The sequence below is a fragment of the Bradyrhizobium sp. SPXBL-02 genome (assembly GCF_051853065.1).
In the GTDB taxonomy this organism is placed as follows: Bacteria; Pseudomonadota; Alphaproteobacteria; order Rhizobiales; family Xanthobacteraceae; genus Bradyrhizobium.
This window is the reverse complement of record NZ_CP182474.1, coordinates 3,551,407-3,662,357: the sequence shown is the minus strand read 5'-3', so window position 1 is coordinate 3,662,357 and position 110,951 is coordinate 3,551,407. Positions and strand designations below refer to the sequence as shown.

The following is a 110,951-nucleotide window of genomic DNA, read 5'->3' as shown; positions in this document are numbered from 1 at the left end:
AAAGGCCCGAACAGCGGTTCGGGCCTTTGATATGATCACAAGAAGAAGATGATCGCGATGGAGGAATTACTCGTCTTCCTCGGGCTGCTCCTCGGGGGGCGCGAGGCCTTCCAGGCCCTTCAGCAGCTCCTCTTCGGTCATGCGCTCCACCGCGACCTCGGTGTCGTCGGCATCGACGCTTGCGCCCGCGGAACCGATCAGCGGCACCGTATCCGGCTCGGGCTCATCCACCTCGACGAACTTCTGGAGCGAGTGGACCAGCTCCTCGCGGAGGTCCTCCGGCGAGATCGTCGTCTCGGCAATTTCACGCAAAGACACAACAGGGTTCTTGTCGTTATCGCGGTCAACCGTTAGTTGTGAACCGGACGAGATCATGCGGGCACGGTGGGCGGCCAGCAGGACCAAGTCAAACCGGTTGTCGACCTTGTCGATACAATCTTCTACGGTGACGCGAGCCATGGACTGTCGCTCCGTTGTGGGTGGGACGAAATATGTGGATGATTGGGGCTAGTTATAGGGGCCGGGACGGTTTCGCAAGGCCATTTTGTGATTTGGCCTCGCCAAACCGCTCTGCTACCCCCACATTGGGGCTGGGACGGGTGGTTTTCCGGGCTGCCGTTGGGGGCGGCGCCGGGTGCATGCAAGTCCGCCATAACTATACCTTGATTGCCCCGACTTCTCCGGATTTGCGGTTTCGACGGATCTCTGCGGCACTCTAGAACTGCGCGGCCCACTGTCGCCGCGCCAACAAAAAACGATCAATCACGAACGCTACGCGAGCAAACTGAATGTCACCTTCTCCTACCAACAAGATCGCGCTCTTCATCGACGGGGCCAATCTCTACGCGACGGCGAAAACCCTCGGCTTCGACATCGACTACAAGCGCCTGCTGAAGGAGTTTCAGAGCCGCGGTACGTTGTTGCGGGCGTTCTATTACACCGCCATCATCGAAGACCAGGAATACTCCTCGATCCGCCCGCTGATCGACTGGCTGGACTACAACGGCTACACCGTCGTCACCAAGGCGACCAAGGAATTCATCGACGCCTCCGGCCGCCGCAAGGTGAAGGGCAACATGGACATCGAGCTCGCCGTGGACGCCATGGAGCTCGCCGAGCACATCGACCAGATGGTGCTGTTCTCGGGTGACGGCGACTTCCGCTCGCTGGTCGAGGCCGTCCAGCGCCGCGGCGTGCGGGTCACGGTGGTCTCCACCATTGCCAGCCAGCCGCCGATGATCGCCGACGAGCTGCGCCGCCAGGCCGACGTCTTCACCGATCTCGTCGAGCTGCAATCCAAGCTCGGCCGCGATCCGTCCGAGCGCCCCGCCCCGCGTGACCGCGGCGAGCGTGGCGAACGTCATCACGCCCCGCAATTCCTCCAGCGCGCGACCACGATGGCGCCGAGGGGCGATGACGACTTCGAGGAGTGAGGCGGCACGGTCAAGCCGCCAGCCTCTCACCGTCGTTCCCGACCGCGACTGCCCGCTCTGTCCGCGCCTGGTCGCCTTTCGCGAGGCGAACCGCGCGCGCGAGCCATCGTGGCACAATGCGCCTGTTTTACCCTTCGGCGACATCAAGGCCCGCCTCCTGATCGTGGGCCTCGCGCCGGGAATGCAGGGCGCCAACCGCACGGGGCGGCCGTTCACCGGCGACTATGCCGGCGACCTGCTCTACGCCACGCTGATCGAATACGGCTTTGCCAGGGGCACCTATCAGGCGCGCCCGGACGACGGCCTGAAACTCGTCGATTGCCGGATCGCCAATGCCGTGCATTGCGTGCCGCCGCAGAACAAGCCGCTGCCGGTCGAGATCAACACCTGCCGCCAGTTCCTCGTGGCCAATCTGGCGACGATGCCGAACCTGCGCGCGATCGTCGCGCTCGGGCGGATTGCGCACGACAGCGTGCTCAAGCCGCTGAACCTGAAGGCCTCACAAGCTCCCTTCGGCCATGGCGCGGTGCATCAGGCCGGCGCGTTCAGGCTCTACGACAGCTATCACTGCTCCCGCTACAACACGAACACCGGCGTGCTGACCCCGGACATGTTCAGATCGGTGTTCGCGAAGGTGAAGGCGGATCTCGACTAGCTATTGGCGGGATTCGCCTTGAGCCAGGCCAGCACGTCGCCGGCGTTCCGATCGGGCGGAAACACGGGATAGAACACGTGTGTGATCCTGGCGTCGTCGATAACAAGCGCGAGGCGCTTGATCAGCGTCAGGCCCGCGACCTCCATGGTCGGCAAGTTCAAGGCGCGCGTCAGCGCCAGCTTCTCGTCCGAGAGCACCGGGAACGGCAGATGCAGGCGCGAAGCCATCTCGATCTGGTAGTCGTTGCTCTGGGTCGAGAGGCCGAACACGTGCGAGGCGCCGGCGGCTTTCAGCTCGGCGTAGAGATCGCGGAATGCGCAGGTCTGGGGCGTGCAGCCGCGCGCTCCCGGGATCATGTCCCAATCGTCGACCAGCGCGATCTTGCCGGGCTCTCCGGTGCGGGGATAGGCGAACACCACGGTTCGGCCGCGCAGCGCCGACAGGGTGACCGACGTATCGTCGGTCGCAAGCAGGCCGATCGGCGGCAATGTCATGCCCTCGAGATGGGCAGCGGCGCCGTCGTCGGAAGGCGCGGGAATCTGGCTCCAGTCGACCTCGAGCAGGTTCCGTTGATTCATCTCGTCATCCCCTCGCCCGCAGCAGCCGGCCCTTCTCCCGGCTCCAGTCGCGCTTCTTCTCGGATTCGCGCTTGTCGTGCAGCTTCTTGCCCTTCGCAACCGCCAGCTGCAGCTTGGCCCGGCCGCGCTCGTTGAAGTAAAGCTTGAGCGGGATCAGCGTCATGCCCTCGCGGTCGACCGCCCCGATCAGCTTGTTGATCTGGCGGCGGTGGAGCAGCAGCTTTCGCGGCCGTTTCGGCTCGTGGTTGAAGCGGTTGCCTTGCAGATATTCGGGAATGGTGGCGTTGATCAGCCAGATCTCGCCGTTCTTGGAATCGGCATAGGATTCCGCGATCGTGCTCTTGCCGTTGCGGATCGACTTGACCTCGGTGCCGGTCAGCGCAATGCCCGCCTCGATCGTGTCCTCGATGGCGTAGTTGAAACGCGCCTTGCGATTTTCCGCCATCACCTTGATCGGACGTTCGTTCTTATCGGCCATGACCTACAAAACCTGACGGGCAAACCTGATCGAGATGCGCTCGGATTCTAACAGTTCGGATGAAGTGGGCGCGTCACTTCTTGAGGAGATCGCGGATCTCGGTCAGCAGCTCGACTTCGGCCGACGGCTTTGGCGGAGCGGCGGGCGCCGCCTCCTCCTTGCGCTTCAAGGTGTTCATGGCGCGGATCACCAGGAACAGCACGAAGGCGACGATGATGAAGTTGATCGTCAGCGTCAGGAAGCTGCCGTAAGCAAGGACGGCGCCTTGCTTTTTCGCATCCGCTAAGTTGGTGGCGGTGACCGCCTTCGACAAGGGGATGAAGTAGTTCGAGAAGTCGAGGCCGCCTGTCGCAGCGCCGATGATCGGCATGATGACGTCACCGACCAGCGAGGTGACGATGGCGCCGAAGGCCGCGCCGATGATGACGCCGACCGCGAGGTCGACGACGTTGCCCTTCATGGCGAACTCACGGAACTCCTTGAGCATACGCGCGCCCTTTTCGTCACGCTCATGAAAGGCCCCCCGAACGGCTATTGCGTCAGTTGATCAGGCCGGCGTGAACCATCGCGCTTTTCACGGCAACGCGGGTCGGCTCGGACACCGGAACCATCGGCAGCCGCAACGTCTCGTCCAGCTTGCCGAGCAGCGACATCGCGTACTTGATCGGCGCCGGGTTGCTCTCGATGAAGAGGTTGTTGTGCAGCGGCATCAGCTTGTCGTGGATCGCGAGCGCCGTCTTGGTGTCGCCCTTCTGCCAGGCGGCGTGGAACTCCGAGCACAGGCGCGGCGCGACGTTCGAGGTCACCGAGATGCAGCCATGGCCGCCATGGGCCATGTAACCGATGATGGTGGCGTCCTCGCCGGAGAGTTGGTTGAAATCCTCACCCATTGCCGCGCGCTGCTGCGACACACGGACCATGCTGGCGGTGGCATCCTTGACGCCGGCGATGTTCTTCAGCTCCCACAGCCGCTTCATGGTGTCGACCGACATGTCGATCACCGAGCGCGGCGGGATGTTGTAGATGATGATCGGAATCCCGATCGCATCGTTGATCGCCTTGAAGTGCTGGTACATCCCTTCCTGGGTCGGCTTGTTGTAATAGGGCGTGACGATCAGCACGGCGTCCGCGCCCGCCTTTTCGGCGTGCTGCGAGAGCTCGATCGCCTCCTTGGTCGAGTTGGAGCCGGCCCCCGCGATGACGGGCACGCGGCCCTTGGCTTCAGCGATGCACCATTCCACGACCTTCTTGTGCTCGTCATGGCTGAGCGTCGGGCTCTCGCCGGTGGTGCCGACCGGAACGAGGCCACTGGTGCCCTCGGAGATCTGCCAGTTGACCAGGGAGCGAAACGCCGCCTCGTCCAGCGCGCCGTTCTTGAACGGGGTGACCAAGGCGGTGAACGACCCTCGGAATTTCGTCTTGGCTGCCATGGACTTCCTCCGTACGCGGCTTTCTTGAGCAAGCTCCCTTCATATCGGGTCTATCCGGCCGGTAAAAGGCCCGCGGTCTGTGCGCGGCTGGGTTTAGGCCGCGATTTTGCCGCGGTGCTGGTGCAAATCGGCCCGAGGTAAGCGGCTGTTGGTATTTTCTCCGCATATTCAAGCAAATTCAGCTAGGTCTTGAGCCACTTCACTGATTCGGGGCGACGAAACGCCGTGACCTCCTTTGCTTCTGCCGCATGGCGATCCCTGGGTATGGCCGTGTGCCTGATGGCAGGGCTGTCGATGGGCTGCGCCGCCCTCGCCAAGTCCAACGAGACGGCCGCGGAAACCAAGGATCCCGCCAAGCCGGCCGCCAAGGACGCGGCGAAGGGCGCGACCAAGGGATCGACCCAGGGATCGACCAAGGAAACAGCGAAGGACACAGCCAAGGGAACCGGCAAGGACGCCGCGAAAGCCGCGAGCAAGGGTGCGCCTGGCACCCCCGCCAAGGACGCCGCGAAGAAGCCCGACGCCGGCAAGAACGCCAGCAAGGAACCGGCGAAGGACAAGCCCAACGACAAACCCAAGCCTGCGGCCGCAACCCCTGCAGCCGCGCCAAAGGCGGCGCCGACTGTGAGCGGCGCGCCGCCCAAGGCAGCCCCCGCCCCGGCCGTGACGGCCACGATCAAACCGGCTGCGCCAGCCCCCGCGAGGCCGGCCGCAGCTCCCATGCTGGCGCCTGCAACCCGCCAGCATGCAACGCCGCGCAAGCCGGTCATCCCGGCTGCCGTCGCGGCGACATCGTCGACGTCGCAGTCCGACAAGGACACGCTGGAGAGCGTCATCGAGCTCGTGCGCAAGCGCAAGGCCGGCGACGCCACCAATGCCGCGGCCGGTATCTCCGATCCGGTCGCGCGAAAGCTCGCCGAATGGATCATCCTGCGCAGCGACGACAATGGCGCGACCGTGGAACGCTATCGCGCCTTCCTCTCCGCCAATCCGAGCTGGCCGTCGCAGACCTTCCTGCGCCGGCGCCTCGAGGCCGCGATGTGGGACGACAGGCGCGACGAGACGGTCGCGTGGTCGTGGTTCGAGAACGAGTCGCCGATTTCCGCCAAGGGCCGCTTCACGCTCGCCAAGGCGATGCTCGCTCGCGGCGACCGCGCCAATGCCGAGCGGCTGGTGCGCGAGGCCTGGCGCGGCGACCCGATGTCGGAAGATACCGAGAACAACGCGCTGGACCAGTTCGGCGCCCTGCTCACGCCGGGCGACCAGAAAGCGCGGATGGACAACCTGCTCTACGGCAGCGAGAACGAGGCGGCGCTGCGCGCCGCCAAGCGCCTCGGCGCCGGCTATGTCGCGCTCGCCAAGGCCCGCATCGCCGCGGTCAAGAAGGCGCCGAACGCGCGGGCACTGCTCGATGCGGTGCCGCGCGAGCTGCACAGCGATCCCGGCTTCGTCTTCAGCAAGATCCAGCTCCTGCGTCGCGAGGAGAAGTTCACTGAAGCCGCCCAGCTGATGCTGTCCGCGCCGAAGGATCCGGGTCGCCTCCACAATCTCGACGAATGGTGGATCGAGCGGCGCCTCTTAGCGCGCAAGATGATCGACACCGAGGAATTCCGCAGCGCCTATCTGATTGCGCGCGACGCCGCCCTGCCCTCGCGCGACATCTACAAGACCGAGCAGGAGTTCACCGCCGGGTGGATCGCGCTGCGCTTCCTCAACGACCCCACGACAGCCGCCCAGCACTTCGCCCGCATCGGCGTCGGCAGCGTCAATCCGACCACGCTGGCGCGTGCCGGCTATTGGCAGGGCCGCGCTGCCGAGGCGATGGGCCGCCAGCAGGAGGCGCGCAACGCCTATGCGCGGGCGGCCGAGCAATCGACCAGCTATTACGGCCAGCTCGCGCGCGCAAAGCTCGGCCTGCCGCAGATCGAGCTCAACAACCAGCCGCGCGGGCGCGGCGCCGAGCGGCTCGAGATCGTGCGCGCGGCGCAACTGCTCTACGAGCTCGATGAGCGCGAGCTCGCGGTGCCCATGCTCGCCGACATGGGCGAGAACGGCGATCCCGAGGCGCTTGCCGGCCTCGGCGAGCTGACGCAGCGCTATAGCGATGCGCGCGGCATGCTGCTGCTCGGCAAGGCCGCACTCAACCGCGGCCTGCCGTTCGATTTCTATGCCTACCCCGTCAACGGCATTCCTCAGTTCACGCCGATCGGCCCCGAGGTCGAGCGCAGCATCGTCTATGCGATCGCGCGGCAGGAAAGCGCATTCAACCCGTCGGTGGTGTCGCCGGCGCAGGCCTACGGGCTGATGCAGGTGACGCCCGACGCCGCCCGCTACGTCTGCAAGCGCCATGGCGCAACCTATGACCTGGGACGGCTGAAGAACGATTCGGTCTACAACGCCACGCTCGGCTCGGCGGAGCTGGGCGGACTGCTCGAGGATTATCGCGGCTCCTACATCATGACCTTCGCCGCTTACAATGCCGGCCGCGGCAGCGTGAAGAAGTGGGTCGAGCGTTACGGCGATCCGCGCGACCCCAAGGTCGACGCCGTCGACTGGGTCGAGCTGATTCCGTTCTCCGAGACGCGCAACTACGTGCAGCGAATCATGGAGAACCTTCAGGTCTACCGCGCCCGCTTCGGCGGCGGCACCCGCTTGCAGATCGAAGCCGATCTGCGCCGCGGCGCCGGAAGCGTGGAATAGCCGCGCTTCCTGCGGCTTGAACCCAACCTACACCTTCCAGGAGTGGAAGGGTCCGAGATGGTAGTCTCGCCCGTTCTCGTGCGGTTATCTCTGCTGCCGGAAGATCCGAAGCCGGCCCCGGGCACACGCGGGCAACGCTTTTCACCACGTCCTGGTCATCGGGGCGGAGCGGCCTGCGGGGCGCCGGAGGGACCGGATTGGCCCGGCTGCGACCAATATGGATTAGCCAGGCACATCGCAGATAGTCCCATAGCCGCGGCCCTGCAGTCTTCCCAAGACAGGAAGCTACAGTAAGTCCTGCTGCTGCCACCCCACTCCCATTTCTGGAGGCAGACCGGGTAACGGGGATCGAGGGGTTCGGCAGCTGCAGGCGCAACAAGTGCGATGACCGTCGCAATCATCGATGCCGCTGTCATGGCCAACATCCGTCCGGTCAAAACCTTCACGCGCTGAAGCTCCAATACGATGCACCCCCACCGCACCTTCTAGATCACTCCAGAACCCACGCAAAGAAAAACCCCGGCAGTTTCCTGCCGGGGTTCGCTGATCAATTCGAAGATCGATCTTAGAAGGTGCGCTGAGCGCGAAGCAGAAGCTGCAGGTTGCCCTGATCCTTCAGCTCGTAGGTGGCTGCCGGCTTCGCAACCGCGGCGTTCGCCGTGGCAGCGCCCGCGATCGTGCCCGAGTACTTCTGGTCGAGCCAGACATAGCTCAGGTCCGCGGTGAAGGCGAGGTTCTTGACCGGGGTCCAGACCACGTTACCGCCGATAACCGCGAGGTTGAAGTCGGGGTTACACGTGGCAGTGGCGGCACCGTAGGCTGCGACGAAGTTCGCGCAGATCAGAGCCTTGCCCGTGTTGCCGTAGCGAAGCGATGCATAGGCACCGTAGATGGCCGACACCCAGTTCGGCGACCAGTTGTGGGTGTAACCACCGCGGAAGCCCCAGGTCTTGACCGTGTCGATCCCGGTACCGGTGCCGAACACGCCATCAGCAATACCAGCAAAGCCGAGGCTCTGATAGGCACCGATGCCACTGCCGCCGTAGATGTAGATGTTCTGCGGGAACAGGCTCTGGAAGTTGTAGCGCGATGCACCATCGGTGTAGACCGCCTGCAAGTTGATCGAGTCACCCGCACCGGTCGGGATGTTCTTGATCGACAAGGCGCCCTGCACGGCCCAGCCCCACTTGTCGTCGGGATGGCCAGTGGGTTCCGTCGTGCCGTAGTAGGCCGTGTGGAGTTCGTGCGCCGCTACCGAGAACTGGGCGAGACCCCAAGCCTGGTCGACACGAACCGCACCGACGATGTCGGGCATACGCGTGCCACCCCAATCGTTGGTGCCGTAGATGCCCTGGATGAAGGCAGCGCCGGCGGCCGAAGCCGAAGTGAAGCCACTGAGACCACCAGCAGTGATGCTGGCGTTATAGAGGTTGGTCTGGCCACCTGCGGCGGTCGTCAGGTCCTGCAACGCCACCGAAGCGGTGATGCCCTGGCCGAAATCAGCCGTATAAGCGATCTGGTTCACACCGGTGACGTTGTTGGAGCCGCCCGGAAGGAAGTCGGGACCGCCAGCCGGATAGCTCTGCCACGGCGTGTCGAAGATCGAGACCGTGCGGCCGAAGGTGAAACCAGCGAACTGAATGAACGCATGGTAGAGGCCGAGCGAAGCCGAACCGGTCGAGAACGCCGACGGGTTGCTGCCGGTGACCGCGGTCGTATCCCAGGAGAAAATCGTATCGGCGTAGGTGCGGACCACGCCATACTCGGTCGCCGTGCGGGTATCGACGTTGAAGTCGAAACGAGCGCGGGTCTGATAGTAGTTGTCCAGACGGTTGTTAGCGCCGCCGGGAGCACCCTGACCGATGCCGTAGTCGCTGTTGGTGTTGGCCAGCACGTCGGCGCGAACATAGCCGCCGAGCTTGATGCAGGTGTCGGTACCCGGAATATAGTAGAATCCGGCACCGTACAGGGAGCAGATCTTCACGTATTCGACCGCCTTGGCCTTCACGGGAAGATCGGCTGCCTGAGCTCCGCCAACGGCGAGCAGACCCGCCGCCGAACCGAGCAAAAGGCTCTTAAACTTCATGTTAAACCTCCAAGTTTGCTCTATAGGGAAGGTTCCGGATCCGCTGGGTGACGACACCCTAAGGTTGGTTCCCTTGTCCCTTGTAACCACCGCTTAGCCGCTTCGCGTTTTCGGACACACCCGCTGAAACGCGAGGGACTTAAGCGAACCACCTAGAACGGGACGACCTCGGGATGCCCCCCTCCGTCGCTCAGTCACAATTACTGAAGGTCCTTGCACACACAACAAAAGAACGCTTCGGACCGGGCCTCAAACGCTTGTTTTCCGATGGGTGTTGCACAAATAACACGCAGTTGTGATCAAAGCGCCCGAGCAAGCACTTGAAAACTCAGAGGAATTTTTTGGGGTTCCGTTTGCCTTGAAAAATCCCCGGTTCGAACAACGCAGCCCCTCGGCGTCCCTACAACGTCGACTCGCTCCGAACCGGGCGCGCGAATCTTTCGAATCTGGTCCGCGCTCGGTGGGTTGGGGACAATCGGCTGGTCAGTCCGCCGCTGACTTATTCGCTGATAAAGAGCGCGGAACCTGCCGCGGGAACTTCTATGTGACCCGGCGCCAATCCGGCGCGGTACCGCCGGACCATGGCTTCGAAAGCTTCTTCGAGGCTTCGGGTAAGCAAAGGCGTATTGAAGAGCGGCGACGTGAGACGACGCTCTTCCAGAGTTTCTCGAATGCCGCGGAGCCGCTCATGATCGCGAGCCAATTCGATCGCGCGCCCCTCATATTCATCACGAGAATGCGTGATCAGCTCGGGAAGATCGAGGGCATGCAGCAAGCTGGCCGCGACCCGTCCCGCGAAGGCGTCTCCGGCCAGCGTCAGCAGCGGCAGTCCGGCCCAGAGCGCGTCGCTTGCGGTGGTATGGGCGTTATAGGGCACCGTGTCCAAAAACAGATCCGCCAGGCGGTGTCTCGCCAGATGGTCCGCAGTGGAGGCGACGCGCGTTGCAAAGACCAGGCGCTGGGGATCGACGCCGCTCGCCTCGGCCTCTCTTCGCAAATTGGATCTTGCGACATCCTGGAGATCGGAAAGCCAGACGACGGAGCCATCCACCTCCTTCAGGATTCGCATCCAGCTCTGAAACGTCGGCGGATTCAGTTTGTAGGCGTTGTTGAAGCCGCAGAAGACGAAGCCCTCGGCCGGCAATCCCTGCTCTCGCCTGTCGAGCCCGACACGCGAGATTTCACGCCCCTTGGCATCGTGGGGCATGAAGCAGTGCGGCAGCCAGACGACCTTCTCCGAAAAGTGCTTGCGATGCTCGGCAGGGATGCTGCTCTCGTCGGCGATCACATAGTCCAGTAACGCCCCGCCGACGGTGCCGGCGAAGCCGAGATAGCCCGCAAGAACGGGGGCGGGCCGCTGCGCGAGAACACCGAGCCGCGCCCCGAGCGTATGCCCCATCAGATCCACGAGGATGTCGATGTTGGCCGCCTTGATGCAGCCGACAATGTCATCATCGCTCCGCCCGTGGAGATCGACGAATTGATCGAAACTTCGCTCCAATCTTGCGCGCAGCTCGCTGTCCTCGGCCGGGCCGATCGAGAAAGCGTGCGTTTCAAACCTGGTGCGATCGTGGGCCTCGAAAAGACCTGCGGCCAGATAGCTCACCGGGTGGCTCCGAAAATCCGCCGACAAGTAACCGACGCGGATCTTGTCAGCCTGCACCGGGACGGCGTCGACGGCCTTGCGCCCGGCAAGGTTAAGCAGTCTTTCGACCCAGAAATCGGCGCTTCGTCGCTGGTCCTCGGCCAATGCCGCAATCGACAGCAGCGCGAACGGCTGGCAGCCCCCCTTGCCCGCACGAATGGATTCGATAAGGCGCGTTGTCTCAGCCTCTATTTCTGTCCAGTCGCAGCAATTCAGCTTCGAATAGAGCCTCGCGCCCTCTACTCCGGGCAGGTCGCGGTCGAGCGTCAGCGCTCGGTCGAACGCCGCGAACGCCTCGTCATGGCGCCGAAGGTCGGCGAAGATATTCCCTCGCCCGAACCAGGCCTCCGCCAGGTCGGACCTGATGGATAGCGCCGTGTCGTAGGCCTCGAGCGCTTCCGCGTGGCGCTTGACGTCTCCGAACACGTTCCCCCGACCGAGCCAAGCTTCGGCCAGGTCCGGCGCAATGGAGAGCGCCTTATCGAAGGCGGCGAGCGCCTCGTCGCGACGCCGCAGATCCAGAAAGACACTGCCGCGGCCGAGCCAGGCTTCGGCCGAATTGGGCTTGATCGAAAGCGCCGCGTCATAAAGCGCCAGAGCATCATCGCGGCGCTTAAGGCCCGCGAAGACGTTGCCGCGACCAATCATGGCTTCAATCGAATCCGGCTTGATCGTGAGTGCCTTGTCGTAGGCTGCAAGCGCTTCGTCATAGCGCTTGAGATCAGCGTACGCATTGCCCCTGCCAAGCCAGGCGGCGGCGGCCTGCGGCGCGATATCGAGCGCGCGATCGTAGGATGCGAAGGCATCCGCGTGACGCCTCAGTCCGTACAGGACATTGCCCCGGCCTATCCAGGCCTCCGCCAGATCTGCCCTGATGGAGAGCGCTTTGTCATAGGCATCAAGAGCCTCATCGCGGCGGCTGGATCGAGCCAGTGCCGTGCCGCGGCCGAGCCAGGCTTCCGCCAGGTCGGGCCTGACCGACAGCGCCCGGTCGTAGGAGGTCAACGCCTCGGCGTGCCGTCCGATCTCGAGCAGCGACTTGCCCTTGTTCGCATGGGCGTCGGCGTAGTTCGGGTCCAGGGCAATCGCTCTGTCGAAGTCGGATATCGCCGCCTCGTATTGCTCGAGCACGTTGCAAACCGCGCCGCGGTTGTTCCAGCTCTCTCTCACGTTGGGATTGAGACGCAGGGCTCTGGTGAATTGCTCGTGCGCCAGCGCTGGCTTGCCGAGCTGCTTGGCGATCAGCCCGTAATTATAGAAGGAGACATCTGATCCTTGATTGAGCTTGACGGCGCGCGCAATGAACGGCTCGGCCTCGGCAAACCGGTTTGTGTTCATGAGAACGATGGTCAGCAGGTTGAGCGCTGGAACATGCGACGGCTCGAACTTGATGACGCGTCTGAAGCCCTCTTCGGCCTTCCTGAGATCGCGCCCATTCAGGGCCGCGAGAGCCTCATTGAAGATTGCTGCGATGTTCCTCATCGACGGAATAGACCCTTTCGCGACGCCCCTCACACCGATGGACCGGCGCCGCGTTCAGCATCGAACCGTGCACATTGCCAATCCTGCGGAAGGACGGTGTGACGTACTCCACGCCGGCCGGGTTGAACATATGCTCGGCAGCATGATTTCAGCGGGAGGACTCGGATAGGCCCCTCTTCCGGGGTTTGCCACAATCGAGAACAGCGGATTCGAGCTTGTGAAGAGGCTTCCTTGTGTCGATTCGCCAGGCTGCGAGACCGGTTGCCATGGACCATTGTGTAGCGGCGCGATGATCGGCCTGCTTTCGGCGGCCCTCCGACCCCGAAGCGAGCGCCTCACACTGGAAAATACCTGCTATTTCAATGGGATAGACCTGGCGGAGACGGAGGGATTCGAACCCTCGATAGGCCTTTACAAGCCTATAACGGTTTAGCAAACCGCCGCCTTCAGCCACTCGGCCACGTCTCCAATACGCCGGGTATGCCCGACACGGAGGCGGGCCGCAAGCGGCAGAATTGGGGCGAGCGGGTTTCTTTGCACATGAAACGCTTTGAGAGCGACAGATATAAGGGACGGATCGGGAATGCGACGTCCGAGGCGCGTCACGCCATCGTCCCGCCTGCACTGTATTTCCACCAGCTGGCGTGCATCCTCGCACGCCAATCTGGCAACAAGCTGATCGTTACCTACCCTGAAACAGCGAGCCGTTGTTCTCTCCGACAAAGGCGATTAGTGTTTTTTGAACCTCTTCGCCAGAGCACGGACCCGACATCGGGGTCGAGATACCCAATCACATGCCACAACAAGGCCGCAACAAGGGAGCTTCGGCCCCCTCCTCACTCCATCCGTCCACTATTCTGGACCAGGCAATTGCAGCGCACCGCTCGGGCAATCTGCCGGATGCGGAACGGGCCTACACGACCATCCTGAAGGCGAGCAGAACGCATGCCGTCGCGCTCCACATGCTGGGGCTGTTGCACGCCCAGCGCGGCCAATTTGCGGACGCCGAGCCTTTGCTGAAGAAGGCTGCACGCGTCGACCCCGGCAATCCCGACGTTCTTTTCAACTTTGCCAACGTGCTGCGTGCGCTGAACAAGCCGGATGATGCGCTCGCCTGGCTTGCGAAAGTGATCGCCCTGTCCCCGAACTTCGCGGACGCGCATCTCAATCGCGGAGCGATTCTCATTGCACGGCAGCAGCTTCGCGACGCCATAGCCGAGTTTGATCGCGCCATAGTGATCGCACCGTCGAGCGCCGCGTTCGCCAACCGAGGCAGCGCGTTGCAGCAGCTTGGTCGACTCGAGGAAGCGCGTGACAGCTACGGCCGCGCCATCGAGCTTGCACCGGGCGACCCCCAGAACCATTTCGCGTTGTCTGAGGTTCTTGGCCAGCTGGGGCGCGACGACGAAGCGATCGCGGCGCTGGAACGAACGGTCGCACTTGATAAGACGTTCCCGTTTGCGCTGAGCAACCTCGTTGCCTGCAGGCGCAAGCGCGCCGACTGGAGCAGTTTCGAACGTGAACAGGCCGCCATGGACGAGGCTGTCGAGGCGGACGTGCCGATCGACCCCTTCACCCTCTTTCATGTCTCCTCATCGCCTGCACGCCAATTGACCTGTGCAAAGACCTATGTCGCCAAGGTGGCCCCCGACGGACGCGCCGCCAGGCCAGGAACGCCGAGCCCGGCGTCCCGGCTCCGGGTCGCATACATGTCGGCCGATTTTCGCAATCATGCCACCGCGTATTTGATGGCCGGAGTCTTCGAGGCGCACGACCGTGAGCGCTTCGACATCACCGCCATCTCCTACGGGCCCGACGACGATAGCCAGATGCGCAACCGCCTGAAGGCCGCATTCGAACGCTTTGAAGATGTCAGCCATCTCGCCGACGAGGACGTCGTCAAGCTGATCCGCCAGCTCGAGATCGAGGTTCTCGTCGATCTCGGCGGCTTCACCGCCGGTGCGCGTCCGAACATCATTGCGCGCCGGCCGGCTCCTATCCAGGTCAGCTATCTCGGCTTTCCCGGCACGATGGGTGCCCCCTATGTCGACTACCTCATGGCCGACCGGATCGTCATCCCCGAAACGGAGCAGCTTTATTACGCCGAGAAGGTGATCTATCTTCCGAATAGCTACCAGGCGACCGACGCGAAGCGAGCGCTCCCGTCAAATCCACCAAGCCGCACCGAGCTCGGATTGGCGGACGATGCGTTGGTCTACTGCGCGTTCAACAGAAACCCCAAGATCAACCCCCCGCTGTTCGGCGTCTGGATGCGGCTGCTCGACAGGACCCCCGGAAGCGTCCTTTGGCTGCTGGATGGAGACCCGGTCGCCACGGAGAATCTGAAGCGTGAAGCCGTTGCGCGGGGGATTGCCGCCGAGAGAATCGTGTTCGCTCCGCGCGTCCCTGCTGACGAGCATCTGGCGCGCCACCAGGTCGCCGATCTGTTCCTGGACACATTGCCTTACAACGCCCACACCGGGGCCAGCGACGCCCTTTGGGCTGGCTTGCCGGTTCTGACGTGCCTTGGCACCACCTTTGCCGGACGCGTTGCAGCCAGTCTCCTGAACGCCGTCGGCCTTCCCGAGCTGGTGACGCGATCGCTGGACGAATACGAGGCCTTGGCACTGCGGATCGCCCACGATCCCGAGCTTCGGGTCGCGCTCAGGAGCAAGCTGGCGACGCGCCGGACCACTTGGCCGCTTTTCGATACTGTCCGCATGACGCGACATATCGAAGAGGCATTGAGCGAAATCTGGCGCAGGCATTGCGCCGGCGAAGCGCCGGCCTCGTTTGCCGTGCAAACCTTACCATGAGGCCCGCCTCGGCGCGATGGTGCCGGCCGGTCGAGGTCGGTTCCCAAGCGAAGTGAACCGCTCAGTGCGCACAGACCCAGGCCCTCGCCTCGCGCTGCGCGACCGAGATCTCGGCGTCCGACATCTGCCCGGCGACTTCCTGGCGCAGCGCCACGGCGTCCTTGCGGCCCTTCAGCGCCGCGAGATTGAACCATTTGTGCGCGGCGACGAGATCGACGATCCCGGAGCGGCCGCTCGCCCAATAGATCCCGCGCTCGAACAGCACGTCCGACAGCGCGCTCGCATCGACCGGCGTTGCCGTCTCCAGATCGAATGTACCCTGAAACATCACGCATCCCCTTTGTTCTTATGCCGCCTCGTCCCCCGAGCGCGGCTCCCGTCCAATTCTGATGTGCATGACCCTTCCCGGGATCGTGCACTGTTCAACTCTTCCCCATCGCCGTTTGCCGGCTTGTTGGAGGCGATGATGGCGGGCAAATTTGAATGGCAGTTTAAGTATCGCGATGAAGCAGACGTAAACGGGGCGCGCGGCGCGTGCGCGGAGGATTCAAGAAGTCCCTGATTTGCAGGCACTTCTACGATTCGTCAGACTCTGTTTACCCCGGGATTTTGGGAGAACGATAACCATCACGCGCGGTGGCTCGTGGCCGTGTGGCTAGAATGTGAAAGGCGGATCACTGTCGTTGCCGCACACCGTGCCGTCATTCCCCGCGCAGGCGGGGAATCCAGTATCCCGCAGCTTGTCGATTCAATCGCTGCCGTCTCGGAGTACTGGATCGCCCGGTCCCGGCTCCGCCAAGGCTACGCCGAGGCTTACACGGGTGCTCGGCGCGCCGAAGCTTCAGCGAAGGCGGCAAGCCGGGCGATGACACCGCGAACGGAGAAGCGGCGTGCGAACAGCGTGCATCAGGCCGCAGCCCGGGCGTGCCCCAAGGCAGTTCGAGCAAGGGCGCGATGACGTCGCGCGTTTCAGATCAGCAATGTCGGGGGAAAAGGAATGCCGGCAATGCCCCGGCTTCAAGGGAACGAGGGCGTCGGCGAACACGTCAGGACCAGATTCCACTTTGGCCCGAAGGCCTGTCGTGAAATTGCGGAGCCCGTTTGAGGAGAACCGCACCGAACGAAGAAAACTCGTTTCTTCTGCCGGACCGCGAAAGAGAACGGTCCGACCGTTGACCTGATGTCTCGCCGACACCCTCTATCGTCGACCAGAACCTCTAGGAGGCGCTGATGACGTGCCGGCTATCTGGAGCCGGCAACTTCAGAAGCGAAGTTACTTCTTCTTCTTCGCGACCTTGCGGGTCTTCTTCGCAGTCTTCTTCACTGCGCTCTTCGCCTTCTTCGCCTTCTTCGCTTTCTTGGCCATGTTGCCCTCCGATGTGTGAGATGGCTTTAATCGCTGCGTGCACTCGGGGATCGAATGCACTCACCCCGAATACACCAACACGAAGAAAAAAACAGCTTCTCGCTTAAAGAAGTGTTGACGCAGCAAGGCGCGTGCGCTTGGCGGGCGCGACGCAGGCGCTTCGTTCGACGTGCACTTGCGATCATGCAGAGCGCTCGCATCATCGACGTTCGCGAACGATGCGATTGCACGAAAACACTATGCAGCAAGTATTTTTTCGCACGCGTGCATCGCGCGCGATCAACGCCACGATGCGCATCGGCAATCGCGCGATCGCCTCGCGAAGGCGTTTCGCGGACTCTGAGTCGCGATTTTTGGCAACGAAAATATTTTCATGCTTAACGGCGCGGGCGCTCGCCGGAGCGCGTTCAAGCCGCCGTTTCGGGCGAATCGCGCGGCGGCGATTCGGCCGCCGCATCGCCGTCGATCGGGATGGAGTTTGCCGTTCGCGGATGCGCGCGAGCGTCGCAGCGAGAACCGAAAGCGAGGTGACGACGCGTCTCCGTCACCTCGTTCGAACGTGAGGCTCAGACGCCGAGCTTGGACTTGAGCAGGTCGTTGACGCTCTGCGGGTTGGCCTTGCCGCCGGACGCCTTCATCACCTGGCCGACGAACCAGCCGAGCGATTGCGGCTTGTCCTTCACCTGCGCCGCCTTGTCGGGATTGGCCGCGATGATGTCGTCGACCACCTTTTCGATCGCGGAAAGATCCGTGACCTGCTTCATGCCGCGGCTTTCGACCAGCGCGCGGGGATCGCCGCCCTCCTGCCAGACGATCTCGAACAGATCCTTGGCGATCTTGCCCGAGATCGTGCCGTCGCCGATCAGGTCGATGATCGCAGCCAGCTGCGCGGCATTGACGGGCGAGGCCGTAATATCCCGGCCTTCCTTGTTGAGACGGCCGAACAGCTCGTTGATCACCCAGTTCGCCGCCATCTTGCCGTCGCGGGCACGGCTGGCGAGCTTGTCGAGCACCGTCTCGTAGAACACCGCGCTCTCGCGCTCGGCGACCAGCACGCTCGCATCATAGGCCGAGAGGCCGAAATCGGCGACGAAGCGCGCCTTCTTCTGGTCCGGCAGCTCCGGCAGCTCCGCCTTCAGCTCGTCGACGAATTCCTGGCTGAACTCCAGCGGCAACAGGTCGGGGTCGGGGAAGTAGCGATAGTCGTGCGCCTCTTCCTTCGACCGCATCGAGCGCGTCTCGCCCCTGTTGGGATCGAACCGGCGCGTCTCCTGCTCGATCTCGCCCCCGTCCTCGAGGATCTCGATCTGGCGCCGCGCTTCATACTCGATCGCCTGGCCGATGAAGGCGATGGAGTTCATGTTCTTGATCTCGCAGCGGGTGCCGAGCGGCGCGCCGGGCCTGCGCACGGAGACGTTGACGTCGGCGCGCAAGGATCCCTTCTCCATGTCGCCGTCGCAGGTGCCGAGATAGCGCATGATCGAGCGCAGCTTGGTCACATAGGCCTTGGCCTGCTCGGCGTCGCGGATATCCGGCTTCGAGACGATCTCCATCAGCGCCACGCCAGAACGATTGAAATCGATGTAGGAGAGCGACGGCGACCGGTCGTGCAGCATCTTGCCGGGATCCTGCTCCAGATGCAGCCGCTCGATACCGATGGCGGCGGTCTTGCCGCCGTCGAGATCGATGATCACCTCGCCCTCGCCGACGACGGGCGATTTGTACTGGCTGATCTGGTAGCCCTGCGGCAGGTCGGGATAGAAATAGTTCTTGCGGTCGAACACCGAGCGCAGGTTGATCTGCGCGTTGAGGCCGAGCCCGGTCCGGACAGCCTGCCTGACGCATTCCTCGTTGATCACGGGAAGCATGCCCGGCATCGCGACGTCGACCAGCGAGACGTGGCTGTTCGGCTCGCCGCCGAACGCGGTGGACGCGCCCGAGAACAGTTTGGCGTTCGAGGTCACCTGGGCATGGATCTCCATGCCGATGACCATCTCCCACTCACCGGTTGAACCCTTAAGAAGCTTGTGAGGTGTCGCGTCAGCGTTCATGGAGAAGATGTCGTTCTGCGTTGGAGGTTAAGCCCCGATCAGGCCGCGATCGTGCGAGGGAGCTGCTGCGATCGACTAATTAAGCCGATGCTGGAGGCGATGCAACCTCGCCACCGTCTCTAGCCCCGGCGGAATTGGGCGTGAAATCGCACCCGAACCGTGTCATGACAAGGCGCAAGGGATCAAATGCCAGAGGGAAGATGGGCGAGCTCACGCTTCGGATGGTCGATGGGACGCAGATCGTCGTGACGGCCTCCCTCGAGGCCATCACCACCTACGTCATCCTCGAGCAGGAGACGTGGTTCGAGAAGGAGACGGCATTCCTCGCAAGCTGGCTGAAGCCGGGCATGTCCGCGCTCGACATCGGGGCCAATCTCGGCGTCTACAGCCTGCCAATGGCGCGGCGGCTCGCCCCTCATGGGCAGGTGTTCGCCTATGAACCGGCCAGCGAGCCACGACGGCTACTCGCGCTCGGAAAGGCGAAGAACGAGGCCGCCAACCTGCATATCATCGCCGCGGCGCTGTCGGATGGCGAGCGCGAGGGCCGTCTGGTGCTGGGCGCCTCCAGCGAGCTCAACTCGCTGCAAGGCAGCGGTCCCACCGAAAGCATTCAGATCACCTCGCTCGATGCCGAACAGAGATCCAGGCATTGGGGCCCGATCGACTTCGTCAAGATGGACGCGGAAGGCGAGGAGGAGCGAATCCTGGCCGGCGCGAAGGGCTTTCTCTCCGAGCGCTCCCCCCTCGTCATGTTCGAGATAAAAGCCGGTGACAAACAGAACGATCGTCTGCCGGCCGCTTTCGCCAGCATGGGCTTCGACATCTATCGGCTGATCGGCGGAGCGCCGGTTCTGGTGCCGGTGAAGCTCGGCGAGCCGCTCGATCCCTATGAGCTGAACCTCTTCGCAGCCAAGCGCGATCGCGCCAGAGCGCTCGCCCAAGAGGGCTTCTTGATCGAGACCATCCCGTCATGGGAGCCTGACGACACGGTGCGGGACTGGGCACTCACCCAGTTCGAAGCCCAACCCTTCGCGCACATTTTCGCGGCCCTGTCGGGCGGCGCCGCGGCGCAGGACCCGGTTTACCGCGACGCCCTCGCCGCCTATGCGACCTGGCGCTCCGAGGAACTCGCCTTGCCCAGGCGTTATGCGGCGCTGAAATTCGCCTGCGATACACTCGGCTCGCTGTGTCAGAACCAGGCCTCGCTGTCGCGCCTTTCAACGCTTGCCCGCATCGCCTCGGATATCGGCAGCCGCGCCATCGCCGTCAACGCATTGCGGTACGTGGCGGATGTACTCAAGGGCGGCAAAGGCCGAATCCTGGAGCCATTCTGGCCCGCAAGCCCGAGATTCGACCATCTCGAGCCCGGGACCAATCCCGTCGGCTGGTTCGTGGTCGCAGCACTCGAGCGGCTCGAGCAGATGGCATCGTTCTCCTCCTGCTTTGCTCCCTCCCTCGTCGATCTCGACTGGCTTGCCGGCCAGCCGCTGGTTGGTGCCGAGATCGAACGCCGGCGCATTCTTCAGCGGGCGCGCGCGGGCCAACGGGTCGAGGTCCCACCGCGCCTGCGCGTGACGGCACCCGACCACGTTAATGACGCGATTTGGCGTGCCGGCGCAGTTCCCAACACGCGCGTGTGAGCGGGCCGGCCCCGTCAAGCCCCGAGCAGCGTGGCAGCGATCCGCTCCCACTCCGCTTCCAATGAATCCCTTGCCGCGGGCTGGCCGGCCTGGCGATACCAATAGCCGGCATTGCCGAGATCGCCTTCGACACGGTGCAAATAGGCATGCACCCAGGCAGCCTCACGGCTGCTCTCGTCCTGAACGATCGTGTGCGCGCGGTCCCAGTCGCCCTTCGCCGCCCACCAGAGGCCGGCGAGCGGCGCGCTCAAGTCCGGCGCGGGCGCCGCGCCGCCGAGGCTCGCGATGAAATCGGCGACATTCACCACCACCTCGCGGGCGTGAAGCGGCCGGCGGCCTGCTCGATCACCTCGCCGAGCGAGAACAGCGTCTCCTCATCGAACGGACGGCCGATCAGTTGCAGGCCGAGCGGCAGCCCCTGCGCATCCTTGCCGGCTGGCACCGCGATTCCGGGCAGGCCCGCCATGTTCACGGTCACCGTGAAGATGTCGTTGAGATACATCTCGACCGGGTCGGCGCCGCCCTTCTCGCCGATGCCGAAGGCCGCCGACGGCGTCGCAGGCGTCAGGATCGCGTCGACGCCCCTCGCGAAGCAATCCTCGAAGTCCTTCTTGATCAGCGTGCGCACCTTCTGCGCGCGCAAATAATAAGCGTCGTAATAGCCGGCCGAGAGCACGTAGGTGCCGATCATGACACGGCGGCGCACCTCTGCGCCAAACCCGGCCGCGCGGGTGTTCTCGTAGAGCTCGATGATGTTCTTGCCCTGCTCGCGCAGGCCGTAGCGCACGCCGTCATAGCGCGCGAGGTTGGACGAGGCCTCCGCTGGCGCCACGATGTAATAGGCCGGTAGGGCGTATTTGGTGTGCGGCAGCGACACCTCGACGAGCTCGGCGCCGGCGCTCCTGAGCCACTTGGCGCCCTCGCTCCAGAGCTTCTCGATCTCGGCCGGCATTCCGTCGAGACGATACTCCTTGGGAATGCCGATCTTCATGCCCTTCACGGACTTGCCGATCGCTGCCTCGTAATCCGGCACAGGGATATCGACCGACGTCGTGTCCTTGGGATCGTGTCCGGCCATCGAGCGCAGCAGCATCGCGGCGTCGCGTACGTTGCGCGCGATCGGACCTGCCTGGTCGAGCGAGGACGCAAAGGCGACGATGCCCCAGCGCGAGCAGCGGCCATAGGTCGGCTTGATGCCGACGGTCGCGGTGAACGCGGCCGGCTGGCGGATCGAGCCACCGGTGTCGGTCGCAGTCGCGCCCATGCACAGCAGCGCCGCCACCGCCGAGGCCGAGCCGCCGGACGAGCCGCCCGGCACCAGCGTCGTGTTGCTGCCCTCGCGCCGCCAGGGATTGCCGACGGGACCGAAGCACGAGGTCTCGTTGGCCGAGCCCATCGCGAACTCGTCATTGTTGAGCTTGCCGAGCATCACCGCGCCGTCGCGCCAGAGCTGCGAGGTCACTGTGGACTCGTACGTCGGCACGAAATTGCCGAGGATCTTCGAGCAGGCCGTGGTCCGCACGCCCTTGGTCGCGAACAGGTCCTTGATGCCGAGCGGGATGCCCGCGAGCGGGCCGCCTTCGCCCTTGGCGATCTTCGCGTCCACGGCCTTCGCCATGTCGCGCGCGCGATCGGGCGTCTCCATCACGAAGGCGTTGAGCACGCGCGCGGCTTCGATCGCGGAAAGATGCGCGTCGGTCAGCTCGAGCGACGTGAAAGTCTTGTCGGCGAGACCCTTCCGGGCCTCGGCGAGCGTCAGCGATGTCAAATCGGTCATTTATTGATCGGGCTGCAGAAGAACGGAGACAGGGTCTTGTCGTTGGCCGGGTCGTCTTTTTTGGCGGCGGCTTTCGCGGCCGCCTCGATCTCGTCGAGCACGGCATTGACGGCGACGTTGGGATCGGCAGCCTTGCCCTGCCGCTCCATCTTGTCGAGGTAATTCATGTAGGCCTGATAGGCCTTCTCATCGTCGCAAAGCAGGCACATCGGACCTAACCTGTTTATTCAACGACCTTCGGCACCAGGAAGAAGTGACCTTCAGTCGCGGGCGCGTTGGCAACGATATCGTCGGCGATCTCGCCGTCATCGACCACGTCCTGCCGCTTCTTCATCTGCATCGGGGTGACCGAGGTCATCGGCTCCACGCCCTCGACATTGACCTCCGAGAGCTGCTCGACGAAGGCGAGCATGGCGTTGAGCTCGCCCTGCAGATGCGGAACCTCGTCCTCGGAAACCGCAATACGCGCCAGATGCGCGATGCGGCGGACGGTAGCGGCGTCAACAGACATTATATAGGGCCTCTCACGGCAAAACCTATGTGCCGTATAGCAGAGGCCGCTTTTGCGCCGCAACCGGCGCTTCCCCCTATCCGGCGAGGGCCTTCAGGCGCCCGAGCGCCGATTTGGCGAGATCCCGGGTCAATTCGGCGGCGGGGACCTCGCGGCCCAGCGCAACGGCCTGCCCTGCCCAGAGATTGGTGAAATCGACCCTGCCCTGCTTTTCGGCAGCCGCCTTCAGCGGCCCCAGCGCGGTCGCGGCGTGGGGAAACGGCGGCGCATCCGGCGAGATCGGGCCAGCCTCGCGCATCAGCCGGTTCTGCACCCCGCGCGCAGGCCGGCCGGTCATGACATTGGTGATGACGGTGGAATCGTCCCGCGCCTCGGCGAGCGCCTTGCGGCCGCCCGCGCTGAGCTTGGATTCCGGGCAGCGCAGATAGGCGCTGCCGATCTGCACGCCCGAGGCGCCGAGCGCGAAGGCTGCGGCAATGCCGCGTCCGTCCGCGATGCCGCCCGCCGCGATCACCGGCACCTTCACGGCGTCGACGACCTGCGGCACCAGCGCGAAGGTCCCGGGCTGCTCGGCGGCCTTGTCGGTCAGGAACATGCCGCGATGGCCGCCGGCCTCGGCCCCTTGCGCGATCACGGCATCGACGCCGCGTTCTTCCAGCCAGACCGCCTCCTTCACCGTCGTCGCGGACGAGATGACGAGGCAACCCGCCGCCTTCACGCGCCTCAGCAGCGCTTGCTCCGGCAGGCCGAAATGGAAGCTGACGATCTCCGGCTTCAGCTCCTCGACCACCTCGCAGAACGCCGCATCGAACGGCGCGCGGTTCGCAGCCGCGATCGGCGCTGAGGGATCGAGACCGTGCTCGGCGTAGTAGCCCGCGAGCCGCTGCTTCCACCGCGCCTCCGCTTCGCGCGTCAGCTCGACCGGCGTATGGCAGAAGAAGTTCATGTTGACCGGGGCCTTGACGCGCTGGCGGATCAGACCGACCTGCTCGCGCGCCTTCTCCGGCGAGATCATCGCACTTGGCAGCGAGCCGAGCCCACCGCCCTGCGCCACGGCAATCACCAGCTCCGCATCCATCACGCCCGCCATCGGCGCCAGCACGATCGGGAATTCGGTCTTGAACAGGTCGATCAGTCGACGGTCAGGCCACATGGTTGTTCTCTCTCGTTCTTTCTTACCCTCCCCTGGAGGGGGAGGGTCGGTTCGCATGTCGCGAAGCGAAATGCGAAGCGGGGTGGGGTGATCTCTCAACACGGGCACCGCCTCAATGGAGAGACTGTCACCCCACCCCGCTCGCGCTTCGCGCGATCGACCCTCCCCCTCCAGGGGAGGGTAGGAAGTCTACGCCGCTGTCAGCGAGTTTCTCCGCCCGGCGATCAACTGCTCCGCCTCCACTGCAATCCGCTCGACGATCTCCGCCGCCGGTGGAATATCATGGATTAGCCCGACCGCCTCGCCGGCGATCACCGCGGCGATGTCGAAATTGCCCGCCGCCCTTGCTGCCGCATAATCGGCCGCGACTGCGGCAACATTCTGCATCAGCTCGACCTCGCGGCCGATCCAGCGCTTCGCATGATCGTTGACCAGGCACCGCCCGGTAAACGGCGCCGGCCAGACATTGTTGCGGGAGAGATCGAAGATGATGCCGCGCACGGTCGAACCCGAGTTCGCCGCGCAGATGCGTCGTTTGGCCTCCTCCGCGCCGTCGGCCTCCTGGCTGGCATAGAAGCGCGTGCCGAGCAGCACGCCGCTCGCGCCGAGCATCAGCATGGCAGCGAGGCCGCGCCCATCCGCGATGCCGCCGGCCGCCACCACGGGAACGCGCCCCGCGGCGAGATCGACGACAGCAGGCACGAGATCGACGGTGGTGCGCGACGCGCCATGACCGCCCGCCTCCGTTCCCTGCGCAATCAGGATGTCGGCACCGGCATCGAGCGCCTGCTGTGCCATCGCTTCATCCTGCACCTGGCAGATCAGGCGCGCGCCGGCGGACTTGATCCTGGACGCGAACGGCGCGGGGTCGCCGAACGACAACATGATCGCAGCTGGTTTTGCAGCGAGCGCGACATCGAGAAGCTCGGGCCGCTTGGCAAGGCTCCAGGTGATGAAGCCAATCCCGAACGGTGCACTGAGGTCGGCGAGCTTCGCCGTCTCCTGCTCCAGCCACGCCCGCTCGCCATAGCCGCCGCCAAGAATGCCGAACCCGCCGGCGCGGCTCACCGCCGCGACCAGACGGCTGCCGGCGATGACATCCATCGGCGCCAGCAGGATGGGATGCTTGATCCTAAGCAGCGTGGTCAGCGGCGGCGTCATCGGCATGGCTCCTCCCCCGGTCTGGACAGCGAGAGTAGGCGCGACTAGCATTCTCGAAAAATGAATTGTTGCGAACGCTGCAATCTCAAAAGCGAAACGGCGCCATGGAACTCAGCGATATCAAGACCTTCGCCGCGGTCGCCCGCACCGGCGGCATCACCCGCGCCGCCGAAGAGCTCAACACCGTGCAGTCGAACGTCACCCAGCGCGTGAAGGCACTGGAGGCGGAGATCGGCACGCCGCTGTTCGAGCGGCACTCACGCGGCATGACGCTGACGGGTGCCGGCAAGCGCCTTCTGCCCTACGCGCAAAAGATGGCGGCGCTCTCGCGCGAAGCCTTGCTCGCCGCGCGCGACGATGGCGAGCCGAAGGGTCCGCTCGCGATCGGCTCGATGGAGACCACGGCCGCGGTGCGGCTGCCGCCGCTGCTCGCCGATTTCCACCGCCGCTTCCCGGCTGTGCGCCTTTCCTTGCGCACCGCGCCGACCGCCGACCTCGTCGCCAGCGTGCTCGACGGCACGCTCGACGGCGCCTTCGTCGCAGGGCCCATCACCCATGACGATCTCGCCGCGACGAGCGCATTCCGCGAAGAGCTGGTACTCGTCAGCGCGCGGCGCTGGGCTTCGCTCACCGAGCTGCGCGCCGGCACGCCGGAGTCGGGCCCGACCGCGCTGGTGTTCCGCACCGGCTGCACCTATCGCCAGCGGCTCGAACAGATCTTCGTCGAGTTCGGCTGGCCGTCGGCGGCGCGCTTCGAGCTCGGCACGCTCGACGGCATGATCGGCTGCGTTGCCGCCGACATGGGTGTGACGCTGCTGCCACGCGCCGTCGTGGAACGCAGCGCGATGAATGGCGCGGTCGCCATCCACACGCTGAGCACGTCACACGCACGTGTCGAGACACTCTTCATCCGGCGCAGCACCGGACATCAGTACAGCGCGCTGCAAGGTTTCATCGCCTGCCTGACCAAGAATGACGACGTCATCGCGGCCTGATCGACCACCGTCGCAGCGCTACGACGGCCCAGATGGCTTCGACGAGACCGAACGGCCAGGCGCCCTGAAGGAAGCCGTAGGCCGAGCCGAGGGCGCAGGACACCGCAAACAGCAGCACGAACCAATGGCTGCGGGCTTCCAAGGCGTAAGTGACCAGCATCGCCGTGACGGCGAACAGGCCGAATAATGTCAGCGCATCCACGTTCCGGGTTCACTCTGCAGCGCGACGCATGATATGCGCTAAATCCATGCCGGCTCTTATCCTCACCTTGGTCGATGCTGCAACCCACTGGCCCGAACGCGGCGCGCTGGTCGGGCTCGACTTGGGCACCAAGACCATCGGCGTTGCCGTGTCCGACCCCGACCGCCGCTTGGCCACTGGCGTCGAAACGATCCAGCGCAAGCAGTTCAAGCAGGACGCCGCCAGGCTGCTTGCCATCGCCGCCGAGCGCAAGGCGGTCGGCTTCGTGCTCGGCCTGCCCATCAACATGGACGGCAGCGAGGGACCGCGCGCGCAATCGACCCGCGCCTTCGCGCGCAATCTGGCCGGACTGACCGCCCTGCCCATCGGTCTCTGGGACGAGCGCCTCTCGACCGCGGCAGTCGAACGCGAGCTGATCGGGATGGACGTGAGCCGCGCCAAGCGCGCCGAGGTCATCGACGAGCACGCCGCGATCTTCATCCTGCAAGGCGCGCTCGATCGCCTGGCAAACCTGCGCAAGGGACCCGGCTGATCCCATGGCGGTCGTCGTCGCGGCGCTGCTGCCGGTCTTCATCCTCATCGTGCTCGGCGTCGTGCTGAAGCGCAGCCTGATGCGGCTGGACACGCAATGGCACGGGCTGGAGCGGCTGACCTATTTCGTGCTGTTTCCGATGCTGCTGATCCAGACGCTGGTGAAGGCGGACCTCACGAAGGTTCCGGTCGCCGGCGTCGGCGGCGCGCTGCTGCTGTCTGCGCTGGCGATGTCGCTGCTCTGCCTCGCATTGCGCCCGGCCCTGTCCCGGCTCGACATCGACGGCCCCGCCTTCACCTCGATCTTTCAGGGCGCGACGCGCTGGCAGACCTTCGTCGGGCTGTCGGTCGCCGCCAACATGTTCGGCGACCTCGGGCTGGCCCTCGCTTCCGTGGCGATGGTCGCGATCATTCCCCTGGTCAACGTGTTCAGCGTCGCCGTGCTCGCGCACTATGCTTCGCCCGAAAAGAAGTCCGCCCGCACGATCGTCATAACGGTGATCCGCAATCCGCTGATCTGGGCTTGCGCTATCGGCCTCTTGATCAACGTCACTCACCTGCCGCTGCCAAAGCTCTGGCATGAGGTTGCCGACGCGCTCAGTCGATCCTCGCTCGCCATCGGCCTGCTCGTCACCGGCGCGGGACTGCATCTGGAAGGCCTGCTGCGCCCGAGCGCTGCCGCGGCGATCGGCGTCGGTTTCAAGCTAGTGCTGATGCCTGCACTCGCGCTCGCGCTTGCCGTCTGGTTCGGACTAACCGGCGACAGCCTGGCGATCGTTGCGATCTGCTCGGCGGTCCCGACCTCGTCGAGCGCCTATGTGCTGGCCCGCCAGATGGGCGGCGACGCGCCGCTGCTCGCACAGATCATCACGCTGCAGACGATTTTGGCGGCGATCACGATGCCGATCGCCATCGCGCTGGTGGCCTAGCATGCGTCATTAAGAGCGCAACTCTCTCCGCCGTCATTGCGAGCGCAGCGAAGCAATCCAGAATCCCTCCGCGGAGACACTCTGGATTGCTTCGTCGCAAGGGCTCCTCGCAATGACGGAGTATGAAGCCTCAGCCCCCCAGCCACATCGTCAGCACCACCGCAGTCAGATTATTCAGCGCGTGCAGCGCGATGGTGAGCCACAGCGAGCCGGAGCGGTAGCGCATGTAGCCGAACCACAGGCCGATGCAGAAAACCTCGGCGAGGAAATAGAAATCGTATTGCAGGTGGACCACCGTCCAGACCAGCGACGACAGCAGGATCGCACCGGGGACGCGCAGAAAGCTCGCCGACCAGCCGCGGTAGAGGAAGCCGCGCGCCAGCACCTCTTCCGACATCGGCGCCGCCACTGCGAATGCGGCGAGCAGCAGCAGCGCCGCGCCCTTGTCGCGGCCCGATTTCAACAGATCGGTCATGAAGCCCGGCGTCGCCTCGCGGCCGAGCGCGCGCGACATCGTTTCCCAGAGCAGTACGATCAGGATGAGGCCGATCGCGCCGAACAGCAGCTGCTTCCATGACGGCCAATGCAGCGCGAGATAGTCGACGAAGGAGGCCTTCTTGATGCGAATGGCGAGCCAGACCGCAAGCAGCGTCGCCGGCAGCCCCATGATCACCGAGAGCGCGAGCGTCTGGGGCTCATGGCCGACAAGCTGAAGCGAGGCGAGGTCCCTGGGAAGACCACGCAGCGCTGCCAGCGCAACGACGGCACCGATCTGCCCGACGAACATCGCGACGAAGATGAAGAGGCCCCACAGCGCCGTGCCCCAGAACTTCCAGACGCGCGGCGTCGCTGGCGTCTCGGTCAGCGGCGGATGATCGGGATTGAGGGAGTCCATCGGAAGGCTTTCGTTTTGGAGACTCACGGCAGCGCCCGCTCCAGCAGCGCGCGCACGTCGGCGCTGTCGAGTTCCACCGCGCCATACATGCTGGCATGGTTCGTCGCGAGGCGCGTCGCGGCGAACAATTCGGCCTGGCGCGGTGATATGCCGTTGAGCGCCGCGGCCGCGGCCAGCAATGCCAGCTTCTCGACCGCAAGCCGCGCGACGCGCTCGCCGTCGGCGCGCCGAAACGTCTTGCCGATGAAGGTAACGGCCTCGCCTGCCCCAGGCAGCCCCCTGGTCTCGGCCGCCAGCGCTTGCAGCACCGCCATCGCCACCTCGCCCTCGCGCGAGAGCGCGCGGAGCACGTCGAGGCACATCACGTTGCCCGAACCTTCCCAGATCGCGTTGACCGGCGACTCGCGATAATGGCGCGCCAAAATGCCGTCCTCGACATAGCCGTTGCCGCCGAGGCACTCCATCGCCTCAAAGAGGAACGGCGGCGCGCTCTTGCAGGTCCAGTATTTGATCGCCGGCGTGAGCAGCCGCATATAGGCCGCCTCCGCCGCATCGTGCGGCGTGCGGTCGAAGGCGCGGCAGAGCCGCATCACCAGCGCCGTGCTCGCTTCCACATGCAGCGCCATGTCCGACAGCACGGCCTGCATCAATGGCTGGTCGGCTAGATGCTTCTGGAACACGCTGCGGTGGCGGGCGTGGTGCAGCGCATGCGCAAGCCCCGAGCGCATCAGGCCGACGGAGGCGATCGCGCAATCCTGTCGCGTCAGCTGCACCATCTGGATGATGGTGCGGATGCCCTTGCCCTCCTCGCCGACCCTTTCGGCGTAGGCGCCGACGAACTCGACCTCGGACGAGGCATTGGAGCGGTTGCCAAGCTTGTCCTTCAGCCGCTGGAACTGGATGGCGTTGACCGAACCATCCGGCGCGAAGCGCGGCATGAAGAAACAGGTCAGCCCGCCCTCGGCCTGCGCCAGCACGAGGAACGCATCGCACATCGGCGCCGACATGAACCATTTGTGGCCGGTGATGCGATAGCCGTCCCCGTCGCGCACCGCGCGCGTCATGTTGGCGCGCACGTCCGTGCCGCCCTGCTTCTCGGTCATGCCCATGCCGAGCGTCATGCCGCGCTTGCCCCACCACGGTGCAAAGCCCGGGTCGTAGCTCTTCGTCGACAGCACGGGCATTACCCCCGCGAGCAAGTCGGGCTGCATCGCCAGGGCACCGACGGAAGCGCGCGTCATCGTGATCGGGCAGAGGTGGCCGGTCTCGACCTGGGCTGCCATGTAGAACTTTGCGGCGCGAATGACCTCGGCGCCAGCGCCCGCCGGCTTACCATCCGCGGTCCAGGTGGAATTGTGCACGCCGGCATGCGCACTGTGCGCCATCAGCTCGTGATAGGCGGGATGAAACTCGACCTGGTCGCGGCGGTTGCCCTTGGCATCGAAGCTGCGCAGCTTCGGCGTATTCTCGTTCGCCACGCGCCCGCGATCGGCCATCGCAGCCGAGCCCCAATGCCGGCCGAACTCGGAGAGCTCACGCTCCGCCGCCGCGCCGCCATTGGCCCTGACCGCCTCGACCAGCGGCCGGTCCACGGCGAAAAGATCAACGTCCTCGAATGGCGGCGACTGGTTGAAGACCTCGTGGGTCGCAAATGCGGGCTGGGTCATTGTGCTTCCATCGAATCTATCTCGGCTCGGGCAGTGCCACCTCTCCCGGCGGGAGAGGTCGCGCCGCAGGCGCGGGTGAGGGGTTACGGTCTACCGAGGGAGCTGATCCCCTCACCCGGCGCTTCGCGCCGACCTCTCCGCTTGGGAGAGGTAACCCGACTCGCGGCTGCATCCGCTTCAATCAAACTCTACCTTCTTCGCGGCTCGATCGGGAAATCATAGGCCGCCCCGCCCGCCCCCGGCAGTGAAAAATGCCACCACTCCTTCGAATAGTTCACAAAGCCTTGCCTTGCCATCGCAGCCACCAGCCGCTTGCGCCAGGTACGCTGCTCCGCATTGATCGGGGTTGCGGCGGTATGCCCCTTCGCGTCGGTACAGTCGTAGCCTGTGCCCATGTCGACGCTGCCCTCCGGCGCCCGCGCCTCGACCGGCGCGGTGCAATCGGCATAGGCCTTTGCTGGATCAAACTTGGCGGAATTGTCCGCCTTGAGATCGACCAGCGTGAGATCGAGCGCCGCACCGGTCGAATGCTGGGAGCGGCTCGCAATGTAGCCGAGACGGAACAGCTCGGTCTTCGGGATCTTCGGGTTGTAGCGCCGCTCCGCAGCGGTCTCGTGGCCGTTCTGCGACCACTTCACCATGTCGAGCGAGGCCCGCGCCGGCCGGTAGCAGTCGAACATCTTGAGCGAGAGATTTTGCGCCGACAGTTCCTGCTGCACCGCCTTCAACCGCACCCCCACCTCGCGCTTCACCACGCATTCGCCGGCATTGTAGCCGGCGAGCGGACGCCCGACGAAATTGTTCGACGTGGCGTAGCGGATGTCCTGGATGATGCTGGGATCGATGTCGCGCAGAAAGACGAAGTCGCCGGGCAAGGTCTGCGCCCGCACGGGGGCGAGAAACGATAGTGTGAGCAGCGCGACAAGCGCTGCGCGCGCCGCGGTTCCGGTCCTCGCGATCATTGCACCGGATCCGAGCTGACCAGAAGCTTCGTGATGGCGGTGTCCGTATATTTGTTGCCGGCCCAGACGTCGTCGATGATGAATTGCATCCAATAGGCTGCGATCGGCGTCCGCAATGTCAGCAATTGCGCCGACAGCTCATCGTTGAGGATGAATATCCGCGACTCGCCGCCCGAGAACAGCACGCGGAGCTGGCGGACCCTGTTGTTCTTGGCGAAGATGTCGGGGCTTTTCTGGTAGCCGTTCTGCACGTGGATCGACTTGACCCGCCGCACGGTTTCGAACTCGATGGTGATCCATTCGCCGATGCCGTTGCCCGAGGCGCCCTCGACCCAGGCCGTCCCTGTCGAGGCGTCGAACAAATTCGCTGCGCCGTATGAATTGCCGAATTGCGGCTTCAGCATCGAGCTGACGCAATAAGTCTCGAAGCCGCTGCGGGCGCAGCTTTCGCCTGCCGCGGAGGGACGCGGCGGACGCATGGTGGCGCGCTCCGCGACCGCAGGCTTTGCCGGCGGCTTCACCAGCATGCCCGCCACTTTCGGCGTCCCGTTCGACGCTCCCCCATTCCAGAGAAAGATGCGCCCGCCGAGCGTCTGGTCGTAATAGGCGGGCGTCTGCTCGTGCGGTGCCGGCTGTCCGCCGGCATCCGTCGCGGTCAGGGCCAGCGCCGCCACGCGCTCGCGCACCTCGACCGCGAGATCGCCGAGATGCAACTCCGGCCGCTTGAGCTGCTCGACGAAGATCCGCGTGAACACCGAGTTGTGCGCCGTATCGTTGCTGCTGAGCTGGTCGAGCGCGGTCTGGCCGATGCCTGCGGAATAGAGCGTGAAGATCCCGCGTGCGGGCCGGGCGTCGGCGAGCCCGCGCGTGTTCCCGATCGAACGCCCTGCGGCGCGCGGAAACGGATTGTCACGGCAGGCATCGATGACGACGAAGGCGACCCGCACCGCCTTGGCCTGAAGCTCCGCAATCACGTCGGGCTCGGCGATCGAGGCGCCGCGCACCCGCGCTTCGGCGCCCTCATTGACGGTGGGAACGTCGCTCGGCACGAGGTAGTTCACCCCCGCGATCGCAACGCCATGTCCGGCATAGAACACGGCGGCGGTATCGCCCGGCTCGAGCCGCGCCGTGAAGTCCGCGAGCCGGTCGATCATGCCCTGGCGACCAAGATTGGTCCCGAGCACGATGTCGAACCCCAGCGACCTCAGCGCGTCGGCCACGGTCGTCGCGTCATTGCCGGCCTTCTTCAATTGCCGGTCGGCCGGCAGGTTCGGATAGAGATCGTTGCCGATCACGAGTGCGACGCGTTTTTCGGCCCAAGCCGGTGTCGCTAGGCCCGCCATGCACGCGGTCGCGAGCGCAGCAACATTGCGCGCCAGTCGATTAAAATACCGCATGCTCGTCATGATCCAGCCCGTGACGCAACGAACGGCACGAGTCTAGCGCAAAGCGGCTGCCCCGAACACAGGCGGGGCGCCCGTCCCGGCGGCAAAGCGCCGTGGATAAGTCCGGCGGCGGGATTTGAAGCTTGCTCCCCCCGCCGTCCGCCCCTATAGCTCTGCTTTTAATGACATCGAAATCGACCTTCGTCCTCGGCCACCGGCATTTGCTGGGCATCGAGGGCCTTTCCGCGGCCGACATCAGCGGCCTCCTCGACCTGTCCGAAGAATACGTCGAGCTCAACCGCCAGGTTGACAAGAAGCGCACCGTCCTGCGCGGACGGACGCAGGTGAACCTCTTCTTCGAGGCCTCCACCCGGACCCAATCCTCGTTCGAGCTCGCCGGCAAGCGGCTGGGTGCCGACGTCATGAACATGTCGGTCGCCTCCTCGTCCATCAAGAAGGGCGAGACGCTGATCGACACCGCGATGACGCTCAATGCGATGCACCCGGACATCCTGGTGATGCGCCATCACGCCTCCGGCGCGGTGGAGCTGCTGGCGCGCAAGGTCGACGGTTCCGTGATCAATGCCGGCGACGGCGCGCATGAGCATCCGACCCAGGCGCTGCTCGACGCACTCACCATCCGGCGCAACAAGGGCCGGATCGAGGGCCTCGTGGTCGCGATCTGCGGCGACGTGCTGCATTCGCGCGTCGCCCGCTCCAACATCATCCTGCTCAACACGATGGGCGCGCGCGTTCGCGTCGTCGGTCCGTCCACGCTCTTGCCGCCCGGCATCGAACGGATGGGCGTCGAGGTCGCGCGCGACATGCGCGAGGGTCTCAACGGCGCCGACATCGTCATGATGCTGCGGCTGCAGCGCGAGCGCATGAACGGCTCCTTCGTGCCCTCGTCGAGCGAATACTTCCACTATTTCGGGCTCGACCAGAAGAAGCTCGCCTACGCCAAGCCGGACGCGCTCGTGATGCATCCCGGCCCCATGAACCGCGGCGTCGAAATCGACACCGCGGTCGCCGACGGTGCGCAATCCCTGATCCGCGAGCAGGTGGAGATGGGCGTGGCCGTGCGCATGGCGGTGCTGGAAGCGCTCGCCCGTAACCTGCCGAACGCGTGATGCCGATGTTGACCGATCGCCGCCCCATCCTGCTCGCCAATGCCCGCGTCGTCGATCCCTCCAGGGATTTCGACGGGGTCGGCGACGTCCTGATCGCCGACGGCACCATCCGCGAGACCCGCCGCGGCATTGGCGCTGCCGGCGTCCCCGAGGGCACCGACATCGTCAACTGCGCCGGGAAGATCGTCGCACCCGGCCTGATCGACATGCGCGCCTTTGTCGGCGAGCCCGGCTTCAGCCACCGCGAGACCTTCGCCTCGGCGAGCCAGGCGGCCGCAACCGGCGGCATCACCACCATCATCTGCCAGCCCGACACCTCGCCGGTGATCGACAATTCGGCGACGGTCGATTTCGTGATGCGCCGCGCCCGCGACACCGCGATCGTCAACATCCAGCCGATGGCCGCCCTCACCAAGGGCATGCACGGCCAGGAGATGACCGAGTTCGGCCTGCTCAAGGCCGCGGGCGCCGTCGCCTTCAGCGATGGCGCCAGAAGCGTGATCAATGCGCAGGTGATGCGCCGCGCGCTGACCTATGCGCGCGATTTCGACGCGCTGATCGTGCATTACACCGAGGACCCCGATCTGGTCGGCGAGGGCGTCATGAACGAGGGCGAGTTCGCCTCGCGGCTCGGCCTGATGGGCATCCCGAATGCCGCCGAAGCCGTGATGCTGGAGCGCGATCTGCGCCTCGTCGCCCTCACGGGCGGCCGCTATCACGCGGCGTCGCTGACCTGCATCGATTCCCTCGACATCCTCCAGCGCGCCCGCGATGCCGGGCTCGCCGTCAGCGCCTCGGTCTCGATCAACCATCTGGCACTGAACGAGAACGACATCGGTCCTTACCGTTCGTTCCTGAAGCTGTCGCCGCCGCTGCGCACCGAGGACGACCGCCGCGCCCTGGTGGCGGCGATCGGCTCCGGCCTGCTCGACGTCATCATGTCCGACCACAATCCGCAGGACGTCGAGGGCAAGCGCCTGCCGTTCGCGGAAGCCGCGCCCGGCGCCATCGGGCTCGAGACCATGCTGCCGGCCGGCCTGCGGCTGGTGCATAATGGCGAGATCGAGCTGAAGACGCTGATCCGCGCGATGTCGACCCGCCCCGCCGAGCTGCTCGGCCTGTCGGGCGGAACCCTGCGTGCCGGCAGCCCGGCCGACGTCATCGTGATCGACCCCGACGTGCCCTGGGTGGTCGATCCCGCCGACCTCAAGTCGCCCTGCAAGAACACCCCGTTCGACGAGGCCCGCTTTACAGGCCGGGTGGTGCGCACCATTGTTGGCGGACGAACGGTGTATGAGCATGTCTGAGCAGTGGATTCGTTCGACGTGGATGGGCCTTTGGAGATGCCGCCATGGCGCTTGAACCGTTTCTGCCGGTGGCTTTCGTCATCGGCTATCTCCTCGGCTCGATTCCGTTCGGGCTGATCCTGACCAGGCTCGCGGGCACCCAGGATATCCGCTCGATCGGCTCCGGCAGCATCGGCGCCACCAACGTGCTGCGCACCGGACGCAAGAGCCTTGCCGCGGGCACCCTGCTGTTCGACGCGCTCAAGGGCACCGTGGCGGTGGTGATCGCCGGCTACATCGCAGGCCCCAATGCCGCGATGGTGGCGGGGCTCGGCGCGTTCCTCGGCCATCTCTTCCCGGTCTGGCTCAAGTTCAAAGGCGGCAAGGGCGTGGCGGTCTATATCGGCATCCTGCTCGGGCTGTTCTGGCCGGGCGCCGTCGTGTTCTGCCTGCTCTGGCTGGCGACCGCCTTCACCACCCGCTATTCCTCGCTGTCGGCGCTGGTGGCGGCATTCATCACGCCGATATTCCTGTGGTGGTTCGGTCACCTCGCATTGTCGGCGCTGGCAGCGGTGCTGACGCTGCTGTTGTTCTACGCGCATCGCGAGAACATCAAGCGGTTGCAAGCAGGCAAGGAAAGCCGGATCGGCGAGAAGGCCTAGCGTTTTCGAGCGAAGTGGATGCCGGTTCGCGTCAAGAGAACGCGTCAAACGAGAATCTGAAGCCGGAAAAAGTACGGATACCGCCGCACCTCTTCCGCATTATATGCGAAATCCTGTTCGCAATTGTCCTGCGAGTCACGGCAGGCTGTAGCGAACGGGTTCCATGCCTGTCATCCTGACACGGGAAACGGCATTAGGCGGTTGCTCAGAATGAGCGAGAAGATTGTCGGCGCGAATGACGGGATCGGTTCGCTCGGTGCTTCCGGCACTGCGGCAAGCCGGCTGCTCTCGGCGACCAATATCTGGTCCGACGCGCCCACCCCTGTCCCTACTTCACGGCCAGCGCCGCAGCCGGAGCCCGCCGTTGAACCCCACGCTCCGCTCGACATCGTCGTCACCCAGGCTGCACCGGTCGCGCCCACGCAGGCGCGCTCCGACCAATGGCCGCCGCGAAGACTCTCGCTGGCGCTGCAGGGCGGCGGCACCTTTGCCGCCTTCACCTGGGGCGTGCTGGAGCGGCTGCTCGAAGAGACGTCCATCGAGATCGACACCATCAGCGGCGCCAGCGCCGGCGCCATCAACGCGCTGCTGCTTGCTTGCGGCCTGGCCGAAGGCGGCCGCGAAGGCGCCCGGTCGCGACTGAGCCGGTTCTGGGTCCGGCTGATGCACGAGGCCTCGTTCCGCTCGCTGATGCTGATCGGCGGCTTCTCGCCGGCGGGAAGCTCGGTCGCATTCGGCCCGACCCTGCGCTCCGGCCAGTTCGATCCGTTCGATCTCGATCCACTGCGGCAGGCGGTCTCCCGCGACATCAACTTTTCCGTCCTGCGCGATGCCCGCTGCCCGAAGCTGCTGATCGCGGCGACGCGGATCCGCGACGGGCAGCAGCAGATTTTCGGCAACGAGGCCATCACCGCCGACATCGCGCTGGCCTCGACCTGCCCGCCGCTGGTCCATTGTGCGGTCGAGATCGACGGCGAAGCCTATTGGGACGGCGGCTTTGGCGGCAATCCGCCGCTGCTGCGGCTGGTGCAGGACACGGCGGCAACGGATCTGCTGCTGGTCCAGGTCACGCCGACGCGCGACAGCTACGTGCCGATCACGCTCGCCGCGATCGACCGCCGGCTCGACCAGATCGCGGCCAACGCCGCGCTCAATGCCGAGATCGCCGCGATCGAATGGGCGCAGGCCCATGCCGCGCCGTCGCTGCGGCTCTCCAGGATCGCGGCGGAAGACTCCGTTGACGGCCTGGCGCAACGCTCATCCACCGATCTCGGCCGCGGCTTCATTCGCCTCTTGCACCGAAGCGGCCGCGAAGCCGCCGAGCGCTGGCTCGGGCAAGGTGCAAGAGCCGGCGCAGCGCCCTCAGCGCCCGCTCAGGCCCCTGCTCGTTCCGAACCCGCGCTAGCCTGATTTCGCCAACGCGTCTTCCAGGAACCAGGCAGATGTCAACGCGACAGGATCATTGCCGAACCGCGCGATCACCTGCACGCCAACAGGCAGGCCGCCAACCTTCAGCACCGGCACATTGACGCAAGGATTGCCCATCAGCGTCCACAGCCGGTTGTAACGGGGCGAGCCGGTCGAGGCGAGCTCCTTGGCCGGCGCCGTGCCCGGCGCCGAATAGGTCAGCAGCACGTCGAACCCTTCGAACAGCTCGCTGAGCTCGCGACGGCCACGGCGGGCGATGCGGCGCGCATCGTCGTATTCCTTCGGTGTCAGTCCGACCGTCTCATCGAGGCTGGCGCGCAGCAGCGGCGCGATCTCGTCGTGACGCTCGGAAAACTCCCAGGCCAGCGCGCGATGCGCCTCGAAGTTCTGGATGACGGGGTGGATGCGCCAGGCTTCCTTGACCGCCTCGGGCAGATCGATGGTCTGCACCCGGGCGCCGGCCTTCTCGGCCGCCTTGATCGCAGCCTGCAAGCCCTCCTCTGCCGCCGGCTCCACGGCTTCGGCAAACTCCTGCCTGACCACGCCGATGCGCGGTGCCTTGGCTGGACCGATGCCGTCGAATTCAGTGCGGCCGGTGATCGCCAGCAATCCGCGCGCGAGATCTTCCGCACGGCTGCCGAACAGGCCGACCGTGTCGAGTGCCCACGAATAACACTTCACGCCGATCGTCGGCAGCATCCGGAACGACGGTTTGATCGCGGCAGCGCCGCAATAGGCCGCCGGCCGGATCACCGAGCCGCCGGTCTGGGTGCCCAGCGCCAGCGGGATCATGCCGGCGCCGACGGCCGCCGCCGAACCCGAGGACGAGCCGCCGGGCGTGTGGCCGGGATTGTGCGGATTGAGCGTCGGGGTCGGATCGCTCGAGGCGAACGCAGTCGTGGTGGTCTTGCCGATGATGGTGGCCCCGGCCCGCTTCAGCATCATCACGACCGGTGCATCAGCGCGCGGCTGCCAGCCGCGATAGATCTCCGAGCCCATCTCGGTCGGCATATCGGCGGTGTCGATGATGTCCTTGATCCCGACGGCAATGCCGCGCAGCGGGCCCGAGGCTTGCGCCCTCGCGGATCTATCATGCCGGACGAAGGCGCGGACGTCCTTCTCCCTGGCCTCGATCGCCGCATGCGACTGGGCGATGGCGTCATCGGGCGAAAGCTCCCCCGCTTCGATGCGGCGCTGGAGGTCGGCAAGTGAGAGCATGGCAACATCCTTCTTATTGCGACCGCTTTTAGCATCGCAGCGAGGTCGTGCAAGCGCACGTCACTGTTGCGCAACGCCCTCAGGTTGTTCCATGCTGCGCCCACAAGGAGACGCCGTGGACGCCATCAATCCGAGCATAGAGCTGACCGAGACTGAGCGGATCGACCGCCTGCGGCTGATCCGTTCCGACAATGTCGGGCCGCGCACCTTCCGCTCGCTGGTCGATCATTTCGGCAGCCCGCGCGCCGCGCTGGAACGGCTGCCTGATCTCGCCCGCCGCGGCGGCGCGGCGCGATCGGCGCGCATCTGCAGTACGGATGAAGCGAAGGCCGAGCTCGCCGCGAGCCGCAAATTCGGCATCGCCTGGCGTGCGCCCGGCGAGGACGGCTATCCGGCACGGCTGGCGATGATCGACGATGCGCCGCCACTGCTCGCGGTGCGCGGCGAGACCAAAACCCTGACGCGGCCGATGATCGCGATCGTCGGCTCGCGCAACGCTTCCGGCGCCGGCCTGAAATTCGCCGGCCAGCTCGCGCGCGAGCTCGGCGAAGCCGGCTTCGTCGTCATCTCCGGGCTCGCCCGCGGCGTCGACCAGGCCGCGCATCGCACCAGCATCGAGAGCGGCACGATCGCCGTGCTCGCCGGCGGCCATGACTGCATCTATCCGCCCGAGCATGGCGACCTGCTCGCCGCGATCCTCGACCACCAGGGCGCAGCGATCTCCGAGATGCCGCTCGGCCACGAGCCGCGCGCCCGCGACTTTCCCCGTCGCAACCGGCTGATCTCGGGCGCTTCGCTCGGCGTCGTCGTGGTCGAGGCGGCGCACCGCTCGGGCTCGCTGATCACAGCACGCATGGCGGCCGAACAGGGACGCGAGGTGTTCGCCGTTCCGGGCTCGCCGCTCGATCCGCGCGCCGCCGGCACCAACGACCTGATCAAGCAGGGCGCAACGCTCGTCACCGAGGCCGCCGACATCGTCAACGCGGTTCAGCCGATCATGGAGCGGCCGCTGATGCATCCCGCGGGCGAGCCCGACAGCGAGCCGTTCGAAAGCGATCCGCAAAGCCATGATCGCGACCAGATCACCGGCCTGCTCGGCCCGGCCCCGATCTCGATCGACGACCTCGTACGGATGTCCGGCGCCTCGCCTGCGATCGTGCGCACCGTGCTGCTGGAGCTCGAGCTCGCCGGCAAGCTCGAACGTCACGGCGGCGGATTGGTGTCGCTGCTTTAGAGCATGATCCGAAAAAGTGTGCAGCGGTTTTTCGAAAAGATCATGCTCAAAAAAAGAGGCCAAAGCGCGATTTAATATCGCGCTTTAGCCCTCGTTGCGCTGGTCGAATTTCGTGCGCGCGGCCTCGATCCGATCCAGATGGTCCTTCGCCCATTTGCCGAGCGCCTCGACGGGGCGCGACAGGCCGTGGCCAAGCTCGGTCAGCTCATAGTCCACCCGTGGCGGGATGGTCGGAAAGATCGTGCGCGTGACGAGGCCGTCGCGCTCGAGGCCGCGCAGCGTCAGGGTCAACATCCGCTGCGAGATGCCGTTGATCATGCGCTTGAGCTCGTTGAAGCGCTTTGGCCCGTCGCTCAGCATCATGATGACGAACACGCTCCATTTGTCGCCGACGCGCGACAGCACGGAGGCGACCCCACGGCAGTCCGCATGGTTGGGATCCGGCATGGGCCTTGGATCCGGCCTTGGATCCGGCCTCGGATTTGGCCGCGGCGGAGCAGGCATTTCGATGTTCGCAGGTTTCAATGATGTGCCCATGGCTCAAAAAAGTGCGTTCTTGCGGAGATTTCGACAGTCACTCATGTAGCGCTGGTTACAAACTTATACCAGGGTGACCCCACATGAAACTCCTCCACATCGACTCCAGCGTGCTCGGCCCCCACTCCGTCAGCCGGCAGGTTTCCGCCGCCATCGTCGACCGTCTCCGGCAGGCCACGCCCTCGCTCGAGATCGTCTACCGCGACCTGACCCAGACGCCGCTAGCCCACCTTTCCGGCTCGCATCTCGCCGCCGCGCAAGGCGCGCCTGCGCCGGCGGAACTCGGACCGGACCTTGCCGCAAGCGCGGCCGCGCTGGACGAGTTCCTGGCTGCCGACATCGTCGTGATCGGCGCGCCCATGTACAATTTCACCATCCCGAGCCAGCTCAAGGCCTGGATCGACCGCATCCTTGTAGCGGGGAAGACCTTTAAGTATGGCGCGGCCGGGCCGGAGGGGCTCGCCGGCGGCAAGCGCGTGATCGTCGCGATCTCGCGCGGCGGCTATTACGGCGCGGGCTCACCCGCCGCAGCGCTGGAGCACCTCGAAAGCTATCTGCGCGGTGTGTTCGGCTTCATGGGCATCCACAATGCCGAGTTCATCATCGCCGACGGCATCCAGGTCGGACCGGATCACCGCGAGAAAGCACTTGCGGGCGCGCTTCAGGCAGCCACCAGCCTGCACGCGGCCTGACGACGTGCCGAAATCGGCCGCCGCCGGATGGCGCGGCGGCTGACGGCGGCACGATCCGCAACGCTAAGACCAGACGCCCTGCATGCCCAGGATCACGGCAACGAGCGAAACGAACAGGCCGATCCCGGAGAACAACGCGATGGCCACGAACTCGGCCGTGTCGGAACGCTTGGCCGGAACGGCGGGTCGTTCGGTGAAGACGCGCGGTGATGAAATCGACGCGAAAATGCGGGCCGCTTTTGTCATGATCGACCCTCCTTAGATAGCGAGTCTGTCCCCTGCCCGTAAAAAGTCTTTGCAGCTTGCGCGAAGGTTCAACGCCTCGTCAATGCATCTCAAGACGTAGGAACCGGCAGGCGCAGCCGCACTGCGCCGGCCGATTCAATTTGCGCTTGGTTTGATCAGCCGCGATAGATCGGCGCGCCGCTCGGCGAGGCCACCGCGCCGCCGTCGACGAAGATTTCCTGTCCCTGCACATGCGCGGCATCATCGGAGGCGAGGAACAGCACCGTCTTCGCAACGTGATCGGTTTCACCGATGCGGCCGAGCGGCGTCGACAGCGCAATCCGCTTCTCGAACGCCTTCTCGGCTTCGGGCGTCGCGGTCGCGGGCCCCCAGATCGGCGTGCGGATCGCGCCGGGCGCAACGACATTGACGCGGATGCCGCGCGGCGACAGTTCCGAAGCCATGATCCGCGCCATCGCGCGCACGCCGGCCTTCGCCGCGCCATAGGCCGAATAGCCGGGAATGCCGAGCACTGAGATCACCGAGCCGTTGAGGATGATCGAGGCGTTGTCGTTGAGATGGGGCAACGCGGATTGAACGGTGAAGAACACGCCGGTCAGATTGGTGCTGATCACCTTCTCGAACACCTCTGGTGTCGCCGATCCCAGCGGCGTGCCGCCGGCGATGCCGGCATTGGCGAACACGATGTCGAACTTGCCGAATTTCTCCGCGCCCTGCTTGATCGCAGCTTCCGTCGCCGCGATGTCCGTCGCGTCGGCTGGCAGCGCGAGCGCGTTCGGCCCAAGCTCCTTCGCTGCCGCCGCCAGCGTCTCCTTGTTGCGCCCGGTGATCACCACCTTGGCGCCCTCGGCCACGAACAGTTTTGCCGTTGCCAGCCCGATGCCGCTATTGCCGCCGGTGATCAGGGCCGTCTTCTCCTTCAGTCTCACGCTCGCCTCCAGTAGTTGCATTATGAAACTACATTGCCATCTAGGGCATTCGGTTTTATAATGCAACCACACAAGCGCGTGATCCGCGCTGGCGCCGTGCGAACGCGACAGGACGGACGAAATGGTGAAACGGACGAGCTTTGCCGGCGATGCCTGCCCGATCGCGCGGTCGCTGGATGCGCTCGGCGACTGGTGGTCGCTCTTGATCATCCGCGAGGCGCTGTTCGGCGTCCGCCGCTTCGGCGAGTTTCAGAACAAGCTCGGCATGGCCAAGAACATCCTGGCGACGCGGCTGCGGTCGCTGGTCGATCACGGCATTCTGGAAACCGCCCCCGCCTCCGACGGCAGCGCCTATCAGGAATATGTGCTGACGCCGAAGGGCCGCGGCACCTTCCCGATCCTGGTCGCGCTGCGGCAATGGAGCGAGGAGTTCGATGACCGCCCTGAGGAGATCGCGACCATCCTGGTCGATCGCGAGAAGGGCCGCCCGGTGAAGAAGCTCGAAATGCACGCCGAGGACGGCCGCCTGCTCAACCCTGCCGACACCACGCTGAAGCCGCGGCCGGCGCCGCGACGAAGGTCGGCGTGATCGTCCCAAGCGGTCCCACCCCGTCATTGCGAGCGCAGCGAAGCAATCCAGACTGCCTCCCGCGGCAAGACTCTGGATTGCTTCGCTACGCTCGCAATGACGACGTCGTGCGACTTGTACAAAGCATAAAGGGCGTCGAAGATGGCTAAATTCCCGAAAGTGGCCGCCATGCCCCTGCTCGCCATCATTTATTTCTCCATCACCGGTACCACTGAGAAGCTGGCGCATGCGGTGGCGCGCGGAGCGGATGGCATAGCGGACGTCGCGCGTTGCCGCATTACGGGCAACGACATCATGTCAGGCCGCTTCCAGAACGAGAGCTTCCTGGAAACGATCGACCACGCCAGCGCGGTCGCGTTTGGCAGTCCGACCTACATGGGCGGACCAGCGGCGCAATTCAAAGCCTTCGCAGACGCTTCAAGTGACCGATGGAGTCAGCAGCGATGGGCCAACAAGATCGCGGCCGGATTCACCACGGGCGCCTGTGCGAGCGGCGATCAGCTCCACACGCTGACCTACTTTACCATCCTGGCTGCTCAGCACGGCATGCTCTGGTGCGGTCTGGACGTCCCGGGAGGAGAGGACCCGACCGGCCGCAATCGTCTGGGCAGCCAGCTTGGACTGGCAACAAACATCATCGACGGTGCATTGCCCCACAGCGACTTGACCACCGCCGAATATCTCGGCCAGCGATTGGCCAAGCTGGCAAAGCGCAACGGCTAACCACACCGTCATTGCGAGCGCAGTTAAGCAATCCAGAGTCTTGCCGAGGTGGGATTCTGGATTGCTTCGCTGCGCTCGCAATGACTGGGTTAGAGCAGCGCGCTCGATACTATCACCGTCACCCTGAGGTGGCCGTTCTTCAGCGGCCCTCGAAGGGCGACGGCCCGGCTGCATCAGTGGGGCCGCTCATCCTTCGAGGCTCGGCTTGCGATGCATTCGCATCTCAAGCCTCACACCTCAGGATGACGGGAACGAAGGCCCCACCCTCACGACAGCTTGCGCCTGGTCCGTAGCCGCAGATGCTCGTCGGCCTCGAGCTGAGTCATGCCTAAGAGATAATGCAGCACGTCCAGCTTGTGGCGCTCGGCCAACTTGCGCAGGGCGCCGGTCTGCTCGGCGATGAAGGCCACGGCTTCGTCCGCGCCGCCCTCCCCCGGTTCCTCGTTGCGCGAGCCCCCCGGCGCGCCTGATCCAGCGCGCGCCCGTTTCTTTCCTGGCCTAGTCACCAGACCCCACCCGAATCCATGCCCGACAGGACATTACGCCCACATCAACCGCAACTCCAAGGTGGTATTTTGCAACTTTCTCGATATGAAACTTTTCCCATCGCGGCGGCTTTCAACACCCCACGATTTGACAGCGACCGCCTCACCACCCATGTTCGGGTCGAAACGGCCGACCCGAATCCTTTCGTTTTCGGCCCAAGATTTTCCCGTAAGTTACTGGAACTACATGAATATCGTTATCGTGGAGTCGCCGGCGAAAGCCAAGACGATCAACAAGTATTTGGGCTCGTCCTACGAGGTTCTGGCCTCGTTCGGCCATGTCCGCGATCTCCCGGCGAAGAACGGTTCCGTCGATCCCGACGCCAATTTCAAGATGATCTGGGAGGTCGACCCCAAGGCGGCCGGCCGGCTCAATGATATCGCCAAGTCGCTGAAGGGCGCCGACCGCCTGATTCTCGCGACCGACCCCGATCGCGAGGGCGAAGCCATCTCCTGGCACGTGCTGGAGGTGATGAAGGAGAAGCGCGCGCTGAAGGATCAGAAGATCGAGCGCGTGGTGTTCAACGCCATCACCAAGCAGGCGGTCTCCGAGGCGATGAAGCACCCGCGCGAGATCGACGGCGCGCTGGTCGACGCCTATATGGCGCGCCGCGCCCTCGATTACCTCGTCGGCTTCACCCTCTCCCCCGTGTTGTGGCGCAAGCTGCCCGGCGCCCGCTCGGCTGGCCGCGTGCAGTCGGTGGCGCTGCGTCTCGTCTGCGACCGCGAGCTCGAGATCGAGAAGTTCGTGCCGCGCGAATATTGGTCGCTGATCGCGACCCTGCTCACCCCGCGGGGCGATGCCTTCGAGGCACGCCTCGTCGGCGCCGACGGCAAGAAGATCCAGCGCCTCGACATCGGCACCGGCGCGGAAGCCGAAGACTTCAAGAAGGCGCTGGAAGCAGCGACCTACGCCGTCACCGCGGTCGATGCCAAGCCGGCCCGGCGCAATCCGCAGGCGCCCTTCACCACCTCGACGCTGCAGCAGGAAGCCAGCCGCAAATACGGCTTTGCGCCGGCGCACACCATGCGCATCGCCCAGCGTCTTTATGAGGGCATCGACATCGGCGGCGAGACCACCGGACTCATTACTTATATGCGTACCGACGGCGTGCAGATCGCCCCCGAAGCGATCACCCAGGCGCGCAAGGTGATCGGCGAGGATTACGGCAACGCCTATGTGCCGGATACCCCGCGTCAGTACCAGGCCAAGGCCAAGAACGCCCAGGAAGCGCACGAAGCGATCCGCCCGACCGACCTCTCCCGCCGCCCCGACAGCATGAGCCGCAAGCTCGATGCCGATCAGGCGAAGCTCTATGAGTTGATCTGGAAGCGCACCATCGCGAGCCAGATGGAATCCGCCGAGCTCGAGCGCACCACCGTCGACATCGCGGCGAAGGCAGGTGGCCGCACGCTGGAGCTGCGTGCCACCGGCCAGGTCGTGAAGTTCGACGGCTTCCTCGCGCTCTACCAGGAAGGCCGCGACGACGAAGAGGACGAGGATTCCCGCCGCCTGCCCGCGATGAGCCAAGGCGAGGCCGTGAAGCGGCAGAGCCTGTCGGTCACCCAGCACTTCACCGAGCCGCCGCCGCGCTTCTCCGAGGCTTCGCTGGTCAAGCGCATGGAAGAGCTCGGCATCGGCCGTCCCTCGACCTACGCCTCGATCCTGCAGGTCCTGAAGGACCGCGGCTACGTCAAGCTGGAGAAGAAGCGCCTGCACGGCGAGGACAAGGGCCGCGTCGTGGTCGCGTTCCTGGAAAGCTTCTTTGCCCGCTACGTCGAATACGATTTCACGGCCAGCCTCGAAGAGCAGCTCGACCGCATCTCAAACAACGAGATCTCCTGGCAGCAGGTGCTGAAGGATTTCTGGACCGGCTTTATCGGCGCCGTCGACGACATCAAGGATCTGCGCGTCGCGCAGGTGCTCGACGTACTCGACGACATGCTGGGCCAGCACATCTATCCGCCTCGCGCCGATGGCGGCGATATCAGGCAATGCCCGAATTGCGGCACCGGCCGGCTGAACCTGAAGGCCGGCAAGTTCGGCGCCTTCGTCGGCTGCTCGAACTATCCGGAATGCCGCTACACCCGTCAGCTCGCCGCCGACGGCGAAACGACCGCGGACCGCTCGCTCGGTCAGGATCCCGAAACGGGTCGCGATGTCTGGGTCAAGGCCGGCCGCTTCGGCCCCTATATCCAGCTCGGCGAGCAGAAGGATTACGAGGAAGGCGAGAAGCCCAAGCGCGCGGGCATCCCCAAGGGCACATCGCCCAGCGACGTCGACCTCGAGCTTGCGCTGAAACTCTTGTCGCTGCCGCGCGAGATCGGCAAGCATCCGGAAACCGGCCAGCCGATCATCGCCGGCCTCGGCCGCTTCGGACCGTTCGTGAAGCACGAGAAGACCTATGCGAGCTTAGAGGCCGGCGACGAGGTGTTCGACATCGGCCTCAACCGCGCGGTGACGCTGATCGCCGAGAAGGTCGCCAAGGGCCCGAGCCGCCGCTTCGGCGCCGATCCCGGCAAGGCGCTCGGCGATCATCCGACGCTCGGCACCGTCACCGTGAAGAGCGGCCGCTACGGCGCCTATGTTACGGCCGGCGGCGTCAACGCGACCATTCCGGCCGAGTTCGAGAAGGACACGATCACGCTGCCGCAGGCGATCGCGCTGATCGACGAGCGCGCGGCCAAAGGTGGCGGCAAGGCCAAGAAGGCTGCAAAGCCCGCCAAGACCAAGAAGGCTGCGGACGGCGAGGACGCCGCACCGAAGCCGAAGAAGCCGGCTGCGAAAAAAGCCGCGGCCAAATCCAAATCCGAATCCACCAGCAAGGCGCGCGCTCCCGTGCCGTCGACCGCCAAGACTTCTGCTACAAAGACGTCGCCGACCAAGGCAGCCGCCACCAAGGCTCCGGCCAAGAAGAGTGCCGGCAAGAATTAGAGGTTAAGTGAAACCAAAGAAAGACCGTGGCTTTCCCGACAGGCAAGCCATCGTCGCCTTCATCAAGGCAAATCCAGGAAAGGTCGGGACTCGCGAAATTGCGCGCGAGTTCGGCCTGAAGAACGCCGATCGCGCCGAGCTCAGGCGCATGCTGCGCGAGCTCGCCGACGACGGCATCATCAAGAAGAAGCGCCACAAGGTCTCCGAGCCGGACGCGCTGCCGCCGACGCTGCTGGCCGACATCACCGGCCGAGACTCCGATGGCGAGCTGATCGCCTCCCCCGCCGAATGGGACGAGGTCGAGAACGGCGAGCCGCCAAAGATCCTCATCGAGATGCCGCGTCGGCCCAAGCCCGGCACCGCCGCCGGCGTCGGCGACCGCGCGCTGCTGCGCGTCGAGCGCAGCGATGATGACGAAGGCCCCGCCTATCGCGGCCGCATCATCAAGGTGATCGACAAGGCCAAGAGCCGCATTCTCGGCGTGTTCCGCAGCCTGCCCGAGGGCGGCGGGCGGCTGGTCCCGGTCGACAAGAAGTTCGCCGACCGCGAGCTGAACATCGCCAGGACCGACACCGGCGGCGCCGAGGATGGCGACCTCGTCAGCGTCGACATCGTCCGCACCCGCGGCTTCGGCCTCGCCTCCGGCCGGGTCAAAGAGAAGCTCGGCTCGGTCAAGTCCGAGAAGGCGATCAGCCTGATCGCGATCTACGCCCACGACATTCCCTTGCAGTTCTCCTCCGCTGCGGAGCGCGAGGCGGAAGCTGCAGAGCCCGCCAACCTGAAGGGCCGCGAGGACTGGCGCGACGTCCCGCTCGTCACCATCGATCCGCCCGACGCCAAGGATCATGACGACGCGGTGCATGCCGAGCCGGATCCTGATCCCAACAACAAGGGCGGCTTCATCGTCAACGTCGCCATCGCCGACGTCAGCTTCTACGTGCGCCCTGGCACGGCACTCGACCGCGACGCGCTCGACCGCGGCAATTCGGTCTATTTCCCCGACCGCGTCGTGCCGATGCTGCCCGAGCGCATCTCCAACAATCTCTGCTCGCTGGTGCCGGGCGAGCCGCGCGGCGCGCTGGCGGTGCGCATGGTGCTCGGCCCCGACGGTCGCAAGCGCTCGCACAGTTTTCATCGCATCCTGATGCGCTCGGCGGCAAAGCTCGCTTACGCGCAGGCGCAGGCCGCGATCGACGGCCGGCCTGATGACACCACCGGCCCCCTGCTCGATCCGATCCTGAGGCCGCTCTATGCGGCTTACGCCTGCGCCAAGCGCGCGCGCGACGAGCGCGATCCGCTCAACCTCGACCTGCCCGAGCGCAAGATCCTCTTGAAGAGCGACGGCACGGTCGATCGCGTCGTGGTCCCCGAGCGTCTCGATGCGCACAAGCTGATCGAGGAGTTCATGATCCTCGCCAATGTCGCCGCGGCGGAGACATTGGAGAAGAAATCGCTCCCGCTGATCTACCGCGTGCACGACGAGCCGACATTGGAAAAGGTCCACGCGCTCGCGGAATTCCTGGAGACGCTGGACGTTCCCTTCGCCAAATCGGGCGCGCTCCGCCCCACCACGTTCAACCGCGTGCTGGCTCAGCTCGAAGGCCATGACTACTATCCGCTGGTGAGCGAAGTCGTGCTGCGCGCCCAGGCGCAGGCCGAGTACTCATCCGAGAACTACGGCCATTTCGGCCTGAACCTGCGCCGCTATGCGCATTTCACCTCGCCGATCCGCCGCTATGCCGACCTCGTCGTGCACCGCGCGCTGGTCCGTGCGCTCGGGCTCGGCGAAGGCGCCCTGCCCGACAGCGAGACGCCGGAAAGCTTGAGCGAAGTCGCCGCGCAAATCTCGCTGACCGAGCGGCGCGCGATGAAGGCGGAGCGCGAGACCGTCGACCGCCTGATCGCCCATCACCTCGCCGACCGCATCGGCGCCAGCTTCCAGGGCCGCGTCTCCGGCGTCACCCGCGCCGGCCTGTTCGTGAAGCTCTCCGAGACGGGCGCCGACGGCTTGATCCCGATCCGATCCCTCGGCACGGAATATTTCAACTATGACGAGGGCCGCCATGCGCTGGTCGGCACACGCAGCGGCACCATGTACCAGCTCGGCGACGTCGTCGACGTCCGCCTGATCGAGGCCGCTCCGATCGCGGGCGCGCTGCGCTTCGAGCTGCTGTCGTCGGAGAGCGACAGCGGCACGCGCCAGCGCAGGCCGTTGCGTCCGCAGCGCAAGTCGTCCAAAGCGCATCCCGGACGCAGCCCGGAGAGAAAACGCAAGCCGGAGAAGCAAAAGTCCGGCAAGGGGAAGAAGGCCAAAGCAAAGAACAAGGGTAAGGGCAAGAAGGGCAAGGCGTGGTGACGATGAGGACGGCCCCAAAGATCTGGACGCGCGAGAGCGGGCTCGTCGAGAAGCGCGATGTCATGACGGCAATGAAGCGCGGCTTTCGCGGCCGCTGCCCGCGCTGCGGGCAAGGCAAGCTGTTCCGCGCCTTCCTGAAGACCGCCGATCATTGCGGCAAATGCGGCCTCGACTTCACCCCGCATCGCGCCGACGATCTGCCGGCCTATCTCGTCATCGTCATTGTCGGTCACATCGTCGTGCCGGCCGTTTTGTGGATCGAGACCAATTACACCACGCCGGTCTGGATCAGCTTCGCCGCCTATCTGCCCTTCACCTTCGTCGCCTCGCTCGCGCTCTTGCAGCCGGTGAAGGGAGCTGTGGTCGGCTTGCAATGGGCTCTGCGCATGCACGGGTTTGACGACAACCCTCCGGATGGTATTCCGCCGGTATAGGCAAAATAAGCAAGAAGAGTTCGGGTGAGGACATGACGGATATTGCGCAGGTTGCGGAAAAGGCAAAGGTCCACGAGGAAAAGGAAGCCGACCACCATCCCTATTTCCGTCCCCGGGATGCGGCGACGCTGATCCTCGTCGACCGCAGCGGCGCCATTCCGAAAGTGCTGGTCGGCAAGCGCCACGACAAGGTGGTGTTCATGCCCGGGAAATTCGTCTTCCCCGGCGGGCGCGTCGACAAGGCCGATTATCGCGTGCCCTGCGCTGCGCCCATCACTGCGGAGCTGGAAGCCAATCTCGCCAAGGGCAGCCCGAAGACGCCGGCCTCGCGCGCGAAATCGCTCGCCATTGCCGCGATCCGCGAAGCCTGCGAGGAGACCGGCCTCTGTCTCGGCCGCAAGGCCGAAGGCAAGGTGCCGAAGCTCGACGGCCCCTGGAAGCCGTTCGCGGATGCCGGCCTGCTGCCCGATCCCTCCGGCCTGTTCCTGATCGCCCGCGCGATCACCCCGCCCGGCCGCGTCAAGCGCTTCGACACGCGCTTCTTCACCGCCGATGCCTCCGCGATCACCCACCGCGTCGAGGGCGTGATCCATGCCGATGCCGAGCTGGTCGAGCTGGTCTGGGTCGAGCTCGGCTCGAAGCCGCTCGCCGATCTGCATCCGATGACGCGTAACGTGCTCAACGAGCTCGACACCCGTCTTGCCACCGGCCCGCTCCGCCACGACGCGCCGGTGCCGTTTTTCCATTTCTACGGCGGCAAGATGCAGAAGGATGTCTTGAGCTAGTTGGCGCGCTGCGTCGTAGTTCGAAGTCCGAGTTCTATCCTCCGTCATTCCGGGGCGCGCGAAGCGCGAACCCGGAATCCATCGCTCGGCAGTCTTTGCGGCCCAATGGATTCCGGGTTCGCCGCTTTGCGGCGCCCCAGAATGACGTGCTGAAAGATCTGCAAAAAACAAAAAATTCTTCCCGCCTCCCCCAATGGCGGAGTTCCCGCCCGCACCTATGTCTTTCCGAACGACAATGAAGAAGGACAGCGGGCGATGGCACAACGGCAACTCAAGCTTGGCGCGTTCATGCGCCCGATCAGCATCCACACCGGCGCCTGGCGCTATCCCGGGGCCTGGCCCGACGCCAATTTCAACTTCGGCCACATCAAGACGCTGATCCAAAAGCTCGAGGCCGGCAAGTTCGACGCCTTCTTCATGGCCGATCACTTGGCCGTGCTGAACATGCCGATCAACGCGCTCAAGCGCAGCCACACCGTGACCTCGTTCGAGCCGTTCACGCTGCTGTCGGCGCTCTCGGCGGTGACCGAGCGCATCGGCCTGATCGCGACCGGCTCGACCACGTTCGACGAGCCCTATCACGTCGCGCGCCGCTTCGCCTCGCTCGACCATCTCAGCGGCGGCCGTGCGGGGTGGAATATCGTCACCACCTCGAACCCGGATGCGGCGCTGAATTTCGGCCTCGACGACCATATGGAGCACGCCGAGCGCTACAAGCGTGCCCGCGAATTCTACGATGTCGTCACCGGCCTCTGGGATTCCTTCGCCGACGATGCCTTCGTGCGCGACGTCGAGAGCGGCCTGTTCTTCGATCCCGCCCGGATGCACACGCTCGACCACAAGGGCAAATACTTCAAAGTGCGTGGCCCCCTCAACATCGCCCGCCCCGTGCAGGGCTGGCCGTTGATCGTGCAGGCCGGCGCCTCCGAAGACGGCAAGCAGCTCGCCGCCGAGACTGCGGAAGCCGTGTTCACCGGCGGCGGCAGCCTCGCCGACGGCCAAAAACTCTATGCCGACATCAAGGGCCGCATGGAGAAGATCGGCCGCGACCCCGAGCACCTGAAGATCCTCCCCGGCGCATTCGTCGTCGTGGGCGACAGCGTCGATGAAGCCAAGGAGAAGCGCGCTCTGCTCGACAGCCGCGTGCATTACGACAGCGCCATCGCCTCGCTCTCCGTCATCCTCGGCACCGACGCTTCCGGCTTCGATCCCGATGGCCCCCTGCCCGAGATCCCCGAGACCAATGCCAGCAAGAGCGGCCGGCAGCGCCTGGTCGACCTCGCCGCCCGCGAGAAGCTCACCGTGCGCCAGCTCGCCCAGCGCGTCGGCGGCTATGGCGGCCTGTCCTTCGTCGGCACGGCCAAGACCATCGCCGACCAGATGGAGGAATGGCTGGTCGGGCGCGGCTCCGACGGCTTCAACATCATGTTCCCGTTCCTGCCCGCCGGCCTCGACGATTTCGTCGACAAGGTGGTCCCGGAGCTGCAGCGGCGCGGGATTTTCCGCAAAGACTATGAAGGGCCCACCTTGAGGGAGAATCTGGGCCTGCCCCGGCCGAAAAACCGGTTCTTCGAGGCCTGATGGGCCCGATTTGAGCGGTTTCTGTCCCCTGAAACCTTGACTTCCCGCCGTTTCTGGCTAGGTTGCCGGCCAACGCGGGCCGTTTGGCCGGCTCCAGATTCCCCCTGATATTCTGAGGTTCAGAACATGGCCAAAGCGGTCACCATCAAGGTCAAGCTCGTGTCCTCGGCCGACACCGGCTTCTACTACGTCGCCAAGAAGAATTCGCGCACCATGACCGACAAGCTGGTCAAGAAGAAGTACGACCCGGTCGCACGCAAGCACGTCGAATTCCGCGAAGCCAAGATCAAGTAAGATCGGCGCAGCGCCAAGGATTTTTACGGGGCCCTTTCGGGCCCCGTTGCTGTTTTGGCGCGCGTGTTCGCGTGTCCCTGGGCCAGCTACCAAGCCCTGCGGACGTTCCTAAGCACCGGCGACAAGCCGTCGAACGTTGGCAGGAACGATGCAGTGCGACACGGAATTGTTGCCTGCCCCTCTAACCAGCTTAGGCCATTATTCTTGAGCCACGATCATCAAGCGGCTATTTTTCGAAGGCGAACCTCTGGCGTTGCCGCTCAGTTGACATGATGGAGATCGCATGCGCATCGCCCTACTGATTGTCGTCATGGTCATCGGATTTTCTTCCGCAGCAAACGCTGAGCGCGCCTATCCCTGGTGCGTGGTCGGCGGACACCTCGGCTTTCCCGGCGAATGCATGTATTCGACGCGAGAACAATGCCTGGCGTCGGCGTCCGGGCGATGGAACACCTATTGCGACGTGAACCCGCGCGTGAGGTTCAAGCAGCCGCCTCCGCCCCGGCCGCGCTGATCATGATGCGCGCGCCTGCCTGTCTCCTCTTTGTCTTGATCACCATGTCCGCGCCCAGCCCAGCCGCAGCACAGCGGTTCGGCGGCAACTATCCGGTATGCATGCAGAGATGGGAATGGGGCGGCGTCACCTGGATTTCCTGCCAGTATCGTTCATGGGACGAGTGTAGAGCGAGCGCTGCGGGCCTTTCGGCCATGTGCATGGATAACCCTTATGCGCAACGGCCGCTCCATCCAGAGCGCAGCCCGCGGTCCCGATAAGGCTAGAGCATGACCCGGCCCGGAACGAGCGGCGATCCAGCCATCATTCCGTAGCCTTCCTGCCTGCCCCGCGACGCCAGCCTTCTCGGTTGAATCCCCTACATGAAACCCGGATTTCGCGGGAGGTAGCTGCCCCAATCTCCGAACGGTCTGTTCGACATCAGCAGCATCGGGAACGTCAGACGCATCCCGTGGTCGGTCGCAGCCTTGAGCGCTGGCTCGCTCGCGCCCGGCACAAAGGCCGAAATGGTTGGACAATCGGTCTGTGCCGCGAACGACAACGCAGTGGCAAAAGCGGCGTCAACGAGATCTGGCCTGCGGACTGCAAGCGGACCAATGTGTCCAGCCGAAATATAGACATACCCGACGCACTCATTGCCGGCGTGGATGGTGAATCCGCGCGTCGTGCTGTCGCCCAGGAGAAATCGATGGTGCTTCTCCCTGGAAACGCCGACAGCACTGACATCGATCGCCGCCAGCTCGTCGTATGCGATTGCGTCGGCCATGAGAGATTCAAGACGGAGCCGCGACGCAGCCAATCGTGGCGCCAGGCGGTCGCGAGGGACGCTGACCATGTAGATCGGAAAGCGCGGGAACAGTCCGTGGCGGATGTAGAGGCCTTGAGATACGTTGTTGAACGTGAAGGTGATCAGTGCCCTGATGGGTGCTCCGCGCATGTCTGCATGCGCGAACGCCTTGTTGATGAGTTGATTGCCAATGCCATCGCTCTGACGATCCGGCGCGACGAACAATTGAGCCAGGAACCAAAGCTCGCCACAGACCCAACTCCACGCGAAGCCGACAATTTCTCCGTCATCATCGGCCACCCATAAGCCTTCGGGATCATCCGCCAGCGAGAAGGCCTGAAAATTCGGCGGGCGAGAGGATGCCATCTTCCCGAACCCCCGCCGTTCAGTGAGCTCGTTGATGCTGGCGACGACGAGGTCATCGGCCTGCTTCAAGTCGTCGATGCGAGCGGGCCTGCACACGACCGCCATTGTCAAGTCCCTCCCGGACATCAGCTCGGCCCACCCACTTTGGATCAGGTCGCGGCTTGGTTTCTACTCACATCCTGACGAGAGCGAGGAATCATCAGCCGGCAATCAAGCAAGCGGCCGGATGTTCTGGTTCATCCGGAAGAAGTTCGTAGGGTCGTATTTCGCTTTGATCTGCTGCAGGCGGCGGTAATTCCGCCCATAGGCAGCGGCAACGGGATCGCCTGTCTCGTCATCATCGAGATAATTGACATAGCGTCCGGACGCAAAGAAGGGCCGCATCCTTTCATAGGTTGCGCGTGCCCACGCGATGCTGCGGCTGGTATCGCTGGCCTGCGTCCATTGCGCGAGGATCAGGAAATTGTAGCCCTCCTGCCGATGCACGAACGCCGTATCCCCGGCATCCACGCGGGCCGCGGCACCGTGGATATGCTCGAGCAGCAGCTGCCCCATGGGAGTCGGGCAGCGGGCGAAACATTCGATCATCGTCGCAATCGCCCCATCGCTCAGCTCCACGAGGAAGTTCGACTTCCAATAGTTGAAGGCGCCTTTCGGATAGTTGGCGTCGAGCATCCGGTTGAGGTCGCAATAGGTCATCGGTCCGACTGCATCCAGAATCGGAGTTCCGAACTGTTTCAGCGGCTGCATCGCTCGTTCGGCCTCGGCAACTTCACCGCAGTGGCTGGTGACCAGGGCCGCGACCTCCCTGCCGGACCCGTCGGGGGCATGGGTCAGGGATGCGAACAGCATGTGCTCGTCCGTGAGCGATCGCGTGCTGGTCCGGAAAAATTCCAGCACGTCGCGGAAGCGCTCGATTGGGTGGACGATCGGGCCGCCGGTGATGACCGGCCCTACCTTATGGAGGTCGTATTCGAGGCTGGTGGCAATCCCGAAGTTTCCGCCGCCGCCGCGCACGGCCCAAAACAGATCGGGCTGCTCTTGCTTGCTGGCCCGCAGAACCTTGCCATCGGCCGTGACGAGTTCGACAGCCCGCAGATTGTCCAATGCGAGGCCGTACTTGCCCATCAGCCAGCCCAGCCCTCCGCCGAGCGTCAGACCCGCGATGCCGGTGGTCGAGACCACGCCGCCGGTCACCGCAAGTCCGTGAAGCTGCGTTTCTCGATTGAGCTCGCCCCAGGTGACCCCGCCCTGCGCCCATACGGTCTTGCCGATGGCGTCGACCCGAATCCCCTTCATGGGTGAGAGGTCGATCATGATCCCGCCGTCGATGGTTGCGCGCCCCGCCACATTGTGGCCGCCGCCGCGAACCGCGACCTCGAGGCCGAGCTTGGTCGCAAGTGTCACCGCGTCCACGACATCGGCCGCACTGCGGCACCTGGCAATCAATGCTGGCCGTTTGTCGACCAGCCCGTTGTGGACCTTGCGCGCCTCGTCGTAGCCCTCGTCTGCTGGCTTGAGCAGTTCTCCTCCGAAGGAGGCGCCAAGTTCGGCGGCAGCGCTGGCAATAGATGCGATGGACATGACATGGGCTCCTCAGCTTGACCCGCCATATCCTCGATCCTGGGCTGTCTCAGAGCAAATCCGAAGAATTCAGGTGACGATGAACTGATTTCACCTAGACTGACCGCGCATGCACAAGCTGCCTCCCCTGATCGAGCTCCGCGCTTTCGAAGCTGCCGCCCGTCATCTGAGCTTCAAGAAAGCCGCGGCAGAACTCGGCGTCACGCCAACCGCGATCAGCCACCAGATCGGCTTGCTCGAGCAGTATTGCGGCCGCGCCTTGTTCCGGCGCAGACCACGTCCGCTTTCGTTGACCGAGGCCGGCGCGCGGCTGTTTCCGGCCATTCGCGGCGGGCTCGAGACGTTTGCCGCTACCATTGCGTCCGTCAAGGAGGAAGGTGACCAGCAGCCGCTCCGGGTGACGACGACCAACGCCTTCGCCAGCCGCTGGCTCGTGCCCCGCCTGCCCCTGTGGCGGAAGTTGCATCCCGACGTGCCGCTGGAAGTGATCGGCACTGACACGGTGCTCGATCTGCAGGCCGGAGATAGTGACGTTGCCATTCGCTATGCGACCAGCCGCGTACCGCCGACAGACGGGATCGTCGATGAGCTCTTCAGCGATACGTTCTGGCCGGTCTGCAGTCCGGATTTGCTTTCAACGGGACGCCTGAAGAGACCAGTCGACCTCGCAAAGCATGTTCTGATCCACTCCTATTGGTCGCCGGCCGATCGCGAGCCACCGACGTGGCAGAGATGGCTTGGTGCGGCCCAGCGCCGGTGGCGCGAGGTGCCCCCATACAAGGACCTGCAGCACTTGAGTTTCCGGGAAGAACTGCACGCCATCGAGGCGGTGATCAGCGGACAGGGCGTCGGGATCTTCAGTGATGTGCTCGTGGCGCACGACCTCGCCACCGGCACGCTCGTGAAGGCATTCTCGTTGAGCCTGCCCGGCTATGGCTTCTATGTGGTCAGCAGGCCAAGCCATCCGCGCGCGCGGACCATTCGGGTCTTTTCGCAGTGGTTGCGGTCGAGTACCTGATCCGGGTTCGGAAGGGATGCGGATGGCAGGGCAAGCTCTCGCGATGGCCGACCCTCAGGGCTTGAATGCCGTCGCCCTCATTGGCAAGACCTCGCCCGGCACGGCCGGCCAATGGCGCTAAGGCTGCCGAGGCGTGCTACCGAGTGACGATGCACCGGTCGTGATCTTTAGCCGGTCATCCCTGGTGGTATTGCCGAAGGCGTGGGTGAACGGCACGAAACCTCACGGCTCCTGCCGTGGACAGCCGTATTGCCGTTGAACATTCCGGCGTTTGCCTTCCTCGTCGGCAGCACAGGGAGTCGCCAAACCCGAGAACGCTTCGGAGCTCCAATGGAGCGCGCTGACGATAAGTTCCACGTGTCACACTCAGAGTTCTTCCAGCAGCGCCTTGCTTTCCTTCAAGTCGCGGGTATCGAAGCCCTCGTCGAACCAACCGTAGACCGGCGCGAGAAGACCGCGTGCTTCATCACCCCTGTCCTGATCACGCCAGAGCCGGGCGAGACTGACGGCGGAGCGAAGTTCCCAGAGTTTCGCCTCCTGCTGGTGAGCAATCGCAATGGCGTGGCGAAACTCGGTCTCCGCATCGGCCTCGGCGCCTGGCCGAGCCCTCAGCATCAACTCGCCTCGGCGCCGATGCAGCTCGGCCTCGAACCACCGCACCCCCGATTTCTGGGTGAGTGCCAAGGCGTCGGAGAGTTGGCCGAGCCCGGTTTCAAATCGTGCTGCCTTTGCCTCGGCTGCTGCGAGCTGCGCGAGGTAGAACGGAAGAGTCCATGCTGCGCCGGACGCCTGGAATCCCTCGATGCCGCGCCGCAGCAAGTCCACCCCGGCCTCGGGGTCGCCGGCTTCGGCCAGCGTCCAGCCGCGATATGCCGTCCCCATCGCGAGAAAGAAGGCAAAGCGCTGCTCGGTGGTGAGCGCAACCAGCTCGTCCGCCCGTCGCCCAACCATGCCCGCGTCTTCGAGCACGAAATGCAATCGGCAGGCAACGCTCAGCGCGAATGCGAGGCTGATCGGGTGCGACGAATCGCGGGCCTCTGCCAGGGCGTCACTGCTCTGCACGCGCGCCTGATCGGCGAAGCCAAGAAGGCCACATGTCAGCGAGAGGAACGAAAGCATCGCCACGCGGGCGTTTTCTGCGAACAGGGCCGTCAGAGAGCGCTGCTGCGCCGGATCGTAAAGGGCGAGCCCCCGCTCGAGATGGCTGCGCGCCAAGGCCAATTGTCCACGATGAAGCCAGCTATCGCCGACTGCCCGATGACCGGCGACAAGAATGGCCGCATCGTTCTGTCGTCCGGCCAAATCAAGCAGATTCTCGGCGATGCGATGCGATCGGTCCGTGTCACCACGGACGTGATAATGCACGAACTCGCCCCAGAGTGCCTTGAGCAGGTTCGGCGTGTCGTTGAGTGCCTCGCAGAGGCAACGCGCCCGGGCGTAGGCCCTGCCGGTCTCTTCGGCCGCGTGGCCCTTCGCGGCGATCAGTGCACCGCCAAGCGCGAGCTGAAGGTCGGTTTCGGTGCGCTGGCGCGCGGGAGTATCCGGCAGTTGGGATAGCAGATCGAGCGCCTTTCGCATCTGCGCGATTGCTTCTGTCATTGCCGATCGAGCCTTTGAACGCTCACCAGCCTCCTGCCAATAGGAAACCGCCTTTTCGGCCAGGCCCGCATGTCCGCAGTGGTGGGCGAGGATTTCCGGCTGCTCTTGGATGCCCCTGGCAAGCCTCTCCTCCAGTGCGCCAGCGATCCGCGCGTGCAGCTCGCGGCGTTGGCCGCGCAACATTGTGCCGTATGCCGCATCCTGGACCAGTGCATGTTTGAACAAGAAATTGGCGTCGGGCGGCTCGACACTCCCAAACACGAGGCCGGTGTTGATCAGCCGGTCGAGCGCCGCCCGCAACTCGTTGTCGCACCGCTGTGCGACCGAGGCCAGTAGATCGTAGGAGAACTCGCGGCCGATAGCCGCGCCGATTTGTGCCACCTCCTTGGCGATCGGGCCAATCCGGTCGAGCCGCGCCATCAACGAAGCATGTAGCGTGGCCGGTACGGCAAGTCCGGGCAGCGGCGCGAAGGAGATCGCTCGCGCGATACCCTCGGGGCTCGTTTCGAGCACCGCTTTGGTCAACTCCTCAACGAACAGCGGCACGCCATCCGTTCGTTCGGCAATTTCATTGACGATTTCGGTCGGCAGCGTCTGGCCACCTGCCACGCTCCGGATCAGCGCAGCGCCCGCTTTCTGGTCAAGCCGGTTCAGCACGAGCGAGCTGACATGCGGCTTTCCGGTCCATACCAACTGGAACTCGGGGCGGTAGGTGATCAAGACCAAAACCGGTAGGCTTGCTACGCGATCGACGGTTCGGTCCAGCAGCTCGCGCGAGCTTGGATCGATCCATTGCATGTCCTCGAACACGATCATGATTGGACATTTTTGCGCGAGAGCTTCAAGCTGGCGAACCAGAGCGGCGAAGCTTCTCTCCTTCTTTTGTTGCGGCGTACTCGTAACCGGCAAGTATAGATTATCGTTCGGGATCGACAGCAACTCGGCCAGGATCGCCACGTCCTCGTCGGGCGGCAATGCAGGCGATAGGAGCGCTCGAAGTTTGTCGAGCTTGGTCGTCGGTGTGTCCTCACGATCAAAGCCTGCCGCCCGCTGGAGTTGTGCGGTGAAGGGGTAAAGCGCGCTTTCCTGATGATGAGGCGAGCAGAAGTAGCGCAAGCAGGTGTGCGGCTCCCGCTCGATACGCTCCTGAAGAGCCGCAACGAGGCGCGACTTGCCGATCCCCGCCTCGCCGACGAGCAGCATGACTTGACCGGTGCCCGCCCGCGCATGGCTCCAGCTCCGCTCCAACCGCGCGAGTTCTTCCTCACGCCCAACCAGCGGGGCGAGGACCGAAGGGTGCAATGCCTCGAAGCGGCTTTCCGCTGTTCCCTCATGAAGCACCCGCCAGGCTTGCACCGGTGCGGCGAAACCCTTCAGCGTCACGGCGCCGAGATTCTCGTAGTCAAAGAGCCCGCCGATGAGCCGCCGCGTGTCCTCAGCGATGACGACCCCATCCGGTTCGGCGAGCGCTTGCAGTCGAGCGGCAAGGTTCGGCGTCTCGCCAAGGACTGCCTGCGCCTCCGCCGCTTCGCTGCCGATAAGGTCACCTACGACGACGAGGCCAGTCGCGAGCCCAAGACGAACGCGCAGCTCGAGCTCGGGTGGGGCTCCCGGCGCGTGCCTGGTCGCGGCGATCTCAAGCGCAGCGCGCACTGCGCGTTCGGCATCGTCCTCATGCGCTGAAGGATGACCGAACAGGATGAGCATGCCATCGCCGATGTAACGGCTGACGGTGCCACCGTACTTGCGGACGACCGCAGCTACGCTATCGCGGTACTCAGCAATGATGTCCCGTAGATCTTCCGGGTCGAGCTTTGTCGCCAGTGCCGTCGAGCCGACGAGATCGCAGAACATCACTGTGAGCTGACGACGCTCGGCGGAAGAACTTGGTGCGGCTAACAAGCCTGCGCGCTCCGTGACCGGTGCCACGATGGACGTCGATGCGCCGGCCCCTGTCATCACGTTTGGCGGTACGGTCGGCGTGAGCGCGGCACCGCAGTCGCCACAGAAGTTCTTGCCCGTCGGATTGTCGCCCCCGCACGCAGGGCAGCGAACGAACAGCGGCGCGCCGCAATCGCCGCAGACCTTCGTTCCCTCCGGATTGACTCTGCCGCAATTCGCGCAATCCATGGCCGCACCCGATCGAATTCCGACCGACATGAGTTCGCGTCGGTCTATGGGCGAATCTTCAGAGCGCGCTCTTTCAAGATTCTCTTCGTCAGCCGCCTACCAAGCGCCAAGCATGATCAAACTCACAATGGCCAGGAAGCAGACACAGGCGATAGTCGCAGGGAAAATGAGCCAGCCGGGTGTCATCGTTGCCTCCCGAGCGGTTGTCTCGAAAAGCTTAAGCTGGCCGGCGCGATTAGGATTATGAACTGGCTAACACTCTGCAACTCAAGCCCATTTTCAATCTGAGAAGGCCGACCACAGCCTGACACGACCCAAACGCGAAATTTGGCAGCCCACCGTTGGGATCGATCGCGACTTCGTCGATCGAAAGGGCGATGGCGTTGCTGCTAACGGGCAAGCGTATCTTTGTAGATAATTCCATCTTTCATGATGATCTTGAAATTGTTGGCGGGGTCGGCAAGAAGGCCGATATTGTCCAGGGGATTTCCGTCGACGAGCAGCAAATCCGCGAGTGCGCCCTGTTCCACGACGCCAAGTTTGCCGGGATAGGGATTCCGCTTGCCCGATAGCGCCAGCAGTTCGGCATTCGTCGATGTCGCCATGGTCAGCGCTTCGGCGGGCGTGTACCAGCGAGCGAGTGAGGCCAGGATGGCCCCCTGTTGGCGCGCGAGCGCTGCAGAGAACAGGACGTCGGTGCCCCACGCCGTCTTGATCTTGTACTTCCTCGCCAACTCGTAGGATCTGGCTATGCCGGGCCAGACCTCATCCGCCTTGGCTCGCTGGATGGAGCCTACAGGAAAGCCCAGCCTCAAATCCTCGGGGAGAGGCTGCATACTCAGCCAAACACCCTTCTCTGCCATCAGCTTCGCTGTTGCGTCGTCCATCAGCAAGCCGTGTTCGATACACTTCACCCCAGCCGCAATGGCTCCCCGAATTGCAGCAGCCGTAAAGGCATGCGCAGCGACGTACGTGCCCCAGTTCTCAGCCGCTTCGACGGCCGCGCGTATTTCGGGTTCGGTGAACGTGGTCACGTCGATTGGACTGAAAGGTGACGACACTCCGCCGCCAGCCGTCAACTTGACTTGGGAGGCGCCTTGCATGAGCTGTTCGCGGACACGGACGCGGACCTCGTCGGGACTGTCCGCAACCATTGCCCCGCCGGTCTGCTCCATGCGGGTGAGCATGCCGCCGATCGTCCGCGGCAGGTCGGTAAGCTGGCGGAAGTCCCCATGCCCACTCGTGACAGTAATGACCGCGCCGGACGGATAAATGCGCGGACCCTTGATGATACCTTCGTCGATGGCGCTTTTGAGCCCGAACACCGGCCCGCCCACATCTCGAACGCTAGTAAAACCGCGCATCAGAGTGTGCGTGGCCTCGTCGCCAGCGACAAGATTGACGTAGCCGACGTCGCCGAGCGACTGTGCCGGCGTGACTCGGATCAGCATCGCATGCCAATGGTTGTCGATGAGGCCGGGCATCAATGTGCGTCCGCCGCCTTCGACAATGCGAATCTCCGCCGGGCTATCCACCGCTATCGGCTGTAGCGAGATTGATTCAATCTTGTTGCCGCGCACCAAGACGTTGGAGGAGGCAGACAGCGTGGCGCTCTTGCCATCGAAGATGCGGACGTTCTGAAAGAGCGTGGCCGCGCCACCTGTCTGAAGCGCTTGCTGCGCCAGGCTCGCTCCACCGGGCCCGGCCGAGAGCACCACCGCGATCGACAGCGAACGAAATGTTACGCTCATCGACGGTCGGATCCGCCGCGCGCTGTACAACGCATTCAACAGAGTTCCTGTCATCACTGCGCACGGCCCTTCTCGTTGCGTGTCAGCTGCGTCCGGTTGAAGCGGCCGGACCTTTGCGATTACGATGCTGTGCATGGCTCTCGCAGCGACGATCTTGCGACCTCGGTCAGAGCGGACCGCCCTGGTTGCGCCTGATGATCTTGAGCGCCAGAAAGATCGCGCCGGCAACAAGGAAGGCAACACCGATCGCGGCGAATCCGCTGGACTCGTTACTCAAGCCGAGCGCCGTGAATAGCAAACCGAAAAGCAGGAGAAGCATACCCGCGAACTTCTTGATCAGGAGGATTGGTCTTTCAACTGCGATCGCCATCAGCGCACTCCCCATTCACTATTTATCGATTCATTCCGTTATGCCGTTCTCGCCGCCGGCCGCCACGCATAGTCAGCCAGGCTATGCCGCGGGAGATCAGATCGACGCCGAGCACAAATCCGAGCAAAGGACCTGTCATCGGAAATCCCGCGAGCATGGCGAGGCCAGGGAGAATTCCGAATGCGCCGGACAGCAGCATCACCCGGCCCGCATCCTTCCAGTGGCGGAGGCCCGGAAAGAGTCGAACCGACGGACATCGGCAGCAACACGCGCGCCACGAAGGTGATGTCGCGCAGCCCCTTGAACGCGCTGTAAAAACGAGGCCATCGCTTCTCGTTCGCGAAAAGCTACTGTAGCGTGTAGCCGCTCACAATGAAACGACAGGTGATCTGACACAACGCAGCTGTCGAAGGGCATGGCCGCAGCTTCGCGGCAGGAGCAGCCAGGTGACTTCAGTGCGCAAATTCGTATCAATGTTGGTCATGTGGCCGAGAAAGCCGATTGGCCTTCTCATTCGGGTCCTGCTCGTCACATGGGCCGTACTGGCCATCTACTACTCGAACTTGCCTTGGTCCTGGCTGCGTACGATTGCGGCCGGAGCGTTTGCGGGCTTTGCGATTTGGGCGCTCTGGCGTTCGCGCCAACCGCGCATGTCCGCTCTCTTCCTCGTCATGTTTTTCGGTGTCGTCGTATGGTGGATCTCAATCCCTCCATCACACGATCGGGATTGGCGACCGGAAGTCGCGGTGATGCCGCGGGCGGCCATCGACGGCGACCGCGTGCGCCTGACCGGCGTCCGTAACTTCGACTACCGAAGTCGAAGCGACTTCACGGTGCGCTACGAGGAGCGCGAGCTGTCGCTGTCGCACTTGATAGCCCTCGATTTCTACGTTTCCTATTTCACCGAGGGGCTAGTCGGGCACACGTTTGTGAGTTTTGTCTTCGACAATGCGCCACCACTGGCCATCTCCATCGAGACGCGTCCTGAGGTCGGCGAAGGCTTTGCGCCCGTCGCCTCCCTGTTCAAGCAATTCGAGCTCATCTACGTGGTCGGTGAAGAGCGTGATGTTGTGGGCGTGCGCACCAACCATCGCCACGAGCCGGTGTACCTGTATCGCCTCAATACATCGGTTGACGACGCGCGCCGGCTGCTGATGATCTATTTGACGCGCATCAACGAGCTAGCCGATCGGCCGGAGTTCTACCATCTGTTGACCAACAGCTGTACGATCAACATCGTGCGCTATGCAAATGCGGCGGGCCGACGGGGGCGCTTCGACATTCGACATCTGTTCAACGGACTGATCGATAGCTATCTCTACCACTCCGGCCGGATAGATGCGACGCTGCCGTTTGATGAATTGAGGCGGGGGTCCTTGATCAACGAAGCCGCACAGGCGGCCGATGGCGCAGCCGATTTCTCACAGCGGATCCGCTTGTCCTTGCCGACAATGGTGCGACCCTGACCCCTATTGGGCTCACAAGGCCCGTGAGGAGCCGCCGCCGATCCGCCGGGTTCTCCTCTCCTGCCCATGTCCATCTCGGGTCCTGCTTGTCTACGGCAGTTGGCCATGATCGGAGGCGGCAAGCCGTCTCTGCCCGGCTTGAACGGTTGTAGTCTGCGCTGGTTTACAATCGGCCCATGACGGCTAAACAGCGCGGCGTCCGCGGTAAGCTCCCAAGCTGACGAAAGCGACCAGTTGCCCCTGCTAGGCCGTCCGCAACACCGGCGCTGGCGGCTGCGATGGGCGGATCAGCGCGAATGCGACCTGCACGATGCCGCCGGCAAGGCCGAGCGCGACGCCGATGCGCCAGGCCATGGTGTAGGAGCCGAGTGCGTCGTAGAGCAGCCCTCCTCCGTAGGCGCCGAGGAAGCTGCCGATCTGGTGGCTCATGAAGGCGAGGCCCTGGATCATCGCCTGCCAGCGCAGGCCGAACATCTCGGCGACCGCGCCTGCGACCAGCGGGCCTACGCCCATCCACAGGAAGCCCATGATCGCGCCGAACAGCAGCGTGGAGAACGATGTTGCCGGCAGCATGAAGTACCAGGCGAGCGCCAGCGAGCGCAGGATGTAGATCCCGCCCAAGAGCGCCAGCTTGTTCCAGCGCTGGCCCGCCCAGCCGAAGAACAGCGAGCCCAGCACGTTGAAGCCGCCGATCATGCCGAGCGTCTGCGCGCTCAGCATCGGATCGAGGCCGCAGATTGCAAGGTACGACGGCAGGTGCGTGGTGAGGAACACGAGCTGCATGCCGCAGACGAGATAGGCGCAGGTCATTACCACGAAGGACGCATTGCCGAACGCGGTCCTTGCAGCCGTCGCGGCCGTGGCATCGTCGATGTCGTCGGCGGCGGGCTTGGGCAGCGGGATCTTGTCGACGCGCCCGGCAAACCAGGCCGCCGGGATCATCAGCACCGACATGATGACGAAGCCGGCAAGCCCGATGCGCCAGCCAAAGCCCTCGTTGAGCATCTGGCCGATCGGCGCCGACAACAGCGCCCCGAGCGAGCCCGCGCCGGAGACGATGCCGAGCACCGTCGAGCGCACCGTTTCGGGCACCGCGCGCGCCGCCACCGACATCGCGATCGCCGCCGCGGTGCAGGCGAGCGAGGTCCCGATCAGCACGCCGGCGCCGATCATGATGCTGAGAAGCCCGTTCGCCGTCGCCATCAGCGCGAGGCCCGCGATGTACATCAGCGCGCCCACGATCATGATCGGGCGAAAGCCGTAGCGCACGGTGAGAGCGCCGGCGGGCGGCTGCAGGAAGCCCCAGGCGAGGTTCTGCACGGCCAGCGCCAGCGTGAAATCCGAGATCGAAATGTGGATGTCGTGCGTCAGCGGCTGCATGAAGATGCCGAGCGACTGCCGTAGCCCCATGCTCAACGTCAGCATGATCGAGGCGCCGATCAGGATCGGCAAGGTCGGGCGCAGGACCTGCAGCAGGGGCATTCTTCTTCTCCCTTTTGGGCGCGGCACGGGTGCCGTCGTCTGCTTTTGCCGATGTTTTTTGGTACACAGACCTGTGTACTTAGGCTATAGATATCCGCTGCTGTCAAGCGAACAGGATGCTTAGCTCCGCATGGCTCCCCCGCCTGCCCCACAGACGATGAAAGAGCGGATCCTTCAGACCGCCGACAAGCTGTTCTATCTGCAAGGCATTCGCGCCATCGGCGTCGACACCATCGCGGCCGAGGTCGGCATCTCCAAGCGCACGCTCTACAACCACTTCCCGTCCAAGGACGCGCTGATCGCGGCCTATCTCGAGCGCCGCTTCGTCCACGCACGCCCCTCCGACAAGCTGCCCGCCGAGCAGATCCTCGCCACCTTCGATTCGCTGGAGCGACGCTTTGCGGCCAAGGACTTTCGCGGCTGCCCGTTCGTCAACGCGGTCGCCGAGCTCGGCCCTCAAGACCGCGCCGTGAAGAAGATCGCGATCGCCTTCAAGGAAAGCCGCCGCCTCTGGTTTCGCGACCGCCTGACCGAGCTCGGCGTTGCCGACGCTGAGGCGCTCGCAACGCAGCTCGTGCTGCTGGTCGACGGCTCGATTGCGCAGGACTTGGTGCGCGACGATCCGGCGATGGCAAGGGCGGCGAAGGAAGCGGCGACGGTGCTGCTACGGAATGCGGGGGTGGATGTGGGCGGTGATGCGGAGAAGAGACGCAAGCGCGCGAAATAGCCGCTGTCGTCGTATCGTCAGGTGTCATCACCCGCGAAGGCGGGTGATCCAGTATTCCAGAGGCGGTTGTGATTGAACCAGAGAGGCCGCGGCGTACTGGATTCCCCGCTCCAGTGCGCGATTGCGCACAAGGCGGGGAATGACAGCGGAGTTTCGAGGACCGCCGCCACCCTACCAATATGCTCCTGTTTTGCCCGACGGGTCAAATGACGCCGCTGCCGGCGCGAGCCATCTCGCCACCCCGCATAACCCATTGATCCGGCTCGCGCCGGCTACTGTGCATGGGGTTGTTTTCGCAACTTTGTGCGGGCGGCCCTCACGCCGCCTGCGACACCACGCGATTGCGCCCGTCGTGCTTGGCGCGGTAGAGCGCGGTGTCGGCGCGCTTGAGGACGTCGGCAACCGCCTCGCCCTTGTGCTCCAGCGTGGTGAGGCCGATCGAGATCGTGACCTCGATGCGCTTCGCCCCCTTGTGAATCGCGAACGGCTCGCCCGCGATCGAGCGGCGCAGGCGCTCGGCGACCATGCCGGCGACGTGAAGATCGGTCTCCGGCATCACGATGACGAATTCCTCGCCGCCGTAGCGGCAGGCGAGATCAATGCCGCGGATCGATTTGCGCACCCGCACCGCGAACTCGCGCAGCACGTCGTCGCCGGCATCGTGGCCGTAATTGTCGTTGATCGACTTGAAGTAGTCGATGTCCAGGATCATCAGCGCCAGCGGCTTGCCGCGGGTCGCGGCCTGCTCGGCGAGCGTCGCCAGATGGCTCTCCATGTAGCGGCGATTGTGCAGGCCGGTGAGCGCGTCGGTGATCGCCATCTCGATCGAGTTCTGCACGTTGTCGCGCAGATGGTCGGTGTAGCGGCGGCGGCGGATCTGGGTGCGGGCGCGCGCCAAGAGCTCGGTCTTGTCGATCGGGCGCAGCAGATAGTCGTTGACGCCGATCTCGAGGCCGCGCAGCAGCCGCGTCGAGTTCTCGGGCTCGGCGATGGCCAGGATCGGCACATGGCGCGTGCGCTCCAGCGAGCGCGCCTGGCTGCACAGGCGCAGGCCGTCGAAATTGTTGAGGTCGAGCGAGACGATCAGCAGGTCGTAATTGCCCTCGGCGGCGTGGAACAGCGCCTCCGTCGGGTTCGGCTCGACGTCGATGGTGTGCTCGGCGGCGAGGATCGTCGCCAGCCGCTCGTAGGAGGACTGGCGGTCGTCGACCAGGAGGATGCGGCCACCCTTGCCGGTGTCGGCGATCGCACTGCGCTCGGGCGCCTGCATGCCGATCTCGAGCGAGGTGATGGCGCGCATGCGCAGCTCATCGGTCATCATCTTCAGCCGCGTCAGCGAGCGCACCCGCGCGATCAGCACGACATCGGAGACGGGTTTGGTCAGGAAGTCATCAGCGCCGGCCTCGAGCCCGCGATTGCGGTCGGCGGGGCTGTCGAGCGCGGTGACCATCACGACAGGAATGTGGTGCGTGGCCGGATCGGTCTTGAGGCGGCGGCAGACCTCGAAGCCGTCCATGTCGGGCATCATCACGTCGAGCAGGATGATGTCGCATTCGGCACGCCTCGAGATCGCGAGCGCCTCGGCGCCATTCGCGGCGGTCATCACGTCGAAATATTCGGCGGACAGGCGGGCTTCGAGCAGCTTGACGTTGGCGGGAACGTCATCGACGACCAGGATACGCGCGGACACTGTGAACTCACTTCCTATCCGATAAAACGCCGGACCGTCTCAATGAATTTGCCGACCGAGATCGGCTTGGACAAATAGGCTTCGCAGCCGCCCTCGCGGATGCGCTCTTCGTCGCCCTTCATCGCGAACGCCGTGACCGCGACGACGGGAATGGCACGCAGTTCCGGATCGTCCTTGATCCAGCGCGTCACCTCGAGGCCGGAGACCTGCGGCAGCTGGATGTCCATCAGCACGAGGTCGGGCCGCATCTTGCGCACGAGGTCGAGCGCCTCGTAGCCGTTGCTGGTGCCGGAGGTCTGGTATCCGTGCGCCTCCAACAGGTCGCGGAAGAGCTTCATGTTGAGCTCGTTGTCTTCCACGATCAGGACGGTCTTAGCCATCCCGCCCTCCTGATTGGTCCGAAGGACCGGTCCATGTGACGCCTCAGACGCCGCTTCCCGGCGTTTCGAAAACTGGATTCAAACTAGCCGCAGATTCGCTTGAGTTTCGTTAAACCCGACGGCCCACTTTCTGCGATGTGGTTTCCAGTTGCTTGTCGGGGCCGGAAGACTTGAGGACGAGACTCGGGCATGATGATTCCAAATTAGAGACCGAAAGTTAACGGAAAGGCAAACCGTCCCCGTGAAAAAGCCTGTTCACAACCCCCGCGAAGTCGCTGAAATCGTTGCGATTCAGGCCCTGTCCTTCGTCGCGGGCGAGCCTGAGCGGCTGGGCCTGTTCCTGGCCGAGACGGGGGTCGGTCCGGAGACCCTGCGCAATGCCGCCGCGGACCCGAATTTCCTGCTCAGCGTGCTCGATTTCGTGATGCGGGACGATGCCACGGTGAAGGCCTTTGCCGAGGCCGCGGAACTGCATCCGACCAACGTTGCCGCAGCGCGGCAGGTCCTCGGCGATGCGCTCGGCGACCCCTCCTGGGAGCGCGACGTGCCGTGACCACCCCTGAGGCGGCCGTGCCCCGCTGCTTCTGCCGGGATTGTCTGGCCGGCCTCGACATGGGCGTACAGAACTTGGGCGTGCGGCGCTGCTCGGCTTGCGGTTCCCCCCGCCTCGTCCGCCACCGCGCGCTCGCCAGCCTGACCATCGCCCATATCGACTGCGACGCCTTCTACGCAACGGTCGAGAAGCGGGACAACCCTGAGATCGCCGACAAGCCCGTCATCATCGGCGGCGGCAAGCGCGGCGTGGTGTCGGCCGCCTGTTACATCGCGCGCACCTATGGTGTTCGCTCGGCGATGCCGATGTTCAAAGCATTGGAAGCCTGCCCGCATGCGACCGTGATCCGCCCCGACATGGCGAAATATGTCCGGGTCGGCCGCGAGGTCCGCCAGGCCATGCAGGCGCTGACGCCGCTGGTCGAGCCGCTCTCGATCGACGAGGCCTTCCTCGATCTCTCCGGCACCGAGCGCGTGCACGGCATGATCCCGGCCAAGGTGCTGGCGCGCTTTGCCCGCGACGTCGAGCGCGACATCGGCATCACCGTCTCGGTCGGCCTGTCCTGCAACAAGTTCCTGGCCAAGATCGCCTCCGACCTCGACAAGCCCAGAGGCTTTGCCGCGCTCGACCAGGAGGAAGCGCGCGCGATGCTGGCGGAAAAGCCGGTCGGCTTCATCTTCGGCGTCGGCCCCGCCACGCAGGAGCGCCTGGTGCAGCGCGGCTTTCGCATCATCGCCGACCTGCAGAAAGCCGACGAGATCGAGATGATGCGGCAGTTTCCGAGCGACGGCCGCCGGCTGTGGCGGCTCGCGCGCGGCATCGACGACCGCCGCGTCGAGCCCGACCGCGGCGCCAAGACGATTTCCAGCGAGACCACGTTCGAGACCGACATCCGCGATTTCGCGACGCTGGAAAGAATCCTGTGGCGGCTCTGCGAAAAGACGTCGACGCGCCTGAAGAGCAGCGAGCTCGCCGGCTCGACCGTGACGCTGAAGCTGAAGACCGCCGATTTCCGCCAGCGCACGCGCTCGCAGTCGATCGCCGCCCCGACGCAACTCGCGGCGAAGATCTTCTCGATCTGCCGGGAGATGCTGGCCAAGGAAATCGACGGCACCGCCTTTCGCCTGATGGGCGCCGGCGTCAGCGCGCTGCGCGAGGGCTCGGCGATCGACGACACCGACATGCTCGACCGCCGCGCCGCCCACGCCGAACGCGCGGTGGACAGCCTGCGCAAGAAGTTCGGCAGCGCCGCGGTGATCCGCGGCATCGCCTATGAGGGCCCGGAGAAGGCGCAGGAGTGATCTATTCCTGCTCAACTCAGTCGCGTTCGAAGATTCGTGCACCCGGATAAGCACGCCTGGCATACTGAACGACCAACTGCCGGTCCTGAGTTTCCAGGAACGGCGTTCGGATCTGACAAGACCCGACGATGAGGTGCCACAAGCCGTTGAGCTTTCGAATGACGACGTTCATTTGAGCCTCTTCACAGTGACCCGAGTGGACTCAAATGTAAGAATCTCCCGCCGTCGCTCAATTGTACCAGTGTAAGGTCAGCGCATGAGAAGGATTGGAGGAGATATACAAAGGTATGTTGACGATGGCTCCAACAGCCGCTGGCGCCGATAGCTTCGCAGGGGCTCAACCGATCTTACCGGTTCGGGGACTGGCACGGTGACAGGCGAACGCGATCTCGACGCGCTGCTGAGTAACATGAAGCCGGAGATCATGGACGGCATCTTCGCGTTTTGCACGCTTGCGCCGAGCGCGAGCATTCCGGCTACCATCAGCCCCATCCTGACGTTCCGCGAACGCGAAGGGACCACGCTGGTGGTGCTGCAGGAGGAGGCCGAACGTGCCGGGCTACGCCATGAATGTCCCTCGCGCCTCATCACCTTGACGGTTCATTCCGCCCTCGATGCGGTGGGCTTTCTGGCAGCCATCACGGCACGTCTGGCCCAAGCCGGCATTAGCGTGAATGCCGTGTCGGCTTTTCACCACGATCATCTCTTTGTGCCTGTCGACCAGGCCGATGAGGCGATGGCTCTCCTGCTTGACAGGTTCAAGCCGCAACAGGGCTGATTGCGCTTGATCTAGAGCATGCTCTAGCCTGTAGAGAGATGGCTGGCCTCGATTCAAGGAGACAGCCTATGACAGTGATCGACAACAAGGCGCTCATTCAGGACATCATGGATGCGCGCGCACGTCGCGACCCCGGCCCGTTCATCGCCGCGATGGCCGATGATTTCGTCTGGCGCATCACCGGCTCGACGGCCTGGTCCGGCGACTATGTCGGCAAGGCCGACGTGCTGGAACGGCTGATGAAGCCTCTCAGCGGACAATTCACTGCTCCCAACAGCCTCACGCTATCCCGCATCATCTGCGAAGGCGATTACGTCGTCGCCGAGTGCCGGGGCAATGCAACGACGCTTGCCGGCGAGCTCTACGCCAACACCTACTGCTTCGTCATTCGCATGACGGACGGGAAACTGCGCGAGTTGACCGAATACATGGACACCACATTGGTCGGGCGGGTGCTAAGGCCGCCCGGCAACCAATGAGGCCGGCGCGGCCTTGAGGCGTCCATGCGGCGACACGGCGGGTCTCGCCCCGCTGGCGATCCACTCCTCATAGAATTCGACCTTGGCTTCGATGAGTGCCAAAGCCTGCGACCAGCGGTGGATATTGTCCTGCACCCGCTGCTGGTGCGCTGCGAGCAGCGCGTGACGCTCGGTCAGCGCTGCTTCGCCTCGTTTCGCAAGCGCCGCATATTCGCGCATCTGCTTGACCGACATGCCGGTGCCGCGCAGGCGTTCCATCAGATCTAGCCAACCGACGTGAAAATCGCTGTAGACGCGCCGGCCGCCGCGGTCCCTGACGACGCCGGGGATCAGGCCCTGAGCCTCATACCAACGGATGGTGTGAATGCTGCGGCCCGTTCGGCCGGCGACCTCTCCGATGCGAAGCCCTCGCGACATGGCCTTTCCTTTCTTCGAAACCGCCTCACAAGGCTCAATCTACCCTGCGAGGTCTCCTCAGTCCGCGACCGCCACCGCCTCGATCTCGATCAGCCATTCCGGCGCGGCGAGTGCGGTGACACCGACCAGCGTCGAGGCCGGCGGCTCCATGCCTTCGAAGAAAGCCGAGCGGGCCTTGCCGATGATGGGGCGCAGCTCCGGCTTGTAGTTCACGACGAAGGTCGTGATTTTCACGATGTTGGAATAGCTCGCACCGGCCGCCTTCAGCGCGTGCCCAAGATTCTGCATCACCTGCGTGGTCTGCGCGGCGATATCGCCCTCGCCGACGATCCGCCCCTCCTCGTCGGTGGAGACCTGCCCGGAGATGTAGATGGTCCGAGCGCCCGAGGCGGTGACGACGTGAGAATAAGCCGGATTGTGATGCAGGCCGCTGGGGCGGAGATGGTCGAGCTTGGGCATGGGCTGGCTCCCCGAGTTTGTGGTTGGGAAGGAGCGTAGCTGGAGAGTATGACGAGAGCTAGCCCCGTCATTGCGAGGAGCTCTTGCGACGAAGCAATCCAGACTGCTTCCGCGGAGGGATTCTGGATTGCTTCGCTACGCTCGCAATGACGGAGAAGCCCTCAATTGCAGGGCTTGCTGTCCTTGACGTCGAACTTGCCCATCGCGCCGGAGATGACGAAATCATTGTAGTCGAGCACGAGCTGGCGCGAGACGCCGTTCTCGTAGAGCTCGAACGCCATCGCGTAGACTGGGGTCTGCTCGCCTTCCTTCTGCTGGGCCTCGCGGTCGAAATAGCTGACGGTGACCGGCCAGCGCTTCAGCGACTTCATGTGCTCGTCCGACGTCGACGGATCGGTCGAGGTGGCACGGTCGGGGGCGACCGGCTGGCCGATCACAGTCAGCGTGTTGTAGACCTTCTGACCGTCATCGGAGCCGTCATAGACCGAGAGCTCCAGCAGCGACTTGCCGTCCTTGGCGGCGGCGATGATGCGCTGGATCTGCTCGGTCGGGAACACGATCTTGCCGTCGAGCTTGAACGTCTTCGGCGCCGGCAGCTTCAGCTTGACGTTGATGTGGTCGCCGTCGCGCTCGGCTGAGCCGTCGACCCGGCCGGCATCCGTCTGGTTCATGCGCGTCTCGATCTTGAAACGGTAGCTCTTGCCGGAGGCGTCCTCCCACGAATTGGAGCGGAGGTCGCTGAGCGTGACCTTGCCCTCGCCGCTGTCGAGCTCGGAGACCTGGCGGAATTCCGAGGTATAGCCCTCGCAGGCGTTCCCCGTGAAATTGTAGAGGATCCGGCCGCGGGCGCTGTTCACCGAATTGCTGCGCGATTTGACCAGGCTGAGGTCATAGAGCGCCTGATGCGCGAGAAACGGACCGTTGGCGGCTTGAGCCCCGCCGCCAAGGCCGACACTGGCCGCGGCGAGCGCCATCACACCGAGCGAAGTCCGGAAAAGGTGCACCATGTCTGTTCCCTGAGGAAAGCGCAGATTCGACATTTTAATGACCGTTCCATTGCGCCGCAACTGAGGCCGTTTCACTAAAAGTTTGCCCCTCACGTTGAACCTGCTGGCCTGCCTCAACAAAATGCAGCCCCTCCGGTTGCTTGCATGTGGCGGCACGATGGGCGAAACAGGGCGCGCCCGGCCGGCAGTCGCGCCGGAGCGAAGGATTTTTGGACAACGAGGTCGGACATGGCGGGCACGGTCGAGCAGAAACTGGCGGAGCAGGGTATCAAGCTGCACGAGGCCCCCACCCCCGTCGCCAATTACGTGCCCTTCGTGCGCACTGGCAACCTCCTGTTCGTCTCCGGCCAGGTCTGCTTCGACCCCGCCGGCAAGCTGATTGCCAAGGGCAAGCTGGGCGCCGGCGTCTCGATCGAGGACGGCGCCGCAGCCGCGCGCGGCTGCGCGGTCAACCTGCTGGCCCAGGTCAAGGCGGCGCTCGGCGATCTCGACAAGGTCGTACGCGTGGTGCGGCTCGGCGGCTTCATCAACTCGGCCCCGGATTTCCTGGACGGGCCCAAGGTGCTGAATGGCGCCTCCGACCTGATGGTCGCCGCCTTCGGCGACAAGGGCCGCCACGCCCGTACCACCGTCGGCGTCGCCTCGCTGCCCGCGGATGCGGCGGTCGAGGTCGAAGGCGTGTTCGAGGTCGCCTGACGCCAAATGCGCGCTCCGGATTGGCTGACAGCCCGGCCGGTCGCCCATCGCGGCCTGCACGACATTTCGCGCGGCATCGTCGAGAACATGCCGGGCGCGGTGCAGGCTGCAATTGCCGGCAATTTCGCGATCGAGGTCGATATCCAGCTCTCGGCCGACGGCGAGGCCATGGTCCATCACGACCATGCCCTGGGCCGACTCACCGAGGCCACCGGCGATGTGGTCGCAAAGACCGCGGCCGAGCTCAAGGCCGTCAGGTTCAAGGACACCGATGAGCGGATGATGTCGCTCGCAGACCTCTGCGCCCTGGTCGCCGGACGTGTGCCCCTGGTGATCGAGGTGAAGAGCCATTTCGGCGGCGACCGCAAGCTGGTGAAGCGGATGGCCGAGGTGCTGGCGTCCTATGATGGCCCCGCCGTCGGCATGTCCTTCGATCCCGACCAGGTTCTGGCACTACGTGAATTGCTCCCCTCTCGCCCCCGCGGCGTCGTCGCGCAGCGGAGCTATGAGGACGAGTACTGGGCCAAGCTCACCCAAGAGCAGCGCGACAGCATGCTGTACCTGCGCCATGGCTTCCAGACCCAGCCGCATTTCGTTGCCTTCAAGGTCGACCACCTCCCGGCCCCCGCCCCCTGGATCGCCCGCAACCTGTTCGGCTGCGCCCTGCTCGGCTGGACCGTCCGCACGGCGGAGCAGCGGACGCGGGTCGGGCGCTATGCGGACCAGATGATCTTCGAGGGCTTCGTGCCGTAGGGCTTGCCCGTGTCCCGGACAAGCAGCAACGCATCAGCGTTGCTGCGCAGAGCGGACCCAATCTCTCCAGGAATCCGGTGCAACTTGGACCCCGGCTCTGCAGCGCAGCGCTGAAGAAGCGCTGCGCTTCGTCCGGGGCACGAGGGCGAGCCTTCCCCACCCCTTGAAGTCGCTGCTGCAATGCACGATCTTGGGCACGATGGCATCATCGGAAATCACGCTCGAGGCCGTACCTTCGATTGGCGACGTGTCACCGGAGGATTGGGACGCCTGCGCCAATCCCGGCGGATTGTGCAATGGGGCTGGCGCGGGAACCTCATCCGTCCTTCCAGGCGATTCCCTCGGCCTCTCAAGACCTGCCTATAACCCGTTCGTCTCCCACGCCTTTCTCTCAGCAGCCGAGAAATCGGGTTCGGCCACGATCCGCACCGGCTGGGCGCCGCGGCACCTGGTCGCCAAGCTCGATGGCCGCGTTGCCGGAATCGTACCCTGCTATCTGAAATCGCACAGCCAGGGCGAATACGTTTTCGACCGCGGCTGGGCGGATGCCTATGAGCGCGCCGGCGGGCGGTATTACCCGAAGCTCCAGGTCTCGGTTCCCTTCACGCCGGCGACCGGACCGCGGCTGCTGGTGCGCGACGGCGTCGATCGCGAGCGCATCACCGAGGCGCTGGCGAGTGGCCTCATAGCGCTGTGCGGCGTCAGCAAGGCCTCCTCCGTCCACGTCACCTTCGCGCGGGAGTCAGAATGGAAGCTGCTCGCCGAGCACGGCTTTCTCCAGCGCACCGACCAGCAGTTCCACTGGCACAATGAGGGCTTTGCGAGCTTCGACGACTTCCTGGCGACGCTGAACTCACGCCACCGCAAATCGATCAAGCGCGAGCGGCGCGATGCGCTGGCGTCCGGGATCACGATCCATTGGCTCACCGGCAAGGACATCACCGAGGATGCGTGGGACGCCTTCTTCACATTCTACATGGAGACCGGCTCGCGCAAATGGGGGCGGCCGTATCTGACGCGCGAGTTCTTCTCGCTGATCGGCGAGACCATGAGCGAGGACGTGCTGCTGGTGATGGCCCGCCGCAACAATCGCTGGATTGCGGGCGCGATCAACTTCATCGGCTCGGACACGCTGTTCGGCCGCAACTGGGGCGCGGTCGAGCATCACCCCTTCCTGCATTTCGAGGTCTGCTACTACCAGGCGATCGATTTCGCGATCAAACGCGGCCTCAAGCACGTCGAGGCCGGCGCGCAGGGCGAGCACAAGATCGCGCGCGGCTACCTGCCGCGCACCACCCATTCCGCTCACTTTATCGCCGATCCCGGCCTGCGCCGCGCCATCGACGATTACCTCAAGCGCGAGCGCGCCTATGTTTCGGAAGCGGGACGAGAGCTCGCCGAGCTCGGCCCGTTCCGCAAAGGGGCTGACGAGGCGCCTTGACGCCTCGCAATTGCTGGTGACAGTAAGCGCAAATCGTTCGAGGAGCCGCCGCCATGACCGCCTACGACAGCAACAACATCTTCGCAAAAATCCTGCGCGGCGAGCTGCCCTGCTACAAAGTGTACGAGGACGAGCACGTCTTCGCCTTCCTCGACATCATGCCGCGCGTGCCCGGTCACACGCTGGTGATCCCGAAGGTCCCTGCCCGCAACATCCTCGATATCAAGCCCGACGACTACGCCCATGTCGCCCGCGGCGCGCACAAGATCGCAGCCGCCGCAATGAAGGCGTTTGACGCCGATGGCATCACCGTGCAGCAATTCAACGAGCCTGCCGGCGGACAGGTGGTGTTTCACCTGCACATGCACGTGATGCCGCGCCATGACGGCGTCGCCATGCTGCCGCCGGCGAGCCGCAAGGAGGACGACAAGGTGCTGCAAGAGCACGCGGCGAAGCTGATGGCGGCGTTGAAGGCGGGCTAGGTCTCTCCACTCGTCATTGCGAGCGAAGCAAAGCAATCCAGACTGCCTCCGCAGAAACAGTCTGGATTGCTTCGTCGCAAGAGCTCCTCGCAATGACGGCGGAGCGCCCCTCACTCGGTCTCGAAATCGCCCTTCTGCGGCGCGGCCAGCGGCGTGAACTCGCAGCGGTCGGGCTTGATGTCGATCAGCGGCGTGTTGTCGATGCAGTCGAGGCCGCGCACCAGGATGGCATTGCCCTCGATGCCGACCAGCTTCACGATCGATGTGCCGATCGGGTTGGGCCGCACCGGCGAGCGCAGCGAGAAGGTGCCGCGGGTCTTCTCGTTGTTCTTCGGGCTCTGCAGGATGATGTCGCGGCGCGACCGGTCGAGCCAGTAGAGCACCTCGAGATTGCTGTAGAAGTCGACTCCTTTGATCGCCGGCACGAAGGGCTCGAAGATCTCGAGGCGGCAGATCGGGCCGTCCTGACGTCCCTGCCGCGGCGTCTCCAGCCGGGATGACCAGGGCGTGCGGATACGGCCGATGAAGACGAGGCCGGCATCTTGCGTCGGCGGCAGCTCGATGGCGACCTCGCCCTCGCGGAGCTCCTGTTCGCGAACCATTTTCCTGTTCCCTGGCTGTTCGTCGGCGGTTTTAGCCCAACCACCACTTGCCGGCCAGCATGAAGACTTCGCCCGTGACCACGCCCGCGAAGATCGAACGGCGGGTCAGCAGGAAGGCGACGAGCCCGGCGCCGACCGCGCCATAGCGCAGCACATCGGGCACGCTGGCCAGCGCGCCCGGTGGCTGGACCACGATCTGGGCGATGACGCCGGCCAGGATCGCGGTGGCGACCGCCCTCACCCAGACCAGCAGCTCTGAGCCCTCGTCGATGCCGCCGCCGAACCACAGGCCCAGCATGCGCCAGATCTGGTTGGGAACGACCCCGGCAATGAACAGCACCGCCAGCGCGTGCCAGTCGCCGATCGCTTGCGCAAAGCTCATGCGCGCACCTCCCGCCACCAATGCACGCCATAAGCGATCGTCCCGGCGACCACGCCGCTGACGAGGATATCGAGACCGGAGTTCATCTTCGCCGCCAGCGGATAGAGCACGATGCCCAGCACGAGCGCGACGACGTCGGCAACCTCGCGGCTGTTGCGTGCCGTCGAGAACAGGAACGACAGCGGCGTCAGCAGCAGGATCGCCGCGCCAAGGGTCTGCGTCAGGTTGGCGGCGAGGAAATAGCCGACTGTGTTGGCGACGAGGCACACCGAGACGAGCCCGCAGCCACCCGTGGACGAAGGCGATCCGCCGTTCGCGCGGCACCTGCGGCAGGAAGCGGTGGCATTCGACCCACAGCGTCACTGCGGTAAGATGCGCGGCGAAAATCAGCTCGCGCCGCTTGGTCTTCGGTGTGCGCATCAGCGGCAGTACCGAGACCACCATCGGAAACAGGCGGATGGCGCTGACGGTCACCGCGATCGCCGACTGGATGATGGTGGCGCCCGAGCCGAGCGTGGTGATCAGGATGATCTGCGCCGGACCTGCCCAGACGAACAGCGTCGAGCACAGCGCCCAGAGCAGGCTGAAATGGGTGTCGTGGGCGAGCGCACCGATGCCGAGATAGGTCACGAACAGCACGATGGTGAGGATCGTCTGCGTGATCGAGCGCAGTCCCCAAGCGAAGGCACGCCAGGGACTTTGCCATTGTGGTGAATCGAGCGGAGGAAGCGCCACGGGAGCTTTGGCTGGTGAGGAATCGTGGCTGCATAACGGGCGAGACAGCGGCGCGCGTCAAGGAAGGGCGCGGCGGGGCTGGCATGCGCGAGGCCCAGACCCACCGTCGTCATTCCGGGGCGCGCCACTTGGCGCGAACCCGGAATCCATCAGGCCACAGAAATCGCTGCACGATGGATTCCGGGTTCGCGACTTCGTCGCGCCCCGGAATGACAGCTGATCCTACCCCGCCACACCCCTGTTCTTCAGCACGAAGCAGGCGCCGCCCGCCTTGCGGATGCGGTTGCACAGATCATCGGCCTCGGCGCGCGTGTCCGCGCCGACGCGGACCTGGTAGAACGCGCGTGTGCCGCGGCTGCGCATCACCGAGCTTAGCAGGCTCGGATCACGCTCGCCGATCACGGTGCTCAGTTTCGTGACGGCTCGGGAATACATCGCCAGCGCCTTGTTGCGGTCGAAGCCGGCCGCGAGCTGGACGCCCCAGATCTTTGCCGCGGCAAGCTCGACATGCTGCTCGAGCTCGGCGACGAACGGGTTGGGAGCACGCTTGAGCAACGCCATCAGGTCACGGCAGCTCGTCGGCGGCGAGCTCGGCGGCCCCTTGCCGGTGCTCCCCGCCTTGGCCCAGGCATCGACGCTGGTGCCGGTGATCGCATAGACGTAGTTGCGGGTCTGCTCCGGCATCGGCCCGGTGCCGGCGAGCCATTCCTGTACGCGCCGGGGGCCGGCATTGTAGGCGGCCGCGGCAAGGCCGAGATTGCCAAACTGGTTGCGCAGCTCTTTGAGGAATTCGGCCGACTTCGGCAAGGCCTGCACCGGATTGAAGGGATCGAGCAGCCCGCGCTCGCTGGCGGTGCCCGGCATGAACTGCGCGATCCCTCGCGCATGATCGCCGCTGCGCGTCATGGGCCCGACCGCATCGGCCTGGAAGCGGCTCTCCTGCCAGATCACCCGCGCGAAGAATTCCAGCGGCAGGTCATTGTCGCGCGCAGCCGCCTCCACGATCAGGCAGATCGACTCCCGCGTGTCGCTCTCGCGGGCCTCTTTCGCCTTCTCCGCCGGCGTCGCGGGTTCCTCGGCCTTCGCAGGCGCATCGGGGGGCGGCGCCTCCTCCGCGAGCGCCGGCGACAGCAGGAGGGCCTGGCACAAGACAGCGATGACCCGAGCTATTCGCATGGTATTGACGCCATCGGACAAATCGGACCTTGACTTGGAACCAGAGCCAACTAGCAACGGACGGCATTATCAACACGGGTCGAGCCTGATGGTGACAATCTTTTTTGATCTCGACGGCACGCTGACAAACCCGAAGCCCGGGATCACCCGCTCGATCCAATATGCGCTGGAACGACTCGGCGTTCCGGTGCCGAGCGAGGACGAGCTGACCTGGTGCATCGGCCCACCGCTGCTTGCCAGTCTTCGAAAGCTCACCGGAGCCGATGAGCTCGCCGACCGCGCACTGCTGCTCTATCGCGAGCGCTTCAGCGATATCGGCCTGTTCGAGAACGAGGCTTACGGCGGGATTGCGGATACGTTGTCGTCGCTCGCAGCGACACGTCAGCGCATGTTCGTGGCGACCAGCAAGCCCGCCGTCTACGCCACCCGCATCGTCGATCATTTCGGCCTGAACCCGTATTTCGAACGCGTGTTCGGCTCCGAGCTCGACGGCACGCGCGTCGACAAGCGCGACCTGCTCCGCTATGCGCTCGACGAGGCCAAGGTCGATGCCAACAGCGCGATCATGATCGGCGACCGCAGCCACGACGTGGTCGGCGCCCGCACCAACGGCATGACCGCCATCGGCGTGCTCTACGGCTATGGCAGCGAAGCCGAGCTACGCGATGCCGGCGCGCACCACATCTGCGCGGCGCATCCCGAGTTGCTCGGCCATTGCACGACCTAGTCGATCAGGCTCCGACGGTCTCCACCGCTGTCAGCATGCCTGTCTTTGGATGACAGTTCAGATATTCGAAGAACTGCTCGTCGGCGGCTGCCACCGTCACCTCGTGATAGAGCCGCAGCTTGGCTGACGGCCCGAGCGTCGAGAGATATTTCATAGCCGCGCCGAAGATCTTGACGTGGGTCGGATGCGACTCCGCCCAGCGTTCGAGCGAGGCGAGGCTCTTCCACCAGCTCTGGCCGTAGGACTTCTCGCTGACGCTGCCGTCGGCCGCAAGCACCTGCATGTACCGGTTGGCGTAGCAGCCGATGGTAAGGCCATCATCGCGCAGAAAGTCCATGCCCTCGCGCAGCACCGGTTCGACGTCGTCGAGATAGAGCTTGCGCTCGGACGCTGCGGTATCGCTCCAGTCCTGCCCGGAGCGGATCAGACAGAGATTGTCATGAGCCACGACGCGCAGCCGCGCGCCGTCGTGGATCAGCTCAGGCGCGCCACCAGGCGCCATCGCATCCGTCTGTGACAGCGGGAGACGATCGCGCATGCCGCCCCAGTAAGCGTGCTCCTGCACCTCGCCGCTCATGCCTTCCGCGGCGACGGCGATACCTTCGGGCCGATCGGGTGATGAGAACAGCGTCTCGTGACGGGCGACACTGGGACGCAGCACCTCGATGAAGGTACCGACGCCTTCGCGCTGCCGGCCGGTCCACATCTCGCGCGCCCGAGCGAACCAGGCATCAAAGCGTGCGAGATCGTCCCAATAAGCGACCGTGACAACATTTTCGCAGGCGCACTGATCGACATAACGCGCCCGGTCCCAATGCGACGGACCGTCATCCACTGCGAACAGTCCTGCGATTTCCTTCAACGCGTCCATTGCTGCCGCCGGTGCCGCACCGCCATACTGGACACCGAAATAAGCCATCACGACGCGGCTTACCGCAGGCTTGTAGCGTGCGACGAAGGATGGATATGGCGGCTGATAATCGTCGGGCACGCGCTTGTGGCGCGTGCGCGGAGTTTCGAGATGCGCAGGGATTGCGGATTCCATGAAGCCCTCCCCTCGTAGCGATCAGCTGGCCGCCGCCGCAATGTCCATGGGCTCGACAGCATCGACCGGCAGCGCGAACTGCTCGACCCGCTGGTACCGCTTCTTGTTGAGCAGCAGCCGTGTGACGTCAGGCCGCGAATAATGTCCGGCGGGATCGGCGGCATTCTTGGCAACGCCAATGGCGCCGAGATCGATCTCTGCGATCAGCAGGCCCTCCTGATCGGGCGCCAGCTTCTCCCCGATCTGGCTGCCGTCGGGGCCGTAGATCGCGGCGAACCCGCCGCCCACATGTAGCAGCGCATTCTTGTCGGGCCGGTCGCAGAGCTCATCGATCATGGCTTGCGAAACGATGGCGCAAGGCGCGAGCACGAAGCAGGAGCCTTCCACGGCATAGACGCGCGACGCCGCGTTGTTGACCTCGGCGCCAAGCGCCGGCGCGAAGGGATCATAGAGCGAGAAGCTCGGCCAGGCCGCGACATGGACCTGCTCGTTCTGGGCGTACATCGCGTATTTCGACAGCGGCTGAAGATGCTCCCAACAGCACAGCGCGCCGAGCCGGCCGATGTCGGGCCGCGCATGCACGGCGAGATCGCTACCGTCGCCCTCGCCATAGACCGTGCGCTCGGCATGGGTCGGCCGCAGCTTGCGGCGCTTTGCGATGGTCTCGCCATCGGGGCCAATCAACCATTGCGCGAGGTAAAGGCTGCCGCCGTCGCGCTCGGACAGGCCGACCACGGCGGTGAGCTTTGCCTTGCGCACGGCCTCGCGCAGGCGCTCGGCCTGCGGGCGGTCATAGGATAGCGAATTGTCGAAATAGCGCTGCACGAAGCCCCGCCCGATCGCCCAGGCAGGGGAGTCCAGCCAGATATGCCAGGGGTAACCGGGGATGAAAGCTTCCGGAAAGGCGATCAGCTTGGCGCCCTTTTCCGCGGCCTCCCCGATCAGCGCGATCGACTTGTCGATCGAGGCGTCGAGGTCGAGCCAGGCCGGCGCCGCCTGAACGACCGCAACCTTGTATTTCGGATGCTCGATGCCCATTCCTGCCTCCATTGCCGGTTGATCCCAAGCCACGTCCGATGCAGTCTATTTGGCCAAGCCGGGCAGCCGGCCGCTCGACCGCGGCGGAACAAAAACTCGACTGGACGCGCTACCGACCGGTACGGGATTTGCCTCCGGTCAGACTGGCTCCCCAGGGCGATTTTGCAGGATGTGAAAGGGAGGCTGTTCAGATGCCAATCCAGTTCACGACGGACGGCAGTCCCGCCTATCGGCGGCTCGCTCTCTGGCAGGACATCGTCTGCGACGTCTTCGTCGGACTCGACTGCAAGTCGGACCTCGGCAGCGCCTTTCGCGGATCGGTCACCCAGGCTTCGCTCGGCAAAGCGGTCTGCTCCGAAGTCTGCTCGGACCGCCAGCACGTATTCCGCACGCCGTCGCGCATCGCGCGTTCACACCAGGATTTCGTTCTCGTAGCCCTCGGAAATCGCGGCAACGGTGGCGTCGTGCAGGACGGCCGCGAGACCGTGATCCACCCCGGCGAGTTTGCGCTCTACGACACCACGCGCCCGTACGAGCTGAAGTTCGACGACAGTTTCACGCAGACCATTTTCAAGGTACCGCGCGAGATGCTGCAGCGGCGGCTCGGCGGCACCGAGACGCTGACTGCAATGTCATTTGGCGCCGCCGCACCGCTCGAGCGGCTCGCCTATGATTTCATTGTCCGGCTCTGCCAGAATGCGGATGGTTTGGCTCCGGATACCGCCACAGCGCTGTCGGAGCAGGCAGTTGATCTGCTTGCGATGGCCTTGAGCGAGCGGCTCGGCAAGTCATCGCTGCCGTCCTCGACCCACCGCTCGGCCCTGCTCTACCGATTGAAGGCGCACATCCGCGCGCACCTCGCCGATCCCGATCTCTCGCTCGCTGAAACCGCGGCCGCGCTCGGCATCTCGCCGCGCTATGTCAACGATCTTCTCGCGGACGAGGACACCTCCTTCCAGCGCCATGTCCTCGCCGAGCGCCTCGCCCGATGTCGGCGGGATCTCGCCTCGCCACTGCTCGCCCATCGCCACATCAGCGAGATCGCCTTCGCCTGGGGCTTCAACGACCTCTCGCATTTCGGCCGCGTCTTTCGCGAGCATTTTGGCGCGTCGCCCCGCGACTTCCGGCACAGCCAGTTGCGGCATTGAGCCCCTAGGGCGCGAGCGCATCGCTCGGAGAGGCGACACGGGCCTTCATCGCCGCACTCATCGGAAGCCGGAGGTTCTGTCCCTTCGGCGGAATCGGCGCCTCGAACCATTTGGCATAGAGCTTGTCGAACGCGCCGGAGGCCATGTTCTCCTTGATCACGGTGTCGACCAGGGCCTTAAACTCAGGATCTTCCCGACGGGTCATCAATCCGTAATAGGACGGCGCATAGGTCGCGCCCAGCATCCGGAAGGCCGTCGGATCGGTCGCGTTCGCGACGAGCCCGGCGATCAGAATGTCGTCCTCGAACCAGGCGGCGGCGCGGCCCGTTCCCAGCATCAGCAACGACTCGGCATGGTCCTTGGCCTGAACGATCGTCACGTTCAGCTTCTGCTCGCCGAGGACCTGCTTTGCGACCGCAAAATTCAGCGAGCCCTGTGTGATGACGACCGTCCGCCCATCGAGCCCCTTCGGCTCCGTCACCCCCGAGGCGACGGACACGAGCCAGCGCGGCGACGCCACATAGGTCGCGACGGAGAACGAAACCTGCTTCTGACGTTCCGCGGTGTTGGTCGTGCTGCCGCACTCGACGTCGATCGTGCCGTTCTGGAGCAGCGGAATGCGATTGGACGCATTCACCGGGACGTAGTCGATCCCCAGCTCCGGCCGGCGCAGCACGATCCTGATCTTGTCGGCCACCGCGGAGCAGAGATCGAGCGAAAGTCCGGTCGGCTTCTGATCCGATCCAAGATAGGCGAACGGGATGGAAGCTTCCCGATAGCCGAGGGTGATCTTGCCGACCTCTCTGATCTTGTCGAGGGTTGGGCTGGCCGCTTGCGCTGTTGGAACGTCCAACAGCGCAAGCGAAAGTGCGGCAATGGCAAGCGTCGGCGCGTGTCTGAGGATCATGTCGGCCTCCGGACTGTTGATCAAGCGGCGGGATTTCGCGACAATTCGTCGAGGCTCTCCCTCAAGGAGCGGTCCAGGATCTCGACGGCGCGGTCGATCTCCTCGGTCGACACGGTGAGCGGCGGCGCGATGCGCCACACCGATCCGCGCTCGGGGCGACGGCGGATGTTCATGCTCAGCCCATGTTCAAAGCACTTCTTCGTCGTCAGGCCGCCGAGCTGGTGGGCCGCGCGCCGACTGTTGCGGTCGGTGACCAGCTCGACGCCGAGCAGAAGCCCCATGCCCCTGATGTCGCCGATCTGCTCGTATTTCTGCTGAAGTCCCTCGAACCGGCCGCGCAGGTACGCGCCCATGACATTGGCGCGCTCGACCAGCTTCTCCTCCGCGATCACACGCAGCACCGCGAGCCCGACCTCGGCCAGCAGCGGATCGGAGACGTGGCTGGTGTAATAGGTGAAGTGATCCTCGTGCAGCTTGCTCTCGATCGCTTCGGTGGTCGAGACCGCCGCGAGCGGAAGGCCCCCACCGAGCGTCTTCGACATGGTCATGATGTCGGGGACGACGCCGAAATATTCCGATCCCGTCTTCTTGCCGACGCGCCCGAACGCCGTCTGGGCCTCGTCGAAGATCAGCAGCATACCGCGCTCGTCGGCGGCCTTGCGCAGCGCCTCCATGAAGGCCTTCGGCGGCACAAGCACGCCGCCGGCGCTGATCACGGGCTCGGCGATGATCGCCGCGCCCCGCCCGCTCGACTGCATGTCGAACATTTTCAGCGCCAGCTCGAGATTGGCGAGCGCGGATGCTTCCTCACTCCCCTTGTCGATGTAGGGACGATAGGCATTCGGCTCGGGGATGACGAACACGCCGGGCGGCGGCACGCCATAGCCCTTGCGGTCGCTCGCCATCGAGACCGAGGCGGCGCCCCCGGTGATGCCGTGCCAGGAGCCGCCGAGGACAAGCACCTCATAGCCGCCGGTGTACATCTTGGCCATCCGGAGCGCGACTTCGGTCGCCTCCGAGCCGGTGTTGATGAAGATCGAGCGCTTGAGATAGCCGGGCAGCCAATCCGTCGCCAGCACCTGGGCGAGCTCGGCCACCACTTCGGGAATCATCCCGCTGAAGAGATGGAACGCCTTCTTCCCGGCCCGCTCCACCGCCGCGACAATGGCAGGGTGGTTGTGGCCGATCGTCGCGCACATCTGCCCCGAGGTGAAATCGAGATAGTCGCGCCCGTCGCTGTCGGTGACGATGGTCCCCTTCGCTGTCGTGAAAAGGTTCGGGAACACGTCTCCGCCGTACCGCACCAGAAATTCGTCGGCGGCTTGTTTCAGCGCTGAAGTCATGGCGTCTCCTTAAGCAAGCGGCATCTGCCGCGCGCGGGGCACGGCGCGGCGATGCGGAGTCCGCTCACCGGTCTCGGGTCAGGTTGTGGGCACGAAGCTGTTGCGTCTGGGCGTTCGCGGTACGAAACTTGCCAGTGCAACGGAGAAATTCGTAACCGGGCAGACATGATGGGCGCCAGTTCAAAAAACTCAGCAGCCGATGAAGCAAGCTCAACGGGGCGGCCGCGCATGCCGCCGCTGAAGGCGCTGTCGGCGTTCGAAGCCGCTTCCCGCCACGGCAGCTTCAGCCGCGCTGCCGAGGAGCTCGGGGTCACGCCTTCCGCGATCAGCCATCACATCCAGAACCTCGAGGATTTTCTCGGCGTGCGCGTGTTCTCGCGGCACGCCGGCCGTGCTGTGCTCACCAATGCCGGCCGCCTCTATGCCGGCGAGATCGAGCGCGCGTTCGGCACGATCATGGGTGCGACGCGGCTGGTGGCGCCGCAATCGCAGCGCGATCATTTGTTCATCGCCAGCGGACCAAGCTTTGCCGCCAAATGGCTACAACCGCGGATCGGCAATTTCATCGGCCAGCATCCGGAGATCGGGATCAGGCTGTCGACCATCGCCGATCTGCGCGATCTCGAAACCATCCGCTTCGACCTCGCGATCGCCTATGGGCGCCCACCGGTCGTGAACGACAGGCAGATTGAGCCGCTCCTCGCCGAGCGCCTGCGCCCACTCTGCAGCCCGCGGCTGATCGAGCAGCTCGACCTGCGCGAGCCCGGCGATCTCGCCCGCGCCACGCTGATCCATTCCTCGAACGCGCTGACCTGGACCGATTATCTGCGCAAGGTCACAGGCGCGAGCATCAAGGCGCGTCACGAATTGTGGTTCGACCGCTCCACCATGGCGATCGATGCAGCCGTCGAGGGTCTTGGCGTCGTGCTGGAGAGCGAAATCCTCGCCGCCGAGGAGCTGGACAAGGGCACGCTCGTCGTACCGTTCCGCCAACCCGAATTCGAAGTGGAGACGGTCTCCTACTATCTGGTGCGCTCGGCTGAGGCGAAAGGACGTAGCCATGTCAGCGCGTTCGAGGCTTGGCTGCGCGCGAAGATCTCGGCTGCAAACTTGCAGACCACGAGCGTGGCCTAGCAAAATGCGGACTATCCAAGCAGAGCCGCCATGTGAGCGCGTGATAGGACAAGGCACCCGCTTGCGCTAAACTCGGCACCAAGGCCGCACCGATCAACGAGCGGCCAGCCGAGGAGCAGATCGATGGAATACCGACGCTTGGGCCGGTCCGGCCTGATGGTGCCTGCTTTAAGCCTGGGAACGGGCACGTTCGGCGGCGTCGGCCGCCTTGCGGCGTGGGGCACGACGGATGCGACTGAAGCGCGGCGTCTTCTGGACATCTGCCTCGAGGCCGGCGTGTCGATGTTCGATACCGCGAATGTCTATTCGCTCGGCGAATCCGAGCGGGTGCTCGGGCAAGCCATCAAGGGGCGCCGCGACAAGGTCCTGATCTCGACCAAGGCGACGTTCCGCTTCGGCGACGGCCCGAACGACATCGGCTCATCGCGCCAGAATCTGCTTGCGGCGATCGACGGTTCGCTGAGCCGGCTCGGCACCGATTATATCGACCTTTTCCAGCTCCACGGCTTCGACGCCTTCACTCCGCCCGAAGAGGTGCTATCGACTCTCGACGTGCTCGTGCGCGCGGGCAAGATCCGCTATGTCGGCGTCTCGAATTTCTCGGGCTGGCACCTGATGAAGTCGCTCGGCGTCGCCGACACACACGGCTTTCCGCGTTACGTCGCCAACCAGACCTACTATTCACTGATCGGGCGCGACTACGAATGGGAGTTGATGCCGCTCGGCCTCGACCAGGGGCTGGGCGCCGTGGTCTGGTCGCCACTCGGATGGGGGCGCCTCACCGGAAAGATCCGCCGCGGTCAGCCGAAACCGGAAGTCAGCCGCCTGCCCAAGACGGCCGAGTTCGGACCGCCCGTGTCGGACGAGCATGTCTACCGCGTCGTCGATGCGATCGACGAGATCGCGAAGGAGACCGGCAAGAGCGTCTCGCAGATCGCGCTGAACTGGCTGCTGCAGCGTCCGACGGTCTCGACGCTGATCATCGGTGCACGCAACGAGACCCAGCTGCGCGAGAATCTCGGCGCGGTCGGCTGGTCCTTGACCAAGGACCAGGTCGCAAAGCTCGACGCCGCGAGCACGGTGACGCTGCCCTACCCCTATTGGCACCAGCGCGTGACCTTCAGCGACCGCAATCCGCCGGCGGTGTAGGACAGCCGCATCAAGCACGCTCGGCAAGGTGACGGCGCGCTGCCAGCGCGGTTCCGGAACCATCGCGGCCCTGCCCTGTTGGCGCAATACTCGGCCCGTGGCCGAGTCCGATTCGCCAACGATAAGCCGCTCACGATGTCGACAGTCACCATCGAGCATGCCGACGGCCTGCCGCAGCCGCAACGCAACCAGGCGGTGCTGACCATTGCGCTCGGCATCGTCATGGCGGTGGTCGACAGCGCCATCGCCAATGTGGCGCTGCCGACGATCGCAGCCGACCTCGATGCGAGCCCGGCCTTCTCGATCTGGATCGTCAACGGCTACCAGCTCGCGATCACGATCTCGCTGCTGCCGCTGGCTTCGCTCGGCGAGATCGTCGGCTATCGCCGCGTCTACCTGGTCGGGCTGGCGCTGTTCACGGTGGCCTCCGCGTTCTGCGCGCTGGCCCACACGCTGCCGCAGCTGACGATCGCGCGCATCCTCCAGGGCTTTGGCGCGGCCGGCATCATGAGCGTCAACGCGGCGCTGGTACGTTTCACCTATCCGCGCAGCCTGCTCGGCCGTGGCATCGGCCTCAACGCTCTCGTCGTCGCCTTCTCGGCCGCGATCGGCCCGACGCTCGCCGCCGGCATCCTCGCGGTCGGAAGCTGGCCCTGGCTGTTCGCGATCAACGTGCCGCTCGGCGCGGTGACGCTGGTGCTGGGCCTGCGCAGCCTGCCGCACACCAAGCCCGCGAGCCGCTCGTTCGACTGGCAAAGTGCGGGTCTGTCGGCGATCACCTTCGGCGTCGGCATCGCTGCGGTGGACAGTGTCGGTCATGGCGAGGCCGCGATCACCTGCCTCGTGCAGTTCGCCGTCGCGATCGTTGCCGGTGCGCTGCTGATCTATCGCGAGACTCACATGACCTCGCCGCTCTTGCCGATCGACCTGCTGCGCATCCCCGTGTTCGCGCTGTCGATTGCGACCTCGATCGCATCGTTCTGCGGGCAGATGCTGGCCTTCGTCGCGATCCCCTTCTATCTCCAGAGCCGCTTCGGCTATTCGGCCGTCCATATGGGCCTGTTGATCACGCCATGGCCGATCGCGCTGGCGTTTGCAGCCCCCCTCGCAGGCCGCCTGGTCGAGTATTATCCGGCCGGCCTGCTCGGCGGTATTGGGCTCACGCTGTTTGCCTGCGGCCTTGCCGCGCTGGCCTTCCTGCCGGCGACGCCAACGCCGCTCGACGTGATCTGGCGGATGGCGCTCGCCGGCGCCGGCTTCGGTCTGTTCCAGACCCCCAATAACCGCACCATGATCGCAGCCGCGCCGCGCGAGCGCGCCGGCGGCGCCAGCGGCATGCTGGGGACGGCGCGCCTCCTCGGCCAGACCACCGGAGCGGCGCTGGTGGCGCTGTTGCTCGGCCGCTATCCACTCGACGGAACCAGGCTGGCACTGCTCGCGGGCGTCGGTTTTGCGCTCTGCGGTGCGATGCTGAGCATGCTGCGGCTTTCCCCGGCCGGCGCGCGCGGTGGCGAGCAGGTCCGCGTGCAGGACGATCAGCGCCTGCGCGGGGATTAGCACCCGGGTTCGCGCATTGTCGTGCACAACCTTTGCGTGGCTTAACTATTCAGCGCAATAGCCTATTGCCCTCCCGCTCCGGTTGCGCATAGTGGCGGTGGGACAAGGGGCATTTCATGCGTTCATTGGGAACTGTGGCGCTCAGCGTCATGCTGGGCGGCTGCGCGTCGGTCACGCGCGGCACGACGGAGAATATCAGCATTTCATCAACACCTTCAGGCGTGGAAGCCGTCGTCAGCGGAATGGACGTTCCGACCACCTGCACGACGCCTTGCTCGGTGGTCGTCAAGCGGAACGCCGACATCTCGATCACCTTCCAGAAGGAAGGCTATGAGCCGCAAATCGTTCCGCTCAGCCGGGACGTCCAGACGGGCGGCGCCGCGGGTTTCGCCGGCAATCTCCTGCTGGGCGGTGTCATCGGCATGGGCGTCGACGCAGCGACCGGAGCCGCGACCGATCACAAGCCGAACCCGGTCATCGTGACGATGCAGCCGGCGGCCCCTCCCCGCAGCGCACGGCCGCCCGCGCCCCGGAAGCCGCGAGCACCTGCGCCGCCTCCGCCCGACACCGGCACCTAAAGAGCGATGCGATTGGGATCAATCGTCATCGTGCTTCAGGTTATTGTTCGAGCATGATCTTTTCGGAAAACCGCTACACACTTTTCCGGATCATGCTCTAACCCGGTAACTACCAAGCAGCAAAAAGGCCGGCTTCGCAGCCGGCCTTTTCGATTTCATCAGTGCCGATCAGACCTTGACCAGCGGGCCCTTCGAGGTCGGCCCCTTCGAGCCGCCGGGGCCGCCCGGCTTGGACTTGCCCGGCGGACGCTTGCGGGCGCCGGGCAGCTTCTCCTGCTTCGGCGTGACCGGACCCTCGACGAACTCGAAGCCGATCTTCTCCTTGGTCTCGTCGGTCTCGTCCTTGACGAGCACGACGCGAACGTGGCCGCCGCCCTTCAGCTTGCCGAACAGCACTTCGTCGGCCAGCGGCTTCTTGATGTGCTCCTGGATCACGCGAGCCATGGGACGCGCGCCCATCTGCTCGTCGTAGCCATGCTGGACCAGCCAGGCCTTGGCCGGCTCAGACAGCTCGATGGTGACGTCGCGGTCGCCGAGCTGCGCCTCGAGCTGAAGCACGAACTTCTCGACCACGGTGCCGATCACCTCGACGCTGAGATGGCCGAACGAGACGATGGCATCGAGACGGTTGCGGAATTCCGGCGCGAACTGGCGGTTGATCGCCTCGTGATCGTCGCCTTCCCGCTTCGAGCGCGTGAAGCCGAACGCCTGCTTGGCGAGATCCGAAGCGCCTGCGTTCGTGGTCATGATCAGGATCACGTTACGGAAGTTGACCTGCTTGCCGTTGTGGTCGGTGAGCCGGCCGTGATCCATGATCTGGAGCAGCACGTTGTAGAGGTCGGGATGCGCCTTCTCGATTTCGTCGAGCAGCACCACGCAATGCGGATGCTGGTCGACGCCGTCGGTGAGCAGGCCGCCCTGGTCGAAGCCGACATAGCCGGGAGGCGCGCCGATCAGGCGCGACACGGTGTGCCGCTCCATGTATTCGGACATGTCGAAGCGCAACAGCTCGACGCCGAGCGACGCCGCGAGCTGCTTGGCAACTTCGGTCTTGCCGACGCCGGTCGGCCCCGAGAACAGGTAGCAGCCGATCGGCTTCTCCGGCTCGCGCAGGCCCGCACGTGCGAGCTTGATCGAGGCGGCAAGCGATTCAATCGCCTTGTCCTGGCCGAACACCGTGCGCTTCAGGGTCTGCTCGAGATGCTTGAGCACCTCGGCATCGTCCTTCGACACGCTCTTCGGCGGGATCCGCGCCATCGAGGCGATCGTGGTCTCGATCTCCTTGATGCCGATGGTCTTCTTGCGCTTGTTCTCGGCGACCAGCATCTGCGCCGCGCCGGACTCGTCGATCACGTCGATCGCCTTGTCGGGCAGCTTGCGGTCGTGGATGTAGCGCGAGGAGAGCTGCACCGCAGCCTCGATCGCCTCATTGGTGTACTTCAGCCGGTGGTAGTCCTCGAAATACGGCTTGAGGCCCTTGAGGATCGCGATGGCATCCTCGACGGTCGGCTCGTTGATGTCGATCTTCTGGAAGCGCCGCACCAGCGCGCGGTCCTTCTCGAAGTGCTGGCGGTATTCCTTGTAGGTGGTCGAGCCCATGCAGCGGATCGTGCCCGAGGCGAGCGCAGGCTTGAGCAGGTTCGAGGCATCCATCGCCCCGCCCGACGTCGCGCCCGCACCGATCACGGTGTGGATCTCGTCGATGAACAGGATGGCGTTGGGATGCGCCTCGAGCTCCTTGAGCACCTGCTTCAGGCGCTCCTCGAAGTCGCCACGATAGCGCGTGCCGGCCAGCAGCGTGCCCATGTCCAGCGAGAACACGGTCGCGGCCGCCAGCACCTCCGGCACCTCGCTGTCGACGATGCGCTTGGCGAGGCCTTCTGCGATCGCAGTCTTGCCGACGCCGGCTTCACCGACGAACAGCGGATTGTTCTTCTGCCGGCGGCACAGCACCTGGATCGCGCGGTTGATTTCGGAATTGCGTCCGATCACCGGGTCGATCTTGCCGTCGCGCGCCTTCTTGTTGAGGTTGACGCAATAGGTCTCGAGCGCCTCGCCCTTCTTCTTGGCGTCCTCGTTGCCCTTGGTCTCGGTCTCCTCGTCGACGCCGCGCACGGGCCGCGCCTCGGAGACGCCCGGCCGCTTGGCAATGCCGTGGCTGATGTAGTTGACCGCGTCGTAGCGCGTCATGTCCTGCTCCTGCAGGAAATAGGCGGCATGACTCTCGCGTTCGGCGAAGATCGCGATCAGCACGTTGGCACCGGTCACCTCTTCGCGACCGGACGACTGGACGTGGATCACCGCGCGCTGAATCACGCGCTGGAAACCGGCGGTCGGCTTGGCATCGTCGGCGCCATCCGTCACCAGGTTTTCGAATTCGGTCTCAAGGTAGTTGACGAGGCTCGTACGGAGCTTGTCGAGATCGACGCTACAGGCGCGCATGACGGCGGCTGCATCGGAGTCGTCGATCAAGGAGAGCAAGAGATGCTCGAGCGTCGCGTATTGGTGATGACGCTCGTTTGCGATCGCCAGCGCACGATGCAGGGATTGTTCAAGGCTTTGGGAAAAAGTCGGCATTCGCGTCCTCTATGGCCCCCACCATCATGATCGCCATCGCCCGGTCAGGCAACAACAACCTTTGTCACATATAGTTATACAAGATCGCGGCGAAAGACCGGTTCCGCGACTCGGCAGCTAGCCACCTGGGCTATTTTCAATGCAAAACCCGTTCCGATTTGGGCGGGATCGGCGCCAGCGCAGAATTCCGTAGTTTTGCCAGCTGCGACCGCCATCGCGCGCAGCCGTCACGCGACAATCACACCGCGGGTTGCAGGAGCCCCGCCTTCAAACGCGCCGCAGGCCGGGCTTACTTCTTTTCCATCACGCATTGCAGCGGGTGCTGGTGCTTGCGGGCGAAATCCATCACCTGCGTCACCTTGGTCTCGGCGATCTCGTAGGTGAACACGCCGCACTCCCCGATGCCATGATGATGGACGTGCAGCATGATCTTGGTTGCGGCTTCGACGTCCTTGTTGAAGAACTTCTCCAGCACGTGAACGACGAACTCCATCGGCGTGTAGTCGTCGTTCAGGATCAGCACGCGGTACAGGTTCGGCCGCTTGGTCTTCGGCTTGACCTTGGTGATGACCGACGTGCTCGGACCCGAGGGAGTGCCCGGACGGTTGTCGTCATTGCTCATACGAGGCGCGTCGGCGGCGGCTGGCGCGGACAGATCAAGGCTGGAAGTCAATTGCAGCATGGCACAGGCGTTCAAATTCCCCACGGAAGCGAATGGCGGTCACTGCGCGACCCCTCCTTCGGAGCCTGGCGCAGGCGCGCCGCCTTGGATCGCCGCTCCCGACAAATCCGGTTCAGGCCGGATCGCTCGCCAGCAATATGGCCCTGCCCCCGGCCCGCCGCAAGCACGCGGGGGTCCGGCCCATGCGGTCGCAGCAGTCCCGATTCCCAGTCCGGGCGATCCTGATGAGGTTAATCAATCCGGAGCGATTTGACAAAAATTTCCGCCCGGCACGCTTAGAACATGTTGACCAGGAACCCGGCCGTTAGCCCGCACGGGACGGTTTTCGGCAGAAGGCTCCGGTTTTCTACGGTCCAATTTACCTGCCATTCAATGACGTAGCGCGAAATCGGGCAAAACACCGATTTCGGGGATCGTCATGTCTGGTCTGCCCCTCGTCAGCCGCCTTGGTCGACAACTCGCCCGTTTCGCAGCGGCCGAGCAAGGCAATATCGCTGTGATCTTCGCCATTGCGCTCGTTCCGGTGCTGAGCTTTGTCGGCGCGGCGATCGACTATAGCCGCGCGGCCCAGGCGCGCACCGCGATGCAGTCAGCCCTCGATTCCACCGCGCTGATGCTTTCCAGGGATCTGTCGGCCGGCACCATCACGACGTCACAGATATCCACCAAAGCGCAAACCTATTTCAACGCCCTGTTCACGGACACCAAGACCCTGCCGTCGGTTAGCGTCGGCGCCACCTATAACTCGAGCACCAGCATCGGCTCGACGATCCAGCTGACCGGAACCGGCACCTACACGACCAGCTTCATGAAGATCGCCGGCTTCCCGACGCTCGACGTCGGCACCTCATCCACCAGCGCCTGGGGCCTGACGCGCATGCGCGTGGCCTTGGTGCTCGACGTCACGGGATCGATGGCGTCCGACGGCAAGATGCCGGCGATGCAGACGGCCGCGAAGAACCTGGTCGATCAACTCAGCGCGCTCGCGAAGACCAACGGCGACGTCTACATCTCGATCGTGCCGTTTTCCAAGGACGTCAACGTCGGCAGCAGCAACTATGACAAGTCCTGGATCGACTGGAGCGACTGGGAAGCGGTGAATGGCAGCTGCAGCGACAATTCGTACAAACAACAGTCAAGCTGCGTGAGTGCCGGCAAGACCTGGACGCCGAAGAACCACAACAAGTGGACCGGCTGCATCACTGACCGCGACCAGGACTACGATACCAAGAACACGACTCCGGTGAGCAGCAATTCCGCGACGCTTTTCCCGGCCGAGCAATATTCCTACTGCAACTCCAGCAATTCGGCATACATCCAGCCCGTCATGCCGCTCAGCTACGATTGGACCGCGCTCAAGTCTCTGATCGACAATCTGGTTCCGACCGGCAACACCAACCAGGGCATCGGCCTTGCCTGGGGCTGGATGACACTGTCGACGGGCGAGCCCATGAATGCTCCGGCCAAAGACACGAACTACACCTACAAGGACGCGATCGTCCTGCTCTCCGACGGTCTCAACACACAAAACCGCTGGTACAGCGGCGCTTCGCAGATCGACGACCGACAGAAGCTGCTCTGCGACAACGCCAAAGCCCAGCCCAACAACATCACGATCTACACGGTGCAGGTGAACACCGGCAGCGATCCGACCTCGAGCGTGCTGCAATATTGCGCCAGCAGCAGCGACAAGTTCTATCTGGTCACCTCGGCAAGCCAGACCGTATCGGTGTTCAAGGATATCGGCACGTCACTGTCGAAGCTGCGCGTCGCACGCTGACGGGTCCCATCGCTCACAATAAAAAGCCCGGCTGTTCAGCCGGGCTTTTCGATTCCAGGATGTCTCGAGACGTTACTGGGCGGCCGGGGTGAACTTCGACACCATGGTCTCGACCGGCTTGAACGCCTGCTTGGCGAGGTCGCTGTAGAGGCCGGCGATCTTCTGCGATTCCGCAACGAAGGTTTCGTAGGCGGAACGGGCAAAATCGGTCTGCGCTTCCATCGCCTTGTCCAGCGACTTCACGCCGGAAAGCTTCTCGACGAAGGACTTGGTGTCTTCGAACGACTTCTTCGTGTAGTCGCCATAGGCGCTGGCGATCGCCTGGATGCCATGCTGCACCGAGGTCGCGGAGGCAACGCACTGCTCGAACTGCTCTTTCCCGTAGTTCTGGAAGTCTTCAACCTTGAACATTTCGGATCCTTTTCCCTGGCTCGCGTCGGGAAGCCCCGGCTCCCTGACTCCGCCCAAAATTAGTGCAACGCACAAAAAAGTCAAGAATCTTGTGCGTCGCACAAACCGGGGGCAAATTGCAGAGAATTCCCGGGGTTTCCCGCAAGGGTTCCTTAAGCTTTTGGAAACCGGCCCACCCTACTTTGATTCCCTGGACGTGTTCACTTCCGCGAGCGGCCAAAGCCGTTTGAGAACATCACCTTAGCCAGAACAGCGGCTCGGGTCCAACGTCCCCCGCGGCGAACACCAGCGGAGGGACAGCCTGAGCAGGTAATGATCCCGGGTCCGTTGGGCACAATTTCGCCTCACGAGCCGGTGATCAAGTCAGAAACGGGGACGGGGTTCCATGCTTCGTAAAAACTTGTCTTCCTCGCGCTTGGCGCGGGTTGGCGTTTTCGGGCTTCTTACGGTCACCACCGCAGTCATCTTCACCACCGACGCAGCCGAGGCGCGGCGCCATCGTCGACACTATGCGCACCACCGGGTGCAGCGCGATGTGTCCGAGAGCTCCAGCCCGAAATTCGCGTCCATCATCGTCGACGGCAATTCCGGCGCGGTGCTCCAGGCGACAAGCCCTGACGGAATCCGCCATCCGGCGTCGCTGACCAAGATCATGACGCTCTATCTGCTGTTCGAGCGTCTCGAATCCGGCAGGATGAAGCTCGACACCGAGATGCCGGTGTCCAAGCACGCCGCCGACCAGGATCCGACCAAGCTTAATCTGCGTGCCGGCCAGACCATTCGCGTCGAAGACGCAATCAAGGGCCTCGTCACCCGCTCTGCCAACGACGCAGCCGTGGTAATCGCGGAAGCGATCGCCGGAGATGAAGACGACTTCGCCCAGATGATGACGCGGAAGGCGCGCTCGCTCGGCATGTCCAAGACGGTCTACCGCAACGCCAACGGCCTCCCCAACGACGAGCAGGTCACGACCGCGCGCGACCAGGCCACGCTGGGTCGCGCCATTCAGGAGCGCTTCCCCCGCTACTATCGCTATTTCGCGACCTCGACGTTCAATTGGCGCGGACAGTCGATCCGCAACCACAATCACCTGCTCGGCAGCGTCGAGGGCGTGGACGGCATCAAGACCGGCTACACCCGCGCCTCCGGCTTCAACCTCGTCAGCTCGATGCGGCGCGGCAACCGCCACCTGATCGGCGTGGTGCTCGGCGGCCGCAGCGGCGGCTCGCGCGACGCCATCATGCGCAACCTGCTCGCGGAGAACCTCGAAAAGGGCGCGACCGTCCGCACCGTCGTCGCAGTCACGGAGCGCAACGGCGCTGAAGCCAACACCGATGTCGCCGATGCCTCGGACATGCCGGCACGTCCCGCCCCGCAGGTCCAGGCCCCTGCTCCCGAAGCTGCCCCCTCGCGCCTCGCCGCGCGCCTGTCGACGCTGGCCGCAGCGACTGCGGCGATGCCGCCCGCTCAGCCCAAACCCGAAGTTCGGCCGACGGAGTCCAAGGTGGAGCCGGCGCCGCTCACCAATGGCGTGATCTCGAGCCAGCCGCTCTCCATCATCCCCGGCTCGTCCGAGCCGATGAAGCCGGTTCGGGTCAAGACGGTTCAGGTCAAGGCCGGCGCCGTGAAGGTCGCCTCCGCGGCTCCGGCTCAGGTCGTTGCGCCGCCGGTCACCAGCACCGTCCCGCCCCGTTCCGACGTCGCGGAAACCTCCGGCGCCGTCGTCGCCAGGGCAGATCTCATCAACAAGCCGGAGGCGGTGAGCCAGCCGGAAGCGCCGAAGGCCGAGATGGCCCGCACCGAACTGCCGCGTCAGCCGGCCGGCTTCGGCACCGGTAACGGCATCCTCGGCGTGCTCCCGGCCGCAACCGCTGCCGCGCCCGCTCCCGCCGCTCCGAAGCTCGCGTCCGCCGACCCGGCGCCGCAGCCGATGCAGATGAGCGCGACCACGAAGCCCGCCGTCACCCACAGCGGCTGGATCGTCCAGGTCGGCGCGCTCGAGAGCGAGAACGAAGCTCAGCAGCGCATCGACGCGGCCCGCAACTCGGCCCGCGGCCTGCTCAGCAAGGCTGACCCGTTCACCGAGCCCGTCGTCGCCAAGGACAATCGCAAGCTCTACCGCGCCCGCTTCGCCGGGCTCGAGCGCGACCAGGCCGAAGCCGTCTGCCGCACCTTGAAGCGCGCCGAGATCTCCTGCATCACCGTTCGCAACTGATCTCCTTCTCCGCTCCAAATCAAAAATGCCCGCGCCTTGCGCGGGCATTTTCGTTTTGGTGAGGCGGTAACGCCGAGGCTGTTCAGGACGAGGCTGTTCCACGACAACCTCTCGTCAAGGATTTACGGTTAAAACTTTGCTCAAGGGATCGACCACGCCGACAAGGGCGGGCGACGTCAGACAGAGCAAACGGAGCTCACGCGGTACGGGCGTTTGTAGCGTAGTGCCGGAGTTAGCCGTTATGCGTGCGAAGCAGAGTATCCTTGGCCTCGTTTACCCGGGCAGCGAGATACGTCGAGCCCCCCTGGTCGGGATGGAGTTTCTTCATCAGGGACTTGTGGGCCCGGCTGATGTCGTCGCGCCCCGCTCCCGGCTGCAAGCCAAGGATCTGATAGGCTTCCTCCGCCGTCATTTTGCCGCTCGCCGCCGTGCGGCGCTGCCGCCCTGCCGCATCGCCCTGCGCGTTCTGACGCCAAGCGGGAAACCGGCGGTCCAGATAGCTTTCAAGTAAGGCCACGCTCTCGGCGTCAAACGTCGGGACTATTGCGAGCAAGCCGGCGAGATCGAACTCATCGAGACTGCGCCCGGCGTAAGGCCCCGCGACGATCTGGCCGGAAAGCTGGCCGGAATCGTGGTCCAGCCGCATGTCCAGGAATTGCGAGCGCACCCGCGACGCCTGCCCGGACGGGCGCGTCGCACCGCCGCCGAACAGCCCGCCGACATTGCCGAAGCCGGCATTCGCCAATGGCGTCCAGCCGAGCAGCCCGGCGCCGAAAATTCCGAGCGGGATCGCAACCGCCAGCTCACCCCGCAAGCCGGTGAAGGCTGCAACCGCCAGCGCCAGCACGCCGCCGCCGAATTTAATTGTGCGCGCCAGCACCGCCGGATTGGCGGAGCGGAACGTCTGGAGCAGCAGGTAAAGCGTGATAACGGCGACAGCGCCGGCGATCAGGGTCATGGCCGGAATATAGTCGTCCTCTTGTCAAAAAGCATGGCGTCCACCGCCGCATGCCGCGCCGCGCCGACCGCTACTTCATCTGGCTGATCAGCTTCGCCGCGCCGCTCACGCTTCCAGCCAGTTTCAGCAGCGCCTCGCGTCCGCCGGCGGCATAGGCCGCAGCGGCCCGCAACAGCTCGCGCAGCTGCGCCGCCGCACCCGGATCGAACCGGCACCAGGCACCGCCCGTCAGGCGCGCGATCTCGCGGAAGGCCTGTTCGGCGACCGCGTCATGGCCCTCCTGAAACACGAATACGGGCACCTTGAGCATGCCGAGCTCGCCGGCCTTGGCGGAGAGCTCGTCGATGTCTTCCTCCATGGCATCGCCGACGAAGACCACGGCCCGCACGCCGGATGCGACTGCCTCGCGCCTGGCCTCGCTCAGCACCTTGCCGATCTGGGTATCGCCGCCGCGGCAATCGATCTTGCCCATCAGTGTCGCCAGCCTGGCGCTGTCGGAAATCCAACCCGTGGCACGGCACTCGTTGAAGCCGCGATAGTAGACCAGCCGGATGTCGAGACTGCCGAGCGCCGCGGTCTCGCGAAACATGTCGGCCTGGAGCGCGCACGCCATGTCCCAGGTCGGCTGCCGGCTCATCGTCGCATCCAGTGCGAAGATCAGCCGTCCCCTCGCGCCCGGCGCATGCGGCGAGAGCGCCCGCGCCTTGGCGACGAACGCGGCGATGTCTTCCGAGGTTGAGGTTTTCGCTTGCGGCAATGCGCCGTCTGCTTGCGCCGAGACGGCATCGCGGCCGCGCGGTTTGATGGGTTCGCCCGACATCGCAGCTACACCTTGCGTCAGCAGCTAATGTGGTCAGCACATGCGGCCCGGTCAATGCGCAAAGCCTCCGCGGGCGGGCGCCGGCGGAGGCTTCGACGATTGGTGCAACCGAGCTGACGTCAGCTCGGTCAGCTCTTGTGGCCTAGCTGCTGTCGGTCAGCTGCTGTCAGTCAGCTTTTGGCGGGTGCCATCAGAGCGACAGGGCCCGGCTCGAGGATCTTGGGCGGGGCCGATTGCGTGTCGACCGGCGCGATCTCGCTGTCCGTCGTGCTCAGGAACTTGTCGAGCATGCTCTGGATCGAGCTTTTCGCCACATCCGGACCGGTATCGCGCATATCGTTGTGCTGGAATTCGGTCTTCACGACCTGAATGCCCGCCTTCTCGCATTCCTCGTCGGTGGGAATCACACCGGCGTCGGCCTTGAACTGCGGATCCTGGGAGCGGAACGACAGGATCTTGAACTTGCCGGCAGTGACGAAGGGCACGCGCAGATTGTCGAGCGTGACGACCTTCTTGACCTCGTCCGGATATTGCTTGGCGAAGTACATGGTGATGTCGCCGCCCATGGAATGGCCGACCATCGTCACCTTGTCGTAGTCGGCGTTGGCCTGAACCTTCTTCATCTCCTGCATGGCGAGATGGATGTTGGCGACGCCACGCAGAATTTGCGGCAGCCGGCCGACATAGAGCTCGCCGGGCTTCGTGACCATCGGAGGATCAGTCGGCAGATCGTGCTGCGGGCTTACGACCATGTAGCCGCGCGCAGCGAAGGCGTTGGCGAGGAAGCCGTACTCGGTGTTCTTGACGGTGTTGCCGTGATTGATCACTGCGACGGGCAGCTTGATCATGCCGGCATTGGCCTGCATTTCCTTGTCGCGCCGCACCGCGATGGAGACGGGCACCGGACGGTTGTCGCGAGAGGCGTCGTAGAATGTGATGGTCTCGTGCTTGATCGCCCACTTGCTCGCCGTGAAATAGGCGATGCCGCAGAGGGCACTGACCGAAACCAGAACGGCAATTCCACGCTTCATTTTCGTCCTCAGCCTCAGGCCTAAGCGGCCTGAATCCCTGTTGAAAATCGTGTTCTTCCGGGGCTCTTCGTCCCCTTGTCGCCTATTCCCTAATATATGTCACAGCAGCGTGACAGGAAGGCTAAATGTTGTGAACCGGCAGCCCTTTCATTGTGCGTCGCACTCGTTTCGTAAGCACCCCATTCTCATACCGCTACGTCAGCGTGCAGGTCCCTATTCGACGCAACCGGTCCCGATCGGGTTCGACTTCGCAGTAAATGCAGGGTGAAAACGCGCGCGGCGCCGCCCGGGTTCCCGCGCCAGCCGACAGACTCGGATCGGTCGGGAGTAACGATATACCGCGACGTCAGGCGCCGAGGATATCGTGGACCTCGAGCGGCTTGTCGACCTGGCTGAACCACTCGGCCCGGTTGGCGGCGCGGCGGCGGCCGCGCTCGTCGAGCGGGAGCTTGAGCTGGCGGAGCAGGCTCATCACCTCCTCCCGCGCTGTGAGATGGCCGAGATTGGGCCGCATGCCGAGCGTGGCCTCGTCGATCTCGTCCAGGGCGGTCAGGCCGCGCGGGAAGAATTCGCGGTAGACGACGCGTTCGGCGAAGCCGTCGACGTAGCGGAAGCCGAGCCGCAGCGACAGATCCTTCAGGCCCTCGGCGACGAGTTGCTTGTTGCGCGAGCCGAGCATGGACAGGCGGTTGCGCACGACGATCCAGTCGGTGGTGGCGCCGTCGAGCTGGCGTCGCTTGCGCCTGACATCACGCACCATCTCGGCATAGTGGCTCTCGCCCGTCACCGCGTAAGTCGCGGGATCGACCGTGCCGAGCACGTCGAAATCGAGGAAGCTGTCGTTGATCGGCGTGACCAGGGTATCGGCCATCGAATGCGCGAGCCGCATCAGATAGCTGTCGGTGCCGGGCGTATCGATGACGATGAAGTCGAAGCTGCTCTCGACCGCCGAGACGGCTTCCATGAACTGCTGGAACTCGGAATTCTCATTCTCGGCAATCTGCATGGTCTCGCCGAGCTTGATGCAGCGATGCACCGGAAGCTCGAGATCGAGCTTGGTACGCTGGGCCCAGGCAGACCGGTTGCCGATGTAGCGCGTGAAGCTCTGTTGGCGGCAGTCGAGGTCGATGGTGGCGACGCGCTGACCAGCCTTCAGGAGTGCAACGGCGATGTGCAAGGCGGTGGTCGATTTGCCGGAGCCGCCCTTCTCGTTGCCGAGCACGACCACATGCGCCGAGCCGGATTGGCCTTGGCTAGCCTGCACAAGCATGGTGATCCTCAACGCCCCTGGCGAATATCTTCGAGTTGACCGCGTCAGCGGTCAAGTGAAATGCGTGACAGGTAATGCAAATTGCAATGCGCCGTTCTCACGATGTATCGCGGCGCCGTCTTTCGTCTGTGATCCAGCCCACAATGTCGCGACGTTTTGCGCGGCCTTGCGCGGGATGCTGTGCCGCATCCGGATGCATAGCGTCCACGATCTCCGCTTGTTAAGGTTAGCTGGCCGGGCGCGAGGCCCGCACCTGCGCCGCTTTCCAATCCGTCGAGTCCCGATGTCAGCACGCCCATTGATCGCTCGCACGGTCCCTGCCCTGCGACGCGCCGTCGACGATCTCCGCAAGCGAAAGGCCACGATCGCGCTGGTCCCGACCATGGGGGCGCTCCATGACGGGCATGTGTCGCTGGTTCGCCTCGCCAGGCGGCGCGCCAGCCGCGTCGTGGTGTCGATCTTCGTCAACCCGACCCAGTTCGCCCCGACCGAGGATTTCGGCGCCTATCCGCGCACCTGGAAGGCCGACATCGCCAAGCTCGCGGCCGAGGACGTCGATATCGTCTGGCATCCCGGCGTCGCGGCCATGTATCCCAAGGGCTTTGCCACCCGCATCGTGCCGGAGGGGCCGGCGCTCGCCGGACTCGAGGACCGCTTCCGTCCGCACTTCTTCGGCGGCGTTGCCACCGTCGTCGGCAAGCTGTTCACGCAGTGCCGGCCGGATGTCGCGATCTTCGGCGAAAAGGATTTCCAGCAATTGCGGGTGGTGACGCAGATGGCGCGCGACCTCGACCTCGGCGTCAAGGTGATCGGCTCCCGCACCGTGCGCGAGCGCGACGGACTCGCGATGTCCTCGCGCAACGTCTACCTCTCGCCCGAGGAGCGCCAGGCCGCCACCGTCCTCTACCGCGCCATGAAAGAGAGCGCCGGGCGCATCCGTGCCGGCGATGCGATTGCGCCGGCGATGGCGGGCGGCGCCACGATGATCAAGTCGGCCGGCCTTGCGCTCGACTATTTCGAGCTGCGCCACGCCGAGACGTTGGCAAAGGTTACCTCGCGCAAGGACGGCCCGTTGCGGATCCTGCTCGCGGCCAAGCTCGGCACCACCCGGCTGATCGACAATATCGCGGTTTAGAGCAGCCCGAGGTCACGCAGCTCGCGCCGCATCGGCTCCGGCATCGCCGCAATCGAGCCGGCCGTGGACTTGCCGAGATCGGACGGTACCGAATCATCAGTCAGATAACGCCAGCCCTGGAACGGGCGCATCGGCCGCGGCGACACCGAGATCACCTTCGGCTGCATCACGATGCGGCAGCGCCCGATGCCATCCTTGTCGCGGAACGGCTCGATGGCGATGATCTTTTCGCGCGCGGCGATCTCGCCCTTGATCACCCAGTAGAGCGAACCGCCGGCGAGGATCTCGGCGTCGCGCTTGGGGACCATGCGGGTGATGTGGATGTGATGTTGCGGCAGACCCTTCTTCTTGGCGGTCTGCATCCGTTCGGCCACCCACTCCTTCAATTCCTTGACGGAGTCGCAGCCGACGGCGAGCTTGATCAGATGGAGTGGCATGCCCAAGCATTAGCCGGGCAGCCGCGCATTTGGAATGCCGATCTACTCGTTATCCGCAGGCGCGGGAGCAGCCGTCGAGGCCGGCGGCGGCGCGAGCGGAACCGGCGTGGCAGGCGCACGTGCAGCCTTTTGGGCCGGCGGTTTTTTCGCAGCCGGCGGGCTTGATGCCGCAGGCGCGGCGGCCTGTGCGGAGGCTGCGGCCGGCGCACGCGGTGCAGCCGCCGCATTCGCGGCCGGCGCGGCCTGGCGCGTCGCCGCCGTGGGCTCCGGATTCATGATGCTGACCGGCGGCGTCGAGGACGCGCTCGGGAACTCGGCATTGGTCGGCTTGCCCGTCGGCACCGACGGCGGCAGTCCGGCGAGCGCGGCGTTGGCCGCCATCGCCGGCGCTGCAGCGGGCGCGTTCCAGGTCGGCGCATAGCGCGCCACCAGCGTGTCGTAGAGATGGGAGTCCATGTTGGCGGCGACCTGCTGCTGGTCGGTCAGCGAGCGGAACGCGGCACAATCGAACTGCGTGCAGCCATCGCGTGCCACCAGCACATGCGCAACGAGGCCGTAGCGATCGCGCTCGAGCGATTTGCGCAGCGCCTTCATGTCGAGTGTCAGGCTCTTCTCGGCCGTGGCGGCGTCGCCGAGCGCGGTCAGCCGATCGATCCTGGCCGCCGTGGAGGAGACCGCCGCAGCCGCAGCATCAGGCGCGCCGAACAGCGCCTTCTCGCAGCCCGCGGCGACGACATCGCCAGCGAGATCGTCGAGACAGGACAGCGCAGGCATGCTCGCCGTCACCGCAGCTTGCGCGCGCGCCTCGGCCGGAGCGGACGGCGCCTCCGGTCCATAGAGACGCATCGTGGCTGCACCGGCGATCACGATGGATAGCAGGGTGATGACGGTCAGCGCCCCGTTGGCGACGGATCTGTCGGCGCGCAGCAGCGTAATCAGGAGGATCAATCCGAAGAATCCGGCAGCCGCCAGCGTCATCCACATCGGGAAGGCCGGCGAACGCCAGATTTGGTCGAGCGAAGTGGCCCATGCCCAGTTCATGCGCGACGGTTCCTCACGCGAGCAAAGAGCGGATGGTCAAGCGAGCACCGCGAGTCGGCGACTGCCCCCGGCCCACCTTGTGAAGGCGAAGCGGGCCTTTTGACGGCGGCAGAATACAATCCCCGGGAGGCGCCTATGCGCTGACGGCGTCGGCGTTCAGGAGAGCGCGAGCTGGCTTTCCTTGGCAACGCGCTCGAAGGCTTCGGTCGAGCTTTTGATCCGGTACTGGCAGTCGTCGCCGTCGGTCGGAAGCAGACGGATGACCTCATACGCGCCGCTCGCAGCCGGACGCGCGACATTGCTGGCCGTGAACAGGACGCGCGTTCCCACGGGGAATTTGTGCTTCAACACCCTCTCCATCACTCAAACAGCGCCGCCTCGCCCAGTGTCCCACTGCGATGGCGGCCGGAAACCCGGGCCGCTGTATAGCACGCGTCGCGCCGTTTTGGCCAGCGCCATGCCGGCATGGCACGCGCTCGGATTTTGCAGTCATTTCAGAATGATAGGAGACAGCCGGCGGGCCGATGGTACCGCCGGAGAGGCTCATTCCCCCCGGCATGTCGCAGGCGGTGTCGCAGCCCCCGATCCCACGGCCCTCGCCCATTGCAACCCCGAGAGGCGGCCGGACGGCACGCGGCCGGCCGCCGCCGTCAGACCTTCCGGTCAGGCGTCCTCGAACTTGGCGATGACCAGCGTTTCGGCCAGCCCGTCGCGCGTCCATTCCTGGAACGCCGGCAGCGCCATCATCGTCTCCATGTAGGCCTTGGTGTCCGGCGCCACCTCGATCGCATAGGTGCGGAAGCGATGCACGACCGGGGCGTACATGGCGTCCGCGGCACCGAAGCGGCCGAACAGGAACGGCCCCTTCGCGCCATAGCGGGTCCGGCACTCGCGCCAGAGCTCCTCAATGCGCGCGATGTTGGCCTTGGCGTCCGCCGACAGCGCCACGGGACCAATCGGCCGATGCAGGTTCATGCCGCATTCGTTGCGCAGCGGCACGAATCCGGAATGCATCTCGGCGCACACCGAACGGGCATGCGCGCGCGCCGCGACATCGTCGGGCCACAGCTTCTTTTCCGGGTAACGCTCAGCGATGTATTCGATGATGGCGAGCGAATCCCACACCGTGACGTCGCCGTCGACCAGCACCGGCACCTTTCCGGCGCGGCTGAAGGACAGGATCTGCTCCTTGTCGGCGGGATCGTCGGTGTAGAGCGGGATCAGCGTCTCCTCGAACGGGATGTCGTTGGCGCGGAGCGCGAGCCAGGGCCGCATCGACCATGACGAGTAGTTCTTGTTGCCGATCGCGAGCTTTAGCGCAGTCATGTCACTGGTCCTTCATTAGTCCTGCGGTTGCAGCCGCTTTTAACGCCATCGCCTGCCGCCAATCAATCGTTGCTGCGTCCCGTCATGCGTGGCAATCGTTGCGATCCTTGCCAGGAGACGGACATGAGCAGGCATTGGGTCGACATTACCGCCGTCGGCTTCTTCATCATCGAATGGCTGGCCTATGCCCTCACGCTGGAGCACTCGGCCTATGCCCGCAACAGCCTGTCGGCGCGCATGAACCGCTATCGCGAGGTTTGGGTGCGCCGGCTGCTCGACCGCGACACGCGGATGGTCGACATGCAGATCATGGCCTCGCTGCAGAACGGCACGGCCTTCTTCGCCTCCACCAGCCTGTTCGCGCTCGGCGGCGCGCTGGCGCTGCTGCACGCCACCAACGACGCCATCACGATCCTGAGCAAGCTGCCGATGGACCTCAGCACCTCGCCGGCGATGTGGGAGCTGAAATGCGTCGGCCTCGTGCTGATCTGCGTCTACGCCTTCTTCAAATTCGCCTGGGCCTATCGCCTGTTCAACTATGTCGCGATCCTGTTCGGCGGCATGCCGCCGGCCTCGCAGCGCGACACGCCCGAGGCCGAAGCCCACGTCATCCGCACCTCGCGCCTGTTCGAATCCGCCGGCCGGCACTTCAACCGCGGCCAGCGCGCCTTCTTCTTCGCGCTCGGCTATCTCGGCTGGTTCGTCAGTCCCTGGGTGCTGTTCGTGACCACGGCAGCCGTGGTGGTCGTGACCTGGCGACGGCAGTTCGCGTCCAGCGCCTGGGCCGCGATGGCACCGGAGGTGGTGGTGAATGGTGACGAGGGAATGAAGCGCGGGCATTGATCTCTCTTGTCCCGGACGCAATGCAGCGCGAAGCGCTGCTTCGCAGAGCCGGGACCCAGCGCCGCACGGATTGCTCGGAGGCAACTACGAGACTACGCGCTATCCGCCAAAATCCCGCGGGCTGAACGGCAGGTCCAGCACCTTCCATTCCTCGTACAAATTGGCCGGCAGCATCTTGTAGGGCTGGCAGTTCTGCAGCGCGCTCGTCGCGGACTTGACGATGGCCACGCCCTTCGCGGACGGCGGCGCCGCGATCAGGATGGGCTCGCGCGCCAGCGTGCCGTCGGTGGCGAACACCGTGCGCAGCTTGACACGGACGTTGTCGGTCGGTGCGACCCCGGCCGGCAGCTTGGCGCAGGTACGCAAATGACGGCGAAGCTCCGCGATGACCTCGGACGGAAGCTTTGCAGCGATTGAATCGTTGGCATCGCCGCCGTCGTCCCTGGCGCCTTTCGGCTCGACCGGCAATTCGGGCGGCAGGCCCAGCATGACCCCGTACTTGATGGTGACGTCCGGCTGCGGGGCCTGATAGGCCGGCTGCGGCGCGGTCTGCGGTGGCGGCTGCGTGTTGGCTTCACGCTGCTTCGCGGCCTGAGAGGGTTCCGGCTGCTTCTGCTGCGGCTCGGGCGAGGCCTGCTGTGATGGTGCTGCCGCCTGCGGCTTGGCCGCGGGCTTCGATGCCTCGGCCTTGTCGGTGACGTCCGGCTTCGGCAGCTTCAGATCGGGAAGCGACTCCGGCGGCTTCGCCTCGTCCTTCTTCTCCTCGGCCTTGGCTTCCTCATGCTTCACCTGCTCCGGCGTGACGATGTCGACCGTGACAGTCTCGGGCGGCCGGCTCTGAAACGGTCGGACCTCGCTGATCACGATGATCAGCGCCACCAGCGTCAGATGGGCGATTGCCGACGCCGCAATGTCCGTCCGTATGATCTTCCGCAGTTCCATGGACCGATCTTGGGTTGCCGCCGCGGTCCTAGCATACCCCGGGTCCCTCTCAATCCCATTTCGGGGCGAAGCCGAAATCGGTCAGGCGTCCCCTCGGATGGGCGAGCGCGGCGATCCGGCTCATCTCGTCTTCCGACAGCTCGAAATCGAAGATCTCGAGGTTTTCCGACAGGCGCTCGATGCGCGAGGTGCGCGGGATCGCAGCGACATTCTGTTGCACCAGCCAGCGCAGGCAGACCTGCGCCGGCGTCTTGCGGCGGACGCGGCCGATCTCGGCCAGCGTCTGATCGGACTTGACGCGGCCCTTGGCGATCGGGCTGTAGGCGACGAGGGCAAGGCCATGCCGGTCGCAGGCCGCCCTCACCTTCGCCTGGTCGAGATAGGGGTGATATTCGACCTGGTTGCAGACGAGCGGCTCCGCCGACAGCGCGACCGCCTGCTCGATCAACGCCACGGTGAAATTGGAGACGCCGATGTGGCGGGTCAGGCCCATCGTCTTCGCATGCGACAGCGCGCCCAGCGTCTCCGCCAGCGGCACGTGGGGATTGGGCCAGTGCAACAGCAACAGATCGACCGAGGGAAGCCGCAGGCGGGCGAGGCTCTCCTTGACCGAGCGCTCGAGATCATAGGGCGCGAAATGGTTGGTCCAGACCTTGGTCGTGAGGAAGATGTCGTCGCGGCGCACGCCGGAGGCGCGCAAGCCGTCGCCGACCTCGCGCTCATTGTCGTAGACCTGCGCGGTGTCGATATGACGATAGCCGAGCCGTAGCGCCTGCTCGACCACGCGCGCGCAGGTGCGCCCTTCCAGCTCCCAGGTCCCGAGCCCGATCGCCGGGATCCTTGCGCCATTGGCCTCAACGAACAGCATGAGGAATCCTCTTCCGTTGCGGCAGCCCCGGTCGACATTATGGACCTCGTCCGTGTTGGTTGCCAACGGACGTCAGTGCTATCGGGACGGATATTCAGGGCAATGCTAACAGGAGGTTCGCACGAGGCTTCACGCCTTGATGTCACGCCTTGGCGAGCGCCTGGAACACGGTGTCGGGCGCATGCGCGATCACCGCCAGCAGCGCGCGGGCCGGGCCGCGCGGGGCGCGCTTGCCCTGCTCCCAGTTGCGGATGGTCTCGACGGGAACGCCGAGCTTGGCGGCGAACTCCATCTGGGTCAGGCAGGCGCGCCGGCGCAGATCGCGCACTGCGAGCGGGCCGGTATCAGCCGGCGCCGCATGGGCCTTCGGCTCGACCGAACGCGGCTGGACCGGAAATTCCTGCCCATCCCGCAATTCGACGATCCGTCCGTCCGCCTTCAGCCGCAACCGCATGCCCATTCCCCCAAGCAGAGGCGATGATGCGGCAGGTCGCTTAAAGTCGGATTAAAAGCGCAGCGCACTCGGGGCACGAGGGTTGGGGTGCCCCCCGCCGCCTCCCCCGTCATTGCGAGGAGCTCTTGCGACGAGGCAATCCAGGATCTTTCCGCGGAGGGAATCTGGATTGCTTCGCTACGCTCGCAATGACGTGGAGAGAGCGTGCGCCGTCGCTACTTCAACCCGAACCAGAGCGTGGCAATTCCGAGGAAGGAGAAGAAGCCGACGACGTCGGTCACAGTGGTGACGAAGGTGCCCGACGCCACCGCCGGGTCGGCCCGCACGCGATCCAGCGCCATCGGGATCAGGATGCCGCCGAGCGCGCCGGCGACGAGGTTGCAGATGATGGCGAGCCCGATGACGATGCCGAGGCCCGGGATCTTGAACCAGGCCACCGCCGCGATGCCCGTGATCACGGCGAAGGCGAGGCCGTTGACGAGGCCGACCAGGGCCTCGCGCATCACCACGCGCCAGGCGTTGGAGGAGCCGAGTTCGCGCGTCGCCAGCGCCCGCACCGCCACCGTCATGGTCTGGGTGGCGGCATTGCCGCCCTGGCTCGCCACGATCGGCGCCAGCACCGCGAGCGCGACCATCTTCTCCAGCTGCCCCTCGAACAGGCCGAGCACGGAGGACGCCAGAAACGCGGTGGCGAGGTTCACCAGCAGCCAGTTGAAACGGCCGCGGGCGATGGTGAGGAAGGTATCCGACAACTCTTCGTCGCTGGTGACGCCACCGAGCGCCTTGAGGTCCTCGTCGGCCTCTTCCTCGATGACGTCGACGACGTCGTCGACGGTGATGACACCGACGAGGCGGTCCTGGGTGTCGAGCACGGGTGCGGCGACGAGATTGTACTTGCCGAACATGCGCGCCACCTCCTCCTGGTCCTCCAGGACGGAGACGCGGCGGCGGTCCTCGTCGGTGAGTTCGGTCAGCGCCACCGGCCGGCGCGTGCGCAGGAGCACGTCGAGCGGCACCGCGCCCTGCCAGTGCTGCTCCTTGTCGACGACGTAGATCTCGTAGAAGCGGTCGGGCAGATCCGGCGTCTCGCGCATGTAGTCGATCGCCTGGCCCACGGTGAAATCCTGGGGCACGGCGATGAACTCGGTTTGCATGCGGCGGCCGGCGGAGTTTTCCGGATACAGCAGGCTGCGCTCGAGCGCGACGCGCTCCTTGAGCGGCAGCTTCTCCAGGATCTCCTCCTGCTCCTCGGCGTCGAGGGTTTCCAAGAGCTCGACCGCATCGTCGGATTCGAGCTCGCGGACGCCCTCGGCGACCGTCTCCGGCGGCAGCTCCTCGAGGATCTCCTCGCGCACGGTCTCATCGACCTCGTTCAGCGCCGAGAAGTCGAAATCGCGGCCGGTGAGCTCGACCAGGCGGACGCGATCGTCGGGCTCGAGGGCGCCGATCAGATCGCCGAGATCGGCCTCGTGCAGCTCCGCGACGCAGGCACGCAGCGCAGCACTGTCGCCGGCCTCGATCGCACGGGCAATTTCCTCGACGAATTCGTGACGAATTTCGCCGTCTTCATTGCGCATCGGCACGTGGTCGAGTACCGAATCCGCAGCGGATGGGGCAACGTCCATATGTTCATCCATGGCGCGCCTCGCCGTTTGACAGGTTGGAACGGGTGGTATGAGCTGAGGGTTCAGGCAATACCCACAACGCAAAGCCGAGCGCAATGACAAAGATGCTGCGACTGAGGTGGACCTCGACCATGACGGGCGCGCTCGCCGCGACCGTCATCGGCACTGCCGCGACAAAGGCCGCCGAATGCCCGCGCAAGGACGCACTCGGCACCTCGCGCGTCCTCAGGGTCGATCCCAAGACCTACCCGCGCGTTGGCGTGAAGAGCTTTCCGCAGACGCTGCCGCTGGCCGATCGCGAGGTCGTGCTGACCTTCGACGACGGGCCGAACCCGCCGACCACGTCGAAGGTGCTGGCGGCGCTGGAACGGGAATGCGTGCGCGCGACCTTTTTCCTGATCGGCCAGCACGCCTCCGAGCATCCCGACATGGTCAAGCGCATCGCCCGCGAGGGCCACACCGTCGGCCATCACTCCTTCTCGCATCCGTTCATGGGGCATATTCCGTTCGAGAAGGCCATGGCCGACATCGACCGGGGCATTGCCGCGGACGAAATGGCGCTGCACGGAACCTCGACGACGACACCTTCGACGCCGTTCTTCCGCTTCCCCTATTTCGAGTCGACACAAGCACAGCTCGACCTGCTCCAGTCG

Annotated in this window: 106 protein-coding genes, 1 tRNA gene and 1 pseudogene (1 of these 108 running past the window's edge); 46 read left to right on the top strand and 62 right to left on the bottom strand. The window is 64.7% G+C overall.

Features of this window, described 5'->3' with window-relative positions; genetic code table 11:
• Positions 1-66 precede the first annotated feature (66 nt).
• Entirely contained in the window at positions 67-459 is a 393-nt protein-coding gene (gene rpoZ, locus ACNJYD_RS16985) for a DNA-directed RNA polymerase subunit omega (protein ID WP_007603391.1), read from the bottom strand.
• A 329-nt stretch (positions 460-788) separates the two neighbouring features.
• Here rpoZ and ACNJYD_RS16980 point away from each other — a divergent pair, with 329 nt between their 5' ends.
• Both ACNJYD_RS16980 and ACNJYD_RS16975 read left to right on the top strand, forming a co-directional pair.
• Positions 789-1,433 (top strand): LabA-like NYN domain-containing protein, encoded by a 645-nt coding sequence (locus ACNJYD_RS16980; protein ID WP_025036724.1) that lies wholly within the window; start codon positions 789-791, stop codon positions 1,431-1,433.
• A complete protein-coding gene (locus ACNJYD_RS16975) occupies positions 1,414-2,088 on the top strand; it encodes a uracil-DNA glycosylase (protein WP_212255107.1) in 675 nt (224 codons plus the stop codon). The genes ACNJYD_RS16980 and ACNJYD_RS16975 overlap by 20 nt, the downstream gene beginning before the upstream one ends.
• Here the strand turns inward: ACNJYD_RS16975 and ACNJYD_RS16970 are convergent.
• The 4 genes from ACNJYD_RS16970 to dapA form a co-directional block, all read right to left on the bottom strand.
• On the bottom strand, positions 2,085-2,666 hold the full coding sequence (locus ACNJYD_RS16970; protein ID WP_172783422.1) for a peroxiredoxin: 582 nt from the start codon (positions 2,664-2,666) through the stop codon (positions 2,085-2,087). The two genes, ACNJYD_RS16975 and ACNJYD_RS16970, sit on opposite strands and share 4 nt — an antisense overlap.
• Before the next feature lie 4 nt (positions 2,667-2,670).
• Positions 2,671-3,144 carry an SsrA-binding protein SmpB gene (smpB, locus tag ACNJYD_RS16965; RefSeq protein ID WP_025036727.1) on the bottom strand — a complete coding sequence of 158 codons (474 nt, stop codon included), beginning with the start codon at positions 3,142-3,144 and terminating at the stop codon, positions 2,671-2,673.
• Positions 3,145-3,217: 73 nt separating this feature from the next.
• Positions 3,218-3,631, bottom strand: a complete 414-nt coding sequence (mscL, locus tag ACNJYD_RS16960) for a large conductance mechanosensitive channel protein MscL (protein ID WP_212255509.1) — start codon at positions 3,629-3,631, stop codon at positions 3,218-3,220.
• A gap of 52 nt (positions 3,632-3,683) precedes the next feature.
• Positions 3,684-4,574, bottom strand: coding sequence for a 4-hydroxy-tetrahydrodipicolinate synthase (gene dapA, locus ACNJYD_RS16955; protein ID WP_212255106.1), 891 nt, complete (start codon positions 4,572-4,574; stop codon positions 3,684-3,686).
• A gap of 279 nt (positions 4,575-4,853) precedes the next feature.
• Between dapA and ACNJYD_RS16950 the strand changes: the two genes are divergently transcribed.
• Positions 4,854-7,274, top strand: coding sequence for a lytic transglycosylase domain-containing protein (locus ACNJYD_RS16950; RefSeq protein ID WP_212255105.1), 2,421 nt, complete (start codon positions 4,854-4,856; stop codon positions 7,272-7,274).
• 155 nt (positions 7,275-7,429) lie between these two features.
• Here the strand turns inward: ACNJYD_RS16950 and ACNJYD_RS16945 are convergent, their stop codons facing one another.
• From ACNJYD_RS16945 to ACNJYD_RS16930, 4 genes are all read right to left on the bottom strand, one after another.
• A complete protein-coding gene (locus ACNJYD_RS16945) occupies positions 7,430-7,675 on the bottom strand; it encodes a DUF3551 domain-containing protein (RefSeq protein ID WP_439367483.1) in 246 nt (81 codons plus the stop codon).
• A 164-nt stretch (positions 7,676-7,839) separates the two neighbouring features.
• Positions 7,840-9,360: a porin gene (locus ACNJYD_RS16940; RefSeq protein WP_212255104.1), complete on the bottom strand. Its 1,521-nt coding sequence runs from the start codon at positions 9,358-9,360 to the stop codon at positions 7,840-7,842.
• 499 nt (positions 9,361-9,859) lie between these two features.
• Positions 9,860-12,487, bottom strand: coding sequence for an O-linked N-acetylglucosamine transferase family protein (locus ACNJYD_RS16935; RefSeq protein ID WP_439367047.1), 2,628 nt, complete (start codon positions 12,485-12,487; stop codon positions 9,860-9,862).
• Positions 12,488-12,861: 374 nt separating this feature from the next.
• Positions 12,862-12,955, bottom strand: a tRNA-Ser gene (locus tag ACNJYD_RS16930).
• A gap of 326 nt (positions 12,956-13,281) precedes the next feature.
• Here ACNJYD_RS16930 and ACNJYD_RS16925 point away from each other — a divergent pair.
• Entirely contained in the window at positions 13,282-15,303 is a 2,022-nt protein-coding gene (locus ACNJYD_RS16925; protein ID WP_439367045.1) for an O-linked N-acetylglucosamine transferase family protein, read from the top strand.
• 61 nt (positions 15,304-15,364) lie between these two features.
• On the opposite strand, the gene ACNJYD_RS16920 is transcribed toward ACNJYD_RS16925, so the two are convergent.
• Positions 15,365-15,631, bottom strand: a complete 267-nt coding sequence (locus tag ACNJYD_RS16920; protein ID WP_122402900.1) for a hypothetical protein — start codon at positions 15,629-15,631, stop codon at positions 15,365-15,367.
• A 1,604-nt stretch (positions 15,632-17,235) separates the two neighbouring features.
• Positions 17,236-18,720 carry an Asp-tRNA(Asn)/Glu-tRNA(Gln) amidotransferase subunit GatB gene (gatB, locus tag ACNJYD_RS16915; protein WP_439367043.1) on the bottom strand — a complete coding sequence of 495 codons (1,485 nt, stop codon included), beginning with the start codon at positions 18,718-18,720 and terminating at the stop codon, positions 17,236-17,238.
• Between the two features lie 200 nt (positions 18,721-18,920).
• Between gatB and ACNJYD_RS16910 the strand changes: the two genes are divergently transcribed.
• Positions 18,921-20,360 carry an FkbM family methyltransferase gene (locus ACNJYD_RS16910; protein WP_439367041.1) on the top strand — a complete coding sequence of 480 codons (1,440 nt, stop codon included), beginning with the start codon at positions 18,921-18,923 and terminating at the stop codon, positions 20,358-20,360.
• Between the two features lie 14 nt (positions 20,361-20,374).
• On the opposite strand, the gene ACNJYD_RS16905 is transcribed toward ACNJYD_RS16910, so the two are convergent.
• The 6 genes from ACNJYD_RS16905 to ACNJYD_RS16880 form a co-directional block, all read right to left on the bottom strand.
• Positions 20,375-20,671 (bottom strand): hypothetical protein, encoded by a 297-nt coding sequence (locus ACNJYD_RS16905; protein WP_439367039.1) that lies wholly within the window; start codon positions 20,669-20,671, stop codon positions 20,375-20,377.
• Positions 20,662-22,137 (bottom strand): Asp-tRNA(Asn)/Glu-tRNA(Gln) amidotransferase subunit GatA, encoded by a 1,476-nt coding sequence (gene gatA / locus ACNJYD_RS16900; protein ID WP_439367037.1) that lies wholly within the window; start codon positions 22,135-22,137, stop codon positions 20,662-20,664. Before gatA ends, ACNJYD_RS16905 begins: the two co-directional genes overlap by 10 nt.
• Complete coding sequence (locus tag ACNJYD_RS16895) at positions 22,134-22,346, bottom strand: hypothetical protein (RefSeq protein WP_027547180.1); 213 nt, start codon at positions 22,344-22,346, stop codon at positions 22,134-22,136. The genes gatA and ACNJYD_RS16895 overlap by 4 nt, the downstream gene beginning before the upstream one ends.
• 14 nt (positions 22,347-22,360) lie before the next feature.
• Positions 22,361-22,648: an Asp-tRNA(Asn)/Glu-tRNA(Gln) amidotransferase subunit GatC gene (gatC, locus tag ACNJYD_RS16890; protein ID WP_128265297.1), complete on the bottom strand. Its 288-nt coding sequence runs from the start codon at positions 22,646-22,648 to the stop codon at positions 22,361-22,363.
• 76 nt (positions 22,649-22,724) lie between these two features.
• Positions 22,725-23,801 carry an NAD(P)H-dependent flavin oxidoreductase gene (locus ACNJYD_RS16885; protein WP_439367034.1) on the bottom strand — a complete coding sequence of 359 codons (1,077 nt, stop codon included), beginning with the start codon at positions 23,799-23,801 and terminating at the stop codon, positions 22,725-22,727.
• A 189-nt stretch (positions 23,802-23,990) separates the two neighbouring features.
• Entirely contained in the window at positions 23,991-24,968 is a 978-nt protein-coding gene (locus ACNJYD_RS16880; RefSeq protein ID WP_439367032.1) for an NAD(P)H-dependent flavin oxidoreductase, read from the bottom strand.
• A gap of 98 nt (positions 24,969-25,066) precedes the next feature.
• On the opposite strand from ACNJYD_RS16880, the gene ACNJYD_RS16875 reads away from it, so the two are divergent.
• Positions 25,067-25,957 (top strand): LysR family transcriptional regulator, encoded by an 891-nt coding sequence (locus ACNJYD_RS16875; RefSeq protein WP_212255096.1) that lies wholly within the window; start codon positions 25,067-25,069, stop codon positions 25,955-25,957.
• Here ACNJYD_RS16875 and ACNJYD_RS16870 read toward each other — a convergent pair.
• The gene (locus ACNJYD_RS16870) at positions 25,944-26,159 is read right to left on the bottom strand and encodes a hypothetical protein (protein ID WP_172783408.1); all 216 of its coding nucleotides are present in this window, start codon (positions 26,157-26,159) and stop codon (positions 25,944-25,946) included. The genes ACNJYD_RS16875 and ACNJYD_RS16870 overlap by 14 nt on opposite strands.
• Before the next feature lie 46 nt (positions 26,160-26,205).
• On the opposite strand from ACNJYD_RS16870, the gene ruvX reads away from it, so the two are divergent.
• Together ruvX and ACNJYD_RS16860 are read left to right on the top strand one after the other, a co-directional pair.
• A complete protein-coding gene (gene ruvX, locus ACNJYD_RS16865; protein ID WP_212255095.1) occupies positions 26,206-26,691 on the top strand; it encodes a Holliday junction resolvase RuvX in 486 nt (161 codons plus the stop codon).
• Between the two features lie 4 nt (positions 26,692-26,695).
• Positions 26,696-27,619, top strand: coding sequence for an AEC family transporter (locus tag ACNJYD_RS16860; RefSeq protein WP_439367029.1), 924 nt, complete (start codon positions 26,696-26,698; stop codon positions 27,617-27,619).
• A gap of 130 nt (positions 27,620-27,749) precedes the next feature.
• Here ACNJYD_RS16860 and ACNJYD_RS16855 read toward each other — a convergent pair whose 3' ends face one another.
• The 4 genes from ACNJYD_RS16855 to ACNJYD_RS16840 form a co-directional block, all read right to left on the bottom strand.
• Positions 27,750-28,514: a lysostaphin resistance A-like protein gene (locus ACNJYD_RS16855; RefSeq protein ID WP_439367027.1), complete on the bottom strand. Its 765-nt coding sequence runs from the start codon at positions 28,512-28,514 to the stop codon at positions 27,750-27,752.
• A 23-nt stretch (positions 28,515-28,537) separates the two neighbouring features.
• A complete protein-coding gene (locus ACNJYD_RS16850) occupies positions 28,538-30,181 on the bottom strand; it encodes an acyl-CoA dehydrogenase family protein (protein WP_439367025.1) in 1,644 nt (547 codons plus the stop codon).
• A gap of 188 nt (positions 30,182-30,369) precedes the next feature.
• Positions 30,370-31,143 (bottom strand): M15 family metallopeptidase, encoded by a 774-nt coding sequence (locus tag ACNJYD_RS16845; protein ID WP_439367023.1) that lies wholly within the window; start codon positions 31,141-31,143, stop codon positions 30,370-30,372.
• Positions 31,140-32,486 carry an NADase-type glycan-binding domain-containing protein gene (locus ACNJYD_RS16840; RefSeq protein WP_439367021.1) on the bottom strand — a complete coding sequence of 449 codons (1,347 nt, stop codon included), beginning with the start codon at positions 32,484-32,486 and terminating at the stop codon, positions 31,140-31,142. The genes ACNJYD_RS16845 and ACNJYD_RS16840 overlap by 4 nt, the downstream gene beginning before the upstream one ends.
• A 224-nt stretch (positions 32,487-32,710) precedes the next feature.
• Here ACNJYD_RS16840 and ACNJYD_RS16835 point away from each other — a divergent pair, with 224 nt between their 5' ends.
• From ACNJYD_RS16835 to ACNJYD_RS16820, 4 genes are all read left to right on the top strand, one after another.
• Complete coding sequence (locus tag ACNJYD_RS16835) at positions 32,711-33,658, top strand: aspartate carbamoyltransferase catalytic subunit (protein WP_197952821.1); 948 nt, start codon at positions 32,711-32,713, stop codon at positions 33,656-33,658.
• A 5-nt stretch (positions 33,659-33,663) separates the two neighbouring features.
• Positions 33,664-34,965, top strand: coding sequence for a dihydroorotase (locus ACNJYD_RS16830; protein ID WP_172783810.1), 1,302 nt, complete (start codon positions 33,664-33,666; stop codon positions 34,963-34,965).
• A gap of 44 nt (positions 34,966-35,009) precedes the next feature.
• Positions 35,010-35,606 (top strand): glycerol-3-phosphate 1-O-acyltransferase PlsY, encoded by a 597-nt coding sequence (gene plsY / locus ACNJYD_RS16825; RefSeq protein ID WP_439367018.1) that lies wholly within the window; start codon positions 35,010-35,012, stop codon positions 35,604-35,606.
• A 210-nt stretch (positions 35,607-35,816) separates the two neighbouring features.
• Complete coding sequence (locus tag ACNJYD_RS16820) at positions 35,817-37,016, top strand: patatin-like phospholipase family protein (RefSeq protein ID WP_439367016.1); 1,200 nt, start codon at positions 35,817-35,819, stop codon at positions 37,014-37,016.
• Here ACNJYD_RS16820 and ACNJYD_RS16815 read toward each other — a convergent pair.
• Positions 37,008-38,252, bottom strand: coding sequence for an amidase (locus ACNJYD_RS16815; protein ID WP_439367014.1), 1,245 nt, complete (start codon positions 38,250-38,252; stop codon positions 37,008-37,010). The two genes, ACNJYD_RS16820 and ACNJYD_RS16815, sit on opposite strands and share 9 nt — an antisense overlap.
• Positions 38,253-38,343: 91 nt before the next feature.
• Here ACNJYD_RS16815 and dprA point away from each other — a divergent pair, with 91 nt between their 5' ends.
• Positions 38,344-39,486 carry a DNA-processing protein DprA gene (gene dprA, locus ACNJYD_RS16810; RefSeq protein ID WP_439367012.1) on the top strand — a complete coding sequence of 381 codons (1,143 nt, stop codon included), beginning with the start codon at positions 38,344-38,346 and terminating at the stop codon, positions 39,484-39,486.
• An 84-nt stretch (positions 39,487-39,570) separates the two neighbouring features.
• On the opposite strand, the gene ACNJYD_RS16805 is transcribed toward dprA, so the two are convergent.
• The gene (locus ACNJYD_RS16805) at positions 39,571-40,023 is read right to left on the bottom strand and encodes a winged helix-turn-helix transcriptional regulator (RefSeq protein WP_260379422.1); all 453 of its coding nucleotides are present in this window, start codon (positions 40,021-40,023) and stop codon (positions 39,571-39,573) included.
• A gap of 83 nt (positions 40,024-40,106) precedes the next feature.
• On the opposite strand from ACNJYD_RS16805, the gene ACNJYD_RS16800 reads away from it, so the two are divergent.
• A complete protein-coding gene (locus ACNJYD_RS16800; protein WP_439367010.1) occupies positions 40,107-40,715 on the top strand; it encodes an FMN-dependent NADH-azoreductase in 609 nt (202 codons plus the stop codon).
• Between the two features lie 63 nt (positions 40,716-40,778).
• Here the strand turns inward: ACNJYD_RS16800 and ACNJYD_RS16795 are convergent, their stop codons facing one another.
• A complete protein-coding gene (locus tag ACNJYD_RS16795) occupies positions 40,779-40,961 on the bottom strand; it encodes a hypothetical protein (RefSeq protein WP_172783394.1) in 183 nt (60 codons plus the stop codon).
• A gap of 155 nt (positions 40,962-41,116) precedes the next feature.
• Complete coding sequence (locus tag ACNJYD_RS16790) at positions 41,117-41,890, bottom strand: SDR family oxidoreductase (RefSeq protein ID WP_439367008.1); 774 nt, start codon at positions 41,888-41,890, stop codon at positions 41,117-41,119.
• Positions 41,891-42,011: 121 nt separating this feature from the next.
• Between ACNJYD_RS16790 and ACNJYD_RS16785 the strand changes: the two genes are divergently transcribed.
• Positions 42,012-42,479, top strand: a complete 468-nt coding sequence (locus ACNJYD_RS16785; RefSeq protein ID WP_439367006.1) for a winged helix-turn-helix transcriptional regulator — start codon at positions 42,012-42,014, stop codon at positions 42,477-42,479.
• Positions 42,480-42,620: 141 nt separating this feature from the next.
• A complete protein-coding gene (locus ACNJYD_RS16780; protein WP_439367004.1) occupies positions 42,621-43,202 on the top strand; it encodes a flavodoxin family protein in 582 nt (193 codons plus the stop codon).
• Between the two features lie 266 nt (positions 43,203-43,468).
• Here the strand turns inward: ACNJYD_RS16780 and ACNJYD_RS16775 are convergent, their stop codons facing one another.
• Positions 43,469-43,612 carry a hypothetical protein gene (locus ACNJYD_RS16775; RefSeq protein ID WP_257187439.1) on the bottom strand — a complete coding sequence of 48 codons (144 nt, stop codon included), beginning with the start codon at positions 43,610-43,612 and terminating at the stop codon, positions 43,469-43,471.
• Between the two features lie 322 nt (positions 43,613-43,934).
• On the opposite strand from ACNJYD_RS16775, the gene topA reads away from it, so the two are divergent.
• The 8 genes from topA to ACNJYD_RS16735 all read left to right on the top strand — a co-directional run bounded on the left by topA (position 43,935) and on the right by ACNJYD_RS16735 (position 52,906).
• Positions 43,935-46,682 carry a type I DNA topoisomerase gene (gene topA, locus ACNJYD_RS16770; RefSeq protein WP_439367002.1) on the top strand — a complete coding sequence of 916 codons (2,748 nt, stop codon included), beginning with the start codon at positions 43,935-43,937 and terminating at the stop codon, positions 46,680-46,682.
• Positions 46,683-46,689: 7 nt separating this feature from the next.
• The gene (rnr, locus tag ACNJYD_RS16765; protein ID WP_439367000.1) at positions 46,690-49,038 is read left to right on the top strand and encodes a ribonuclease R; all 2,349 of its coding nucleotides are present in this window, start codon (positions 46,690-46,692) and stop codon (positions 49,036-49,038) included.
• Positions 49,032-49,472 carry a DUF983 domain-containing protein gene (locus ACNJYD_RS16760; protein WP_212255080.1) on the top strand — a complete coding sequence of 147 codons (441 nt, stop codon included), beginning with the start codon at positions 49,032-49,034 and terminating at the stop codon, positions 49,470-49,472. Before rnr ends, ACNJYD_RS16760 begins: the two co-directional genes overlap by 7 nt.
• A gap of 32 nt (positions 49,473-49,504) precedes the next feature.
• Positions 49,505-50,257, top strand: coding sequence for an NUDIX hydrolase (locus tag ACNJYD_RS16755; protein ID WP_172783387.1), 753 nt, complete (start codon positions 49,505-49,507; stop codon positions 50,255-50,257).
• A gap of 255 nt (positions 50,258-50,512) precedes the next feature.
• The gene (locus ACNJYD_RS16750) at positions 50,513-51,838 is read left to right on the top strand and encodes an LLM class flavin-dependent oxidoreductase (protein ID WP_439366998.1); all 1,326 of its coding nucleotides are present in this window, start codon (positions 50,513-50,515) and stop codon (positions 51,836-51,838) included.
• Positions 51,839-51,964: 126 nt separating this feature from the next.
• Positions 51,965-52,132: a 50S ribosomal protein L33 gene (gene rpmG / locus ACNJYD_RS16745; RefSeq protein WP_007603295.1), complete on the top strand. Its 168-nt coding sequence runs from the start codon at positions 51,965-51,967 to the stop codon at positions 52,130-52,132.
• A gap of 283 nt (positions 52,133-52,415) precedes the next feature.
• Positions 52,416-52,646: a DUF3551 domain-containing protein gene (locus ACNJYD_RS16740; protein ID WP_439366996.1), complete on the top strand. Its 231-nt coding sequence runs from the start codon at positions 52,416-52,418 to the stop codon at positions 52,644-52,646.
• Positions 52,553-52,906, top strand: a complete 354-nt coding sequence (locus tag ACNJYD_RS16735) for a DUF3551 domain-containing protein (RefSeq protein ID WP_439366994.1) — start codon at positions 52,553-52,555, stop codon at positions 52,904-52,906. Before ACNJYD_RS16740 ends, ACNJYD_RS16735 begins: the two co-directional genes overlap by 94 nt.
• Positions 52,907-53,004: 98 nt before the next feature.
• Here the strand turns inward: ACNJYD_RS16735 and ACNJYD_RS16730 are convergent, their stop codons facing one another.
• Together ACNJYD_RS16730 and ACNJYD_RS16725 are read right to left on the bottom strand one after the other, a co-directional pair.
• Positions 53,005-53,904: a GNAT family N-acetyltransferase gene (locus ACNJYD_RS16730; protein ID WP_439366992.1), complete on the bottom strand. Its 900-nt coding sequence runs from the start codon at positions 53,902-53,904 to the stop codon at positions 53,005-53,007.
• Positions 53,905-54,009: 105 nt separating this feature from the next.
• Complete coding sequence (locus ACNJYD_RS16725) at positions 54,010-55,383, bottom strand: FAD-binding oxidoreductase (protein ID WP_439366990.1); 1,374 nt, start codon at positions 55,381-55,383, stop codon at positions 54,010-54,012.
• A 109-nt stretch (positions 55,384-55,492) separates the two neighbouring features.
• Between ACNJYD_RS16725 and ACNJYD_RS16720 the strand changes: the two genes are divergently transcribed.
• Positions 55,493-56,401: a LysR substrate-binding domain-containing protein gene (locus ACNJYD_RS16720; protein WP_439366988.1), complete on the top strand. Its 909-nt coding sequence runs from the start codon at positions 55,493-55,495 to the stop codon at positions 56,399-56,401.
• Between the two features lie 366 nt (positions 56,402-56,767).
• On the opposite strand, the gene ACNJYD_RS16715 is transcribed toward ACNJYD_RS16720, so the two are convergent.
• The 3 genes from ACNJYD_RS16715 to ACNJYD_RS16705 form a co-directional block, all read right to left on the bottom strand.
• On the bottom strand, positions 56,768-60,160 hold the full coding sequence (locus ACNJYD_RS16715; protein WP_439366986.1) for an AAA family ATPase: 3,393 nt from the start codon (positions 60,158-60,160) through the stop codon (positions 56,768-56,770).
• A 359-nt stretch (positions 60,161-60,519) separates the two neighbouring features.
• Positions 60,520-61,881 carry an amidohydrolase family protein gene (locus ACNJYD_RS16710; protein WP_439366984.1) on the bottom strand — a complete coding sequence of 454 codons (1,362 nt, stop codon included), beginning with the start codon at positions 61,879-61,881 and terminating at the stop codon, positions 60,520-60,522.
• Positions 61,882-62,047: 166 nt separating this feature from the next.
• Positions 62,048-62,251 carry a hypothetical protein gene (locus ACNJYD_RS16705; RefSeq protein ID WP_439366982.1) on the bottom strand — a complete coding sequence of 68 codons (204 nt, stop codon included), beginning with the start codon at positions 62,249-62,251 and terminating at the stop codon, positions 62,048-62,050.
• 455 nt (positions 62,252-62,706) lie between these two features.
• Here ACNJYD_RS16705 and ACNJYD_RS16700 point away from each other — a divergent pair, with 455 nt between their 5' ends.
• Positions 62,707-63,717, top strand: coding sequence for a lipoprotein N-acyltransferase Lnb domain-containing protein (locus ACNJYD_RS16700; protein ID WP_439366980.1), 1,011 nt, complete (start codon positions 62,707-62,709; stop codon positions 63,715-63,717).
• Between the two features lie 243 nt (positions 63,718-63,960).
• Here ACNJYD_RS16700 and ACNJYD_RS16695 read toward each other — a convergent pair whose 3' ends face one another.
• Positions 63,961-65,199 (bottom strand): MFS transporter, encoded by a 1,239-nt coding sequence (locus ACNJYD_RS16695; protein WP_439366978.1) that lies wholly within the window; start codon positions 65,197-65,199, stop codon positions 63,961-63,963.
• A gap of 130 nt (positions 65,200-65,329) precedes the next feature.
• Between ACNJYD_RS16695 and ACNJYD_RS16690 the strand changes: the two genes are divergently transcribed.
• Positions 65,330-65,926, top strand: a complete 597-nt coding sequence (locus ACNJYD_RS16690; RefSeq protein WP_439366976.1) for a TetR/AcrR family transcriptional regulator — start codon at positions 65,330-65,332, stop codon at positions 65,924-65,926.
• A 316-nt stretch (positions 65,927-66,242) separates the two neighbouring features.
• Here ACNJYD_RS16690 and ACNJYD_RS16685 read toward each other — a convergent pair whose 3' ends face one another.
• Both ACNJYD_RS16685 and ACNJYD_RS16680 read right to left on the bottom strand, forming a co-directional pair.
• The gene (locus tag ACNJYD_RS16685; RefSeq protein ID WP_212255071.1) at positions 66,243-67,616 is read right to left on the bottom strand and encodes a PleD family two-component system response regulator; all 1,374 of its coding nucleotides are present in this window, start codon (positions 67,614-67,616) and stop codon (positions 66,243-66,245) included.
• A 14-nt stretch (positions 67,617-67,630) separates the two neighbouring features.
• On the bottom strand, positions 67,631-67,996 hold the full coding sequence (locus tag ACNJYD_RS16680; protein WP_008566616.1) for a response regulator: 366 nt from the start codon (positions 67,994-67,996) through the stop codon (positions 67,631-67,633).
• A 241-nt stretch (positions 67,997-68,237) separates the two neighbouring features.
• On the opposite strand from ACNJYD_RS16680, the gene ACNJYD_RS16675 reads away from it, so the two are divergent.
• Together ACNJYD_RS16675 and ACNJYD_RS16670 are read left to right on the top strand one after the other, a co-directional pair.
• A complete protein-coding gene (locus ACNJYD_RS16675; RefSeq protein WP_172783374.1) occupies positions 68,238-68,549 on the top strand; it encodes a DUF3572 domain-containing protein in 312 nt (103 codons plus the stop codon).
• Positions 68,546-69,850 carry a DNA polymerase IV gene (locus ACNJYD_RS16670; protein ID WP_212255070.1) on the top strand — a complete coding sequence of 435 codons (1,305 nt, stop codon included), beginning with the start codon at positions 68,546-68,548 and terminating at the stop codon, positions 69,848-69,850. The genes ACNJYD_RS16675 and ACNJYD_RS16670 overlap by 4 nt, the downstream gene beginning before the upstream one ends.
• Before the next feature lie 16 nt (positions 69,851-69,866).
• Here the strand turns inward: ACNJYD_RS16670 and ACNJYD_RS16665 are convergent, their stop codons facing one another.
• Entirely contained in the window at positions 69,867-70,022 is a 156-nt protein-coding gene (locus ACNJYD_RS16665) for a hypothetical protein (RefSeq protein ID WP_008548553.1), read from the bottom strand.
• A gap of 198 nt (positions 70,023-70,220) precedes the next feature.
• Here ACNJYD_RS16665 and ACNJYD_RS16660 point away from each other — a divergent pair, with 198 nt between their 5' ends.
• Together ACNJYD_RS16660 and ACNJYD_RS16655 are read left to right on the top strand one after the other, a co-directional pair.
• Complete coding sequence (locus ACNJYD_RS16660; protein ID WP_212255069.1) at positions 70,221-70,628, top strand: ACT domain-containing protein; 408 nt, start codon at positions 70,221-70,223, stop codon at positions 70,626-70,628.
• 68 nt (positions 70,629-70,696) lie between these two features.
• Positions 70,697-71,107 (top strand): nuclear transport factor 2 family protein, encoded by a 411-nt coding sequence (locus tag ACNJYD_RS16655; protein ID WP_212255068.1) that lies wholly within the window; start codon positions 70,697-70,699, stop codon positions 71,105-71,107.
• Here the strand turns inward: ACNJYD_RS16655 and ACNJYD_RS16650 are convergent.
• From ACNJYD_RS16650 to ACNJYD_RS16640, 3 genes are all read right to left on the bottom strand, one after another.
• On the bottom strand, positions 71,084-71,524 hold the full coding sequence (locus ACNJYD_RS16650; protein ID WP_212255067.1) for a MerR family transcriptional regulator: 441 nt from the start codon (positions 71,522-71,524) through the stop codon (positions 71,084-71,086). The genes ACNJYD_RS16655 and ACNJYD_RS16650 overlap by 24 nt on opposite strands.
• 57 nt (positions 71,525-71,581) lie before the next feature.
• A complete protein-coding gene (locus tag ACNJYD_RS16645; protein WP_172783369.1) occupies positions 71,582-71,983 on the bottom strand; it encodes a RidA family protein in 402 nt (133 codons plus the stop codon).
• Positions 71,984-72,144: 161 nt separating this feature from the next.
• Positions 72,145-72,990 (bottom strand): cell envelope integrity EipB family protein, encoded by an 846-nt coding sequence (locus tag ACNJYD_RS16640; RefSeq protein WP_212255066.1) that lies wholly within the window; start codon positions 72,988-72,990, stop codon positions 72,145-72,147.
• Positions 72,991-73,218: 228 nt separating this feature from the next.
• On the opposite strand from ACNJYD_RS16640, the gene ACNJYD_RS16635 reads away from it, so the two are divergent.
• The 4 genes from ACNJYD_RS16635 to ACNJYD_RS16620 all read left to right on the top strand — a co-directional run bounded on the left by ACNJYD_RS16635 (position 73,219) and on the right by ACNJYD_RS16620 (position 76,362).
• Positions 73,219-73,686, top strand: coding sequence for a RidA family protein (locus ACNJYD_RS16635; protein WP_014494672.1), 468 nt, complete (start codon positions 73,219-73,221; stop codon positions 73,684-73,686).
• Between the two features lie 6 nt (positions 73,687-73,692).
• Positions 73,693-74,439, top strand: a complete 747-nt coding sequence (locus ACNJYD_RS16630; protein ID WP_439366972.1) for a glycerophosphodiester phosphodiesterase — start codon at positions 73,693-73,695, stop codon at positions 74,437-74,439.
• Positions 74,440-74,638: 199 nt separating this feature from the next.
• A complete protein-coding gene (locus ACNJYD_RS16625) occupies positions 74,639-75,880 on the top strand; it encodes a GNAT family N-acetyltransferase (RefSeq protein ID WP_439366970.1) in 1,242 nt (413 codons plus the stop codon).
• 53 nt (positions 75,881-75,933) lie between these two features.
• Entirely contained in the window at positions 75,934-76,362 is a 429-nt protein-coding gene (locus tag ACNJYD_RS16620) for an HIT family protein (RefSeq protein ID WP_260379443.1), read from the top strand.
• 110 nt (positions 76,363-76,472) lie between these two features.
• On the opposite strand, the gene tsaA is transcribed toward ACNJYD_RS16620, so the two are convergent.
• The 4 genes and pseudogenes from tsaA to ACNJYD_RS16600 all read right to left on the bottom strand — a co-directional run bounded on the left by tsaA (position 76,473) and on the right by ACNJYD_RS16600 (position 79,257).
• Complete coding sequence (gene tsaA / locus ACNJYD_RS16615) at positions 76,473-76,964, bottom strand: tRNA (N6-threonylcarbamoyladenosine(37)-N6)-methyltransferase TrmO (protein ID WP_172783364.1); 492 nt, start codon at positions 76,962-76,964, stop codon at positions 76,473-76,475.
• 31 nt (positions 76,965-76,995) lie between these two features.
• Positions 76,996-77,346, bottom strand: coding sequence for an AzlD domain-containing protein (locus tag ACNJYD_RS16610; RefSeq protein ID WP_172783363.1), 351 nt, complete (start codon positions 77,344-77,346; stop codon positions 76,996-76,998).
• Positions 77,343-78,081, bottom strand: a pseudogene (locus tag ACNJYD_RS16605) (AzlC family ABC transporter permease). Before ACNJYD_RS16605 ends, ACNJYD_RS16610 begins: the two are co-directional and overlap by 4 nt.
• Before the next feature lie 222 nt (positions 78,082-78,303).
• On the bottom strand, positions 78,304-79,257 hold the full coding sequence (locus tag ACNJYD_RS16600; RefSeq protein WP_439366968.1) for a transglycosylase SLT domain-containing protein: 954 nt from the start codon (positions 79,255-79,257) through the stop codon (positions 78,304-78,306).
• A gap of 88 nt (positions 79,258-79,345) precedes the next feature.
• Here ACNJYD_RS16600 and ACNJYD_RS16595 point away from each other — a divergent pair, with 88 nt between their 5' ends.
• Positions 79,346-79,984 carry an HAD family hydrolase gene (locus ACNJYD_RS16595; protein WP_439366966.1) on the top strand — a complete coding sequence of 213 codons (639 nt, stop codon included), beginning with the start codon at positions 79,346-79,348 and terminating at the stop codon, positions 79,982-79,984.
• 4 nt (positions 79,985-79,988) lie between these two features.
• Here ACNJYD_RS16595 and ACNJYD_RS16590 read toward each other — a convergent pair whose 3' ends face one another.
• Positions 79,989-81,029, bottom strand: coding sequence for a phenylacetaldoxime dehydratase family protein (locus ACNJYD_RS16590; RefSeq protein ID WP_439366964.1), 1,041 nt, complete (start codon positions 81,027-81,029; stop codon positions 79,989-79,991).
• Between the two features lie 21 nt (positions 81,030-81,050).
• Positions 81,051-82,067: a carbon-nitrogen hydrolase family protein gene (locus ACNJYD_RS16585; protein ID WP_439366962.1), complete on the bottom strand. Its 1,017-nt coding sequence runs from the start codon at positions 82,065-82,067 to the stop codon at positions 81,051-81,053.
• Between the two features lie 191 nt (positions 82,068-82,258).
• Here ACNJYD_RS16585 and ACNJYD_RS16580 point away from each other — a divergent pair, with 191 nt between their 5' ends.
• A complete protein-coding gene (locus ACNJYD_RS16580) occupies positions 82,259-83,215 on the top strand; it encodes a helix-turn-helix domain-containing protein (protein WP_172783357.1) in 957 nt (318 codons plus the stop codon).
• A gap of 4 nt (positions 83,216-83,219) precedes the next feature.
• Here the strand turns inward: ACNJYD_RS16580 and ACNJYD_RS16575 are convergent, their stop codons facing one another.
• The gene (locus ACNJYD_RS16575) at positions 83,220-84,122 is read right to left on the bottom strand and encodes an amino acid ABC transporter substrate-binding protein (protein WP_439366960.1); all 903 of its coding nucleotides are present in this window, start codon (positions 84,120-84,122) and stop codon (positions 83,220-83,222) included.
• Between the two features lie 20 nt (positions 84,123-84,142).
• On the bottom strand, positions 84,143-85,465 hold the full coding sequence (locus ACNJYD_RS16570) for an aspartate aminotransferase family protein (RefSeq protein ID WP_439366958.1): 1,323 nt from the start codon (positions 85,463-85,465) through the stop codon (positions 84,143-84,145).
• A 228-nt stretch (positions 85,466-85,693) separates the two neighbouring features.
• On the opposite strand from ACNJYD_RS16570, the gene ACNJYD_RS16565 reads away from it, so the two are divergent.
• From ACNJYD_RS16565 to ACNJYD_RS16550, 4 genes are all read left to right on the top strand, one after another.
• Positions 85,694-86,599, top strand: coding sequence for a LysR substrate-binding domain-containing protein (locus ACNJYD_RS16565; RefSeq protein WP_172783354.1), 906 nt, complete (start codon positions 85,694-85,696; stop codon positions 86,597-86,599).
• 123 nt (positions 86,600-86,722) lie between these two features.
• Entirely contained in the window at positions 86,723-87,748 is a 1,026-nt protein-coding gene (locus ACNJYD_RS16560) for an aldo/keto reductase (RefSeq protein WP_172783353.1), read from the top strand.
• Positions 87,749-87,883: 135 nt separating this feature from the next.
• Complete coding sequence (locus ACNJYD_RS16555; protein ID WP_439366956.1) at positions 87,884-89,305, top strand: MFS transporter; 1,422 nt, start codon at positions 87,884-87,886, stop codon at positions 89,303-89,305.
• Positions 89,306-89,421: 116 nt separating this feature from the next.
• Positions 89,422-89,883: a PEGA domain-containing protein gene (locus ACNJYD_RS16550; RefSeq protein WP_439366954.1), complete on the top strand. Its 462-nt coding sequence runs from the start codon at positions 89,422-89,424 to the stop codon at positions 89,881-89,883.
• A gap of 168 nt (positions 89,884-90,051) precedes the next feature.
• Here the strand turns inward: ACNJYD_RS16550 and clpA are convergent, their stop codons facing one another.
• A complete protein-coding gene (clpA, locus tag ACNJYD_RS16545; protein ID WP_172783350.1) occupies positions 90,052-92,460 on the bottom strand; it encodes an ATP-dependent Clp protease ATP-binding subunit ClpA in 2,409 nt (802 codons plus the stop codon).
• Between the two features lie 289 nt (positions 92,461-92,749).
• On the bottom strand, positions 92,750-93,082 hold the full coding sequence (clpS, locus tag ACNJYD_RS16540; protein WP_172783349.1) for an ATP-dependent Clp protease adapter ClpS: 333 nt from the start codon (positions 93,080-93,082) through the stop codon (positions 92,750-92,752).
• 478 nt (positions 93,083-93,560) lie between these two features.
• Here clpS and ACNJYD_RS16535 point away from each other — a divergent pair, with 478 nt between their 5' ends.
• Positions 93,561-94,922: a TadE/TadG family type IV pilus assembly protein gene (locus tag ACNJYD_RS16535; RefSeq protein ID WP_212255053.1), complete on the top strand. Its 1,362-nt coding sequence runs from the start codon at positions 93,561-93,563 to the stop codon at positions 94,920-94,922.
• A 72-nt stretch (positions 94,923-94,994) separates the two neighbouring features.
• On the opposite strand, the gene ACNJYD_RS16530 is transcribed toward ACNJYD_RS16535, so the two are convergent.
• Positions 94,995-95,333 (bottom strand): phasin family protein, encoded by a 339-nt coding sequence (locus ACNJYD_RS16530; RefSeq protein WP_212255052.1) that lies wholly within the window; start codon positions 95,331-95,333, stop codon positions 94,995-94,997.
• A gap of 385 nt (positions 95,334-95,718) precedes the next feature.
• On the opposite strand from ACNJYD_RS16530, the gene ACNJYD_RS16525 reads away from it, so the two are divergent.
• Positions 95,719-97,548, top strand: a complete 1,830-nt coding sequence (locus tag ACNJYD_RS16525; RefSeq protein WP_439366951.1) for a serine hydrolase — start codon at positions 95,719-95,721, stop codon at positions 97,546-97,548.
• A 232-nt stretch (positions 97,549-97,780) separates the two neighbouring features.
• Here the strand turns inward: ACNJYD_RS16525 and ACNJYD_RS16520 are convergent, their stop codons facing one another.
• The 4 genes from ACNJYD_RS16520 to ACNJYD_RS16505 form a co-directional block, all read right to left on the bottom strand.
• Positions 97,781-98,506, bottom strand: a complete 726-nt coding sequence (locus ACNJYD_RS16520; protein WP_439366949.1) for a DnaJ domain-containing protein — start codon at positions 98,504-98,506, stop codon at positions 97,781-97,783.
• A 70-nt stretch (positions 98,507-98,576) separates the two neighbouring features.
• Complete coding sequence (locus ACNJYD_RS16515; protein ID WP_260379454.1) at positions 98,577-99,326, bottom strand: VWA domain-containing protein; 750 nt, start codon at positions 99,324-99,326, stop codon at positions 98,577-98,579.
• Between the two features lie 170 nt (positions 99,327-99,496).
• Positions 99,497-100,357, bottom strand: coding sequence for an alpha/beta fold hydrolase (locus ACNJYD_RS16510; protein ID WP_172783343.1), 861 nt, complete (start codon positions 100,355-100,357; stop codon positions 99,497-99,499).
• Between the two features lie 346 nt (positions 100,358-100,703).
• Positions 100,704-101,627 (bottom strand): division plane positioning ATPase MipZ, encoded by a 924-nt coding sequence (locus tag ACNJYD_RS16505; protein WP_439366946.1) that lies wholly within the window; start codon positions 101,625-101,627, stop codon positions 100,704-100,706.
• Between the two features lie 283 nt (positions 101,628-101,910).
• Here ACNJYD_RS16505 and panC point away from each other — a divergent pair, with 283 nt between their 5' ends.
• On the top strand, positions 101,911-102,762 hold the full coding sequence (panC, locus tag ACNJYD_RS16500) for a pantoate--beta-alanine ligase (RefSeq protein WP_439366944.1): 852 nt from the start codon (positions 101,911-101,913) through the stop codon (positions 102,760-102,762).
• Here the strand turns inward: panC and ACNJYD_RS16495 are convergent.
• From ACNJYD_RS16495 to ACNJYD_RS16480, 4 genes are all read right to left on the bottom strand, one after another.
• The gene (locus ACNJYD_RS16495; RefSeq protein WP_212255048.1) at positions 102,759-103,199 is read right to left on the bottom strand and encodes a DUF1489 family protein; all 441 of its coding nucleotides are present in this window, start codon (positions 103,197-103,199) and stop codon (positions 102,759-102,761) included. The genes panC and ACNJYD_RS16495 overlap by 4 nt on opposite strands.
• A 42-nt stretch (positions 103,200-103,241) precedes the next feature.
• Positions 103,242-104,240, bottom strand: a complete 999-nt coding sequence (locus tag ACNJYD_RS16490; protein ID WP_439366942.1) for a hypothetical protein — start codon at positions 104,238-104,240, stop codon at positions 103,242-103,244.
• Between the two features lie 156 nt (positions 104,241-104,396).
• Entirely contained in the window at positions 104,397-104,600 is a 204-nt protein-coding gene (locus tag ACNJYD_RS16485) for a hypothetical protein (protein ID WP_152033469.1), read from the bottom strand.
• Positions 104,601-104,903: 303 nt separating this feature from the next.
• Positions 104,904-105,566, bottom strand: coding sequence for a glutathione S-transferase family protein (locus ACNJYD_RS16480; RefSeq protein ID WP_439366940.1), 663 nt, complete (start codon positions 105,564-105,566; stop codon positions 104,904-104,906).
• A gap of 123 nt (positions 105,567-105,689) precedes the next feature.
• Between ACNJYD_RS16480 and ACNJYD_RS16475 the strand changes: the two genes are divergently transcribed.
• The gene (locus ACNJYD_RS16475) at positions 105,690-106,409 is read left to right on the top strand and encodes a DUF599 domain-containing protein (protein WP_172783337.1); all 720 of its coding nucleotides are present in this window, start codon (positions 105,690-105,692) and stop codon (positions 106,407-106,409) included.
• Between the two features lie 99 nt (positions 106,410-106,508).
• Here ACNJYD_RS16475 and ACNJYD_RS16470 read toward each other — a convergent pair whose 3' ends face one another.
• From ACNJYD_RS16470 to mgtE, 4 genes are all read right to left on the bottom strand, one after another.
• Positions 106,509-107,351, bottom strand: coding sequence for a hypothetical protein (locus ACNJYD_RS16470; RefSeq protein WP_439366938.1), 843 nt, complete (start codon positions 107,349-107,351; stop codon positions 106,509-106,511).
• Positions 107,352-107,400: 49 nt separating this feature from the next.
• The gene (locus tag ACNJYD_RS16465) at positions 107,401-108,219 is read right to left on the bottom strand and encodes an aldo/keto reductase (RefSeq protein WP_172783335.1); all 819 of its coding nucleotides are present in this window, start codon (positions 108,217-108,219) and stop codon (positions 107,401-107,403) included.
• Positions 108,220-108,361: 142 nt separating this feature from the next.
• Entirely contained in the window at positions 108,362-108,679 is a 318-nt protein-coding gene (locus ACNJYD_RS16460) for a helix-turn-helix domain-containing protein (protein ID WP_172783334.1), read from the bottom strand.
• 209 nt (positions 108,680-108,888) lie between these two features.
• Complete coding sequence (gene mgtE / locus ACNJYD_RS16455) at positions 108,889-110,310, bottom strand: magnesium transporter (RefSeq protein ID WP_172783333.1); 1,422 nt, start codon at positions 110,308-110,310, stop codon at positions 108,889-108,891.
• 83 nt (positions 110,311-110,393) lie between these two features.
• On the opposite strand from mgtE, the gene ACNJYD_RS16450 reads away from it, so the two are divergent.
• Positions 110,394-110,951, top strand: the 5' portion of a protein-coding gene (locus ACNJYD_RS16450; protein WP_260379459.1) for a polysaccharide deacetylase family protein. It continues 249 nt past the right edge of the window; the window shows 558 of its 807 coding nt (coding positions 1-558); it begins with the start codon at positions 110,394-110,396; its stop codon lies off the right edge, out of view.

Bases quoted from the DNA above. Each gene is read 5' to 3' on its own strand.
- mscL (WP_212255509.1), bottom strand. From the start codon at position 3,631: ATGCTCAAGGAGTTCCGTGAGTTCGCCATGAAGGGCAACGTCGTCGAC.
- ACNJYD_RS16885 (WP_439367034.1), bottom strand. From the start codon at position 23,801: ATGTGGCCTGACCGTCGACTGATCGACCTGTTCAAGACCGAATTCCCG.
- ACNJYD_RS16950 (WP_212255105.1), top strand. From the start codon at position 4,854: ATGGCAGGGCTGTCGATGGGCTGCGCCGCCCTCGCCAAGTCCAACGAG.
- ACNJYD_RS16610 (WP_172783363.1), bottom strand. From the start codon at position 77,346: ATGAGCTTTGCGCAAGCGATCGGCGACTGGCACGCGCTGGCGGTGCTG.
- ACNJYD_RS16520 (WP_439366949.1), bottom strand. From the start codon at position 98,506: ATGACCCTGATCGCCGGCGCTGTCGCCGTTATCACGCTTTACCTGCTG.
- ACNJYD_RS16795 (WP_172783394.1), bottom strand. From the start codon at position 40,961: ATGACAAAAGCGGCCCGCATTTTCGCGTCGATTTCATCACCGCGCGTC.
- ACNJYD_RS16580 (WP_172783357.1), top strand. From the start codon at position 82,259: ATGCCAATCCAGTTCACGACGGACGGCAGTCCCGCCTATCGGCGGCTC.
- clpS (WP_172783349.1), bottom strand. From the start codon at position 93,082: ATGAGCAATGACGACAACCGTCCGGGCACTCCCTCGGGTCCGAGCACG.
- ACNJYD_RS16530 (WP_212255052.1), bottom strand. From the start codon at position 95,333: ATGTTCAAGGTTGAAGACTTCCAGAACTACGGGAAAGAGCAGTTCGAG.
- ruvX (WP_212255095.1), top strand. From the start codon at position 26,206: ATGCCGGCTCTTATCCTCACCTTGGTCGATGCTGCAACCCACTGGCCC.
- ACNJYD_RS16835 (WP_197952821.1), top strand. From the start codon at position 32,711: ATGACATCGAAATCGACCTTCGTCCTCGGCCACCGGCATTTGCTGGGC.
- ACNJYD_RS16720 (WP_439366988.1), top strand. From the start codon at position 55,493: ATGCACAAGCTGCCTCCCCTGATCGAGCTCCGCGCTTTCGAAGCTGCC.
- ACNJYD_RS16490 (WP_439366942.1), bottom strand. From the start codon at position 104,240: ATGAACTGGGCATGGGCCACTTCGCTCGACCAAATCTGGCGTTCGCCG.
- ACNJYD_RS16755 (WP_172783387.1), top strand. From the start codon at position 49,505: ATGACGGATATTGCGCAGGTTGCGGAAAAGGCAAAGGTCCACGAGGAA.
- plsY (WP_439367018.1), top strand. From the start codon at position 35,010: ATGGCGCTTGAACCGTTTCTGCCGGTGGCTTTCGTCATCGGCTATCTC.
- ACNJYD_RS16860 (WP_439367029.1), top strand. From the start codon at position 26,696: ATGGCGGTCGTCGTCGCGGCGCTGCTGCCGGTCTTCATCCTCATCGTG.
- ACNJYD_RS16780 (WP_439367004.1), top strand. From the start codon at position 42,621: ATGGCTAAATTCCCGAAAGTGGCCGCCATGCCCCTGCTCGCCATCATT.
- ACNJYD_RS16945 (WP_439367483.1), bottom strand. From the start codon at position 7,675: ATGATTGCGACGGTCATCGCACTTGTTGCGCCTGCAGCTGCCGAACCC.
- dapA (WP_212255106.1), bottom strand. From the start codon at position 4,574: ATGGCAGCCAAGACGAAATTCCGAGGGTCGTTCACCGCCTTGGTCACC.
- ACNJYD_RS16590 (WP_439366964.1), bottom strand. From the start codon at position 81,029: ATGGAATCCGCAATCCCTGCGCATCTCGAAACTCCGCGCACGCGCCAC.
- ACNJYD_RS16845 (WP_439367023.1), bottom strand. From the start codon at position 31,143: ATGATCGCGAGGACCGGAACCGCGGCGCGCGCAGCGCTTGTCGCGCTG.
- ACNJYD_RS16495 (WP_212255048.1), bottom strand. From the start codon at position 103,199: ATGCCACTCCATCTGATCAAGCTCGCCGTCGGCTGCGACTCCGTCAAG.
- panC (WP_439366944.1), top strand. From the start codon at position 101,911: ATGTCAGCACGCCCATTGATCGCTCGCACGGTCCCTGCCCTGCGACGC.
- smpB (WP_025036727.1), bottom strand. From the start codon at position 3,144: ATGGCCGATAAGAACGAACGTCCGATCAAGGTGATGGCGGAAAATCGC.
- ACNJYD_RS16820 (WP_439367016.1), top strand. From the start codon at position 35,817: ATGAGCGAGAAGATTGTCGGCGCGAATGACGGGATCGGTTCGCTCGGT.
- ACNJYD_RS16785 (WP_439367006.1), top strand. From the start codon at position 42,012: ATGGTGAAACGGACGAGCTTTGCCGGCGATGCCTGCCCGATCGCGCGG.
- ACNJYD_RS16655 (WP_212255068.1), top strand. From the start codon at position 70,697: ATGACAGTGATCGACAACAAGGCGCTCATTCAGGACATCATGGATGCG.
- ACNJYD_RS16485 (WP_152033469.1), bottom strand. From the start codon at position 104,600: ATGGAGAGGGTGTTGAAGCACAAATTCCCCGTGGGAACGCGCGTCCTG.
- ACNJYD_RS16730 (WP_439366992.1), bottom strand. From the start codon at position 53,904: ATGGCGGTCGTGTGCAGGCCCGCTCGCATCGACGACTTGAAGCAGGCC.
- ACNJYD_RS16855 (WP_439367027.1), bottom strand. From the start codon at position 28,514: ATGGACTCCCTCAATCCCGATCATCCGCCGCTGACCGAGACGCCAGCG.
- ACNJYD_RS16740 (WP_439366996.1), top strand. From the start codon at position 52,416: ATGCGCATCGCCCTACTGATTGTCGTCATGGTCATCGGATTTTCTTCC.
- ACNJYD_RS16475 (WP_172783337.1), top strand. From the start codon at position 105,690: ATGAGCAGGCATTGGGTCGACATTACCGCCGTCGGCTTCTTCATCATC.
- ACNJYD_RS16695 (WP_439366978.1), bottom strand. From the start codon at position 65,199: ATGCCCCTGCTGCAGGTCCTGCGCCCGACCTTGCCGATCCTGATCGGC.
- ACNJYD_RS16665 (WP_008548553.1), bottom strand. From the start codon at position 70,022: ATGAACGTCGTCATTCGAAAGCTCAACGGCTTGTGGCACCTCATCGTC.
- ACNJYD_RS16625 (WP_439366970.1), top strand. From the start codon at position 74,639: ATGGCATCATCGGAAATCACGCTCGAGGCCGTACCTTCGATTGGCGAC.
- ACNJYD_RS16935 (WP_439367047.1), bottom strand. From the start codon at position 12,487: ATGAGGAACATCGCAGCAATCTTCAATGAGGCTCTCGCGGCCCTGAAT.
- ACNJYD_RS16800 (WP_439367010.1), top strand. From the start codon at position 40,107: ATGAAACTCCTCCACATCGACTCCAGCGTGCTCGGCCCCCACTCCGTC.
- ACNJYD_RS16705 (WP_439366982.1), bottom strand. From the start codon at position 62,251: ATGGCGATCGCAGTTGAAAGACCAATCCTCCTGATCAAGAAGTTCGCG.
- ACNJYD_RS16565 (WP_172783354.1), top strand. From the start codon at position 85,694: ATGCCGCCGCTGAAGGCGCTGTCGGCGTTCGAAGCCGCTTCCCGCCAC.
- ACNJYD_RS16750 (WP_439366998.1), top strand. From the start codon at position 50,513: ATGGCACAACGGCAACTCAAGCTTGGCGCGTTCATGCGCCCGATCAGC.
- ACNJYD_RS16710 (WP_439366984.1), bottom strand. From the start codon at position 61,881: ATGAGCGTAACATTTCGTTCGCTGTCGATCGCGGTGGTGCTCTCGGCC.
- ACNJYD_RS16840 (WP_439367021.1), bottom strand. From the start codon at position 32,486: ATGGCGGGCCTAGCGACACCGGCTTGGGCCGAAAAACGCGTCGCACTC.
- ACNJYD_RS16585 (WP_439366962.1), bottom strand. From the start codon at position 82,067: ATGGGCATCGAGCATCCGAAATACAAGGTTGCGGTCGTTCAGGCGGCG.
- rpmG (WP_007603295.1), top strand. From the start codon at position 51,965: ATGGCCAAAGCGGTCACCATCAAGGTCAAGCTCGTGTCCTCGGCCGAC.
- ACNJYD_RS16600 (WP_439366968.1), bottom strand. From the start codon at position 79,257: ATGCGAATAGCTCGGGTCATCGCTGTCTTGTGCCAGGCCCTCCTGCTG.
- ACNJYD_RS16645 (WP_172783369.1), bottom strand. From the start codon at position 71,983: ATGCCCAAGCTCGACCATCTCCGCCCCAGCGGCCTGCATCACAATCCG.
- ACNJYD_RS16875 (WP_212255096.1), top strand. From the start codon at position 25,067: ATGGAACTCAGCGATATCAAGACCTTCGCCGCGGTCGCCCGCACCGGC.
- tsaA (WP_172783364.1), bottom strand. From the start codon at position 76,964: ATGGTTCGCGAACAGGAGCTCCGCGAGGGCGAGGTCGCCATCGAGCTG.
- gatA (WP_439367037.1), bottom strand. From the start codon at position 22,137: ATGACCGATTTGACATCGCTGACGCTCGCCGAGGCCCGGAAGGGTCTC.
- ACNJYD_RS16550 (WP_439366954.1), top strand. From the start codon at position 89,422: ATGCGTTCATTGGGAACTGTGGCGCTCAGCGTCATGCTGGGCGGCTGC.
- gatC (WP_128265297.1), bottom strand. From the start codon at position 22,648: ATGTCTGTTGACGCCGCTACCGTCCGCCGCATCGCGCATCTGGCGCGT.
- ACNJYD_RS16925 (WP_439367045.1), top strand. From the start codon at position 13,282: ATGCCACAACAAGGCCGCAACAAGGGAGCTTCGGCCCCCTCCTCACTC.
- ACNJYD_RS16505 (WP_439366946.1), bottom strand. From the start codon at position 101,627: ATGCTTGTGCAGGCTAGCCAAGGCCAATCCGGCTCGGCGCATGTGGTC.
- ACNJYD_RS16595 (WP_439366966.1), top strand. From the start codon at position 79,346: ATGGTGACAATCTTTTTTGATCTCGACGGCACGCTGACAAACCCGAAG.
- ACNJYD_RS16815 (WP_439367014.1), bottom strand. From the start codon at position 38,252: ATGCTCTCACTTGCCGACCTCCAGCGCCGCATCGAAGCGGGGGAGCTT.
- mgtE (WP_172783333.1), bottom strand. From the start codon at position 110,310: ATGGATGAACATATGGACGTTGCCCCATCCGCTGCGGATTCGGTACTC.
- ACNJYD_RS16525 (WP_439366951.1), top strand. From the start codon at position 95,719: ATGCTTCGTAAAAACTTGTCTTCCTCGCGCTTGGCGCGGGTTGGCGTT.
- ACNJYD_RS16735 (WP_439366994.1), top strand. From the start codon at position 52,553: ATGCCTGGCGTCGGCGTCCGGGCGATGGAACACCTATTGCGACGTGAA.
- ACNJYD_RS16630 (WP_439366972.1), top strand. From the start codon at position 73,693: ATGCGCGCTCCGGATTGGCTGACAGCCCGGCCGGTCGCCCATCGCGGC.
- ACNJYD_RS16560 (WP_172783353.1), top strand. From the start codon at position 86,723: ATGGAATACCGACGCTTGGGCCGGTCCGGCCTGATGGTGCCTGCTTTA.
- ACNJYD_RS16910 (WP_439367041.1), top strand. From the start codon at position 18,921: ATGGGCGAGCTCACGCTTCGGATGGTCGATGGGACGCAGATCGTCGTG.
- ACNJYD_RS16725 (WP_439366990.1), bottom strand. From the start codon at position 55,383: ATGTCCATCGCATCTATTGCCAGCGCTGCCGCCGAACTTGGCGCCTCC.
- ACNJYD_RS16680 (WP_008566616.1), bottom strand. From the start codon at position 67,996: ATGGCTAAGACCGTCCTGATCGTGGAAGACAACGAGCTCAACATGAAG.
- ACNJYD_RS16895 (WP_027547180.1), bottom strand. From the start codon at position 22,346: ATGTGCCTGCTTTGCGACGATGAGAAGGCCTATCAGGCCTACATGAAT.
- ACNJYD_RS16465 (WP_172783335.1), bottom strand. From the start codon at position 108,219: ATGCTGTTCGTTGAGGCCAATGGCGCAAGGATCCCGGCGATCGGGCTC.
- ACNJYD_RS16515 (WP_260379454.1), bottom strand. From the start codon at position 99,326: ATGTCGGGCGAACCCATCAAACCGCGCGGCCGCGATGCCGTCTCGGCG.
- ACNJYD_RS16970 (WP_172783422.1), bottom strand. From the start codon at position 2,666: ATGAATCAACGGAACCTGCTCGAGGTCGACTGGAGCCAGATTCCCGCG.
- ACNJYD_RS16460 (WP_172783334.1), bottom strand. From the start codon at position 108,679: ATGGGCATGCGGTTGCGGCTGAAGGCGGACGGACGGATCGTCGAATTG.
- ACNJYD_RS16715 (WP_439366986.1), bottom strand. From the start codon at position 60,160: ATGTCGGTCGGAATTCGATCGGGTGCGGCCATGGATTGCGCGAATTGC.
- ACNJYD_RS16480 (WP_439366940.1), bottom strand. From the start codon at position 105,566: ATGACTGCGCTAAAGCTCGCGATCGGCAACAAGAACTACTCGTCATGG.
- ACNJYD_RS16980 (WP_025036724.1), top strand. From the start codon at position 789: ATGTCACCTTCTCCTACCAACAAGATCGCGCTCTTCATCGACGGGGCC.
- ACNJYD_RS16850 (WP_439367025.1), bottom strand. From the start codon at position 30,181: ATGACCCAGCCCGCATTTGCGACCCACGAGGTCTTCAACCAGTCGCCG.
- ACNJYD_RS16470 (WP_439366938.1), bottom strand. From the start codon at position 107,351: ATGGAACTGCGGAAGATCATACGGACGGACATTGCGGCGTCGGCAATC.
- ACNJYD_RS16650 (WP_212255067.1), bottom strand. From the start codon at position 71,524: ATGTCGCGAGGGCTTCGCATCGGAGAGGTCGCCGGCCGAACGGGCCGC.
- ACNJYD_RS16575 (WP_439366960.1), bottom strand. From the start codon at position 84,122: ATGATCCTCAGACACGCGCCGACGCTTGCCATTGCCGCACTTTCGCTT.
- ACNJYD_RS16830 (WP_172783810.1), top strand. From the start codon at position 33,664: ATGTTGACCGATCGCCGCCCCATCCTGCTCGCCAATGCCCGCGTCGTC.
- clpA (WP_172783350.1), bottom strand. From the start codon at position 92,460: ATGCCGACTTTTTCCCAAAGCCTTGAACAATCCCTGCATCGTGCGCTG.
- ACNJYD_RS16535 (WP_212255053.1), top strand. From the start codon at position 93,561: ATGTCTGGTCTGCCCCTCGTCAGCCGCCTTGGTCGACAACTCGCCCGT.
- ACNJYD_RS16570 (WP_439366958.1), bottom strand. From the start codon at position 85,465: ATGACTTCAGCGCTGAAACAAGCCGCCGACGAATTTCTGGTGCGGTAC.
- dprA (WP_439367012.1), top strand. From the start codon at position 38,344: ATGCTGCGCCCACAAGGAGACGCCGTGGACGCCATCAATCCGAGCATA.
- ACNJYD_RS16635 (WP_014494672.1), top strand. From the start codon at position 73,219: ATGGCGGGCACGGTCGAGCAGAAACTGGCGGAGCAGGGTATCAAGCTG.
- ACNJYD_RS16920 (WP_122402900.1), bottom strand. From the start codon at position 15,631: ATGTTTCAGGGTACATTCGATCTGGAGACGGCAACGCCGGTCGATGCG.
- ACNJYD_RS16510 (WP_172783343.1), bottom strand. From the start codon at position 100,357: ATGAAGCGTGGAATTGCCGTTCTGGTTTCGGTCAGTGCCCTCTGCGGC.
- ACNJYD_RS16690 (WP_439366976.1), top strand. From the start codon at position 65,330: ATGGCTCCCCCGCCTGCCCCACAGACGATGAAAGAGCGGATCCTTCAG.
- ACNJYD_RS16555 (WP_439366956.1), top strand. From the start codon at position 87,884: ATGTCGACAGTCACCATCGAGCATGCCGACGGCCTGCCGCAGCCGCAA.
- ACNJYD_RS16805 (WP_260379422.1), bottom strand. From the start codon at position 40,023: ATGGGCACATCATTGAAACCTGCGAACATCGAAATGCCTGCTCCGCCG.
- ACNJYD_RS16880 (WP_439367032.1), bottom strand. From the start codon at position 24,968: ATGCCGATGACGCCGCCGCTGACCACGCTGCTTAGGATCAAGCATCCC.
- gatB (WP_439367043.1), bottom strand. From the start codon at position 18,720: ATGAACGCTGACGCGACACCTCACAAGCTTCTTAAGGGTTCAACCGGT.
- rpoZ (WP_007603391.1), bottom strand. From the start codon at position 459: ATGGCTCGCGTCACCGTAGAAGATTGTATCGACAAGGTCGACAACCGG.
- ACNJYD_RS16640 (WP_212255066.1), bottom strand. From the start codon at position 72,990: ATGGTGCACCTTTTCCGGACTTCGCTCGGTGTGATGGCGCTCGCCGCG.
- ACNJYD_RS16940 (WP_212255104.1), bottom strand. From the start codon at position 9,360: ATGAAGTTTAAGAGCCTTTTGCTCGGTTCGGCGGCGGGTCTGCTCGCC.
- ACNJYD_RS16620 (WP_260379443.1), top strand. From the start codon at position 75,934: ATGACCGCCTACGACAGCAACAACATCTTCGCAAAAATCCTGCGCGGC.
- ACNJYD_RS16975 (WP_212255107.1), top strand. From the start codon at position 1,414: ATGACGACTTCGAGGAGTGAGGCGGCACGGTCAAGCCGCCAGCCTCTC.
- topA (WP_439367002.1), top strand. From the start codon at position 43,935: ATGAATATCGTTATCGTGGAGTCGCCGGCGAAAGCCAAGACGATCAAC.